Raw genomic sequence first — 115,343 nt, forward strand, 5'->3', positions numbered from 1 at the left:
TTCAGTTTTTAGCGTTTCTTCTTTACCTTCTGAAGTCTCTTCTTTATCTTTTAGTAAATCTTTTTTAGGTTTTCTCCTTATTTGAATTCTATAGTTCTCGTGCGTAAAATCAACCACTTCATCATCTTCTATTGCTTTCTCTTCAATCTGCTCTGCGGTAAGTAGACAAGGTATTAGAGCTAATAATAAAAAGTATCTCATAAGTATCAAAAGCGTAAGTAAGATTAATTAAGATGATACTATAACTAAAGAATTAAGCTATAGTAAAAAGCTTTTTGCATTGAAAAATATTAAAGTAAAAAATAGATTTGTTTTAGAATAAATTTTATTGATTTTGTCTCAATTTTATGCCATGCTTGGCAATATTTGATATATGTGAGGTATAATCAATGACTAAAAAAAATAATGTACTAAATTATGTGGTAATTGGTGCTGGTACTGCAATTCTACTTGGATCTGGAGTGTTGACTGTGGTACCTTATGTTGGGTTTTTAGCTTCAGTTGCAGCTTTAAATATAAGTCTTCCATTTGTTGCAATTTGTGCTGTATTTTCTGTTGTAACTATTGCACTTTCTTACAAATCTATTCGTGAGAGTAAAGTTCTTGCTGAGAAAGAAAATAAAATTTCCGAAATGGAAAAGCAGTTAGCTAAGAAAGAAAAAGTGATAAAGGACAAGACTGAGCTTATCGTTGAATTTAATGAAGAAGGCAAGCAAAGGCGTCAAGAGCGTAAAGAAAAACAAGCAGGAGCTTGCGAGATGGACCTAAGGAGCCTATTTAAGGAGGAAAAGCAAGCAGAAGATTCAGATATGGATTTTAGTAACCTGTTTAGTGAAAATGCTAAAAACGGCAATAGGACTTCTAGTATAGAGAATCAGATAGTTGAAAAGAAAAAATCATATGCAGGAAAAGTTGTTTTTAGAGCGCTGCCTGTGGTAGCTTCTATACTCTTTATTAAGGAAGGTTTACAAGTTGCTAGTAATGTAGTAAGTAACCCTATTGATAGCACAGTAGGTCAGAGTTTACCACTCGATATTCCCTATCAAGTTGCTGGCAATGTAATAGATAATCCTATTAATAGAGTAGCTCTTCCTTTTAATTCATTTTTGGAAAATAGGGTAGATGAATATAATGATACACTAATATGCGCTCTGGGTAGCTATAACCATAATTTTAGCATACCTGAAAAAAGCAGTAGGGGTGTACTTTCAAACATGCTCAGTAGGTTTATGAGTTATAGTAACGATACATGCGCTCTGGAGAATCCTGAACATGATTTCAGTGTATCTTCTAAAAAAGCTGATAATTCAAGCATGTTTAGTAAAGCTAAAAATTTTGTACCTAATGCTATAAGTGATATTACAGGTTGTGAGGGTCATTATGTAGACGAAGAGTATCCTAATGCTACTTTATCAAAGCCAAGAACTATGAATAATTTGGTTTCTTTGGAGCAAGTGAATTATTGCCCTCTAAATATATACGCTTCCTCTCTGTAATCATTGATCCAACTATGAACTATGCGTGGCTCATAGTTGGGTGTATGTATCCATTCAGGTGTATGGCTTAAGAAGCAATAGCCAGTAGGTTTTGAAAAGGATTTAACTTCTTTTGCCTCCAAGTCAAGTACAATGAAATTATCCTCTCAAGAAACATATTTCCCCGTTTCGATTGTGTAAAATATGAAACTTTTCGGTAAACAACGTAATGCCGAATCTGTCGCTCAGCATAGTTGTTTGTCAGTGGAATATTTTCTGGATCGTCCAAAAATTTCCACATCATCAGATCCGATTTCATGATATTTTTTGCTACTCGAGACGCTCCAATTGCCTCGGGTAAATTTGATATATTCTTTAAGTAATATCTCGTTCGCTTGCGTAATTTTCTTGCTCTTCTTATGAACCTTAATGTGTCTATTTCATCCTTTAACAGAGCTTTTTTCAATGCAAATAATTCAGTAGCAACATTCCTTAAATAATACCCCAAAACTTTCACTTCGCTATTCCAACTATGAGACAACCTTTCAAAATCTCTTGCTAAATGTGCCCAACAGACCTGCCTTTTCTTGCTGGAAAAGTAGTTGTAAGCTGCATATCTGTCGGTCACTACTAGGTTGTTATTCTTTCCAAATTTACTATTTTCCAGGACTTTCATCCCTCTTGACTCTGTCAATTTGATCACACTTCCTATTTTGCTCGCAAACATCCAGCACCAGCCCTGTTTACCTTTGTTGTAATGGCTAGTTTCATCGATATGTAAAATTTTGCTCTTGCTTACCTCTTCCTCAATTTGCTCATATGCTTCTTGGCATTTTTCTGCCACTCTAGCCTCGCTATTTGATACACTACCGACGCTGATATCCAGGTTGAAAATGTCCTTTATAATATTTGCCACTTCTTTTTTCGAATTCTTGTAAAATCCACTTAATGCTGCAATTACTGACTTAACTCTTGGACCAAATGTGTCCGCAGTTACTCCTTCTTGTAGCTTGCTACTTTTTCTTTTTCCACATCTTTTGCAACGTCCATGCTCTAGTTGATATTCAACTACATACGGCTTGATTTCCGGCAAATCGACCTTTTGATGAGTATACGGATCTTTTGATACCGCAATTTCTCCTCCGCACTCACACGTATTGGGCAGTTCTATTTTTACCATCTCATCTGCCTCCATTTTAGGGCGGTAACTGCCTTTATGTCCAACCTGTGCTCCTACTTTCCTGTCACTTTTTGGCTTATTTTCCCTCATCTTATATAATTCTTTGGAGCTTGGTATAGATGAATTTTTTGAATTTAAGCCAAGCCTTTCTTTTAACTCAGCGTTTTCGATCCTTAGCGCTTTATTTTCTGCTTTAAGCTCTTCTATTTTTGTTTCTAACTTTTCTATAGTCTGCTTAAACTTTCGCAAAATTCTAAAAGATCAACCATATTACCTCACAGCCACTCTAGTTTACCTTTTTAGCATTCCTTGTCTACTCTTTATTTTACCGCCCGGCTGAATGGATACCTTGGTCTCACTGTTATGTTATTAGTAACGTACGTTACACCATACAGATCTTGTACAGCCTTTTTAGCCCGCTCTTTTTGGTAATTATATTCAACATCACCAGTTAAAGTTAGATGCCCATTCTCCACAGCTACTTTAATCCGCTCATGTGGTACGAAAAAACTCCACTCTAAAGCGTTAATAGCAGCTTTTACTATATCAGCATCACTTTTCTTGTAAGTTGAAATAAGCTCCACATCAAGCTCATTAGCTACACCCTTGACTTTTGCAACCCTTTCTACAGCCTTTTCAGCAGTATACTTTTCTGCGTAGCTCTTAACCTTACCACCTAACACAACTATCCCATTATCTTTAATTGCAACAGTTATGTTTGACTCATCAAGGCTAGGTTCAAACCTTAATTTATCCATGACGTTAGTATATAATTCACCACTTGTTACCATAGATACCCCCACAAAAAACTTGCTTTATCTTCTACACTCAATCAAGCATAAAAGATAATTGCAGGTGTTTTAGAAATAAATTTTGACTTGTCAAGTACATTTTTTTATTTTTTTTATTTTGTTTTTACAGAAAATAAATTAACATAACTCTTGTCCTAAGTAATATGGACTAGGCAGAGTAAAAATACCCTGCCTAGTCCATATTTATTTTTTTACAGAAGCTATAGCCCCAGAATTGGAAGATTTCTCATAGTATTGAGCGTATCATAATCCGTAAAGTCTAGCTTTATTGGTGTAACAGTGATAAATCCTTCTTTAATCTTGCCTATGCTTCCGCTGCCTGAGTGCTCTCGAGACCAGTTTAAACTTAGGGAACCGTTTGAATCTTCATCAAAAGTTAAGTCACCATCAATATCATACTCACCTTGTTCTGCAAATTCCATACCTTTTACTTTTTCCGTGGCAGGAAAATTTACGCTCATCACTACGTTTTTAGGCCATCCGATCTCAATTAACTGAGTAATGACTCTTAGTGCAAAATTCTTTGTATTACTCCAATCTATTTTGCCATTACATACCTGGCTTAGTGCAATTGAAGATATAGACCTCGCAGCTCCCTCCATTGCGGCACCAATAGTACCTGAATAGCAAACATCATCTCCAACATTTGAGCCAATATTCACTCCAGACAATATTAAATCTGGTTTTTCATTCATAATTTTATTTAGTGCAATAATAACACAATCTGCAGGAGTGCCAGATATGCTAAATTCCCTTTCACTGTGTTGATTGACTACAATAGACCGTTTTGCTGGATAATCAAGAGACCTTGCTGCTCCACTTCTATCTGCATCTGGTGCTATTACCCACACTTCTGACGTAAAATTTTGTGCAATTTCTTTTAATAATTTTATACCCTCACTTTTGAAACCATCATCATTTGTTATTAGTATCTTCATATAAATTTATTTACTCATTCGACTTATATTTAACCAAGACTCACCGAAAAAACTGATTCAGCAATTTATTGTCATTTTAGTGTGAGAAGCCGTGTCATCTGAGTAGCTGATTCACAGCTATACAAGCGTTGCATTTTCCTCTAGGCAGAATGTCATCCCAGTGCCCAGACACTGGGATCCAGCCTTTAAATCCTATTCAAAATAACTTTTACATTCATCATCTGTGCCCAATTAAAATTCCTGGATCCTAGTGTCAAGCACTAGGATGACACCCTTCTGTGGGCAACTGGTCCAAAACACAATGTGCATACAGTTGTGCATCAGTTACTTGGATGACATCATCATATAACAAAGTTACCTGCCCTTCTAATGAACTAAAATCACAATGTTCTTATCTTACCACATCTAATCAAAAATAACAGTCTTTATCTATTTACCATATTCTATTTATATAATATTAAACAATTTTATGTAAATATGCTGCTTTAAGCATTTGGTTAAGGGATTATGACAAAGATATATCCATTCAGGTGTATGGCTTAAGAAGCAATAGCCAGTAGGTTTTAAAAAGGATTTAACTTCTTTTGCCTCCAAGTCAAGTACAATGAAATTATCCTCTCAAGAAACATATTTCCCCGTTTCGATTGTGTAAAATATGAAACTTTTCGGTAAACAACGTAATGCCGAATCTGTCGCTCAGCATAGTTGTTTGTCAGTGGAATATTTTCTGGATCGTCCAAAAATTTCCACATCATCAGATCCGATTTCATGATATTTTTTGCTACTCGAGACGCTCCAATTGCCTCGGGTAAATTTGATATATTCTTTAAGTAATATCTCGTTCGCTTGCGTAATTTTCTTGCTCTTCTTATGAACCTTAATGTGTCTATTTCATCCTTTAACAGAGCTTTTTTCAATGCAAATAATTCAGTAGCAACATTCCTTAAATAATACCCCAAAACTTTCACTTCGCTATTCCAACTATGAGACAACCTTTCAAAATCTCTTGCTAAATGTGCCCAACAGACCTGCCTTTTCTTGCTGGAAAAGTAGTTGTAAGCTGCATATCTGTCGGTCACTACTAGGTTGTTATTCTTTCCAAATTTACTATTTTCCAGGACTTTCATCCCTCTTGACTCTGTCAATTTGATCACACTTCCTATTTTGCTCGCAAACATCCAGCACCAGCCCTGTTTACCTTTGTTGTAATGGCTAGTTTCATCGATATGTAAAATTTTGCTCTTGCTTACCTCTTCCTCAATTTGCTCATATGCTTCTTGGCATTTTTCTGCCACTCTAGCCTCGCTATTTGATACACTACCGACGCTGATATCCAGGTTGAAAATGTCCTTTATAATATTTGCCACTTCTTTTTTCGAATTCTTGTAAAATCCACTTAATGCTGCAATTACTGACTTAACTCTTGGACCAAATGTGTCCGCAGTTACTCCTTCTTGTAGCTTGCTACTTTTTCTTTTTCCACATCTTTTGCAACGTCCATGCTCTAGTTGATATTCAACTACATACGGCTTGATTTCCGGCAAATCGACCTTTTGATGAGTATACGGATCTTTTGATACCGCAATTTCTCCTCCGCACTCACACGTATTGGGCAGTTCTATTTTTACCATCTCATCTGCCTCCATTTTAGGGCGGTAACTGCCTTTATGTCCAACCTGTGCTCCTACTTTCCTGTCACTTTTTGGCTTATTTTCCCTCATCTTATATAATTCTTTGGAGCTTGGTATAGATGAATTTTTTGAATTTAAGCCAAGCCTTTCTTTTAACTCAGCGTTTTCGATCCTTAGCGCTTTATTTTCTGCTTTAAGCTCTTCTATTTTTGTTTCTAACTTTTCTATAGTCTGCTTAAACTTTTGCAAAATTCTAAAAGATCAACCATATTACCTCACAGCCACTCTAGTTTACCTTTTTAGCATTCCTTGTCTACTCTTTATTTTACCGCCCGGCTGAATGGATACATTGATTAATAGCTTTGCCTATTGAATCCAATTATTCTGTTCATCACTCAGCCTATCTTCTAATATTGCTTTTCTTATTGACTCCATCAACTTATTCATAAAGAAAACATTATGAATAGTGATGAGCGTGTGAGCTAGTATCTCTTTTGCTTTTAATAAGTGATGTATATAAGCTCTTGAATGTCTTTTGCAAGTAAAGCATAAACAATCGCTTTCAATTGGGTTATCATCAAGTTCAAATTGCCGGTTCCGCAAGTTAATGTGCTCTTTACATTTTGAAGACAGGGAATTTCTGTTCTTTACTTTGACTAGTGCACCACCATGCCTTGCCAAGCGAGTTGGATGTACACAATCGAACGTATCAATGCCGAGACTCACTCCATAAAAGATGTCTGCAATTCCACCAATACCCAGTAAATGAGTAGGCCTATCTTTTTTTAGATGCTCTATAGTGAAAGAAACCACATCGTACATCTGTTCTTTACTTTGACCAAGTGACCCACCTATTGCCTGACCAAAAAACGGTAGATTATTGATGAAGTCACAGCTTTCTTCGCGCAAATCTTGATATATACCGCCTTGGCTAATTCCATACAACTCTTGTTTACCAGAGTTATTTCTTTCAAACTCTCTTAATGAGCGTTCAGCCCATCTATGGCTCATTCGCATTGATTTTGCCGTATATTCTTTGCTGACATGAAATGGAGTGCATTCATCCAAAACCACAATTAAATCTGCACCTAATTTCTGTTGAATTTGTATTGATCGTTCAGGTGTGAGACAATAAGTTTTGCCATTAATATAAGAGCGAAAAATTGCTCCATCTTCATTGATTTTGATTAATGTCTTCTGCTTTTTTCTTATTCCTTTAATCTCTTCTGAAACTGATCCATGACCCAAGCTAAATATTTGATATCCACCAGAGTCAGTTAACATCGGCCCATTCCATCTAGTCATTTTGTGCAAGCCACCAAGCTTTTCAACTGTGTCCTCTCCAGGCTGAAGCATGAGATGATAGGTATTGGAAAGTATAATCTGAGTTCCAGCTTCTTTCATTCTTTCAATATCAGCACCTTTTATTGCAGCTTTTGTTGCACAGAATATAAATGCTGGTGTTTCCACAATTCCATTTGGAGTTTCAATTTTTCCAACTCTTGCAGAGTCAGATTGCTTAATTACCTCAAATGCAAACATTTATTTACTCGAAAGCTCTGCTATAATGTTTTCTACCTTTTCAGGGGTTAGATCCTCATAAAAGTCATTATTTATCTGCACAACAGGAGCATTAACACATGCACCGAGGCATTCAACTTCTTTTAATGTGAAAAGATTATCTTGAGTAGTTTCACCGATGTTGATGCACAGCTTCTCTTTAAAAGCATTTAAAACCTCCTCACTATTACATAGCCAACAGGGAGTGGTTCTGCAGATTTGTATTAGGTATTTACCTACCGGTTTTAAGTTATACATGGTGTAAAAATTTGCCACTTCATATACGCGAATATGTGGAACGTGCAGCATGTCAGCAACATAGCGCATAGCGGACTCAGGCACCCATCCACACTGTTCCTGCACCAGATATAATAACGACATAACAGCACTAGCTTCTTTACCTTTTGGGTACATTTTTATCGATTTTTCTGCTTTCTTAAGATTTTCTGGCGTAAAACTAAACTGCTCTTCCTTCTCTGTCATTTAATGGGACTCATGTAATTTTTAACAGAGTATACCTATAGAATTAATAATTGCAATTATTGTTAATACCAACAATATGAACTACATGTGAAAAACAGAATTGATTCTCATAGTAGTGAACCCAATTGAAGGTAAATACTCTCATATATCTTATCTGCTATAAGAAAGTCCTGACGTGGAGATTTGCCATGCTCTATAAATACAGAAACGGCATAACGTGGATTATGAAAAGGTCCATAAGCAGTAAATAATTTGTGACTTTTATCTTTAGCACTCATCTCTGGTGTGCCAGTTTTTCCAGCGATTTTCATACTACTGAATCTTTTTTTATAGTTGAATGCCGTACCAATTCTAGAATTAACTACATCAAACATGGCTTTTTGAATTATGTTGAGGTGCTCATGATTTATGTCAATATCAGGAAAGTCTTGTATTATATTACTCATCTCTATGCATGGCATTACTTCTTTACCTGTTGCAAGCCTTGCTGAAAGCACAGCAAGTTGTAGAGGTGTTATCAGAATGTATCCTTGCCCTATAACTAAGTTAATAGTATCACCTAACTGCCATAACTCCTTCATACGCCAACTTTTGTTAGGTAGTAATCCAGATGATTCTTCTTTGAATGTTTTGGTTAGTGCTCCATTTCCAATACCAAACTTGCTGGACATTTCAACAAGAGAGTCCACATCTATTTCCTTTCCTATGTTGTAAAAGTAAACATTGCATGAAGAAGCTATAGCTTCATTTAGGGAAACATATCCATGACCACTACTTTTCCAACAACGAAAATTTCGCTCGCCTATTTTCATGTGACCTCTGCATAAAAACTCTCTATCTGGTGTTATTATGCCATCTCTTAAGGCTGCAAGCGCAACTATCAGCTTAAAGATTGAGCCAGGAGGAATTTGATGTGATAGTGCACGATTTACAAGCGGCAGCGAAGGAGAATTTAAGCTTTCCCAAGTCTCATTTGATAATCTACTAGTAAAAAGATTATTATCATAAGCAGGTGAATTATATAGCGCTAAAATTCCACCATTATTTATATCAATCGCTGCAACTGAACCTTTATTATTTCCAAAGATTTCGGCTATTTCTTTCTGCAGATTAATATCGATTGTTAGTTGTACGCTTTGTCCATCTTGTTGCGGTATGCTTGATAGCTCTTTTGTAATCTGTTTTCTTGAATTTATTTCTTGTTGAGATTTTCCTGGCCTGCCTTTTAATATATCATCATATGTGTATTCAATGCCGCTTACTCCCACTTCACCGATATTCTGTTGTTTTTTTGTATATCCCAGTATGTGAGAACATATTGAACCAAAGGGGTAGTAACGTCTATAAAGCGCATTTATTTTTGCTTCTGATGATTTTGATGCAACTTCAGACCAGTCAATCTCCCTATTCGTAGCCTTTTGTCCGTCAAATAAAACAAAATATGAAATTTTGTTTACTGCAAGTTCAACATTATTTCTGTCTAAAATTTTACCTCTTTGAGGCATGATAACAGTGACTCGCACCCTGTTTTTATTGGATAGTATTTCGTATTTTTGTTTATTTTTTATTTGTAGATTATATAGTCTATAGCTGAAAACGGCAGAAATAGTTAGCTGGAAACCACCTAGTAAGAATGCTCTGCGGTTAAAGACTTTGTTTTTTTTCCGCATAAAATTTCTACACTCTCATTTTTTACTGCATTACATACTCTTCTTTCCCATTCACTTAAGGTAACAAACTTATAGCCTAACTTTTTTAATATCTTAATAATATAAGGTAAAGCTTCAACTGTATTTGATTTATTTTCATGATCGTGAAACAGTATAATTGCTCCATTATGTACATTACTTACCACTCTTTCAACTAGAGTTTCTGATTTATCGCCACGCCAGTCGAGAGAATCAACAGTCCATAATATTGAATACATATTGAGCTGCTCAGTGTTTTCAATTAAATTATCATCATGACACCCATATGGTGGACGAAATCATTTTACATCTTCTTTCGTGATACTTTTAATTGCCAAATTTGTTTTATCCAGCTCTTGCATTTGCTCTTCACTGGAAAGCGATGTCAGCTTTCTGTGTGACCAGGAGTGATTACCAAGCTCATGGCCAGCTTTGTGAATTTTTTCTATTACATTAAAAGTTCTTGCATTTATACGCCCACCAAGCACAAAAAATGTCGCTTTTGATTCATGTTTTTCAAGAGCATCAAGAATATTATTTATCTTGCTATAAGATGGTCCATCATCAAACGTAAGGGCAACAAACTTATCACTTCCACTCAGTAGCTTCTTTATACTGTTCAAGCCTTTATATGATAAATCTAAATCACAACTAAGCCCACAATATTGCAAATTAAAACCGCAACTGTTACTGAAAGCTATACTTGAATATAATAAGAAGAAAAATATTACTAATTTTCTGAATTGTATCATCAGTTATCAATGTATACAAAACTTAACTTTGTTACTTATCAGATAAAAGTCAATAAAAGGGATGAAATCCATCCCTTTTGTTAAAAATTACTATTCACTATGGCCTTGTACTGGTGATAATTTAAGTATGCCTCTAAGCCCATCTAATATAGTTTGTGGACCTGAGTTTGGGTCAACTTCATTCACAAACTTACCTACCTCATCAAGCTTACTTGCTTTATCATGATTCTTATATGTAAGAGCACCAATAATAACTGCTGAAATTAGTAAACAACTAGCCAGAATTGTTATTTCTTTATTGGCCTGTATCCATTCAGCTGACTTACCGAATACAGCTACAATACCAGAACCTAAATCATTAATCAATCTTGCATACCCTGAATCTGGACACTTATAATAATAACCTGTAAGCGCAAGTGCTACAATCAATAACGATGTACCAGCTATCCCACCACCTGTTTTCCATGGATTTTTTTTTGCCAAATCCCAGCCTTGAACAGGAACTTCTTTAGTTGCTGCCCAAAAACCATCTTGATTATATTTATCCTTTATTGCTTTTATTCTTAGTCCCATAACTCTACCTCTTAAATAGAATATTAAAATTTCATTAGGCGGAGTATATAATGAGAAAAGTAGCCTGTCAACCATGCTAATTTATTAATATGTCCTTATTCTATAATTCAATGCTTCGGCAATGTGTGCTCTCTTTACTCTCTCGCTTTTTGCAAGATCGGCAATGGTTCTTGCAACTTTTAATACCCGTGTGTAACCCCGATTGGAAATATAATTTTCTTTTAGCACATGCTTTAATAATTCTAATCCTGCTTGATCCGGCTCGGTAAATTTATTCAATGCTTCACCACTTACTTCTGCGTTACAGCGAATATTTAATTTACTATAACGCTCAGTCTGGATTTTTCTCGCTGCTATCACTCTTTCCCTTATTACTTCAGTACTTTCTCCTTCCATAGAAACTTCAGGAGAAAGTATGCTGACATTTGGCATTTCGATCGATATATCTATTCTATCAAGCAGTGGTCCTGAGATTTTATTTTTATAATCTGTACCACATTTTGGTGCTTTATTACATGAACGATTATCATCACCTAAATAACCACATCTGCAGGGATTCATTGCCGCAATCAATTGAAAATTTGCTGGGTAGGTGATGTGCGAATTCACTCTCGCTACGGTGACTTTTCTATCTTCAAGAGGTTGTCGTAGAGAATCAAGCACCAACCTTGGAAATTTTGGCAACTCATCAAGAAATAGCACTCCATTATGTGCCATTGTGATTTCTCCAGGCTTTGCATTTTTTCTACCTCCAATCATTGCTGGCATGGAGCACGAATGATGAGGTTCGCGAAAAGGGCGAGTTACCTTAAATATCTCATTACCAGCTTTTATTATGCTTGAAATAATATTCACGTCAATCATTTCCTGCTCAGTTAAATCAGGCAATAATCCTACAAAACGCTTGGCGAGCATCGACTTTCCAGTGCCAGGAGGTCCAATAAGCAGCATATTATGACCACCTGCTGCTGCAATCTCTGCTGCTCTTTTTGCAACCACTTGACCTTTGATATCTTTCATATCGGGAATTGATTTATTTTCCTTGGGTAAATCACTATAGTTAAAAACCACTGGCGTAATTGATCGCTCGCCTTTGCAGTGTTTTATAATGTCAGTTAATTTCTCTATTGCTAAAACTGAAACGTCTTTTACCCAAGCAGCTTCCATACCGTTTCCTCTTGGGCAAATTACTCCTTTCTTTTCTCGCTTAGCACTTATTATTGTTGGTAGCACTCCTGAAACTGGTATTACCCTACCATCAAGCGCCAACTCACCCATGATTATATAAGACTGAACTTTTTCAATTGGTACGACATCCATCACCACAAGCAATCCAATGGCGATTGCAAGATCATAATGACTACCTTCTTTCAACAAATCTGCAGGAGAAAGATTAACTGTGATTCTTTTTGGAGGTAAAAGCAAATTAATTGAATTTAATGCAGCTCTGATGCGTTCTCTAGATTCTGCAACAGTTTTATCTGGAAGGCGCCTACAATGTTAAAAGCAGGAACTCCGTTTGCCATGTGAATTTGCGCATTCACGTTCACTGTACTAATTCCTTGAAGCGCAACGGTGTTGATGTTTGCTATCATTATATATCATGTTAATTTATTAATATGATATATAAAAAGGTTAATACAAGTAAGTATCCATTCAGATGTATGGCTTAAGAAGCAATAGCCAGTAGGTTTTGAAAAGGATTTAACTTCTTTTGCCTCCAAGTCAAGTACAATGAAATTATCCTCTCAAGAAACATATTTCCCCGTTTCGATTGTGTAAAATATGAAACTTTTCGGTAAACAACGTAATGCCGAATCTGTCGCTCAGCATAGTTGTTTGTCAGTGGAATATTTTCTGGATCGTCCAAAAATTTCCACATCATCAGATCCGATTTCATGATATTTTTTGCTACTCGAGACGCTCCAATTGCCTCGGGTAAATTTGATATATTCTTTAAGTAATATCTCGTTCGCTTGCGTAATTTTCTTGCTCTTCTTATGAACCTTAATGTGTCTATTTCATCCTTTAACAGAGCTTTTTTCAATGCAAATAATTCAGTAGCAACATTCCTTAAATAATACCCCAAAACTTTCACTTCGCTATTCCAACTATGAGACAACCTTTCAAAATCTCTTGCTAAATGTGCCCAACAGACCTGCCTTTTCTTGCTGGAAAAGTAGTTGTAAGCTGCATATCTGTTGGTCACTACTAGGTTGTTATTCTTTCCAAATTTACTATTTTCCAGGACTTTCATCCCTCTTGACTCTGTCAATTTGATCACACTTCCTATTTTGCTCGCAAACATCCAGCACCAGCCCTGTTTACCTTTGTTGTAATGGCTAGTTTCATCGATATGTAAAATTTTGCTCTTGCTTACCTCTTCCTCAATTTGCTCATATGCTTCTTGGCATTTTTCTGCCACTCTAGCCTCGCTATTTGATACACTACCGACGCTGATATCCAGGTTGAAAATGTCCTTTATAATATTTGCCACTTCTTTTTTCGAATTCTTGTAAAATCCACTTAATGCTGCAATTACTGACTTAACTCTTGGACCAAATGTGTCCGCAGTTACTCCTTCTTGTAGCTTGCTACTTTTTCTTTTTCCACATCTTTTGCAACGTCCATGCTCTAGTTGATATTCAACTACATACGGCTTGATTTCCGGCAAATCGACCTTTTGATGAGTATACGGATCTTTTGATACCGCAATTTCTCCTCCGCACTCACACGTATTGGGCAGTTCTATTTTTACCATCTCATCTGCCTCCATTTTAGGGCGGTAACTGCCTTTATGTCCAACCTGTGCTCCTACTTTCCTGTCACTTTTTGACTTATTTTCCCTCATCTTATATAATTCTTTGGAGCTTGGTATAGATGAATTTTTTGAACTTAAGCCAAGCCTTTCTTTTAACTCAGCGTTTTCGATCCTTAGCGCTTTATTTTCTGCTTTAAGCTCTTCTATTTTTGTTTCTAACTTTTCTATAGTCTGCTTAAACTTTCGCAAAATTCTAAAAGATCAACCATATTACCTCACAGCCACTCTAGTTTACCTTTTTAGCATTCCTTGTCTACTCTTTATTTTACCGCCCGGCTGAATGGATACATATATATACCTTATAAAACTTGTCAATTAATTATACTAATCAAATTATTATATATATTATAAAATTTGTCAATTTTTATCGCTATTCTTGCTTAGTTGAAAAACATTCCGTGAACGGAGTTATAATTTCCCAAAGATAAGTGATGCATTAGTGCCACCAAAACCAAATGAATTGGAAAGTGCATATTTAATCTTATGCTCCTGAGCTTTAAACGGTACAAAATTTAAATCACACCCTTCTGAAGGTTTGTGTAGATTTAAAGTTGGTGGAATTATTCCATTATTTAATGCAAGAATGCTGAATATCGCTTCAACACTTCCTGCAGCACCAAGTAAATGCCCTATAGAGGATTTAGTTGAAGAAACTGGTATCTTATAAGCTTGATCACCAAACAATCGTTTCATTGCTACAACTTCAACCTTATCTCCAAGTGGAGTGGAGGTTCCATGCGCATTGATATACCCTATTTGATCTAGATCAACTTGTGCACTCTTTAAAGCCAGTGCCATTGCTGTAAATGCTCCCCTACCCTCTTCATGCGGCGCAGTTATATGATAAGCATCCCCCGTTAATCCATAACCGATAAGCTCAGCGTAAATTTTTGCTCCTCTTTTTTTTGCGTGCTCATATTCTTCTATCACGAGAACTCCCGCACCTTCACCCATAACAAAACCATCGCGCTCTTCATCCCATGGTCTTGAAGCTTCTTCCGGTCTGTCATTGAATTTAGTTGATAATGCTTTCATTGAGGCAAAACCTGCAATTCCAACCCTGCATAGAGCACTTTCTGCACCACCTGCAATCATTACATCGGCTTCATTAAGCTTGATAGCTCTTGCCGAATTTACAATTGCATGTGCACCTGTTGCACACGCAGTTACCGCTGAGTCATTGGGACCTGTGAATTCATACTTAATAGAAATATGCCCAGATATTAAATTTATTAAACTTGCAGGAACAAAAAATGGACTAACGCGCCTTGGTCCCTTTTCCTGCATAGTGATAACATTTTCTTGAATTGCAGGCAACCCTCCTATTCCAGAGCCAATAGTAACGCCGATACGCTCTTTATTTACCTGTGAATCATCCTCTAAAGATGCATCTCTTACGGCTTGCATTGCTGCTGCAATACCATAGTGAATAAAACGATCTGTTCTCTTTAAATCCTTTTCAGAAACATACTCTATGGGATCAAAATAGTTTTCAACATTATCAGATTGGTAAGGAACCTGCCCTGCAGCTGTACAAGCAAGGTCTGAAGAATCAAACCTATCTGCATTAATCGCCCTTATGCCAGATTCACCCTTTATTAGCTTTGACCAAGTATCATTAACATTTGCTGCAAGCGGAGTAATCAACCCAACACCAGTCACTACTACTCTTCTGCTCATTAGAATGATAATTGTTAGCCTTTTTTATCAACAACGTACTTAACTATATCCCCCACAGTTTGCATCTTTTCTGCATCTGTATCAGGAATTTCTATACCAAACTCTTCCTCTGCAGCCATGATTATTTCAACTGCATCTAAACTATCTGCACCATGCTCTGAAAGTTTAGAAGAGTTAGTGAATTTCTCCACATCTTTATTAATATGATCCAGCACAATCTTCCTAACTCTTACTTCTATGTCTTCTCCAGTACTATTTGCTGCAATATTCATTTTTTACCACAAAATAACCTATTTATTTATGTTATAAAAATAAAAATATGTTTGCAATATCTTTTATAATTGATAGGATTTAAGTAAAATTTCTTTGTTCTTTCAACCTTAAAGAATGCTTGATAAAGCAACAAAAAGTCTGCTTATTGCAGAGATAGATAAATTCTTACCTAAAAATAACCAAGATGAGCTGGTATCAGCTATGCGTTATATGCTTTTTGCCCCGGCAAAATATATACGTCCATTTCTTGTTATAGCTTCATCTCGAGTATTTAATATAGAAGCAGTAAGAACAATACCAATTGCAGCAGCGATTGAATGTATACACACTTACTCCCTAATTCACGATGATTTGCCATGCATGGACAATAGTGATATTCGTCGTGGACAGCTAAGCTGCCACAAAAAATTTAACGAAGCAACGGCAGTACTTGCCGGAGATGCATTACTTACCATTGCTTTTGAGATATTGTCTTTGCTAAATGAGAAATACTGTGAAATAGTAAAAGTATTATCCAAAGCAATAGGCTACAGGGGAATGATCAAAGGACAGGTTATGGATATTCATGCAGACTCTGACAAAATAAAAGAAATTCATTCACTTAAAACCGCAAAGCTATTTGCAGCCTCATGTGAAGCAGGAGCAATAATTGGTGATGCAACAAACGAGCAAAGGGAAATATTACATGATTATGGAATGAATCTCGGACTAATTTTTCAGGCTCAGGATGATATTGAAGACTATGAACAAGATGAAACAAATAATTTGGTATCAGTGCTTGGTAAAAGCGGAATTAAAGATTATATAGAAGATCTATTCAACAAAGCTTCAAGTAATTTAAATGATCTTCCAGGAAATACGGATTATTTGTATACTGTATTAAATAAAATAATGAAGAATGATTAGAAAAATTGTATTACAGTTGTTTGTATCTCTAATACTAATTCTTTTTTTAACCTCTTCTTTTGTACTAACTGTTGTCTATATTAATAAAAGTAGACCAGAAAAAAAGGATAAACTTTATGAAGTCAATTCTGCACCGGACAGTTTTGTGCAGACGGTAGCATACTACCTTGTGAAGCCAATAATTGAATCAGCACTTGATCGCTATATTGAAAAGCATGGACTAGCAGAATACTTACAAACACAACAAGAAGCGGAGCAAATAAACTTCTATGAGATTACTGAAGGCCAAGGCAGCAAAGCTTTCTGCGGTCAGGAAGTTGTATTACAAATATATAAAATTTCTAACAAAGGCTTGGCAACACCATTTGCATTTTCTAATCAAGTTTCCGATACTATTATGAAAATAGGTCAAGGTGACTTACTGAGTTTAGGAATAATTGGAATGAAAGAAGGTGGGGAACGTGTAGTTACCATAACCAATAATGATTTTAAAACCTATTATGTAAAATTAATCGAAGTAAAAGATCCATATCTAAGTTCAGTGGATAACTTAATGATTTTCAATGATTTAACTAATAAATCAGGAAAACAAATAACATGTGGTGATGAAGTATCCGTTAAGTATAGCGTTAGAGAACATAACGGAGAATATACATCTAAAAACCACACAGTAAAGTTTAGAGTTGGCGATAAGAAAGTACCACTCGCTATGGAACTTGGAGTAGTTGGAATGAAGGTTGGCAATAATAGAACTATTATCTCTCCACCAGAACTTTTGCGTGTTACTGATGATACGCTAATGGAAGATATAGGCTTTGATGAGGAAAATATTTCAATAATTGATTTAGTGATCGAAGAATAGTGCGGTATTTGTTGCATTTTAAACAATAAATATGAAAGATTTACATAATGTTATATCTAAAATCATTAACTATGAATTTACAGATAGCGCAATACTAGAAGAGGCATTAACTCATCCAAGCGTCAATAAAAGGAACGATAAAAACCAGATTGTAAGCTACGAAAGGTTAGAATTTTTGGGTGATAGTGTTTTGAACATGGTTATATCTGCCATGCTATTTAAATTGTTCCCTGACGAAAAAGAAGGAGCTTTAGCAAAAAGAAAAACAGATTTAGTGTGCGGCAGCACAATTACTCATGTGGCAAAAGAGATAGAATTAAATAATTTTATCATTATGAATAATAGTGAACGCTGCAACGGAGGAAGGTCCAATGCAAAAAATCTGGAAAATACACTTGAAGCATTAATAGGTGCAATTTATATTGATGGCGGATTTGCAAGTGCCGAGAAGTTTGTCACTCAGCATTGGGAAGAGCTAGCTAAAAACATACAGACTCCCCCTCAAGATCCCAAAACCTCATTGCAAGAATGGACGCAAAAAAATAAGCTACCTTTACCAGAATATGAACTGATAAAACAAACCGGACCAGCACACAATCCTGAATTTACTATCTCAGTCTGCATAGAAAACTACGGCAAAGCTTCTGCCCGTGCAACAAGCAAAAAAGTTGCAGAGCAAAAAGCTGCCGAGTTAATGCTAGAAAAAATTGAAAGAAGTGGTTCAGTTTAAATAACAGAAACTGCTAATCAAACTACATAACCCACTCACTTTCAAGATTCGTATTGGGAAGACTCCTTGACAGCGTTTCATTCACTTTACCAATCTCTTCTTGAAATTTAGAATCCATTGCTTGCATTTCAGCATATACTGCATCAAGTCTATCATTTACATTACTTATTAACTCAACATTAACTTTTCTTACGACTAAATCTCCTAAACCCTTTACCCAGTTTTGAGAAGATGCTCTCTCAGAATCAAATTTTTCTGGAGATGGAATAGGACTTAAATCACTTATTTTACTTTGTAATTTTTTGAAATCCTCTGTATGAACAGTAGGTTTTTTTACTACAGTAGGAATAGATACTTCATTACTCATATAATTACCTTAAATTAATATAAAATATACTTAAAATATTAACATGTATCCATTCAGGTGTATGGCTTAAGAAGCAATAGCCAGTAGGTTTTGAAAAGGATTTAACTTCTTTTGCCTCCAAGTCAAGTACAATGAAATTATCCTCTCAAGAAACATATTTCCCCGTTTCGATTGTGTAAAATATGAAACTTTTCGGTAAACAACGTAATGCCGAATCTGTCGCTCAGCATAGTTGTTTGTCAGTGGAATATTTTCTGGATCGTCCAAAAATTTCCACATCATCAGATCCGATTTCATGATATTTTTTGCTACTCGAGACGCTCCAATTGCCTCGGGTAAATTTGATATATTCTTTAAGTAATATCTCGTTCGCTTGCGTAATTTTCTTGCTCTTCTTATGAACCTTAATGTGTCTATTTCATCCTTTAACAGAGCTTTTTTCAATGCAAATAATTCAGTAGCAACATTCCTTAAATAATACCCCAAAACTTTCACTTCGCTATTCCAACTATGAGACAACCTTTCAAAATCTCTTGCTAAATGTGCCCAACAGACCTGCCTTTTCTTGCTGGAAAAGTAGTTGTAAGCTGCATATCTGTCGGTCACTACTAGGTTGTTATTCTTTCCAAATTTACTATTTTCCAGGACTTTCATCCCTCTTGACTCTGTCAATTTGATCACACTTCCTATTTTGCTCGCAAACATCCAGCACCAGCCCTGTTTACCTTTGTTGTAATGGCTAGTTTCATCGATATGTAAAATTTTGCTCTTGCTTACCTCTTCCTCAATTTGCTCATATGCTTCTTGGCATTTTTCTGCCACTCTAGCCTCGCTATTTGATACACTACCGACGCTGATATCCAGGTTGAAAATGTCCTTTATAATATTTGCCACTTCTTTTTTCGAATTCTTGTAAAATCCACTTAATGCTGTAATTACTGACTTAACTCTTGGACCAAATGTGTCCGCAGTTACTCCTTCTTGTAGCTTGCTACTTTTTCTTTTTCCACATCTTTTGCAACGTCCATGCTCTAGTTAATATTCAACTACATACGGCTTGATTTCCGGCAAATCGACCTTTTGATGAGTATACGGATCTTTTGATACCGCAATTTCTCCTCCGCACTCACACGTATTGGGCAGTTCTATTTTTACCATCTCATCTGCCTCCATTTTAGGGCGGTAACTGCCTTTATGTCCAACCTGTGCTCCTACTTTCCTGTCACTTTTTGGCTTATTTTCCCTCATCTTATATAATTCTTTGGAGCTTGGTATAGATGAATTTTTTGAATTTAAGCCAAGCCTTTCTTTTAACTCAGCGTTTTCGATCCTTAGCGCTTTATTTTCTGCTTTAAGCTCTTCTATTTTTGTTTCTAACTTTTCTATAGTCTGCTTAAACTTTCGCAAAATTCTAAAAGATCAACCATATTACCTCACAGCCACTCTAGTTTACCTTTTTAGCATTCCTTGTCTACTCTTTATTTTACCGCCCGGCTGAATGGATACGCATGATAAAATTATAAAGGTACTACACCAACTCGGGGGAGAGTTGGTGTAGTTTGAAAGAAAACTAACTAATAGTGCAACTAGAAGGTTCCTCCATGTTTACTTGCTTCTGTTGCTTTGGTTGTTTTATTTCCTTCACTTTGGTTGAAGGAGGTTCTTTCTCAGAATGCCCAGAGCTAGACCATGAACTACCTGAACTGCGTCCATCAGAAGAGCGTTCAAGTATAGTTTTCAAATGACTGTTAGACGTACTGCTACCTGGAACAGCATCCACCTGCTTCTGTTGCTCTGGTTGCTTCATTTCCTTCACTTCGGTTGAAGGCTCATTATCTTCTGATGGACATGAGTCGATAGTCGATAAAGGGTGGTTCAACATAGAACATGTAGAACTAGCTCTTCTCATACTTGCTGGAAATGAGCTTAGAGCAGAATCTCCAAAGCCATACGGATATACACTACTGGAAGAACTAGTACTAGATAAACCACAGCGAGAATTACTAGAGTCAGAAGAAGAAGAGCGATAGCTAGAACCATGAGAACCAAGGCTAGAACCTTTTCCAGTAGCAAGATTTTGGACAGCAAGCCGATTTTGTGGACGAGAAATATGAGCATTAACCTCCTCAAGGATATTTAAAGGATCTGTTAAATTTTTAACAGTATGCAACTTAGAACGCGTGAACTCAGATTCTTCCGTAGTAGTGTATTCAACAGGAAAATCATTAAATGTACTTTTAACTGGATAAGACAGCAAATTTGAAACACTTCTTTCGGTAGCAGTTCCTTTTCCTCTAAGGCCAAACAATTTGCTCACCACACTACGTTTTGGTTGAACTGACTTTTTACTTTCCTTCTCTCGCTTCTGACCTGAGCCAGTGTTAGCTTGCCGTAGGCTTTGCAACGGCTTTTCAAGAGGGCCGCTTTGAGAGGCAGTAGAGACAGAAAAAGAGCTAGTACTAGCGCTAGCAATGCTAGAACCATTACTTCCAAAGGGATCATTAGCCCGATACTGATGAGGACAAGGAGGAACCAACCCACTATTTTCCTTCTCTTGCTTCTGGCCTGAGCCAGTGTTAGCTTGCTGTAGCCTCTGCAACAGCTTGTCAAAAGGAAGCGACTCACTACTTTCCTCCTCTGGCTCCTGATTTGGGACAGTAGGCAGATGATAGTTAACCATATGCTTGTTAGGCTCAACTTTCCATTCAAAAAATCCTCTACTATGATTATATGCAATAGGTGATTCCATCAGTATGGGAAGTAACTTAGCTAGACTCTTGTTAGAAAAAGCAAACACTGGCTTTTTGGCGTCAGCTAATTTTTTATTTTCAGCCGTTTCTCTGTTAATCTTTTCTCTAATATCAATAATAAAATCGCCTAATTCTTCTTTAGCCTTTCCTGTAGTGTTACTAATAAAATTGTCCTTTAATGCTTTGTTAATTCTGCTGGCATCTCTGCTGCTCAGAGATTCACATAGGACACCATTTACTTCTTTTGATGGCGTCCAAGCAAAATGATCACCATTTTCTTTCGCTGCAGCATTAAAATTATGACGATCAAAACCATCAATAATGATCCCTTCTTCACTTTCCGTTTTTGTTGAGTTGTAGATTAAATTTTTAAGAGCATTTTTTAGAGCTGCAATCTTAAACTCTTGACTAGCTGGGGTGTCAAGGTCACATGCTGCAGATCGTGCAAAGTACTCTCCCATTTTTCTAACTACATTAATGTCAGTTATATCTTTAATATATAACTTATCACCTCGATCCTCATAAAAAACTGGATGGCCAATGCCACACCTTCCTAACATCAAGTTAATATATTCCATATATAATTTCTTCAAAAATTCAGGCAGCCCTGGCACTGGATATTTACTTCTAATATATTGATCATCAAAAGATATACAATATAAATAATACTTATTATTAGGTGAAGGTTCTATCTGAGCAAACTTACTTACGCATTCACGAGTGTCTCTTATGTTCATTGATAATTGTTTATTCAATTCTTCCAGCCTTGTAGCTAAAGACATTTCCCCATCTTTTTGTAATCTCATAGCAGTGTGAACTTTTAAATTAAAAATTACCTCAGGATCTATGTCGATCATAAGCTCTTTTATTCTTCCACCCTTATCAAGTCTATATTTTACCGTATAAACATTAAATGGAAAAAATCCTGTATAAGAGGATTTTTCTTCTGTATCTTTATTATAAGGACCCTTTGTATTTTTATTGTCAGGATCCTTATCATTATACCATTCCCTTGTCTCACTGTTAAGTTTTGCAAGATATTTGTTATCAACATTACTGTAATGTGCACTGCAGATTTTCCCATCTTTCACAGTACAATTAGTGCTAGCATTGTAAATACGATAACCAATTAAATTAAACGATTTAACTAGCTCCTTATTTAAACTATCTTCATTATTTAAACTATTTTCATTAGTCATAACCACTCCTATTAAAATTACTATTAAATTGTTTGTTACTAATATTTATATAATACCTATTTTGTCCTCTTATTTATCTTGTACAAAAGAGCTTGTATTCCTACGTGCAAAAGAGCTTGTATTGCTGCCCTGTACGCTAGATCTAGGACCGTCACAAGGCTCATAATTACTACTGGGTTTAAAGATAACACCTCTGTCTTCTGGTCGTCTTGTATCTTTACTACTACTCTGATTACTTTGACTACTATTTTTCTGATTATTACTACTGTGCATAATATCCTCCATAAATTAAAATTATTTAACCTGTATATTTAGAATAAATTGTCAGTGCAAGCACTTATTTAAATTTTTTTAGTATAATTTCATGTGGCTCTTTATGTGCTAAATCGGGCATTATACCTTATTTTAGTATAAGACTTTGTTGTTAAGAATTTCTATATTTCAGTATCATATAATTGACGTGAATAATATTTACCATAATAGACTTACAATTGAATTTAAAATTAGCATCTACTGTACAAACATTGCAAAATGGTGTTATACTAATGCTTGACACACAGTTGTACGAACGTTAGGTTTTAGGCTAGTTGTCTACAAAAAGGTGTCATCCTATGACTTGATCCATAACTGTACGAATATTGCATTTTAGGCCAATCGCCCACAAAAGAGTGTCATCCCAGTGCCCAGACACTGGGATGGCTTTGTTGCATCGCTCTTTGGATAGGAGGCAATGCATAATAAATTCATGAAGCTATCTCAAATTTAGCCATGCCTATTTCAGTAAATTTGTTCAGCAAATAACACTTGAGTAGCATTTCTTTCTCACGGTTAATCTCAGATTTGTTCCTAAAACTAAACCCAAATGTTTGCTTCAGTCGCGAGAAAAAACTTTCTATATAAGATCTCTTCCCATAATTTATCTCTTTTTTCCACTTCTTCATACCATCTTCACCATATGACTTTATGAACTTGATTGTAGAATTTCTCTCAGCCATATAATCCAGCTTTGGATGCTCCACTGCATTGTTTTGCAGAGGAATTTTTGTCTTTATGCCAAGCTCATTGCACAATTTGTATAACTTCTTTCGATTATATGCTCTGTCTGCATATAGTGTGCTTATATTGTATTTAGCATTAGCCCTTGCAATAAGATCACAGGCTCCATAGTGGTCAGAATAAACTCCACTACTGTATTTTGCAGCTATGACTTTTTTGCTACCTATCTCCAGCATTACATGCAATTTTCTTGTTTGCTTATAGCCACGGTACTTTCTATCTGTACCGTTTGCCTTACTATGGCCTGGAATATTATTGTAGATGCTTATTCCAGTGCTATCTATGGCGATCTCAATATTTTCCATACTGTTTTTATCATGTCTTCGATCATTAATTTTTAAGTTAAGCTTTTTGAATCTTCTGGAAGCCTGGGAATAGCTGATAACTTGCAAATTTTTTCCTATTTGCTCAAGGTATCCCGCTATAAACCCCACCGTTTGTCTTAGGCCTATTCTAAACAAATAAGTTATTATGTGAATTAGAATTACGACTTTATCACTATAAATATTGTTGCCACCGGCCATTTTGGGACTTTTTTTGTACCAATTTTCTATGGCATCGTTGACGTAATAAAAAATATTTCCTCTTTCTTGGAGAAATTTGTTATATTCGTAGCAGTTACTGACTTTCATTTTGACTGGCATATTTTTCCTTTGTCGGTTAAATGCCTGTTTATAATGAATTTTGTCAGTAACTCCCAGTTCTTTTTACTTTAGCTATGCAACAAAGCCCACTGGGATCCAGTTCTTTTTGTAGGTAAAGAAATCTGTTGTATTTGTGCTAAAAAATCCTGGATTCCAGAGGTGTTTGTTTTGTTAAGATCTCTCTTCAATCCAAGCTGCCTGAATGGCCTCTAGTATTTTCTCATTGCAGCGTTTTTCATCATCATCAAATTTTTCTAAATTCAAAACCTTTTTTTAAGCTCAGTAAATCTAATGATCCACACATAAGTTTTGCGCTCAAGGATCAGATTCTTAGCTCATTGCGTGATTCCTTTGATTACTAACGGGTTGAACATCTGCTTTTTCAATTTTCGAAGAAACCTCTACATTTGACTTACTTCCAGAATGGAGAAGTCCTTGTGCGAATTTGGCACAGAGATCCTCTATTTTTTGTTCAGCTGCTGGCACCTCTTCTTTTGCACAAACGTTGACTTTGTTCAAGCTCCTTTCATTTCTGAAAGGCTTTGAGGTGCTAGAGGCATTCTGCACTGGCTTCACCTCTTGCGGCTTAGGTGGTTCAGCAACAGGCTTGGCTTGAGCAGGTTCTGCTTGCTTTGGCTTTTCTTCTTTCTGCACAGTCTTTGGATCAATTTCAGTGATAATAGCTGTATTCTTTAATATCTCAGTGAGATCAAACCTTATAGGAGTAATTAGTTTCTCCTCTACTGTTACTATTGGTATTAGCATTGGTATCAGCGTTACAGGCTTTTGAGGAGCTTGAACAGACTCCATCTGGTTATCACGCTGTTGTTGAAATTTCCCATTTATTTCTTCTGCTTTTTCTTTCACATTTTCACTGACTTTTTCTGGCGCTAATACTTCCTTTATTTTTTCATATAGATTATCAACAGTTCTATTACTTTCTATAATTATAGAATCAATCTCTGAAGCCAAAACCGAAACACAAACTGAAAATGCTAGCCCTGCTAAAAAGAGCCCAAGCTTCATCTTTACCTGCCTTAATAAAGCCAATCTCTTTATAGCTTCCATTTCATCTTTTTCGGACAGCAGGCCACTGCCTATTTTTTCTTCCAACTCTTTTATTTCCTTATCTAACTCTTGATCCAAAGTTAAATTCGGATTCGTAAAAAACTCTGCAAACTTTTTGAGTAATTTTTTAAGCAATGAAATAGTCATTTCGATTAGATTCTTCTTATTCTTCTTCTCCTTGAACGCAAAACTTATGTGTGGATCATTTATATCCATTCCAAATTCGTTGAAAAGAGATTCAAATAGCTTATGAAGCGCTTTTAATATTTCTGCTTCATTTTCACCTGACTGATCATCTTCAAAATATGATGCTATATCAGATAGCAGCTCTTCAAAATTACTGGAAACTTCTTCATTTACTGCTTCATATTTTTGTTCTGCAGCTTTTCGTTTTAATTTTTCAATAATCCTCTTAGCTTCACGCCTCTTTTCTGCGGCTAATAAATCCTCTGCTCTCAATTTTCCATAAAAGAACGAGTTGCTATTGCTATCATCACTACCTGAAAATTTGTCTTTCATAACCTTTTACCTCAGTAAATATCACATTATTTTACAATATAAAATATTTAATAACTATTAATTCTAATAAAAGCATGACACCTTTACCCCATGCTTGATATACCATAATGTTATGTGCCATGCAACCTCTCTATAACATTTTTTATTTTTGTTGCTTCCTCAAACTCTAGATTTTCAGCATGCTGAAGCATTTGCCTCCTTAGCTCCTTTATACTATCTTTACTCACGTCCACTTTACCCTCCTTTGCTTCTTTGTCTTCTAATGTATTAATTACTGGCTTGATTATAGTCTTTGGTACGATATTGTAAAGCACATTATGTTCTGCTTGTTTTTTTCTTCTTCTTTCAGTCTCTTTTAGTGCACGATCCAAGGATCCAGTGATTTTATCTGCATACAAAATCACTCTGCCTTCGGCGTTGCGTGCAGCACGTCCGATTGTTTGAATAAGTGAAGTTTCTGACCTTAAAAACCCCTCTTTATCAGCATCTAAAATTGCAACCAAGCCACATTCTGGAATATCAAGACCTTCTCTTAATAGATTTACACCCACTAAAACATCGATCTCTTTAGACCTTAATTTGCATATGATTTCTATTCTCTCCAAAGCACCAATATCAGAATGTAAATAACTGACTTTCATATTTAATTCATTCATATATTCAGCTAAATTTTCAGCCATTTTTTTTGTCAATGTAGTAATTAGAACACAAAATCCTTTATTTATCGTAACTTGTGCTTCATGAACCACATCATCAACCTGGCTCTCTATTGGCTTTACAATGCAAGTTGGATCTATAAGGCCTGTAGGGCGAATGATCTGCTCCACAAATACATTGTTAGTTTTTGCTAACTCATATTTTCTAGGGGTGGCTGAAATATAAATAGTTTGTGGTCTCATTCTTTCCCATTCTTCAAATTTTAATGGACGGTTATCAAAAGCAGAAGGAAGTCTGAAGCCGTAATTGACTAGTTTTTCTTTACGCGCCTCATTACCACTATGCATTGCACCAATTTGAGGAACGGTAACATGGCTCTCATCAACAAATAAAATTACATCTTTTGGTAAATATTGAAACAAAGTGGGCGGTGGATCTCCAGCTTCCATTCCATATAGATAACGTGAATAATTTTCAATACTTTTACACGTTCCAGTTGCTCTCATCATTTCAATATCAAAATTAGTGCGTTGCTCGAGGCGCTTTGCTTCAACGATTTTGTTTTGTGAATAGTAATAATCTAAACGCTCATTCAGCTCCTTTTTGATTAAATCAACTGCTTCTAGCAAAGTTGTGCGTGGCGTTACATAGTGGCTATTGGGGAAAATGGTAATTTTATTTACACTTCTGTTAACACTCCCTGTTATTGCGTTAATCTCAAGTATTGCTTCTATTTCATCACCAAATAATGACAAACGCCAAGCTTTATTTTCATAATGAGAAGGAAATATATCGATGATATCCCCACGTACTCTAAAGTATCCTCTTTCAAATCTAGTATCAGAACGTTTGTATTGTAAATCAGCTAAATTATTAAAAAAATCATTCGCACGGACTTTATCACCAACATTTAAAGATATAGTCATGCTGAGATAGCTTTCAGGTGAGCCAAGACCATATATGCAGGAAACACTTGCAACTACAACTGTATCTCTACGCTCCAAAAGAGAACAGACAGTGGAGTAACGAAGTGTATCAATTCTCTCATTGATTGCGGAGTCTTTTTCAATGTAGGTATCAGTTTGCGGTAAGTACGCTTCAGGTTGGTAGTAGTCATAATAGGAGATGAAATACTCAACAGCATTATTAGGAAAAAAACCTCTCATTTCCTCATAAAGCTGTGCTGCTAGGGTTTTGTTATGAGCCATGATTAGTGCTGGTCTGTTTGTTCTGGCTATCACGTTTGCCATGGTGAAAGTTTTTCCAGAACCAGTTACACCGAGTAAAACCTGATCTCTTTCATTGTTGTGCAGCCCTGCAACTAAACTATCAATTGCCTGAGGCTGATCACCTGCAGGCTGAAAGTGGGTAGTCAATTGAAATTCCATGAATTTTACCTACTATTTTTAACTTATTAATATTATATTATTTCCAAAATAAATTATACAATAATCTGTATGAACATTTCGTAAAGAAATGAGACGTTAAACTCCTGAAAATTGGCCACTATTACGCATATGGAGCTTTTATAATATATTGATTATTAATGATTTTTATGTTATAATTAATTATTGAAATATGAAATTAGGAGAACACATTATGACAATAGATGATTTAGAAATTGCGTTAAAGGTAAGAGCCGGCGCGCTTATGCCTAGCGACTTGGAAGCCGAAGAAAAGAACGAAACAGCAAATTCTGGTAAGCAAATGTATAGAGACTTTGGCAGAAAGGCCTTTGTTGTTAATGGAGAAGAAGTAGATACAATCCTCTTTCATGCATTTAAAGAAGGAGTTGAGTACGGTAAGTTTTTTAGAGCGGCTGAACCTAAAATTTCAGGTCAACGTACGAGTGATGAGCTTAATAAAAAGGGGGGACAGATCTTAGGCGATGTAAATAAGAGTATAGAGGAGGCGTCTAATATGCATAGGTTTGATAATGTTTGGAAAAAGCATTGTGAAAAGCGTGAAATTGCTGATCATCAAAAGACTGAAGAATATGAGAGAGATTTTAAGAAATTTTATAATGCAGGAAAAAAGTGTAGTTATTCATTACCAATTGGTAATGAAGACTATCAACTAATTGTAGAAGAAATGTTTAAAGTAATGTTTAAACATGCCAGGGCAGAGACTCCAATGCCACTTATTATGGAAAAGTTAATAAAGGGTTGTCATCAAGCTGGGTATGAATTTGTTCAGTTTAGTCAGTTTCATGAAGCCAAATCTGCACGGCTTTGTTGCATCGCTCTTTGGATAGGAGGCAATGCATAATAAATTCATGAAGCTATCTCAAATTTAGCCATGCCTATTTCAGTAAATTTGTTCAGCAAATAACACTTGAGTAGCATTTCTTTCTCACGGTTAATCTCAGATTTGTTCCTAAAACTAAACCCAAATGTTTGCTTCAGTCGCGAGAAAAAACTTTCTATATAAGATCTCTTCCCATAATTTATCTCTTTTTTCCACTTCTTCATACCATCTTCACCATATGACTTTATGAGCTTGATTGTAGAATTTCTCTCAGCCATATAATCCAGCTTTGGATGCTCCACTGCATTGTTTTGCAGAGGAATTTTTGTCTTTATGCCAAGCTCATTGCACAATTTGTATAACTTCTTTCGATTATATGCTCTGTCTGCATATAGTGTGCTTATATTGTATTTAGCATTAGCCCTTGCAATAAGATCACAGGCTCCATAGTGGTCAGAATAAACTCCACTACTGTATTTTGCAGCTATGACTTTTTTGCTACCTATCTCCAGCATTACATGCAATTTTCTTGTTTGCTTATAGCCACGGTACTTTCTATCTGTACCGTTTGCCTTACTATGGCCTGGAATATTATTGTAGATGCTTATTCCAGTGCTATCTATGGCGATCTCAATATTTTCCATACTGTTTTTATCATGTCTTCGATCATTAATTTTTAAGTTAAGCTTTTTGAATCTTCTGGAAGCCTGGGAATAGCTGATAACTTGCAAATTTTTTCCTATTTGCTCAAGGTATCCCGCTATAAACCCCACCGTTTGTCTTAGGCCTATTCTAAACAAATAAGTTATTATGTGAATTAGAATTACGACTTTATCACTATAAATATTGTTGCTACCGGCCATTTTGGGACTTTTTTCGTACCAATTTTCTATGGCATCGTTGACGTAATAAAAAATATTTCCTCTTTCTTGGAGAAATTTGTTATATTCGTAGCAGTTACTGACTTTCATTTTGACTGGCATATTTTTCCTTTGTCGGTTAAATGCCTGTTTATAATGAATTTCGTCAGTAACTCCCAGTTCTTTTTACTTTAGCTATGCAACAAAGCCAATCTGCACTGAAAAAGTTGTGCACAGAAGACCAATTTGCGCTGGTAAATTCACTAGCAATAGAAAATCCTGAAAAAGAAATGCATATTGACTGCAATAACCAAGGTAGTGTTAAGATTAGATCTTATATGGTGTCACCAATAAGATCTTCGCGAAATGATGTTGAGATATGTGTGCTAGCCAGCTCACTTGAATTTGAACTGAAGTCTAGAGGTGATAGTGCAGAGTATGAGAACATTAAATTATCATTTAATGTACCTAAAGAGTTGTATGATATTGGTGAAAAAAAGCAAGGTAATACTGTAAAGAAAAGCGGTTTTGATGTTATCGTTGATCTTTTTTTGGAAGTGCTTGCAAATTTTATTAAAAAATTTCCAGATAGTCCAGATAGACAGGCGATTTTGGATGATATACAAGATATACTAAATCGCAGCAATAGTTTAGAGGGAGTTAAAGTGATAGAGGTTGGCTCAGAGAAGCAGTCAGAAGTGAGTAGTCGTGGCAGTGTAGATAGTGTGTCTACTGAGCACCCTATTGGGCGTTCTTCTAAGCATCCTATTAAACGTACTCCTGGTTAAGATTTTCTGATATACTACCTATAAAACGTAGTATTAAAATGATATCTAAAGTAGTAAGCGCGATACAAAGTAATTTGTTGGTGTGCTTTCCAACGGAGACGGTGTATGCGCTTGCTTGCAATGCGCTGAATAGTGAAGCTATAGAGGAAATATACAAAGTAAAAAAACGCTCTCAAAATAAGCCACTATCCATATTTGTTAGTAGCGTTTGCGATCTGATGAAAATAGCAGAAGTGAAAAAAGAATATATCAGCTTAGTTAACCATTTTTCTCCGGGGCCAATTACCTATATTTTGCCACTGAAAAACGGAGTGTTACCAAGCAAGTTCTTTAAAAATAGCATAGGTATTAGAATACCCAATCATTGGACAGCGATTTCAATACTAAATCAACTGAAAGCTCAGATAATTGCAACTAGCATAAATATCTCAGGAGAAAAGAGCGTATGCAGAGCCGGTGATATACCACAAGATATTAGGCAACATTTATCTGCGGTAATTGAAGATGACGAGTTAGTTTCTGGTATGGAATCAACTATTATTGACTTAACTAAAGATGAAATTAGGATTATAAGGAAAGGTAAAATTTCGCTGCAGACGATAAATAATGTATTAAGAAGAGAAAATGAAAAAAGTTATAGGTCATACTCAAGCCAAAAAGAAATTAATGGATAACTTATCTGTCCAGTCTTGGCTAATTTGTGGTAAAAAAGGCATAGGGAAGGCAACACTTGCAAAATCTTTTGCCAACTGGCTACTTATAAAAAGCTACGATGAGGAGGCATTAGACTTGCATGTTGTTGATGGAGATACAATTGGAGTTGAGAAAGTCAGAGAAATGAAAAATTTTCTGTACCTAAGCCCTATTCAATCAGAATATAAAATAGTTGTGATAGATAGCTTAGAAGAGATGACCAATAATGCTAAAAATACAATATTAAAAATATTAGAGGAGCCGCCGAAAAATTCTAAAATACTTATCATTAGTCACAAACCATATAATATACAAACTACAATCCTATGTCGGTGCTTTCAGTTAAATTTGATGCCATTGACTTTAGATGAAACGAGGGAAGTTATTTCGTCTCAGTGCAAATTAGATGAGCAAACATTTAACGAGGTAACAGCACTGTTTCCTGGTGTGCCAGGCGTGATAATAAATGCAATAGATAACAATTCTTATGAGTCATATAAATATTTTCATGCGCTCTTTCAAAATCTAAATAACTATGAAATAATTAATAAAGTAATCAGTAGCGAAATTGAGCTGGAATTGGCATCTCATATGATTCAGATTTTCATTTTAGAGAGTATAAAAAAGAAAGCAGGTAATGCTGAAATTCTGCTACATCAATGGAGGCAGATAGACGAGCTCTTTATTGCTGCAAAGCAATTTCATTTAGATAGAAAGCATGTCTTAGCCAATGCGGTGAACATTATAACTTCAGCTTTTTAAGTATAATACTTTTGACATAATTTTGTGATAAAATCCTGTCAATTTAATACTTAAAGTATACAAATTGACTGATTCATTAACCGTATGGCAATCAATAGAAATTCTGACAAAAGCCATATTAAATATGCAAGAAGAATTGAGCTTAATTAAGAATATAAATCCAGATCAGAACGTAACCTTAGAAAAGGGAAAGGAGTTATCAAACAACATTTATGAAGCAAAACTTAAGCTGAATGGTGAATTTTACATAGCTACTTTGTCAAAAATTGGCTATCGAATTTCCAATGGCGCGCTAATTGTGCGCAATCATGTTACAGCAGAAGAAATAAAAATTCCTAAAGAATTCCGTTATCTTAAAGTTGTAAGTCCAGATAATGGTGATCGTAAGTTAACGTTTTGTAATGTATTAGGTAATGAATTTTTTGAATATAAAAAGTATGATCCACAGTTTTCTAGCATTCCAAATGATTATAAATTTGTAGATTTTGGTAGTATAAGTAAGGCTCACAATGCAAAGTTTAAAGAGCATATTGGTCATGCACCCTCATTTTTCGCTGCAGAATGGCCGATTGAACCTGGATCTCAAAATCATTCGATTGTTTTGTTTGGGCTAAATAAATGCGGTAAAGGTAAAAAAATTGAGATGTTGACCGATGAATTTGGTTACTTTGATGATCAAGGTAATTTCAATTATTGTAATTATCATAAAAGTGCAACAAGTAGCATTTATGATCCTGGAAAATTCGATGTGAAAATGATAAGCTTAGATGTGAGTAAAATTGATAAATTTTACCTGATTGCAGAGCAGGGTAATATTGTTCTTAACCCTATCTTAGAAAATTTAGGTATATTCTAAAGTTTTTTGGTTATTTGATTTTACGTTATGGAAAGTAAATTGCTTGAGTCAGTAAGAAACAAAAGCTATTTCAATAAAGGAGTTGAATGGTACTGTCATAGGTATCTGTTCTGCGTGGCGGAAAGGTCCTGGCTTGCACTAATAACATCATCTCTTCTGGTATGCCTGTGTTTATTACTGCTTAACATATATTTATTATTTCCCATGAAGAAGGACTTAAATTTTGTGAAGTATATGAATCACACGGAAGATGAGTTTTCTATAATGCATAAAATTGAATCTAATAAAAAAGATGATGAATATACTGCTACAGCAAGGTATTTAATAAGCAAATATATTGAAATATATGAATCTAGTAAAATTGTTGAGCAAGAATATCAAGAAAATTTCATACGAAACAATTCTATACATAAGATTTATCAAAGCTTTCAGGATAAGAGGGGTGATTCATTAAGAAAAGTTACCAACATAAACGTAAAGGAGCTTTTGATCGATCGATCTGTTAAGAGCTTGGTGACATTTGCTGGCAATGCTACTGTAACTTTTATAACTGAGCAAGATAAGGATATGAAGAGCTATACCGCTGAGATTAGCTTCACTTTATCCAACCTTAGAGCAACAATGAATGGTGTTATACCATTTAAATTTATTGTTAGTGGTTATAAGTTGATGAAATGAGTTGAAAATTTATCAATCTGCATAAGTGATTAATATCATATTAATCATATTATGCTAACATACTAAAATAATAATAATTAATTATATGTCACACTATTCTCCATATTATCAACTTAGAGATGTACCATATGGATATCATAGCATGCACCGCTACTCACCAACTCAACAATCATATAGTAACAAACCAGAGGGTTATTCAGTGCTCCAAGATACTCTTGTAAAATTGGGTTACAATGAAGCAAAAAATCTACTGCAGAGCTCAATAGTTAGCATGGTTGCTCCTATGATGGAAAAGATAACGCAGAAAGTTGCGGTATTGGTAATTGAAGAGCTTAGAAATGAGCTTCTAGGTCCAATTCAAGATCTGATTAAAATGCACACAGAGCAGACTAAAGGATTAATAAATTCATATACAGAACAAATACAAACATTAACAAAATTTGTAGAAAGTACTACAGACATGCCTTCTGTTGCATATAATACTACTGATTTATTGTAAATAGCCTCACAAGCTGGTTTTTGTAAGATCTCTCTTTTACTGAAGGTTATATCGTATCCATTCAGCCGGGCGGTAAAATAAAGAGTAGACAAGGAATGCTAAAAAGGTAAACTAGAGTGGCTGTGAGGTAATATGGTTGATCTTTTAGAATTTTGCGAAAGTTTAAGCAGACTATAGAAAAGTTAGAAACAAAAATAGAAGAGCTTAAAGCAGAAAATAAAGCGCTAAGGATCGAAAACGCTGAGTTAAAAGAAAGGCTTGGCTTAAATTCAAAAAATTCATCTATACCAAGCTCCAAAGAATTATATAAGATGAGGGAAAATAAGCCAAAAAGTGACAGGAAAGTAGGAGCACAGGTTGGACATAAAGGCAGTTACCGCCCTAAAATGGAGGCAGATGAGATGGTAAAAATAGAACTGCCCAATACGTGTGAGTGCGGAGGAGAAATTGCGGTATCAAAAGATCCGTATACTCATCAAAAGGTCGATTTGCCGGAAATCAAGCCGTATGTAGTTGAATATCAACTAGAGCATGGACGTTGCAAAAGATGTGGAAAAAGAAAAAGTAGCAAGCTACAAGAAGGAGTAACTGCGGACACATTTGGTCCAAGAGTTAAGTCAGTAATTGCAGCATTAAGTGGATTTTACAAGAATTCGAAAAAAGAAGTGGCAAATATTATAAAGGACATTTTCAACCTGGATATCAGCGTCGGTAGTGTATCAAATAGCGAGGCTAGAGTGGCAGAAAAATGCCAAGAAGCATATGAGCAAATTGAGGAAGAGGTAAGCAAGAGCAAAATTTTACATATCGATGAAACTAGCCATTACAACAAAGGTAAACAGGGCTGGTGCTGGATGTTTGCGAGCAAAATAGGAAGTGTGATCAAATTGACAGAGTCAAGAGGGATGAAAGTCCTGGAAAATAGTAAATTTGGAAAGAATAACAACCTAGTAGTGACCGACAGATATGCAGCTTACAACTACTTTTCCAGCAAGAAAAGGCAGGTCTGTTGGGCACATTTAGCAAGAGATTTTGAAAGGTTGTCTCATAGTTGGAATAGCGAAGTGAAAGTTTTGGGGTATTATTTAAGGAATGTTGCTACTGAATTATTTGCATTGAAAAAAGCTCTGTTAAAGGATGAAATAGACACATTAAGGTTCATAAGAAGAGCAAGAAAATTACGCAAGCGAACGAGATATTACTTAAAGAATATATCAAATTTACCCGAGGCAATTGGAGCGTCTCGAGTAGCAAAAAATATCATGAAATCGGATCTGATGATGTGGAAATTTTTGGACGATCCAGAAAATATTCCACTGACAAACAACTATGCTGAGCGACAGATTCGGCATTACGTTGTTTACCGAAAAGTTTCATATTTTACACAATCGAAACGGGGAAATATGTTTCTTGAGAGGATAATTTCATTGTACTTGACTTGGAGGCAAAAGAAGTTAAATCCTTTTCAAAACCTACTGGCTATTGCTTCTTAAGCCATACACCTGAATGGATACGGTTATATCAAAGTAAGCAAGCTAAACTCTGTGGACAAAATTACGTTATGCAAGAGTCTTCAAAAGTCCAAGTCAGCATAATGCTTTGGAGGAGTTAAACCAGGAATTCTTTCCAACAATATTTCGCGGAAGCAAGGTCTTGATTTTACAATAGAATACCATTCCTTTAGAATGTTACTTCTCTCCCAAGGAAAGCTATTTGCATAATCCATTACGGAAATATGCGATGCCAGGGTAATATCAGCTAAAGTGAATTTATCGGTTGCAAGCCAACCGTTTTTATTAATTAAGTACTCAATGTACTCTATATGGCAGGATAGATTATGTTGAGCAGCATGAAGAAACCTGGAATCAGGACTGCGGTTAATTATTACTTTCTCATTCATAATATACTTAGTAACTTCATTGTAAAATTTATTATCAAACCAGTTAATTAAAGCACGTATTTTAGATTTGGTTATGGCGGATGAATCAAGTAACCTAACACCACTATTGTAAGTTTCTTCTAGATACTCGCAGATAGCGCTGCTGTCTACTATAGTAGAATTGTTGTCTATCAACACTGGTATCTGACCTGTTGTATTAATTTTCATGAATTCCGAACGCTTTTCCCATGGATTTTCGTGTACTAGTTCACAGTCCAATTTTTTTTCCTTAAGAAGAGCTCTAACCTTTCGCGAGAACGGACAAAGAGAAAAGTAATATAAAATCATACATGCATAACCTGTAAAACCTAATGTAGCTTGCCAAACAAAAAAATAAAGTATATATTTTATAAGGTATGCAGGCAAAAACTCTGTAACTTGGTCAGATCAGAAATGAAGCAGCCACATCAGAATCTTTTTGGGTTGCATACCTATTCTTTATTTTTTATCTTAAGCTATGAACATAGCATTAAAATATCGTCCCAATAATTTTAAAGATTTAATAGGTCAAGATGTGTTGGTGCGTATACTAGAGAATGCTTTTTCTCTAAATAAAATACCACAAGCTATATTGCTTTCGGGCAGCAGTGGGGTTGGTAAAACCACAACTGCAAGGATAATAGCCTTGTGTTTGAATTGCTCACAAGGACCAACTTTTAAGCCTTGTGGATCTTGTAAAAATTGCTTGGCAATAAAAAATTCAAGCCATCCAGATGTTATTGAAATTGATGCAGCAAGCCACACTAGTATTGACGATGTTAAGGTGATTCTTAGGGATATCTGTTACTCGCCCATAAGTTCTAAATTTAAAGTTTATATTATAGATGAAGTACATATGTTATCCAATAGCGCATTTAATGCGCTGCTTAAAACCTTAGAAGAACCACCATCCAGTGTAAAGTTCATTTTAGCAACTACAGAAATAAAAAAAATACCAATTACTATTACTGCGCGTTGCCAAAGGTTTGATTTGCATAATATCTCTACTGATAAGATAGTAGAGCGCTTAAGAGATGTTGCACAAAAAGAAAATTATTTTATTGAAAATGAAGCATTAGAGTTAATAGCACGCCACTCTGGAAATTCAATGCGCAATGCTTTATTCCTCATGAATCAAGCAGTGCTATATAGTAAAGATGGAGCAATATCCACCGCAAATATAACCAACATACTTGGTTTGGTAGATAAAGACATTATATTTGACTTGTTGGAAGCAGTATTAGATGGTGATTTGAAGAAAGGATTAATGATCTTTGATAAAGTAGCAAAAACAACCAATCCGCTTAATCTTTTTGAAGATTTGCTGCATACAATCCAGTCGGTGTGCCGTTTTTCGATAACAAAGGAAATTAATGAGACAAGTAGAATAAAAAGTTTAAGTGAGAAGAAGTCTTTAATATTCTTTTCACGGCTGTGGAGGGTATTACTTAAGGGAATTCAAGATATAAAGGCTTCAACGTGTAGCGATATTGCTGCTGAAATGATATTAATTAGTCTTTGCCACATCTCTGATTTACCCTCTCCTGAACAAGTTGTTAAAAAAGTTCTTTTACAAAATGCGCAGCAAAAATCTTCCATGCCAATTGCTGTTTCATCTGATAATACAGCACATTCTAATATATCTGTAACATCAGGAGATCCAAGGCAGCAAAGCTATGATTTTGACAGGATCTTACAACTGCTGCGACAGAAGAACCAAATTTATCTTTACAAACAACTGTGCAGTAATATAAAATTAATGAGTTGCAAACCTGGGTATTTAAAGTTAAAAGCTGTATCTAAACTAGACAGTGATTTTTGTAATAATTTAAAAAATTACTTAAATCAAGCTACCGAGAGGGAGTGGGTTGTTGAGATTGAAGCTATAAACAGTCAGGTTGGTAGCTGTAATTATGTGCCTGAAGTTAAGGATATACTTGACGCTTTTAAAGGTGCAGAAGTAGTTAATATAGAGAATATGGAGTAAGTTGTGGATTTTAATCAAATAATGAAACAAGCGCAAGAAATGCAAAAAAAACTTGCGGAAGCTCAAAGTAAATACATTGGACAAGAATTTCAAGGTGTTTCTGGGGGTGGTGATGTTTCTGTTGTAGTGGTGGTAGTAAAAATAGGTAGTTATAAAGTCAAAAAAGTGAGTTTAGACGAAAAGACTATGAGAAACGAGGAAAAGGATGTAGTGGAGGATCTGGTTGTTGCAGCATTTAATGATGCTATTAAAAAAGCAGAAGAAGCTATGGCAAATGCAACCTCGGATCTTGCAGGAATGATGGGTCTACCACCTGGGTTTAAGCTTCCTTTTTAAGTCTATATAGCTTTTAGCTATATTTTTTTTGGAATTTTCAGTGAGAGGTGATGAAAATGAATGTTGATTATTTAGTTGATGGAAAAGTTATACCCCACCCTATAGATATAGAGGTAGGGAAAAGAATAAGAGAATTAAGACTAATACGTGGCATGAGTCAGGATGACTTAGGGAAAAAAGTAGGCATTACTTTTCAGCAAATACAGAAATACGAAAAGGGAATAAATCGTGTACTAGTAAGTAGATTACACGATTTAGCGATTGCACTTGGTGTAACAGTAGACTATTTCTTTGCAAATATTTCTGCTTCTTCAAGTAACTCATCAGCGGCACTGCATGAAGATGGAGAAGATTTTGAATATGGTGAAGAGGATGCAGAAAGCAAAGAGATGTTAGGATTAGTTAGAGAGTATCGAAAAATTAAGAATAGAAAATCGCGAAATGCTGTTTATTCATTAATAAAGTCTTTATCTTCTCCTGAAAATTAGTTTAAATATCAAATATTTTGTGTTATGATTTGACTGAACTTTAATTTTTAGTTAAAGTCACAGGATGAAATTTTAATTTTTTTTAACGAGGGCAATTATGCATTATAAAATTTTTTTTTCAGCGGCTGCTTTAGCAACGTTGCTGAGCTTATCAGTATCACACTCTGCTTATTCCGACCCTGTTGGTATAGTAGACAGTGAGGAGTCTAGCTACTACGTTCGTTTGCAATATAACGGTGAAATTTTACCTTACAAAACAAAAATTGACGGTTTTGAAGCTAAGAAGAACAGTGCTGTTACTACTGATGCTTATACATCTTCTTTCATCTCTGGTGGAGGTGCATTTGGTTACAGAATGGATGAATTTAGAGTGGACTTTGAAGGGCTTTATTCACAGTTAAATAAGGCTGATGGTGTTATTTTTCAAAAGCTAAATACTGCTGCTACTCCTGTTGGCGATGGAACTGATGTTGATTTGGATGACTCATTAACAGCAATCGCAGGGCTAGTTAACGTTTATTATGATTTAGCGCTTGATGACATGCCTATGACTCCATATGTTGGTGTTGGTGTTGGTGCAGCGTATATCAACAATCCTTTAAAAACAGCAGTGAGTGGTGATAAAGATTCTGGGTTTGGTTTTGCTTACCAAGCAAAAGCTGGTGTTAGCTATGACGTGAGCCCGGAATTTAAGCTTTTTGCTGGTGCTCGTTATTTTGGTGCTTACGGCGCTAACTTTGATAAGGCAGCTGCAAATGACAAAGGAGTAAAAGTTCTCTACAGCACTATTGGTGCAGAGGTTGGAGTAACATTTAATTTCGCCTAGTCTTTTTCTTGTACATTCCAGCGCATAACGCTGGAATGGCTTTACTGCACAGTAGTCAGTTTATTAAACAGTAAGTAACACCTTTGTATCCATTCAGCCCGTATCTACTCAAAGGTGTGGTAAAAAATAGTTAAATAAATAAAATTGTTGAGATAAAGCAGGTTAAATATGGCATAATCTGGTCAATTTTTTAATGTTACACAAATCTTAAAGAGAAAACAGACACACTTAAACCCCGCAAACTTGTATTTTAACTACACCTCTGAACAGATATCACTTCTAGTATTAATTATAATTGCATGTTAATTTTAGAATATTATAATTACATTACATAATTTTATTATAGTTTTATAATAGGGGGTTGATATGCTGAGAGGCAGTAAAAAATCAAGCATTAGCGGTAGTAGTTTTGAAGTACTTGGAAGTAATACCCATAAAAAGTCAAGCGTAAGTGATAGCAGTTTTGAAATACTTGACGGTAATTTGCTATCAGAAAAGATAGCACAATCACTGGTTGAAGCTTTTGAAAAAGATGTAAAGGAAATAATTGGTAAAATTAATCAGAATAAAGAAATCATAGGCTTAGAGGAACTCTGGCACGACGTTAGAAAAAGTCAAAAAGTAAAAGTTGAAGGTAAAGACGAAGAAATAAGGAGCCCATTTGTAACTCTGCAGGCAGTTGTTGAGAGTGAAATAGCTTCGTGCTTAGGTGATAATACAATTAATAGCGCTGTTGCTACAATCCACACGCCAACACCTGCCACTCCATTAAGAAGCGAAGCGCTAACTCCTCTTACTTCGCTCACAAAAGCAAAAGTAGAAAAGGGATTAGTAACGAAAGAAATAGAAAATGATCCTAAACGATTAAAAACTGTTACTGATAGGACAACAATCGTACGCGAATATTTAGATGCGGGCGGGAAGTTATTTTCTGCATATAGCACAGATAAAGATTCTCAAGGTAATGAACTAACTGGTATGAACGTTTTTCGTAACTGTTTGGAACAATATAAGCCTAACCTTCGTGCTGTGCAATTGAAAAGCTTTGAGCAAAAATACACTGGCGCTACTTATATTTTTGGTAATAGTAATGAGGATAATCAAGTATTTTCTTTGAAAGCTTATCAAGCAAATCAAGAAGAGCTTGGCAACAAAAAATGGTGTGTTTGGTTTGGATCTATACCTGTACAATTAAAGGAATCAAGTGCAGCATCAAGTGACAAGGTTGAAAAGCGTTTTGCAAAAATAAATAACTTCTTACTTGAGAATGGTAATATTGATATGGTAAAAACACTGAACGATAGCAGAAAACCAGAATCAAGCCTATCTGACCTAGATACTGTGCAGCACTCTCTCAGTAGCGTTAGTATTGGGCACTAAAGCAGAGGTCTTAATAGACCTCTGAATTTGCTGAGATTATGAGTATCTTATTTTCCCATCTTAAAGGTTTTTATGCTAGTAGTATCTTTGTACTGTTCATAACGTTGTTATGTGATTTTTCTGAAGCTCGAGTGTGGTTGCAGGTTATGCCTGGAGATATGCTAAGTGTGCGCGCTGTAGTAGATAGTAAAGAAAAGTGCCCATCTGCATGTATTGACGGCAAAAAGGTCGAAATGACAGAACGAGCATTAGAAGAAGGCGAGAATTTTCCCGAGAAAGTTTATGAATTGTTAATTCCAAGAAATATACAAGATATTAAGATTAATGGTAAAAAAATTCCTACATTGCCAAGTAAAATCAATAAAATTGTGATGATAGGTGATACGGGATGTAGAGTAAGCTGCTCTGAGCAACAAACCTGTAATAACCAAGTAGAATGGCCCATTAAAGAAGTGCTAAGCTCAGTAGCAAAGCACAACCCTGACCTCATCATACATGTTGGTGACTACCATTATAGAGAATGTGCATGCAAAGATGAAGAAAAATGCGGCAAAAGTGTACGGTGATAATTTTGCCACCTGGGAAGCTGAGTGGTTCAGTCCAGCACAGGAAATTTTATCGCAATATCCGTTTTTATTCATGCGTGGTAATCATGAAAATTGTGATAGAGCACACAAAGGATGGTTTAGATATTTAGATGCCTATCCCTTTGAAAGCGGAGCATGCAAAGAATTTACTAAAAGTTGGACATTTGATGCGAGTATCATGCAATTTTATGTCTTCGATTCTGCATATAGTACTGATCTTAACTATTATACAAACACTGAGTTAATAAAAAAGCAGCTTACTCCAATTAAGCAACAGAATAAACCTACTTGGTTTTTGACTCACAAGCCTTTATGGAATTTAACTAAGGAATTGATATTTCAATACGAAGGTAATGTTGCTAATACTAAGGTTTTTATTGATTATTTTAATAAATACAAAATACCTGTTGTCATCTCAGGACATGCGCATATCGCACAGATTCTTTTCATGGCTAATAACTTGCCAACCCAAATTATAGTCGGTAACGGTGGATCATCATTGCATTCTCAGGATCAAAAAGCTGTACAGTATGATGTTGGATTTGATTATGTTGAGAACATCCCTAGCTTTACTGCTGAAAAAGTTAACAATTTCTTCGGTTTTGGTTTTGCTGTTTTAGACTTACCAACTCGGAAATTTTCTTTCTACAGCAAGGATAACAAGGAGCTGTACTCTGTGGTTTTAACAAAAGATTTTCAATGGAAAAAGGAAAAAACTGTTTGCTCTGTTTTTGAAGTGTTAAGTAAAGAATGGTTAAAGTAGACTAACCTAGCCATTTGTCAAAAATATATTTACATTTACTTGCATTAGTATTATACTATATTACGCATATTGCTGGAGGTGTGAGGTGACTAATTTAATAGTATCTGGAATGGATTTTAGTGGTGCGTATGAACGTACAGCTGTAATATTAGCACTTGCTGACATTATTTCGCAAGATAACGAGGATAAACCAATAATTGCATTACACCCTGTCGGTAATAATGACGTAGATTGTCTTAGCTTCTCTGATTAAGGAAATAAGGGAATTTACTAAGACTACAGACGAACCTTCACATCTTGAAGAGGAGCTTATAGAACTTGCAAAAGGTGCGCTAAATGTTGAATTCAATACAATGTTTGCACTGCTAGATGAAAAAAAAATGTCCTGTATTTTATATTAGGTGGATACCAAAAGATGATGAACTTTTTACATCACACAGACCAGGAAGAAAGGGGCATTTTATCTGTATTTCTTTCTTCTATGACCATACCGGAAAAAAAAGTATTTTGATTGCAAATCCTAACGCACATGACATAGAAGATGGTCATGAAGTTGCAGCAATAAGCTCATATGTTGAAGAAAATGATGTTAATGTTTACCACACAAGAGATTATTTACAATTTGACGATACCTTTTGTTGCCCAAGTAGCCTTTTAGTTCTTAGAGCTCTTTACAATATAGATCAAGACACATTCGAAAGTATTTTGCAAGAAGGTCAGCAAAAAAACGTGGGCAATTTAAAGTACATATCAGTTCAGCTTGGTTATGATGTTATGCATAAGGAAGTAGGCAAGATCTCAGCAGAGCTTGTGCAGGCTAAGGGAAAAGGAGAAGAGGAACAAGATAAACAAAAACAGATAGCGGAGTTACATAGGCAAATTAATTATGAAACTGCCTTAGTTTGTGCAAAGAATCATGGAACAGATGATATGTTGCCATTTGTCTTAAATGACCTTCATTTTAATCAAAGATTAATTGAGGGAAATTTTAGTAAGGATCAAAAGGAGTATTTAAGCAAGGTTTTGCTTAGCGGAAAAAAGTTATTAACTCCAGAGCAAATACAGCAAGTTACGCAGAACAGACAAGTGAAACTTGCAAGGCTGTCTCAATTCCTTCCTAAGCAAACGTATGAAGGTAAATCACAATTAAATTCAGTGAGTACACCAGTTCGTAATAATAATGCAACAAACTCACCACAAGGTTTGCAAAAACCTAAAGCTGAATATGGATATTACTATATAAGCAGTGCAGTAATTGGGTTAATTTCTGGTCTGGTAGCGTTGTATCTTTTTGCACCTTATGCCTCTATTGCAGCGCCCATTACAGCCACAATAATTGGTGCATTGGTTGGAGTAGGTATATGCTATGGAATGATCAAGCTTAGCGAGAAAGGAGACCGAAATATAAGTACCATACTTGATGATAGCACTACTGTGGTTCTCGTATCCATTCAGGTGTATGGCTTAAGAAGCAATAGCCAGTAGGTTTTGAAAAGGATTTAACTTCTTTTGCCTCCAAGTCAAGTACAATGAAATTATCCTCTCAAGAAACATATTTCCCCGTTTCGATTGTGTAAAATATGAAACTTTTCGGTAAACAACGTAATGCCGAATCTGTCACTCAGCATAGTTGTTTGTCAGTGGAATATTTTCTGGATCGTCCAAAAATTTCCACATCATCAGATCCGATTTCATGATATTTTTTGCTACTCGAGACGCTCCAATTGCCTCGGGTAAATTTGATATATTCTTTAAGTAATATCTCGTTCGCTTGCGTAATTTTCTTGCTCTTCTTATGAACCTTAATGTGTCTATTTCATCCTTTAACAGAGCTTTTTTCAATGCAAATAATTCAGTAGCAACATTCCTTAAATAATACCCCAAAACTTTCACTTCGCTATTCCAACTATGAGACAACCTTTCAAAATCTCTTGCTAAATGTGCCCAACAGACCTGCCTTTTCTTGCTGGAAAAGTAGTTGTAAGCTGCATATCTGTCGGTCACTACTAGGTTGTTATTCTTTCCAAATTTACTATTTTCCAGGACTTTCATCCCTCTTGACTCTGTCAATTTGATCACACTTCCTATTTTGCTCGCAAACATCCAGCACCAGCCCTGTTTACCTTTGTTGTAATGGCTAGTTTCATCGATATGTAAAATTTTGCTCTTGCTTACCTCTTCCTCAATTTGCTCATATGCTTCTTGGCATTTTTCTGCCACTCTAGCCTCGCTATTTGATACACTACCGACGCTGATATCCAGGTTGAAAATGTCCTTTATAATATTTGCCACTTCTTTTTTCGAATTCTTGTAAAATCCACTTAATGCTGCAATTACTGACTTAACTCTTGGACCAAATGTGTCCGCAGTTACTCCTTCTTGTAGCTTGCTACTTTTTCTTTTTCCACATCTTTTGCAACGTCCATGCTCTAGTTAATATTCAACTACATACGGCTTGATTTCCGGCAAATCGACCTTTTGATGAGTATACGGATCTTTTGATACCGCAATTTCTCCTCCGCACTCACACGTATTGGGCAGTTCTATTTTTACCATCTCATCTGCCTCCATTTTAGGGCGGTAACTGCCTTTATGTCCAACCTGTGCTCCTACTTTCCTGTCACTTTTTGGCTTATTTTCCCTCATCTTATATAATTCTTTGGAGCTTGGTATAGATGAATTTTTTGAATTTAAGCCAAGCCTTTCTTTTAACTCAGCGTTTTCGATCCTTAGCGCTTTATTTTCTGCTTTAAGCTCTTCTATTTTTGTTTCTAACTTTTCTATAGTCTGCTTAAACTTTCGCAAAATTCTAAAAGATCAACCATATTACCTCACAGCCACTCTAGTTTACCTTTTTAGCATTCCTTGTCTACTCTTTATTTTACCGCCCGGCTGAATGGATACGTGGTTCTCAATGGTAGAGAACTTTAATGGAAAAAAATAGTTAACCTGGCCATTCATCATAGAAAAATATTTCCTCTATCGGCCTTCTTTTTTTCTCTTTAATTTCAGCACCTTCCTCTTCGTAACCAATGGCTATAACTGACATCACATTAAAATCGTCAGGTATATTGAAGTTTTTTACTATTTTATCCTTATCAAAACCGCCCATTTGATGTGCCATTAAGTCCATAGATGCAGCCTGCAACATCAGTGCATAATTTGCTGCACCAGTGTCATGCTTGGCCCAGAAATTTTCTCCACTGCTTAATTTACGAAAATTTTTAGCACTTAGAGATATGATTAATATCTGTGCATCCTTTGCCCATTTTTGATTGGATTCATCAAGACAATTCAGCAGTTTTTCCCACGAGCTTTGATTATTGTATTTATTGCAAATTATGTATCTCCATGGTTCATCACCAAAGCATGAAGGAGTGAGCCTCATAGCTTCTATCAAAACATTTATTTCTTCTTGAGATATTGTCTTTGCGGAATCGTATGAACGCCCGCTATGCCTAAATTTTATTAATTCCAATAGATCTTTACTTATCATTTTAAATCTAATAATGTATAAAGTATAATAGCAAAATTTAAATTGCAAAACCATCTGTATATATTAACATTGGTAAGTTACTTAGCGAGAGAGTATGTTTACAACGGAATCTAGCAATAAATCAACACTAATTGAAGTATTTTTTTGTGTTTTTCTCTTATTTTTAATGGCTTAAGTAAGCATACCACTGCAGCCTGTGCCGATCACACTGCAGACCCTGGGAGTCATGTTGATCGGGCTGAAATTTAATCGCAAAACAGCATTTCATTCAGTGCTTACATACTTATCACTTGGTGCAGCAGGATTTCCTGTGTTTGCAAATTTTTCTGGTGGTTATCATATTTTTCTTGGGCCAACAGGTGGGTATTTAATTGGTTGTTTAGCTGCCATTATGGTGATGAGCAGGGTAAACGAGATATTAAGATTTAAATATGGGCTGCTTATGCGCAATTCTTTAAGTTGCCTCGCTAGTACAACTGTGATTTTCATTTGTGGTGTCAGTTGGCTCGCTATTTGCGTAGGGCTTGGGCAAGCAATATCAGATGGAATGTTACCTTTTATCCTTCCTGGTTTAGTGAAAATCTTTCTTCTGGTAGCAGCTCTGCAATATCTGGAAAAGTGATAAAGTTTCGTTTTGCCCTCATCACTTTATGTGCACCATGGCATTTAAAGGGTATGGCTATTCTCAAGATTTTGTGGAAAATTATAAAAAGATAGCAAGTACTATAGCTAGTGATCCTAGTACTCAAATTGAAGTTATAGGCAGCCTTGATAGCATATGCAGTGCCTGTCCAAATCAAACAAAACAGGGTAAGTGCAGTACACAAGCCAAAGTTTTAGAGTTGGATAGAAGGCATATGGAAGTTTTAGAGATAAAAGTCGGAGAGGTGTTAACCTGGAATGAAGCGACAAAAAAGATCAGGGGTGAAATGTCGATAGAAAAATTTGAGTACGCGTATCAGGGCTGTAGTTGGCAACAATATGGTATATGCAAAAACGCTCTTTCGATTTGACTTAAATAGTTTATTTATTAGATAATTTAGGGCACATGCGCTTGTAGCTCAGTTGGATAGAGCGTTGCCCTCCGGAGGCAAAGGTCGCGGGTTCGAATCCCTCTAAGCGCGCTTTGTAAATTAAGACTTGATTTTTTTCTCAAAGATTAATATATTATATATGTATAGAATTCTTTATCATGTTAGCAAACTTATACGTTGATAGTAGCACTGATCTCATGCAATATATTGCAAAGGTGCAAAAATTTCCTATGCTATCACAAGAGGAAGAGGTGCAACTAGCGAGAAATTGGCATAAACATCAAGATATTGCTTCTGCTCACAAGTTGATTACTAGTCATTTGAACTTGGTAGTAAAAATTGCAATGAAGTTTAAAAACTATGGGTTATTGCTCATGGATCTGATTATGGAAGGCAATATGGGTCTTATGCATGCAGTAAAGAAATTTAACCCTGACTTAGGGTTTCGCTTTTCAACTTATGCAGTTTGGTGGATTAAAGCCTCAATAAAAGACTTTGTATTAAAGTCTTGGTCATTTGTGAAAGTAGGTACAACGCAAGCACAAAAAAAGTTGTTTTTCAGTTTACGTAAGATCAAGAAAAGAATTTTACAATATACAAGCAGAGAATCTTTAAGTAATGAAGAAATAAAAGCTATAGCTAATGAGCTGTCTGTTTCTGAAAATGATGTCGTGCAAATGAGTTACCGCTTATCTTGTAAGGATAAGTCATTAAATGAAAGTGTAAGAATAGGTGAGGGTTCTAGAGAGTTACAGGATATGATTCCATGCAATTCAGTAAGCCAAGAAACAACTTATCAAGCGCGTGAAGAAAAGGAATTGAAAGAAACGATTTTAAACAATGCGCTAGCAAATCTCAATGAAAGAGCAAGAGATATCTTCATTAGCAGATATTTATCTGAAAATCCTCAAACTTTGGAAGAATTGAGTAAAAAATATTGCGTTTCAAGGGAAAGAATAAGACAACTAGCTGAACAAGCAATGAGTAAGGTAAAACAGTATATACAATCGGAAAGTTTAAAATATGCGTAGTTTTTTTGTACTTCTACTTCTTTTCTCTACAGGTATTTTAGCATCAGTTAGTGATGTGCAATTAAAAGAAAAATATAAAGATTGGCTTGTATATACTGCACTGGAAGATGGGGATAAGGTTTGTTACATTGTGTCTTACCCCAAGAAAAAAAGTGAGCATTATACATCCAACCGTAAGCCTTATGTAATGGTTAGTTATGTTGACAAAAAAGCAGATGAGGTAAGTGTCACTTCTGGTGTGAGATATGACAACGAGCCTGTTGCTCTCAATATTGACAAAAAAGTTAAATATGAGTTACCTGTAATACAAGGAAATTTTGCTTGGGCAGATCGTGTAGAGGTGGATAAGGACCTAATTTTAAAAATGAAGCAGGGATTATCAATAATAGTCAACGGAAAAATAAAAGAAGAAGATATTGATGATACTTACTCTCTTCTTGGGTTTCAAAAGGCTTACCAAAAAATGCATGATTTGTGTAAAGATGGTAAAATTATCGAAAAATGAGTTGTACAAGAAGAAAAGTTGGCCTTACGCAACTGGGGTTTCTAAATTTTATTCATAGAGCTTAGTAATTTCAGCATCGCTAAATTCAAAAGCTTGATCACCTATAATTTGAAACTGTTCATGACCTTTACCTGCAATCAGTAGAACCATATCTTCATTGTATGCTATGCTCATGCCTTTTTTTATAGCCTCTCTTCTGTCTCTTATTTCCAATGCATTAGGGCAATGTGATAAAATATCATGGCGGATTTTTGCTGGATCCTCATTACGCGGATTGTCATCAGTAATTATTACCTTATCTGCATAAACTTGCGCTATTTTGCCCATTTCTGTGCGCTTACTTTGATCACGATTACCACCACATCCAAATACCAAAACTATTTTTTTGTTAAAATGCCATTTCAATGATAATAGTGCCTGCTCCAGTGCATTAGCAGTGTGAGCATAATCCACAAATATAAAAGAATTTACTTTTTCCATTCTACCGGGTGGAGAGGTAAGCTTTTGCACACAAATTTGCCTATAATCCATTCCAGATGAAATAACTATGCTCATTGCACATAACAAATTATACGCTTGAAATTTTCCCATAACTGGAAAGAATGTGTCGAGAACCTCATCCTCAATTTTTATTGTAAGATGCTGACCATCTGTCGTTGGTATTTGTCTCAATAGAATAATGTCAGAGTCTATCTTTCCATAAGTTATAACTTTGTTGCCATGTTTCTTTGCGATTCCAAGTAAGGTGCTATACCCATCTATATCAGCATTTAAAATTGCCGCTCCTTCTGCCTGTAATACCTCAGAGAATAACCTCTTTTTAGCATTAAAATATTCATCAATATTGCCATGATAATCTAAATGATCTTGCAACAAATTAGTAAAAGCGGCAGCATTTAATTTCAATCCGTGAATTCTATACTGATCAATTCCATGGCTTGAGGCTTCCAGTACTAAGTATTCTATATTCTTATCATTAATATCACGCAACGTAGAATAAAGATCTTTTGCACTTGGAGTGGTAAGGTTGCTATTGCTATCCACTTTCTCATCATTAATATACGTTCCAAGCGTGCCAACGGATGCTACGTTATAACCAGCATTTCGCCAAATTTGGCGGCAAAAATCCACCACTGAGGTTTTACCATTGGTACCGGTCACTGCAGCAACATATTTTGGCTGCTTGAATTGATAAAACCTGCTGACTATTTTGCTATATATCTTTTGGGGATGTAGATGGTCAAGTACTGCAATGCTTGGAGTATCTGTCATTCCAGCGCGTGACGCTGGAATCCAGCTCTTTTCGTAGGCAAAGAAGTCTATTGTTTTTATGCTAAAAACCCTGGATCCCAGCGTCTGGGCGCTGGGATGACATCCTTTTGACACTGGGATGACAGATGCCTTTTTCAGCGCATCACTTAAGTATTTCTTGCCCTCATCTGACAAGCAAACAAAAAGGTAGCCTTCCTTAACTCTCCTCAGATTACATGTAACACCCTTAACTTCAAAGTCAAAGTCAACATCAATAATGTCACGCAATAACTCTTTCAGCTTCACATTCTACTTCAACATTTACAGATGGCAGTCTTGCCAGCGCTGCATCCAAATCAAAAATTAAATCTTCAGGATCTTCTAATCCGCAAAATATTCTTACGCAACTTCCACCAAAATCTGAACTCATGACGGATCTTTCCATAGATTTGCGGTCTATTGGTAATATCAAACTATCACACCCTCCCCAAGAAGCACCAATACTAAAAATTTTCATGTAATTAACCATAAAGCTCAGTTCATCACGTGAGTATTCTTTGTCAAGTATTATGCTAAATACGCTGTTTGCTCCTTTAAAGTAACTTTTCCACAATTCATGCTGAGGATGAGAAGGCAGTGCTGGGTATAAAACTCTTCTAATTTTCGGATGTGCTTCTAACCACTTGACCACTTTCATTGTCGTGTTCTGATGCTGCTTCATACGTGCGTTCAGTGTTCTAAGCCCACGATGCGCGAGATAACAGTCTTGCGACTGAATAGTTACTCCATAATTTTTATAATTCTCATAAAGCAACTTAAAAACCTCACCTTCTGCAATCATTGCTCCCATAATTAAATCTGAATGACCTGCAATATATTTTGTTACTGCATATAGTGCAACATCAACACCATAATCAAGAGGTTTAAATAATAAGGAAGTGGCCCATGAATTGTCACAAACTGTTATTATCCTGTGCTCTTTAGCAACTTCTACTATGTGCCTTACATTTGAAATTTCAAACGTTACGGAACCAGGAGTTTCAATCATTATTAGTGAGGTATTATTCTTAATAAGATGAGATATATCTTTTGTTGGATCATAAAAAGTTACTTCTACACCTCTTTTTAGTAGCTCATTTTGAGCAAACCTTTTAAGTCGATAATAGCTATTGTCTTGAATTAAAACATGTGAACCAGCTTGAGCAAAAGTTAAAATTGCAAAAGTAAGCGCAAAAAGTCCAGAAGGATAGATTAACGCTTGCCCTTTACCTTCAATTTCAGCAAGTGCATTAGAAAAATAATGAACGGTGGGAGTGCCCACATTGCTATAACTGTAATCTCTTGCAACACCATCATTTATTACATCATATATACTTTCCCCATTTGCTGCACTTAAGTAGTCATTGTAAGTAGGAAATAATATAGTTGAGGAGTGATAAATAGGTGGATTCATAGAACCTTTGTAATCTGCAAACCTTCTTCCGGCTTTAACTAATAAAGACTCTTCCTTCACGTTTTCGTTACTTGTTTTTCAAATTGTATTCGCTTTGCGTATACAAATGAAGAGAAATTGCATGGATTAGCTCTATCTCACTATTTAATAGATCATAGATTAACTTATGCCTCTTTAGAGTACCCATTTCGTTAAAATCATCAGATATTAATATCAGTTTTATATGCGAAGATGATGCAGATGAAGTAAAATGATGACCTGCATGTCTTGTAGATTCATCGATCACATCGATATTAACTACGTTTATTGAGCTGCGAATCTTTTCTTCTATTGTTCTTATAATATCCATACACATTTAATATACCTAATGTAATTATAGCAGTAAGAGAGACATTTTACGAGCTCAAAGTTTATTTTCATATTTCTAAAGCAGTTATTTCCGAAACGGAAATAACTGCTTTTTCTATAATTTGCCATAATTATTGTTAATAAGCTTGATAAAAGTAAGAATATCAGATAAAATTTATATATTATTAATAGTATTTTTAATAGGAGAGTAAAATGATCGAATATGTTTATGCTTACGGTTATACTTATGATGAGAAGGGTTCGATAAATGGTGTTTCCATATCTTTAAAAGAGAAGAAAAACAAACCTGATAAGACACTAGAAAATATTTTAAAAGACAAATCTGATGAGACACAAGAAAATGTTTTAGAAAACAAACCTAAGACACTAGAAAATATTTTAAGAGAGATATTTGAAATAAAGTGCCAAGATGAAAAATTTGAGATTTCTAAGTTAGAAAAGTGTTTCTTAGTAGGAGAAAAGATTGGAGATGAAGATCTAAAAAAATTAGCTAAGTATTTGAGTCAGTTTAAAAAGCTTTGGGAGCTTGATGTATCAAATACTTCGATTGGTAACATCAGCCCTCTTTATGATATAAAGCTTTGGAGGCTTAATATATCACATACCCAGATTAGTGATATCAGCCCCCTTATTAAATGTACAAAACTTTGGGAGCTTAATGCGGTCACGCACCAAAGTTAGTAACATCGAGCCTCTCAAGGAGCTAAAAGGTCTTAGGTGGCTTGATTTATCACACACCGAAGTTAGTAACATCGAGCCTCTCATGGAGCTTGAAGGTCTTAAATGGCTTGATTTATCACACACCAAAGTTAGTGACAAAGATGTACTAGAACTAAGAAAGAAGCTTCCAGAATGTGTAATTAACGGTTACTATGATCCTCCTGTTCAACCAAAAACTAATAGAAGTTACTGCATTACTGGCATTGGTGTAGGAGGTGGCGTGGCTACGGGGTCAGCAGCAGTATATTTTATAGTAACTGCTTCATTAAAACCCTATTGGTGCTGCTTCAAGTCCTATTGGTGCTACTATTGTAATTTGTGCTGTGTGTTTCATTGCTTGTGTAATGGCTGGAACTATAATGAGTCTTGTTATTAACACTTGTCTCAATAATGCAAATGCCGTTCCAGCCATTACACAAGCAGGTATCCATTCAGGTGTATGGCTTAAGAAGCAATAGCCAGTAGGTTTTGAAAAGGATTTAACTTCTTTTGCCTCCAAGTCAAGTACAATGAAATTATCCTCTCAAGAAACATATTTCCCCGTTTCGATTGTGTAAAATATGAAACTTTTCGGTAAACAACGTAATGCCGAATCTGTCGCTCAGCATAGTTGTTTGTCAGTGGAATATTTTCTGGATCGTCCAAAAATTTCCACATCATCAGATCCGATTTCATGATATTTTTTGCTACTCGAGACGCTCCAATTGCCTCGGGTAAATTTGATATATTCTTTAAGTAATATCTCGTTCGCTTGCGTAATTTTCTTGCTCTTCTTATGAACCTTAATGTGTCTATTTCATCCTTTAACAGAGCTTTTTTCAATGCAAATAATTCAGTAGCAACATTCCTTAAATAATACCCCAAAACTTTCACTTCGCTATTCCAACTATGAGACAACCTTTCAAAATCTCTTGCTAAATGTGCCCAACAGACCTGCCTTTTCTTGCTGGAAAAGTAGTTGTAAGCTGCATATCTGTCGGTCACTACTAGGTTGTTATTCTTTCCAAATTTACTATTTTCCAGGACTTTCATCCCTCTTGACTCTGTCAATTTGATCACACTCCCTATTTTGCTCGCAAACATCCAGCACCAGCCCTGTTTACCTTTGTTGTAATGGCTAGTTTCATCGATATGTAAAATTTTGCTCTTGCTTACCTCTTCCTCAATTTGCTCATATGCTTCTTGGCATTTTTCTGCCACTCTAGCCTCGCTATTTGATACACTACCGACGCTGATATCCAGGTTGAAAATGTCCTTTATAATATTTGCCACTTCTTTTTTCGAATTCTTGTAAAATCCACTTAATGCTGTAATTACTGACTTAACTCTTGGACCAAATGTGTCCGCAGTTACTCCTTCTTGTAGCTTGCTACTTTTTCTTTTTCCACATCTTTTGCAATGTCCATGCTGTAGTTGATATTCAACTACATACGGCTTGATTTGCGGCAAATCGACCTTTTGATGAGTATACGGATCTTTTGATACCGCAATTTCTCCTCCGCACTCACACGTATTGGGCAGTTCTATTTTTACCATCTCATCTGCCTCCATTTTAGGGCGGTAACTGCCTTTATGTCCAACCTGTGCTCCTACTTTCCTGTCACTTTTTGGCTTATTTTCCCTCATCTTATATAATTCTTTGGAGCTTGGTATAGATGAATTTTTTGAACTTAAGCCAAGCCTTTCTTTTAACTCAGCGTTTTCGATCCTTAGCGCTTTATTTTCTGCTTTAAGCTCTTCTATTTTTGTTTCTAACTTTTCTATAGTCTGCTTAAACTTTCGCAAAATTCTAAAAGATCAACCATATTACCTCACAGCCACTCTAGTTTACCTTTTTAGCATTCCTTGTCTACTCTTTATTTTACCGCCCGGCTGAATGGATACAAGAGCAAAAAGTAAGGAAGCCTAATCAACAACCACCTTATTTCTGCCGCTATTTTTTGCCTTATATAGGTGTTTATCAGCACGCATTATGAATTGCTTTGTATTATATAGATCAGAACTTTCCATTTCCGCTACTCCAATGCTTACAGTTATTTCATGCTCTGTATCTTGACCTAAAAGTTTAAATGGCGTCTTAGCAATAATTTCATGGACTCTTTCTGCAATGAAACATGCACTTGATATATTTGTATCTGGCATTACAACAACAAACTCCTCGCCACCAAATCTTGCCAGTAAATCTGTTACTCTAATATTTTCAGAAATTCTTTTTGAAACTTGCTTTAAAAGCTCATCTCCAGCATTATGTCCAAAATCATCATTAACTGCCTTAAAATGGTCTATATCAATCATCATAAGGGATAGATTTCGACACTTCTCTACAGAATCCTTAACAATATTTTTTAAATGCGTGTCAAAATATCTTCTATTGTAACAATTAGTTAGAGGATCCTTTATAGACATTTCTGCATTATTGAATAAGTTCATCCTCAGAGCATCTTGATATCTTTTGCGCTTTACCTGCAGATTAACCCTTGCTATTAACTCACCTTCATCTAGAGGTACTGCTAGGTAATCACTTGCACCCACATCAAGTGCTTTAACTAGGTTATTTTTGTCATAATCCTCAGAAAGAATCAGAATTGGTGTATAACGTGTTTCCACCTTGCTACGAAACTCAGAACATAGGCGCAAACCATCAGTTTTTGAAAAGTGTATATCAGAAATAATCAAATTGTAATTGTTTTTAATACCAACCTCTAGAGCTTCCATCGGATCATTTAATATTTTAATTGATTTAAAACGGTGCTTCAAAATATTATTTATTTGTTCTGCTTGAAAAACATCCTCATCAATTACAAGTATATTAGCATCAAAAATCTGATTGGAATAATCCATGATGCTACTTCCCGCTATTCCACCAATCTCAGCATTAGTTTCTCCTCTCAAGCGCAATTCATCTATAATCATTTTTAGACGTGTAAGTGACTTGATGCGCGCAGACAAAGCAGTTTCATCTATTGGTTTAGTAAGGAAATCATCTGCACCAGCATTAATACCTTGCACTCTATCGTGAGTGTCATGCAGTGCAGTTACCATAACTATTGGTATATGGGTCGTTGAAGGGTCACTCTTTAGCTTTTTACATACTTCAAAGCCATTCATTTTTGGCATCATAATGTCAAGCAATATGATGTCAGGTTGCTGGCTTTCTACTAAATCCATAACCTCTTCACCATCGTGGGCTACAATAACTGTATAATATTCTGCTTTCAGCCTAACTTCTAAAAGCTTTACATTAGATGCTATGTCATCTACTACCAGTATCTTTGCTGTCATTTTGCCTCTTTTGGAATTTAGCTTTTGATAAAGATTCTGTTTCGTAAGCAGGATAAAGCTTACCATCTTCACCAACTATATAATTTATTTTTTCAGTATCACATTCCTTATATAAATCTTCAATCCCAGCATCTTTCAGCAATTTTTTAGCTTTAGATTTTATAATTAGAAAATATCTATATATACCTTTAATAAGATCAATAAATACAGGCACCTTACTTTTATCAAGAGCAATTATGCTAACTAACCCTACTACCAAAATTTCTGCAAAGCCTATATTAAACATTTTCCTACAAATTTAATTCTTCTGATTATGAATATTAATTTGCTTAAATCAAGCTTAGAGGCGACCATCTCATCTAAAAAATTATTGTAACTTTCTATGTAACCATTGTCATTGTGTGCCCAAATCTGGACTTTATTTTTCTTATCACCAGCAGCTTTTATGACTTCAACAGTCAGCTTATGGTGGTAATCGCTCAGATCGTCTAACGAATCATTGATCAAGCTGCGATCCCAATAGGAAGAACGACTTTTCATTTTGATAGCGATATTTCTGATCAGATCAAATCTTAGCAGTGATTGCAATTCAAAGTATATTTTGCCAGTGTCAAGAATAGGCAAAGATGCCTGCTCAGTAACAGCTATAACATCTAGCGCATAAACAAGAACATACAGATCAGCAATTTTCTCTGCTAAGTCTTTACCTATATTGAGCTCTAATAAGGAAGTAAGCTCACTGCTGTAGACTTTCTGTAGGCGCTCATCCAAAACATCAGTCAAATTTTGTCGCAAAGTTTCAATTACATCTCTGAACTTTATTACATCATCTAGTTCTGTGAGATTTAGTTTACCAAGATTTTTTACCAACCAAAATGATACTCTACCAATAAACTTCTGCATATTCCTTACTATTTGCAGATATGAATTAACATCAATTTTTCCATCCAATTCGTCAATTTTCTGCCATAGACTATTCAAATCATATAAGTGACTAATAACAATATATATATTAACCGCCTCGTGCACTTTCACTCTAGTATTCTCAACAAGATTATTAATAAATACACAACCCATTCTATTTACTACATCGTTTGCAATGCAAGTGGAAATAATTTCCTTACGAAGCTGATGTTTTAATATGGAATCTTTGAACTCCGTTACCATCTTCTGTGGAAAATAATTTAGTAAGTAGTCACTGCATAATAAGTCCTTCTCAGGCAAGTCAGAGTGTATAATTTCGTTTTTTATTGCGGTTCTAGCATAAGACATAAGGACGGAAAGCTGAGGAGAGCTAAAACCACCACTTCCGGTGAGCATTCCGGCTATTTCTTCGTCTGTTGGAAGAAATTCTACAGCGCGATTTAACAGTCCAGATTTCTCTAAATTGAGTAATAATCTGTGATGCTGCTCCACTCTTTCTTTAGTTTGCAAACATTCAAGAAGTAATGCCTTTGTCTCAATTCTGTTGTGATCCTCAAGCACCTTGAATGCGACCTCATCCACCATGCTGGCCAGTATTTCATTTCTTTTTTCTAAAGAAATGCCGCTATCTTTCATAGCTGAAACAAATGCAATTTTGATATTAACCTCAAGATCAGAACATATAACACCTGCTGAATTATCGACAAAATCTGCGTTTATATACCCACCTTTTTCAGCATATTCTATTCTTCCGAGCTGTGTACATCCCAAATTTCCGCCTTCTATAAACATAGAAGCTCTAATATCCTTACCATTTATCCTTAACTCATCATTTGCTTTGTCACCGACCATACCATGACTCTCGTTTTTTGCCTTGATAAATGTGCCAATTCCTCCATTCCATATGAAGTCCACTTCCGCCTTGAGCAGATATCTGATTAATTCACTAGGAGATAATGTATCTTCACCAATGCCAAAACACTCCTTCATTTCTTGAGAAATATTTATCTGTTTGCTACTGCGCGCGAAAACCCCGCCACCTTTAGAAATTAGATCTTTATTATAGTCCATCCAAGTTGAAGATGGTAATTTAAAGAGACGTTTGCGTTCTGTGAAACTTTTTTTTGCATCAGGGTTTGGATCAATAAAGATATGCATATGATTAAATGCGCCGACTAAACGCATATTCTTTGACAGCAGCATGCCATTACCAAAAAGATCACCTGCCATATCACCGATTCCAACGACAGTTGCCTCTTGGTAGATATCTTTATTCATTTTCCAAAAATGCCTCTGTGCTGCAATCCAAGCACCTCTTGCCGTTATGCCCATTTTCTTGTGATCATAGCCTGCTGAGCCGCCTGATGCAAATGCATCACTAAGCCAAAAATTATACTCAGAGGAGATCTGATTAGCATAATCAGAAAAGGCAGCAGTTCCTTTATCTGCCGCAACTACTAAATATGGATCATCTTCATCATAGCGAATTACGTTTTCTGGTAAAACTATCTTACCATCTACTACATTATCGGTGATATCAAGCATACCCCTAATGAAATTCTTATAGCATTCAACACCTTTCTCTCTTAAGGTATTCTTATCTTTATAAACATGCTTTATTACAAATCCGCCTTTTGCACCAACAGGCACAATAACTGCATTTTTTGTCATCTGGGCCTTCATTAATCCAAGAACTTCAGTGCGAAAATCTTCTGTTCTATCCGACCATCTTAAGCCACCACGCGCTAATTTCCCTCCTCTTAAGTGTATTCCTTCAAAGAGACTTGAATAAACATATAATTCGCGATAAGGCCGAGGATCAGGTAACCCGCTGATCTTACTCGAATCAAACTTTGTCGATAAATATGGCTTTTCATCCTGATAATAACTGGTTCTCAAAATAGCCATTATTAGATTAAACATTGAGCGCAAGACGTAATCATGTGATACATTGCTGATTTCCTTTAAAAGCTCCTCTATTTTTTCTTTAAAAATTTCCGTAGTTTCCGCTCTATCAATGTCTATACTAGGATCAAATCTTACATGAAATAGTTGCACTAAATATTTTGTAATTTTTGGATACTCTGCAACTACTTTCTGAATGTATTCTTGATTATAGTTAAATGATATCTGTTTTAAATAAGCACTTAATGTTCTAATTAAGAGCACTTCTTTCCACTTCAGTCCAGCAATAATGATCAAACTATTAAAATAGTCATTCCTAATTTCTCTGCTAAATACTTTGGTAAGCGTTATTTCAAATTGCTCCTTCAGAGTGATGTTATCAACTAGTTCATCGACCCTTGATAATACGAAATGATGTATCCATATCCCACCATTGATATCTATGTAATAGCCATTATGAGAAAGAATCTTAGCTCCCAAGTTTTTAGTGATTTTTAATATCTTCGACAGCTCAAGACCTTCGTTATTTGGAGTGTAAACCTTTAACTGATAGTTCAGATTATCGCGAGTAAGGCGCAAATCCACTTCGCTGCTTTTTTTCTTTCTAACTATTTCCAATTTCTTCATATCATAATATGCATCTTGAGGTTCAAAACTATCCTGATAGCTTATCGGAAATGCTTTAGAGTAACGGATGAATATATTGTCAACAGTACTGAAGGTATTGTATAAATTTTCTATAAAGCGATCTTCCCACTTTTCTGTAATATTTCTCAATTTATTTTCAATACGCAAGACTTCATCTTCAGTAATGCTAGCATCCTTTACTTTAAGCACTACATGAAGCTTCATTAAGTCATATTCATTAATAATGTGATTGTTATAAATATCTGAGCTTTCTGCACCTATTTCATCTTTCAATATATCACGTACTTTAAACATTAACCTAGCACTAGCATAACGCATTGGTATAAGCACTATAGAGCTAACAAAAACTCCTACCTTTTTTAAGAACAACTTGACTCTTGGCCTTATTGCAAGAGACATAATTGCAATGCAGATTTGAAATAATTCTTCTTCGTTGGATTGAAACAACTCATCGCATGAGAATGCTTGCAGAATGGCAATTAATGCCTTGTTATTATGACCTCCTGTTACAAATCCTGCATTTTTTTCTATGATTTTCACTTTATCTTTTACTATTGGAATAGTGCGAATATCTTGCACTTCAGCTACAGAGGTAAATAATCCAAAAAAACGCCTTTCCTTTACAATATTTTGCTGATCATCAAATTCCCTTATTCCTATGCAATTCATATATGTACGCCTATGCACTATCGAAATTAAATCTGATCTTAATATGTATAAAAAACCAAGATCCGCAGAAGGAATTAACATATTTTGGTATTCTTCACTTGCTCTAATCAGGCCAAGATTTTCCTTATCATTAGGGGCAAGCTTTCCATCTTGACCGGCAACACACTCTTGATAACCTAAAAACACAAAATTGTTGTTTTTAAGCCAGCTTAAGAAATTTCTTCCTTCACTTGGGTTCATTTCCATCTCAGCGCTTAATGTTGGAATCTGCATCTTTTCCTCTTTCTGGAGCTCAGTATCAAGTACAACAGACAGGCTTGCCTCATCAAGCTTATGAAGCATCAATTGCCAATCTTTTACCGTACAATTCACTGCCTGTAGAGTCTTTTGCAGAGATTGCTCCAGTGTATCAACAAAGCTATCACTTATACCCTTGATAACTATATATATAACTGATTCCTTAACTCCACTATCTTCTTCTAGTGGATAAATTTCATCAATTAGGCTGTTTTTCCTTTGAATATTGACTATGCTATTGCTATAATAGCATATAGTTAAATCGTGTGCCTTAACAGTGCCAATTATAGAGTCCACTAGAAATGGCATATCATCATTTGCTACTTTTATTGTAGTGAAATTGCCTTCTATTCCTGGTATATCATTTACATTACTAATTGCTAATTTACTTTCTTCTTTCTCTTTTTTAAGAACAAAGTCATATGCATCCTTTGCAATATATAACAAAAATTTATCATTGGCTTTTAGGTCGCTTTTATAAACAAAACTATAAAAATATTTAATAAATTCTTTGATATTTTCTTGCTGGCCTTCTTGATCAGCTAACTTAAATAGAGACTCAGTATCAACATTATGATCTACACACATTTTTAGAAATAAAAATACACAATTAACTTAAACCTTCTTAACTAAGATTTCATTATTAAGAGCGTACACTATTAAATTATCATTTTCCACTACTTCCCCTGATAAAACTAACTTAGCTAGATTATCTTGAATATGTTCCTGTATTACTCGTCTTAGAGGCCTTGCCCCATACTCAGGATCATAGCCAATTTCTGCTATTATGTCCTTAGCCTCTGGTGATAAACTTATGCTAAGTTTACGCTTAGCCAGTATTTTTTGCAAGTAAGAAAATTGTACATCAATAATTTTAGAGATATCATCTTTCGTCAAATTATGGAACATTATAATCTCATCTAACCTGTTCAAAAATTCTGGGCGGAATGCTAATTTTACTATTTGCATAACCTGATCTTTTGTAGAATCAGAATCTCCTTTCAGCATTATTTCAGAACCAAGGTTAGATGTTAAAATCAAAATAGTATTGCGAAAATCAATAAATTTGCCATGGCTATCAGTCAGCCTTCCTTCGTCCAGAATTTGCAGCAACAAATTGAATATATCCGCATGTGCTTTTTCTATTTCATCAAATAAAATAACCTGATACGGTCTTCTTCTCACTGATTCAGTTAATCTTCCACCTTGCTCATAACCAACATACCCCGGAGGTGCACCAATCAGCTTTGAAACAGAATGCTTTTCCATATATTCTGACATATCAAAACGCAGAAGCGCTGACTGATCATCAAATAAAAATTCAGCAAGGGCTTTTGCAAGCTCTGTTTTACCAACACCTGTTGGTCCTAAGAATAAAAATGAACCAAAAGGTCTATTAGTATCTTGCACACCAGAGCGTGAGCGCCTAACTGCATTACTTATTGCTTCTATTGCATCTTTCTGTCCGATTACCCTTTGACCGATCTCTTTTTCCATATTAAGAAGCTTTTCTTTTTCGCTATGCATCATGCTTTCAACTGGTATTCCCGTCCATTTTGAAACAATGTTTGCAATATCACCTTCTGTTACCTCTTTTTTCAAAAAATTGTCAGTCACTTGCTCCTGACTCTCCAATTCATCTTCAAGCTGAGGAATTACGCCATACATCAATTCTCCTGCCCTGCCTAAATTTCCACTTCGTTGCACTAATTCTAGTTCTTTTCTCGCATTATCTAAATTCTCAGCAATACTTTGTATTTTTGCTATTCTATTTTTTTCTATTTGCCATTTGCTGTTTAGATCGGCAAATTTACCGCCCAAGCTTTCGATTTCATCGGTTATCCTTTTCAAACGTTGTTTAGAGCTCTCATCGCTTTCTCTTTTTAGAGCTTCTGCTTCGATTTTTAGTTGGACAATCTTTCTATCAAGCTCATCAATAACTTCAGGTTTGCTATCCATTTCAATTCTTACTCTACTTGCCGCCTCATCAATTAAATCAATTGCTTTATCAGGTAAAAATCTATCAGTTATGTACCTATTAGATAGCGTTGCAGCGGCAATTATTGCTCCATCTGTGATTCTAATTCCATGATGCACTTCATACCTTTCCTTCAAGCCCCTCAATATAGAAATAGTATCAGTTTCAGTTGGTTGAGATATAAAAACAGGCTGAAAACGCCTTGCAAGGGCTGGATCTTTTTCTATATGTTCACGATACTCATCCAGAGTTGTAGCTCCTATACAACGGATTTCTCCACGCGCAAGAGCAGGTTTCAGTAGATTGGAGGCATCCATTGCACCACTTGTTGCCCCAGCCCCAACTAAGGTGTGCAACTCATCTACGAACAATATAATTTTACCATCTGCTTTTGAAACCTCATTAATAACCGCTTTTAGCCTTTCCTCGAACTCCCCTCTGAACTTAGTTCCAGCAATTAGCTCACCAAGATCTAAAGCCAAAACCTTTGCACCCAGAAGCCCAAGTGGCACGTCGTTTGCAACAATTCTGTTTGCAAGACCTTCAACTATTGCAGTTTTTCCAACGCCAGGCTCACCGATCAGCACTGGGTTATTTTTTGTACGCCGAAGTGATACTTGCATTGTCCTTCTAATCTCTTCATCACGGCCAATCACAGGATCAAGCTTTCCTTGCATAGCAAGCTCTGTAATATCTTTTGTATATCTCTTTGCAGCGTTTAATTTTTCCTCACTATTTGGTGAATCTGCACTACTGCCATTTCTCATTTTTGTAATAATTGAATCCAATTTTTTCGGTGTAATACCGTTTTCGTTTAGAATTTTGCCTGCAGGATAATCTGTTTGTGCAGCCAAACCCTGCAGTAAGCGTTCAACAGTGACAAAAGAGTCTTTACCACGCTTAGCAATACCGAGCGAATCATCAAAAACTTTTGCCACTTCTCTTGAAAGCTGAAGACCACCACCTCCTGGACCATCAACTACTGGCAATTTTTTTATTGTATTATCAACAGCAGCGGTAATATCCTGCACATTTCCATCACATGCATTTATTAAGTCCTGGACCAGCCCATCATCAAGCATTGCTTTTAACATATGCTCAGGTCTAAAAACCTGATGCCCAGCTCCCAGTGCTTTCATCTGAGCACTTTGAATCAGGCTTTTTGCTTTTTCGGTAAATTTATTTAAATCCATAACGCAAGCCTTATTTATCCTTGCTGGTGTATATAGCAACTGATCTAGTAAATTTAAACCTGCAAAAGCTACAGAATTTTGTCAAGACAACAACAAGGAAATCAGTAAATTTGATTTTTAAGAAAAAGTAATGAATATAAAAGATATTACGGATGTTACTATAAAAGCTGCATTAGGGGCACCTGTAGCGTTTTTGGCAACAAAGGTAACAGAATATGCTTATCAATATATTTCTGGACAGCAAACCGAACAACACATAAGTTGTACTACAGACTACAATAAAGGTTATAATGAGGGTTATAACGAAGGTTGTAGCGAAGGTTATAATGAAGGCTGGAGAGATGGAATTATTATTGGAGCATCGGCTTGTCTATTTGTAACTGTTGCTGTTAAGACAGCACTTAAATACTGTGCTCAACGCAAACAACCAAGCAGTAATATTGAAGCCAGTCGTCCAGATCTTCTAAGAAATAATCTCAACGGAAAGTAATAAAAGTTTATAAATTTACTACTCTATCCAAAAAGATACCAAAAAGAAGCAATAGCCCTACATAGGAGTTATTTTTAAATATGGACATGCACTGACTGGGATCATCAGGGTTAAAATTTTTATATTGGTGACGGAATATCAGTCCTACAGCAAGTAGAGCAATAAAAAAAACATTATTTAATGATGATAAAATGCCAGCATACAGCCACACCATGAGAGTTATTAAATAAAACCTTTTCAACCACGATTTTGTTGTATCACCAAAATATAATGCAGTTGATTTCATTCCAAGTTTTTCATCATCTTTTTTATCTTGATGAGCATATATGGTGTCGTAGCTAAGTGTCCAAAAAATGCATCCTACATAAAAAAGTATTGGCTCTATGCTAACTTGATTCTTTATTGCTGCCCAACCCATTAATGACCCCATATTGAAGGTAAAACCTAAAAATAATTGTGGCCACCAAACATAACGCTTAAGTAAAGGATAGATGGCTATCATACACATTGAAATTATTCCAAGTATAAGTGTAGTTTTGTTGGTAAGTAGCAATATTATCAAAGCGATAGATAACAATAATAAAAGTAGGACCAAGGCTTGCTTTACGTTTAATGTACCACTTGCAAGTGGTCTATCTTTTGTTCGTTCAACATATGCATCTATTTTTCTATCACATATATCATTAATTATGCACCCGGCAGGCCTCATTAAAAATGCACCTATAGTGAATAAAACAAGGTAAAAAAAAGTCTGTCCTGATAAAGAGGTTGAAGCTAAAAGGATACCGCTCAAACTTGGGAACAATACAAGCCACAAACCTGTTGGACTATGCAATCTCATCAATGAAAAATAACTATTAAAGTCCATCAGAGTTATTTAATATGTTATTTACGTTAATAAAATTATCAAATGCTAAATCAGGCTTAAAAACCAACTCAGGCATAAAGCGTAAATCAACCTCACTCGATATAGATTTGCGTATTGACCATGCAGATTGATTCATTTCATCAACAATAGCATTAATATCACAATCCTCCCCACTTAATGAAGATAAAACTACATAGACATCTGCTTTTTTTAAATCCTTACTTAATTTAACATCAGATATTGCTACATTCTTAGAAAATAACTGCCCTTCTATTAAAACCCTAGAGATTGCCCTATGTAACACTGATGCTATTTTTAGGTTTCTAATCTCCTTCTTCATACTACAATGCCCTTTCTTCCTGCACTAACTGATAAGCTTCCAGTACATCTCCAACCTTAATATCAACGCTACCTTCCAGTGATATTCCACATTCAAAATTTGCACCTACCTCCTTAACATCATCCTTAAACCTGCGCAATGCTTTCAATTTTCCTTCATATATTAATTTATTATCGCGCATTATCCTGATTAGAGAATCTTTTTTTATCACCCCATCACTAACATAACATCCAATAATATTGCCAGTTTTAGATGTATTAAATATCTGCCTCACAGACACAGAACCAACACGTACTTCTTTTGTCACTGGCTTTAACATTTTTGTTAAATACATCCTCATATCATCGATAAGTTCGTATATTATATTATAAGTATGTATTTCCACACCCTTCTGCTTTGCTAACTCTCTTATTTTTGTGTCTACCTTCACGTTGAAGGCCAAAATCACTGCATTTGACGCTTCAGCCAGTAATACATCCGAATCTGTTATTCCCCCAACCGCTTTGTGTAAAATATTTAACTTGACTTGATCTTTACCAAGTTTATCAATCGAACTTGAAATTGCTTCAATAGAACCAGTTACGTCGCATTTTAAAACTACAGACAGCTCTTCTATCTCGCTACTACTACGGCTAAATATATCTAAAACATCGCTTACGGAATCTTCTTGTTGTTTCTTAATTAGCTCTAATCTATGCTCAACAATTTCACGCGCCTGTTTTTCAGAATTTACTACAACAAATTTATCCCCAGCATTTGGTACATTGTTCAGTCCAGTAATTTCAACTGGAGAAGACGGTAATGCAGCTTGTTCTCTTTGACCGATATGGTTAACCATACTACGCACTTTACCATACACCGTGCCAACTACCAACATATCACCAACTTTTAATGTTCCTTCCTCAACTATCAACGTGGCAGATATTCCTTTAGCTTTGTCTATTTTAGACTCTAGCACCCATCCAAGAGCTCGACAGTCTTCTATTGCCTCCAATTCCGTTAATTCAGCTATTAGTAGTATAGCTTCTTCTAATTTATCCAGATTCATCTTCTTTTTTGCTGATACCGGTACAACCATAACGTCACCGCCCAGTTCTTCAGGAATAAGATCATACTGTGGTAGACTATGGATTACTTTCTCTACATCGCCTGGTTGTGCTTTATCAACTTTGTTTACAGCAACAATAATGGAAACATTTGCTGCCTTTGCATGGCTGATTGCTTCAATTGTTTGCTTCATAATTCCATCATCCGCTGCAACTACTATCACAACAATATTAGTTATATTGGCACCACACGCACGCATTGCTGTGAACGCCTCATGACCTGGTGTATCAATAAAGGTAATCCTCTGATTGCCCTTTGTTAGTATCTGATAAGCACCTATGTGTTGAGTTATTCCGCCTGACTCTCTTTCTGCGATATTAGATTCACGAAATGCATCAAGCAATGAGGTCTTACCGTGGTCCACGTGTCCCATAAAAGTAACAATTGGCGGTTTAGGTTTCCTCGGCAAATTTGCTTGATTTTCTACAAAAAGTAAATCCTTTTCTTTATTAGCTTCACTCACTCTTTTAGCCTTATGATTGAATTTTTCCACTATTTCTTGTGCTATATCCGGATCTATCAAATCATCTACCATATAACTTTCACCTACTTCTTCCCTTAGCATTTTTATCACACTCTTGCTATCTTCTGCCATACGAATAGATAACTCTCTGATAGTAATCTCGTCCGGTATAATCACTTCCCTTGATATATTTTTACCCTTAGTAAATTTTGATTTTTTACTTCTTATACCAAATTTTTGTCTAAATACAGGAGGTTGTTCAAGCTTTTCATCAATTGCCTGCGCGATTATCAATTTTGAATGCTTAGAGTAAGTATCTTTACTCACTTTAGCAGGCCTTTTGTTTTCGTTCTCAATATCACCATCTTCCCTTAACTTCACAGGACCTGCTGATTCTTTAAATGGAGTATCCGGTTTATTAATCTCCTCGCTACTCTCTTCTTCCTCTTCTTCTTGCTCTTCTTTCAGATTCTTTTCTTTTAATAGAGCGGCATTTTGCACAGCATTGATACGGGAAATTTGCTCTTTTTCAGTTAAAGAACCTAACTTATCTTCATCAAGTAAATCATGTTCTTCTGTATCATGAGATTTTTTTCTTCTTTTTTTAACTATTGTAGCTCCCGTACTTTGGCTTGCTGCAGAGCTCAAGTCGATATTTAGTTTAAGCTTACTTAGGCCTTGAAGTGTTAATTTTTTACTACTAATATCTTCATTCATTCTATTATATTACTCCGAGCTTTTTACGAGCTTCCATAATTATTGAGTCTACCGTATTTTTTAAATTTTCCTTATTAATCGCTGAAGAAGAAAGCATACTGCAGAACTCATAACTTGATAAATCTGCTACATCCTCTAAAGTTTTAATGCCATGTTTGCTAAGAGCAATTTTATCATCTATTGATAAGGGCAGATTAACTACATCATCCTCCATACCTAAATTTTTTAGCTCATCTATTTTTTTCTCATTCTCTTCTTTTAAATACTTATTTGCTCTGTTGTGAAGCTCGTTTGCAATATCCTCATTAAAACCCTCTATTGAAGCAAGCTCTTTAATTGAAGCGTTATATATATCTTCCACACTAGAAAAACCTTCTGTTACTAGTAACTGACCCATTATTTCTTCCAAATTTAAGGCTTCAGCAAACAATGCTGAACATTGAGTAAGCTCCTTACTACGCCTTTCCGACTCTTGTTGGGTACTTAATATTTCAATCTTCCACCCAATAAGCTCTGAAGCTAATCTTACGTTCTGACCTTTCTTACCTATAGCAAGACTTAACTGATCTTCGGCAACTATTAATTCTATGCACTTTTCATCTTCATCAATAATCACCTTTGATACTTCCGCAGGGGTAATGGCTTTAATAACAAATTGCCCCAAATCTAAAGAGTAAGTTATAACATCAATCTTCTCACCATTTAGTTCATGTATTATAGTTTTTATCCTATCTCCTTTAATTCCAACACAAGCACCCACAGGATCGATGTTTCTATCAGGAGAAAAAACAGCAATTTTTGATCTTGAGCCGGCATCCCTGGCTATACCTTTAATTACCACTAATCCATCAGCAATTTCCGGCACTTCTTGATGTAATAATGCTTCTAAGAAACCTTCATGAGTCCTTGAAAGAATGATTTGACGCCCATCCTCAGAACGTTTAACAGCTTGTATGTAAGCTTTAACTTTATCGCCTTCGCGAAAAGACTCACCACCAATTAAATTCCTTATTGGAAGGTATGCTCTAGTACCATTTATATCTATAATTAAATCTGAATATTCTACTTGTTTAACGATACCATATCTTACTTCTCCGACCTTATCTTTAAATTCTTCATATTGTTTTTTAGATTCTTCATCTTTAATTATCTGAGCAATCTTTTGTTGAGCGATTCTTGCTGAAGCGAGGTCAGTGCCAAGAGAAAGTTTCTCTTGAATAGTATCGCCAACTTGTGCATCTTTTTTTATTAATTTAGCCTGCGTAAGCTTAATTGTAGTACTATCTCCCTTGCTTGACTCATCCTCAATTACTCCCAATTTTCTATACGAGGTAATCTCACCTGTATTTCTATCTATATTAACTACAATTTTGCTTTTATCACCATATTTCTGATGAGCTACTGCTTTTATAGCACTCTCTAATGCTTGAATTATGATTTCAGGACTTAAACCTATTTTAACTGAAAGTTCATTCACTTCTCTGATTGTATCAGAACTTCCAACCATGTTATTCTTATCACTCCTTCTGCTCATACAAATAAATCCAATCAATTAGTTACAATTATAGCTTTAATGGCTTATTTTAAATATTAAATAATTGCTAACCTAAGTCAAGTTTTTTTGCATCATGAGCAGTGCTGGGGTAAAGAATAATGTCAAAATCGTAGCAACTAATACTCCACTTGCAATAGTTGTTGAAATATCAACCCACCACTGACTTGACGGTGCATCATATGTGATTCATAATGTAAAAAAATTTATATTTAATCTTGTAATCATCGGTGCTAAGCCAAGAACCGTAGTTGCAACAGTCAGCAACATTGGCCTTACACGAGAAATTGAGGCATTTATTATGCATTGCCTGATATTATTTTTATGCATCTTAACCTGATGATGAAAAGCATCCAGCAGTAATATGTTATTGTTGACTATAATACCTGCTAGAGCAATCACTCCCACACCACACATAACAACAACAAAAACTTGGTGTGTGATGAAAAAAACAAAAAATACACATGTAGTAGATAAAAACACCGCTGTCATTACGATGAACGTATGATACACATTATTAAATTGTGTCACTAATACTAGTATCATAAGTGTAATTGCTAATATGAAAGCCTTAAGTAAAAACGCACTTGATTTCTGTTGGTCTTCTTTATCGCCTTTGAAATCAACTTTTACTCCTTTGTCCCAATCTTGAGAAAGTGAATCCTGAATAAATTTGATTCTCTCATCAACAAGATAGCCAAAATTGAGGTCAGCAGAAATTACAACAGTGCGTAATCCATCAATTCTCCTCAATCTATTTATCTTTTTCTCTGGAGTGTATTTCACTATGCTGCTCATCGGGTATGGGCCATTAACCGTATTAATAAAAAGATTATCTATAGTCTTCATGTTGCGATCCTTGCGTGGAAAACGAAGTATTATGTCAATTTCTTCATCCAGATTGTTAGGTCTATATTTTCCAATCAACACTCCGCTTGTAACCATTTTTACAAAATCACCAATCGTTGCAACACTAACTCCAGAGCTTGTTGCTCTACTCTTGTCAATGCTCATATCCCACTCTATCTCAGGTGATGACCTGCTGTCTTGAATGTTTATAAATCCAGACGAAGGCTGATTCATCAGTTTTAGAATTTTCTCTACAGCCAAATCTAAACTCTGTGCATTCCCGCTGAGGTTAATTTGTATTGGCTTGTCAGCCGATGGTCCAGATTTTTCCTCCTCAACATCAACTATTATTCCCTTAATATCCTGCACACTACTTCTGATATCATTTAATATATACTTAGCCTTGCGCCTGAATCGCCAGTCCGCGAGTTCTAGCTGAATTCTGGCAATGACGTCATCTGAAAATGCTCCTGATCTTGCATAAGCGACGTGAATTTCTTTTTTAACACTCAAAATACGCTCCTCTACCTCCCTTAATATTAAATCCCTTTCTTTAGCTCTTACACTGATCAAGATATTATCTGGGTCTACTTTCGGAAAAAATTTCACTCCTGGGCCAAGGGTGAAATACAGTACACTAAATGAAAACAATACGAGTACAACAGAGCACATAAATTTTTTAGGGTGATTGAGGACTTTTTCTAGTGCTCGCACATAAGCCTTGATTATAGGTCCAGCACCTTCTATTTCACCATTTTCTATGGCATTCATCTTGTTTATTTCTTTCTCTGAGGTTACTGACGGTTTACCAAATATTACACCAAGCGTTGGTATAAAAATCAAAGCCATAATGAGTGACCCAGTCAAGGTTAGAATTATCGTAATCGGTATATATTGCATGAATTTACCAACCGTATCAGGCCAAAATAACAGAGGAAAAAACACTGCTAATTTAGTTAGCGTAGATGATAGAACGGGGTAGAACATATCACGAACCGCAACGTGAAAAGCTTCAACTTTATCCATGCCGCAGGTCATTTTTCTATCTGCATATTCGCTGATTACAATTGCATCATCAACTAGCATGCCAGCTGCCATGATTAAGCTAAAGAGTACAACTATATTTAAGGTTATACCCATAGAATAGAGAGCAATTATCCCAATAAGAAAGGAGCCAGGTATCGATAGTGCAACAAGAATGGTAGTTCTGGTACCCATTGAAAGCATTATTATGATCAGTATTAATAACACAGCAAATATTATGCCATTTTCAAGGTCATCCAAGACATCACGAACGTTTTTTGATTGATCATTTAAGTATACCACTTTCAAATTGTTAGGCAGCTGATCTTTTGCCTTATCCATTAAGTATTTTACTTGACCTACTGTCTCTATTATGTTTTTTCCGTTGCGTTTTGAGATTTCCAATACAACACTTGATAATCCATTGATGCGAGCAAATCCTTCATGATCCTCAAATCTAGGGTATACCTTTGCTATATCCTTGATTTTCAAAACTGCATCACCTTGCGATCTGATAGGAATATTCATAATGTCTTCTATACCTTTTAATAATCCAGATATTTTGATTGAATATTTACCAGTATCGCTTTCTAGTTATCCTGCTCCCACAAGTCTATTATTACTTGCAATAGCTTGGAATATTTCACTTGATTGAATATTATATTTTGTTAGAACTGTAGGTTCAACTACAACCTCTACTGTTTCTTTGCGCATGCCTGCAACTTCAACCTTGAGGACATTTGGCAAAGACTCTATTTCCTTCTTTAATTTACGTGCTATTTCAACTAAAGCTCTTTCTGGCAAATTACCAATTAAGCCAACATTCAATATGGGAAACAAGCTCAAATTTATTTCATTGATTATCGGAGACTCAGCTTCAACAGGTAGTTTTGACTTTATATTTGAAAGCTTTGAACGAACGTTGTCAAGAACTTCTTTATTATCATATTCTGTGCCGAATTTAAGTATTATATGAGCACCATTATTAGTTGCTATTGCTTTTAATTCTTTCACGCCTTCAATAGATCTTAATTCGTTTTCTATTGGAATAGCCAATAGCTTTTCACTGTCTTCAACGGAAATTCCTGGAAGTCCAACAAATACGCTTATTACGGGGATTTGTATGTCGGGGTTGCTTTCTCTTGGCATCATTACGTAGGCATATGAGCCGAAGATAAAAATCACTATAAGTAATAGTATTACTGTCCTATTCCTCTCTACAAGCAAGCTTTTCATGTTAGTATTTACACATGTCTTTAGTATATATTATAGCTTAGATACATTATATATTAATTAACCCACATACAATTTTTAAGATGTTTATACTTAGTATTAAGATCAACGTAAAGTTGTAAATGTAAAAAAAAAATTTGTATAGTAATTCAGTAGACATAACTGTACAAACATTGCATTTTAGGCTAGTTGTCTACAAAAGAGTGTCATCCCAGTGCCCAGACACTGGGATGGCTTTGTTGCATCGCTCTTTGGATAGGAGGCAATGCATAATAAATTCATGAAGCTATCTCAAATTTAGCCATGCCTATTTCAGTAAATTTGTTCAGCAAATAACACTTGAGTAGCATTTCTTTCTCACGGTTAATCTCAGATTTGTTCCTAAAACTAAACCCAAATGTTTGCTTCAGTCGCGAGAAAAAACTTTCTATATAAGATCTCTTCCCATAATTTATCTCTTTTTTCCACTTCTTCATACCATCTTCACCATATGACTTTATGAGCTTGATTGTAGAATTTCTCTCAGCCATATAATCCAGCTTTGGATGCTCCACTGCATTGTTTTGCAGAGGAATTTTTGTCTTTATGCCAAGCTCATTGCACAATTTGTATAACTTCTTTCGATTATATGCTCTGTCTGCATATAGTGTGCTTATATTGTATTTAGCATTAGCCCTTGCAATAAGATCACAGGCTCCATAGTGGTCAGAATAAACTCCACTACTGTATTTTGCAGCTATGACTTTTTTGCTACCTATCTCCAGCATTACATGCAATTTTCTTGTTTGCTTATAGCCACGGTACTTTCTATCTGTACCGTTTGCCTTACTATGGCCTGGAATATTATTGTAGATGCTTATTCCAGTGCTATCTATGGCGATCTCAATATTTTCCATACTGTTTTTATCATGTCTTCGATCATTAATTTTTAAGTTAAGCTTTTTGAATCTTCTGGAAGCCTGGGAATAGCTGATAACTTGCAAATTTTTTCCTATTTGCTCAAGGTATCCCGCTATAAACCCCACCGTTTGTCTTAGGCCTATTCTAAACAAATAAGTTATTATGTGAATTAGAATTACGACTTTATCACTATAAATATTGTTGCTACCGGCCATTTTGGGACTTTTTTCGTACCAATTTTCTATGGCATCGTTGACGTAATAAAAAATATTTCCTCTTTCTTGGAGAAATTTGTTATATTCGTAGCAGTTACTGACTTTCATTTTGACTGGCATATTTTTCCTTTGTCGGTTAAATGCCTGTTTATAATGAATTTCGTCAGTAACTCCCAGTTCTTTTTACTTTAGCTATGCAACAAAGCCGATCCAGCCTTTAAATTCCATTCAAAATAACTTTTATATTCATTATTTATGCTCAATTGAAATTCCTGAATTCTAGCGTCAAACGCTAGAATTCAGGTCTTTTTAACTGGATATTATGATCAAGTCATAATATGACAAGAAAGATTTATTATTAAAATATCTTTATTAATTTCATAACTATAATCACCCATTCTATTTTCTTTAAAAATATCATTATTAATATATAAATTTTATCTAATATTCTTAACTTTCGTCGACTTTTTAATGAGATTATGGGAAATTATATACAAATCAGTTATTTCCAAAACGGAAATAACTGGTCTTTAAAAGTATGTTGCCACATAATGATAGCGTTAAAGTTGTAATTTTGGAGTTTATGGAAGCTTTGGTGCACCCACTTCAGTTACAGTATATCTGATTTCACTAGCACTCTAAAAAACCTCACTTTGCGCTGAGCTTGTAGTGCTTTCCTATGATATTTTGTCAAAGCATAGCTTCCAAAATCATCTTGTGTATAGGTTGTATCATTACACTGCGCTATATACAGCTCTATCCACTCTGCATAACCTGGATGATCGGTTGCAATTAGTGTTTCTCCCGTTATAGACATCTTTTTTGTCAATAAATTTAAAAATTCTGCATTAATCAATCGCCTTTTGTTATGGCTTCGTTTTGGCCATGGGTCTGGAAAGAAAATAAAAAACTTTTCAATACTTTTATCAGGAAAGTTAACAATAAGCTTCCTTGCATCTTCTATCCATACTAGAATATTCTTTAGATCATGCTTTACTACACTAGTTAATAGATGAGACACTCCTTTTAAATAAGGCTCACACCCTATAAATAAAACATCTGGCTGATTAAGTGCTTGATATAGAATATGCTCACCATTACCAAAACCTATTTCTATACATATTTTACTCTGCAAACCTATAATCTTTTTTATGGACTCTTTATCACCTTGAATAGAATACTTCCCTAACATTTTATCATTTTCTGGACTAAGCCTTGATCTTCTAGCAAACGATCTAATCCATCTTTCTTCTTGTAGTAACATCGCCCTGTAGCGTCCCTATAAATTATTCTTGAATAGATTGTAACTAACTATTAATATTATATAATTATAAGTTTATATTAAAGTTAAAATTAAAGGTTACATTGCATGAACATTACTGTAAATCCGTCTATACCAATAAAAAAATTATCATCAAATAGGTTTATAGATGATATACAAGGCCAATCTGATGACCAGGGTAATGTTTTATTCGAAGACTCTTTTGTTAATAAAATTAAAGAAGGAGATGTAGTAGAGGGTGTAGTAACTAGAATAAACCCCAATGATATTGTGGTTGATGTTGGCTTAAAATCTGATGGAAGAATTTTGATTAAAGATTTAGGGCCAAATGATGAATTTGCAGCTGGTTGTAAGATTAGAGTTTATGTAGAAAGAACTGAGGATTACCATGGTAATGTTGTTCTCAGTCGCGAAAAAGCAATCAGAGATGAAAAATGGAACAAATTGGAAGATGATACAGTTACAAAAGCTGAAGTAAGTGGAGTGATTAAACGCTCAATCAAGTGTGGTTATATTGTTGATCTTGGCGATGGAATCAGTGCCTTCTTACCACTCAGTCATGTTGATCTAAAACAAGTAAAAGACGCTAAGCACCTTATTGAAACTGAACAAAAATTCATTGTACTAAAAATGGATAAAAAACAGGGTAACATTGTAGTATCGAGAAAATTAGTACTGGAAAAATCACATGCTGGTGAAAAAGTTAAGTTCTTAGAATCTTTAAACGAAGGTGATATAATAGAAGGAAAAATAAAGAGTATTACTCATTACGGTGTATTTGTTGGTATTCATGAATCAGATACGGTTGGAGTAATAGATGGATTGTTACACATTACAGATATATCCTGGAGTAGGGTAAGCCATCCATCTGCAGTTTTTGCTTGTGGTCAAACAATAAAAGTAAAAATTATAAAAATCGATAGAGACAATACAAAAGTTTCCCTTGGTGTAAAACAATTAGAAGATAATCCTTGGCAAGACGTTGAATCAAAGTACCCAGTGGGTAGTGTTAACAAGGGTCATGTAACAAGCATAGAAGATTATGGATTATTTGTTGAGCTAAGTCCTGGAATTGAAGGTTTAGTACATTCATCAGAAATAACTTGGGTTAAGAGCAATTTACCAGTAAATAGTCTTGTAACTAGAGGACAAGAGGTGCATGTACACATTCTGAGCATTGACATTCTAAGTAATAGAATGAGCCTAAGTATGAAAAGATGTACAGATAATCCTTGGCAAACATTCCTAAATAAATATCCTCTTGGTTCTATTGTTTCTGGTGAGATAAAAAACAACACTGGTTCGTACATATCTATCGCTTTTAGCGATCCTGAAATTGACGAGAATGTAGAAGGAACAATATACGCAAGAGATTTAAGTTGGTCGCAGAGTGGCTTAGAGGAAATCAAAAAATATAATGTGGGTGATAAAGTAGAAGCAAAAGTCATAAGAGCAAATATCAATCGAGCAAAAATTTATCTTGGTATTAAGCAGATAGAGCGTGACCCTCTTATAGAGCTGATAAAAAAAGTTAAAGTTGGTGATAAAATGCAGGTGACTGTAGGTAAAAGAGAAGACAGTGGATTGGTAGTTGAGGCTGAAAATGACATTACTCTCTTAATAGATCAAGAACACTTACCAGAAAACAAGAGATTTTCTATTGCAGATAAAATAGAAGTTGAAGTACTTGGCATTGAAGACTATAACATAATATTATCTGCTAAATGATATGAATGGCAAAAAAATCTGATATAATAGCAAACATAGCAAAAAAGCACCCTGTTTTGGATAAGGTAGCTATAACTGCCATAATTGACAAGTTTTTTGAAGTGCTTTCAGATGCATTAAGAAATCACAATAGAATTGAAATAAGGGGTTTTGGCTCTCTTTCAATTAGAAGTTATAACTTAAATAATCTAGTATCACAAAAGTTTACTAAAAATCAATATTTTAAGACATACTTTCGTACTAGTAAAAAATTATCCGACTTAATAAATGGAAATTAGGTAAATATACTGTAAGGTCTTTATGCAGGTAGTAGAAATAGTTATACGTAATAATACATATCAAATATCTTGCGAAAGTGAGAAAAAGGATCATTTACTACACCTCGCTAGTAATTTTAATGAGTTAGTTAGGTCTATATCTCAAAAAACAGGAGGTAAAGGCTCTGATGCATTAAATTTCCTACTTGCAGCGCTAACTCTTGAGGATAAAGTTTTAGAATTAACGAAGCAGCTTAATCAAGAGCGCGAAAAACACAAAAATGAAAAACAAGCTGAATATAACGAAGTATTAAATAGAGTAAATAAGATTATTGAATGTGTGGAAAATTCTACATAATTATAGTTTTACACTAATTCACACTCAGCGAAAAAGAAAGCCACCTCTCTAATAGCGTTTTCTTTACTATCTGAACCATGAACTCTATTTTCACTAATGTCTTCAGCAAAATCACCTCTAATGGTGCCCTTATCCGCTTGTTTTGGATCAGTAGCCCCCATGACTTCTCTATACTTACTTATCGCATTTTCACCAATTAAAACTTGCACAACCACAGGACCAGAAATCATAAATTCCACTAACTCACCAAAAAAAGGCCTGTCCTTATGAATTTCATAAAATAGCTCTGCTTGTTTTTTTGTTAGCAACATCATCTTTTGTGCTATAATCTTTAGTCCAGACTTTTCAATATAAGAATTTATACTGCCTGTAATGTTATTCTTCACCGCATCAGGTTTTAGTATCGAAAGTGTTCTCTCAATTGCCATTTTATTATATAATATAGTATATTTATAGATTTATTTTATTATAAATTTTGATTTTATAAAAGTAGTTTTTTATGTATAATTAAAAAATAAATCATAAGGGGGGTATAGTATGGGTGAGAATTGCGATAAAGGTTGTAACAAAGAAAGCAACAAACAATCTGAGCGTTCCTCTAAAAATTCTTTCAATAATTTAAAATCATCAATTTTTTGTGGAACAAAAGGGTTTTTAACTTTTAATTTAGCGTTTTTAAGCTACCTAGAGTATGGTATACACAACTATATCCTATAGAAACAAGGAAAAGATAATAATCAGTACAATGGATTAAAAAAAGGCGCTGCTTTTGCAATGAAGAAAAACATTATACCATTTCTTGAAATGGTAATCATAGTGCCACTTGCTTGCCTTATATCCAGTAGTTTACTGCAATGTGCGTTAACATGTGTTGCGTTGATGGTTGATACATGTTTTATTATGAGAACATGGAATATACGTGAGCATTTACTAGCACAGTATACCAAACATGGTAGAGGTGAAATAGTATCCATTCAGGTGTATGGCTTAAGAAGCAATAGCCAGTAGGTTTTGAAAAGGATTTAACTTCTTTTGCCTCCAAGTCAAGTACAATGAAATTATCCTCTCAAGAAACATATTTCCCCGTTTCGATTGTGTAAAATATGAAACTTTTCGGTAAACAACGTAATGCCGAATCTGTCGCTCAGCATAGTTGTTTGTCAGTGGAATATTTTCTGGATCGTCCAAAAATTTCCACATCATCAGATCCGATTTCATGATATTTTTTGCTACTCGAGACGCTCCAATTGCCTCGGGTAAATTTGATATATTCTTTAAGTAATATCTCGTTCGCTTGCGTAATTTTCTTGCTCTTCTTATGAACCTTAATGTGTCTATTTCATCCTTTAACAGAGCTTTTTTCAATGCAAATAATTCAGTAGCAACATTCCTTAAATAATACCCCAAAACTTTCACTTCGCTATTCCAACTATGAGACAACCTTTCAAAATCTCTTGCTAAATGTGCCCAACAGACCTGCCTTTTCTTGCTGGAAAAGTAGTTGTAAGCTGCATATCTGTCGGTCACTACTAGGTTGTTATTCTTTCCAAATTTACTATTTTCCAGGACTTTCATCCCTCTTGACTCTGTCAATTTGATCACACTTCCTATTTTGCTCGCAAACATCCAGCACCAGCCCTGTTTACCTTTGTTGTAATGGCTAGTTTCATCGATATGTAAAATTTTGCTCTTGCTTACCTCTTCCTCAATTTGCTCATATGCTTCTTGGCATTTTTCTGCCACTCTAGCCTCGCTATTTGATACACTACCGACGCTGATATCCAGGTTGAAAATGTCCTTTATAATATTTGCCACTTCTTTTTTCGAATTCTTGTAAAATCCACTTAATGCTGTAATTACTGACTTAACTCTTGGACCAAATGTGTCCGCAGTTACTCCTTCTTGTAGCTTGCTACTTTTTCTTTTTCCACATCTTTTGCAACGTCCATGCTCTAGTTAATATTCAACTACATACGGCTTGATTTCCGGCAAATCGACCTTTTGATGAGTATACGGATCTTTTGATACCGCAATTTCTCCTCCGCACTCACACGTATTGGGCAGTTCTATTTTTACCATCTCATCTGCCTCCATTTTAGGGCGGTAACTGCCTTTATGTCCAACCTGTGCTCCTACTTTCCTGTCACTTTTTGGCTTATTTTCCCTCATCTTATATAATTCTTTGGAGCTTGGTATAGATGAATTTTTTGAATTTAAGCCAAGCCTTTCTTTTAACTCAGCGTTTTCGATCCTTAGCGCTTTATTTTCTGCTTTAAGCTCTTCTATTTTTGTTTCTAACTTTTCTATAGTCTGCTTAAACTTTCGCAAAATTCTAAAAGATCAACCATATTACCTCACAGCCACTCTAGTTTACCTTTTTAGCATTCCTTGTCTACTCTTTATTTTACCGCCCGGCTGAATGGATACAGATTAATAAATGATTTAAAAATTGAAAGAGGGCGTGGTTATTATCGTCAAGAAACAATTATAGCTGCAAGAAAAGTAGCTGAAGCTTATGGTAATCCTGAAAATTACAAGTTGCGCAAGGTTACAGACCTTGGGAGACGAATGCAAGAGAAATATCTTAAAGAGGCTGAAAATATAGGAGTGGGAATAGACCATAGATTACGCAATCAGCATTCAGTAAAAAGTAAACAAGAACTTATAGATAATCTTGCAGAAATGGCTAAAACTTCGAATCAATTAGGCAGTGCTTGTTACAACTCAGAAGGACTGAAGGAAGCACAAGAAAGGTATGAGGAAGCTCTAAAAATTAACGAGAATTTGAGATCTGCTGGTCATGTTAACGATATTGAGTGGGCTGAAATACAAAATAATCTTGGCAGCATTTGCCACGCTAAAGGAAATTCTTTGAAAAAAGAAGGTTATCATCAAAAAGCAAAGGAAATGTTTGACCAAGCCTTGGAGAGGTATAAACAAGCCTTATCTGTCTTTGAAAAGGCTAGTACTAATGTTAAAACAGGCACTGATGTTAAAGTTAAGGTAGGTAGAGTATTCCATCACTTGGGTAATGTATATCGCGATTTAAATAATCTTCCAAAAGCAAAAGAGTCATTCGTGAAAGCCTTAGAAGGTGTCTGCAAACTCAAGAATTAGCTAATTTAGTAAGCATAATAGTAGTCATATTAAAGAAAATATTGGTTTCCGAAGTTTGAGGAGAATGCTCATAATCCTTACTCATACGCCTAAAATTGGAAAGCCAAGCAAAAGTTCTTTCAACAATCCAACGCTTCGGTATAACCTCAAATCCCGCAATATTAGGAGCTTTTTTTGCTATTGTAAATAAACATCCTGTTTTTATTAAGCATCTGTTTTTAAGGTTACCTGTGTATCCTTGATCAGCAAAAAACCTCTGTAATGTTGGTATTTTTTGTTTTGCTTTTACCAGAAGATCTAAAGCTCCCTCGCGGTCTTGGATGCTTGCACTGTGTACATCTGCCGTAATCACGAGTCCTAGCGTGTCTACAATAATATGCCGTTTTCGACCTTTTATTTTCTTGCCAGCATCGTAACCTCTGGCCCCCCTTTTTGAGTCGTTTTTACTGATTGGCTGTCAATTATTCCAACTGATGGTGTGGCTCTTTTACCAACTACCTCCCTTACTTTTTTTACTAAAATATCGTGTATTTCTTGCCATTTTCCAGTGTTTTTTAGTCGTGTGTTCCAACTGTAAATTGTCTTCCATGGTGGGAAATCCTTAGGTAATTGTCTCCATTGGCAGCCTGTTCTCATTACGTACCTTATTGCATTAATAATTGTTCTAATATCGTGTTTTCTTGGTCTACCTGTCTTTTTTGGCTCAAAATATGGCTTTAAAATTTCCCATTCACTGTCTTTTATGTCACTTGGATACATGTTAAAGTTATCCTTGTATCACATAATTGTCCTTTTTTCTACTTTTCTACATACTTTGCAGACACCTTCTTAAAAACCTATGAGAAGAATAAAAAGTCATTTAAGGCAGACTTACTGCAAAGCTACCGCGAGAAGAATGAAGAGTCGTTTAAGAAGACCAAGCAAGCCTACAATAAGAATAATGTTGATATAGGTATAGTGTGCAATGAATTGGGTGTTTATTATAGCTTTGCTAGCTCTCCGGAAGCGAAAGGTGAACGAAAGCAAGGGTATTTTCACACAGCAATGGATTTTCATGAAAAAGCACTACATATTTTCAAAGAATATTATGGTGATGATAGCATAGAAGTGGCTGGAGTATTAAGTAATATAGGTTATGATTGCTGTGCTCTTGAAGAATTACATAAGGAAAAGAAATCATATGGAGAAGCACGTAAGTTATATGAAAAAACAAAAGCGCTGTATCAAGAAGAGCTAGAAATTGAAGAAAAATGTTACGGTTCTGATGATATAAGAATAGCCTTTACTATAAGCAGTTTAGCCAATGCTCACTACAATTTAGGTAATCTTCAAGAAGCAAAAAAGCACTATGAAAGAGAATTAAAAATTAAAGAGAAGTCTTACCATAATGCTCACCATAATTTAGATAATTTTGGAGCAATAAAAGAGCAATATGAGAGAGCGCGAGCAAATAGAAATATACCTCATGGTGATGCTTACCATAATTTTGAAGTAGCAAAAGAGCAATATGAAAGAGCGTTAGCAATTAGAGAAGCTGCTGGCAATACTGGTAATATTGCAAAGACATTACGCAATTTGAGTAGCGTATATCACAAATTAAATAATTTTTCAGAAGCAGTAAAGTTATTAAAGGAGGCTTTAGCTATTGAAAAAAGGAATCATGGATCTGAGCACCCTCTTGTAACTAAGACATTAGAAAGTTTAAAATTAGTTCTCATAGATCTTGTAAAAGAAGAAGAGAAGATATACCCTCATAATCACCCCAATCGCCATAAGGTTGGCTATACATTAAAAGATTTGGCTGATACTTACGGTGGGTTAAAAGATTATAAAAATCAAAAAGAGGCATTAGACATAGCTTTACCAATCTTTGAAGAGTGTTTTGGTCCTAGTAACTTCGCTGTTACTAAAACATTAAAAGATCTTGCTGATGTTAATGCTGCATTGGGTAATGTGCAAGAAGCACACCAACTGCGTAGTATATTATCTGCAATAAAAGATCAAGGCGAGAAGAGTAGAAATTTAGCTACACAAACAAAAACACCAGGCTTTGCTTTTTCCTTGCTTTCTGCTGCTAGTAGAGGTGATGAGAAATCAGTAAGACATATTGTAGAAAAGTATCCATTCAGCCGGGCGGTAAAATAAAGAGTAGACAAGGAATGCTAAAAAGGTAAACTAGAGTGGCTGTGAGGTAATATGGTTGATCTTTTAGAATTTTGCGAAAGTTTAAGCAGACTATAGAAAAGTTAGAAACAAAAATAGAAGAGCTTAAAGCAGAAAATAAAGCGCTAAGGATCGAAAACGCTGAGTTAAAAGAAAGGCTTGGCTTAAATTCAAAAAATTCATCTATACCAAGCTCCAAAGAATTATATAAGATGAGGGAAAATAAGCCAAAAAGTGACAGGAAAGTAGGAGCACAGGTTGGACATAAAGGCAGTTACCGCCCTAAAATGGAGGCAGATGAGATGGTAAAAATAGAACTGCCCAATACGTGTGAGTGCGGAGGAGAAATTGCGGTATCAAAAGATCCGTATACTCATCAAAAGGTCGATTTGCCGGAAATCAAGCCGTATGTAGTTGAATATCAACTAGAGCATGGACGTTGCAAAAGATGTGGAAAAAGAAAAAGTAGCAAGCTACAAGAAGGAGTAACTGCGGACACATTTGGTCCAAGAGTTAAGTCAGTAATTGCAGCATTAAGTGGATTTTACAAGAATTTGAAAAAAGAAGTGGCAAATATTATAAAGGACATTTTCAACCTGGATATCAGCGTCGGTAGTGTATCAAATAGCGAGGCTAGAGTGGCAGAAAAATGCCAAGAAGCATATGAGCAAATTGAGGAAGAGGTAAGCAAGAGCAAAATTTTACATATCGATGAAACTAGCCATTACAACAAAGGTAAACAGGGCTGGTGCTGGATGTTTGCGAGCAAAATAGGAAGTGTGATCAAATTGACAGAGTCAAGAGGGATGAAAGTCCTGGAAAATAGTAAATTTGGAAAGAATAACAACCTAGTAGTGACCGACAGATATGCAGCTTACAACTACTTTTCCAGCAAGAAAAGGCAGGTCTGTTGGGCACATTTAGCAAGAGATTTTGAAAGGTTGTCTCATAGTTGGAATAGCGAAGTGAAAGTTTTGGGGTATTATTTAAGGAATGTTGCTACTGAATTATTTGCATTGAAAAAAGCTCTGTTAAAGGATGAAATAGACACATTAAGGTTCATAAGAAGAGCAAGAAAATTACGCAAGCGAACGAGATATTACTTAAAGAATATATCAAATTTACCCGAGGCAATTGGAGCGTCTCGAGTAGCAAAAAATATCATGAAATCGGATCTGATGATGTGGAAATTTTTGGACGATCCAGAAAATATTCCACTGACAAACAACTATGCTGAGCGACAGATTCGGCATTACGTTGTTTACCGAAAAGTTTCATATTTTACACAATCGAAACGGGGAAATATGTTTCTTGAGAGGATAATTTCATTGTACTTGACTTGGAGGCAAAAGAAGTTAAATCCTTTTCAAAACCTACTGGCTATTGCTTCTTAAGCCATATACCTGAATGGATACATTAATCTTGTTATTTCCAAACGTGCTTCATCACGAAGCTCCGTTTCAATTTGCTGTGACGATTTGGATGTATGCATAAACCCCTCCATTATACTTGCCTCTACTTTTTATTATCTAAAATTTTTTATAATGCAATATTAATTTCCCATGTCAGAAATGAAATTTGTTGCTCTATTTGGCTTTTCTACAACAAGTTACTCAGTGTTTGCTGTCTGCTACCCCAAGGTGCTGGAAATCTATAGTCCCCTTCCACTGTCTGTGTGCTTATCAGTATCAGTACCCTTCATCCCTGTGCTTGGCGTTGCAGCCGCTTTCACTTTATCTGCATCAATTGCATCATTAAACTTATGTAACAGATATATAAATTCATGTATCTCTTGTGTATGGGTACTACTACCTAGTCTTATAAGGTTGAGCATATCTTGTTTTGAAATACCTGTAACATGTCCCTTTTTTATGAAGTTTTTTATAGTTTTTTGATGATGTTCATCTTGAAGTATGTTTACTATATTTGTTAGTCTCTCAATCTCTTCATTACTATCTTCTTTCTCCATGCCACGCAAAATAAAGTCTACCCTGTCAAAGTTATTATCTTTTTCTTCTATTGTGAATAGTCTCAGTATGAGTTCTTCAGTAAAGCTTGGCTTTTTCTTGTGTTCATAAATTACTTCTTCGACTGCTTCGCCTGAAGCTTTTGCTCCTGCTTGAGTCGTTGTGCCTGGAGCTTTTGCTTCTCCTGTCGCTTTTTTACCTATTTTTAGCGCACCTCTGCCTGCACGTTGCAATCCAATACCTGCAGGTGTTAATATTAAGGCAAGAGTAATCGATGGATTACCTATATAAAATTTCTCATTTGTAGACGATTTGTTAAAAAAGCTAGTTAGCGTATCTACTAGACTTTGATTAGTTCTATCTGCTAAAAAGTCAGTCCTTTCTTGATCATTGAAGTTCTCAAATAGCTTTTTTGCTATTGCTATTATCTCTAATTCTGATGCCTTTTCGTCAATAAGTAACGCGCTACCATATTGAAATGCATATTTAGTACATTGTGTAAGAATGTCTTTACTTACGCTATCATCCAAACCCTTATCGTTAATTTTAAAATTTAAGCTATCAAGGTGCATTTGCCTAATTGTTTCTAGTATCATGTTAAGTGAGTTCTGTTTTTCCTCTGGTGAACTTATTAACATACCTAGCATTATATAGGCAACAGCCTCCAGCGACTTATCGTTCATCAGAGGAGAGTTTTGAGAGCCCATACTTAACTCCATTAATTATAAATTAATGATATTATACATAACTATTATTAATTATTTAATAATAGTGCTTAACACAATGTACTATTTTTAGTATAAGAACTGTCTATCGAAAATTCTTTCATTAAGGGAGTAATCTCTATCAAACAGCAAAGTCACTGTGTTTTCTTGATCTTTTTGTATCTTGATCCGTGCAATATCGTAAAATTCTTTGTAGTCTGACACTACAATTGCTGGACGGTTTTTTGTGTCATTAATGTCAATTTGTACCACAGTATCATTTGAGATAAGAGCACCATTCCAGCATCTTGGATAATAGCTATTGATGGAAGTTAGAGCCAATAAATTTGAATTAAGTGGCAAAATTGGACCACCAGCAGAAAAGTTATATGCGGTGCTGCCTGTGGGAGTGGAGAGTATTATTCCATCTCCTCTAAATTTTTCTATTTTCAGCTTATCATTAATAGTGATATTCATTTCTACTATCTGATTTGCTTTTCTAAATACATATACTTCATTTACTGCTATGTAATGATATGCTTTGCCATTTGTGTCTGTAGCTTCCATTTTTAGTAAAGTTAACTGAGTTGAAATTGCGTGTTCTATATCATCAATCAAATCTTCACTGCAACTGAAGCATTTATTCATCAAAAACCCAACATTGCCAGTATTGATTCCGTACACACGCATGTTTTTATTTTCTATAACATAATTGTGTAGAGTACGCAGCATAAAGCCATCACCACCGACAACTATCAGTAAGTCAATTTCATATTTATTTTCTGCTGTAATGTTAACAAACCCTAATTCTTGTAGGAGCTTAGATACTTCCTGTGATTTTGGTGATTCAGAAGCAACATAGCCTATATTTTTATATTTATGCATGCTTCAACAAACCCTCTCAGAAAGGAGCAAAAAATTAAAAAATATCGCCATACTTATCGTTAAACTTAGCTAGCTTACTAGTTTTACTTGTTGCTCCGCTCGTTAAGCTTCCAGTCCACGCAGGGTGAGTTAGTGGATCTCTATCGAGCTTTACCCTATCACCTTCTTTTCCATATGTGGAAAGAGTTTCAAACTCTTGGCCATCTGTCATAATTATAATAATTTTGTGATAATCAATTTCTACTTCTGCCATTGTTGTGTATAAACCTTAATAAGTTATTATAGTGAATTCAGTTTACAAGATCAATCATTATTATATAGCATTGACAAAAAGTAAATAAAATGGTATAATTAGTAAAGAATAAAAAATATATGATTTTAATTTTTCCGGGCCAGGGCTCTCAATTTGTGGGAATGGGAAAAAGCCTGTATGATGAATTTCCTGTTGCAAAGCAAGTATTTGATGAAGTAGATAGCATACTAGGTAGGAAATTATCTCATTTAATTTTTAACGGTCCCATTGAAGAGTTAACTATCACGGAGAACGCTCAACCAGCAATAATGGTGGTTTCAATAGCAATGTTACGTGTAATAGAGCATGTATACGGCAAATCTTCTTTTTCTGATTATGGAATAAAATACGTTTGTGGGCATTCAGTTGGTGAATATTCAGCACTTTGTGCTGCAGGAGCATTAACGCTTGAGTCTGCAGTAAAGCTACTAAAAGTTCGCAGTGAAGCAATGCATGAAGCTTCGCTAAAATGCAAAGGTGGTATGGTTGCGTTGCTAGGAGCTGAGATTAATGAAGTGGAAGATATCTTAAAATCCTCTCAAATTGATGGAATTTGTGAAGTTGCAAATGACAATGGTGGAGGGCAGGTAGTAGTGAGTGGTACTGAAGAGGCTCTTGAAATGCTACCTGACTTATTTAAGAATTCGAATGTAAAGAGATTAGTTAAACTACAAGTGAGTGGTCCATTTCACTCATCTTTGATGAAACCTGCTGATGAAAGGCTTTTGGAATTTTTGGAGGATATTGAAGTCTCTCGTCCTTTGATTCCTTTTGTGTCAAATGTTACAGCTAAAGAAGAAAGTGACCCAGAAATCATAAAGGATCTACTTGCTAAACAAATAGTGAGTAAAGTGAGGTGGAGAGAAATGGTTTTATATATGATAAATCACGGCATTAACAAATGTGTTGAAGTTGGGCCGAATAAAGTTTTATCTAATTTGATCAGAAGAATTGACCCGTCTGTCAGTGTAAAAAATATAGACAATATTAGTGATATTGATGTTTTTTTTAACAAATCATTGTATCCATTCAGGGGTATGGCTTAAGAAGCAATAGCCAGTAGGTTTTGAAAAAGATTTAACTTCTTTTGCCTCCAAGTCAGTATCCATTCAGGGGTATGGCTTAAGAAGCAATAGCCAGTAGGTTTTGAAAAGGATTTAACTTCTTTTGCCTCCAAGTCAAGTACAATGAAATTATCCTCTCAAGAAACATATTTCCCCGTTTCGATTGTGTAAAATATGAAACTTTTCGGTAAACAACGTAATGCCGAATCTGTCACTCAGCATAGTTGTTTGTCAGTGGAATATTTTCTGGATCGTCCAAAAATTTCCACATCATCAGATCCGATTTCATGATATTTTTTGCTACTCGAGACGCTCCAATTGCCTCGGGTAAATTTGATATATTCTTTAAGTAATATCTCGTTCGCTTGCATAATTTTCTTGCTCTTCTTATGAACCTTAATGTGTCTATTTCATCCTTTAACAGAGCTTTTTTCAATGCAAATAATTCAGTAGCAACATTCCTTAAATAATACCCCAAAACTTTCACTTCGCTATTCCAACTATGAGACAACCTTTCAAAATCTCTTGCTAAATGTGCCCAACAGACCTGCCTTTTCTTGCTGGAAAAGTAGTTGTAAGCTGCATATCTGTCGGTCACTACTAGGTTGTTATTCTTTCCAAATTTACTATTTTCCAGGACTTTCATCCCTCTTGACTCTGTCAATTTGATCACACTTCCTATTTTGCTCGCAAACATCCAGCACCAGCCCTGTTTACCTTTGTTGTAATGGCTAGTTTCATCGATATGTAAAATTTTGCTCTTGCTTACCTCTTCCTCAATTTGCTCATATGCTTCTTGGCATTTTTCTGCCACTCTAGCCTCGCTATTTGATACACTACCGACGCTGATATCCAGGTTGAAAATGTCCTTTATAATATTTGCCACTTCTTTTTTCGAATTCTTGTAAAATCCACTTAATGCTGCAATTACTGACTTAACTCTTGGACCAAATGTGTCCGCAGTTACTCCTTCTTGTAGCTTGCTACTTTTTCTTTTTCCACATCTTTTGCAATGTCCATGCTGTAGTTGATATTCAACTACATACGGCTTGATTTCCGGCAAATCGACCTTTTGATGAGTATACGGATCTTTTGATACCGCAATTTCTCCTCTGCACTCACACGTATTGGGCAGTTCTATTTTTACCATCTCATCTGCCTCCATTTTAGGGCGGTAACTGCCTTTATGTCCAACCTGTGCTCCTACTTTCCTGTCACTTTTTGGCTTATTTTCCCTCATCTTATATAATTCTTTGGAGCTTGGTATAGATGAATTTTTTGAATTTAAGCCAAGCCTTTCTTTTAACTCAGCGTTTTCGATCCTTAGCGCTTTATTTTCTGCTTTAAGCTCTTCTATTTTTGTTTCTAACTTTTCTATAGTCTGCTTAAACTTTCGCAAAATTCTAAAAGATCAACCATATTACCTCACAGCCACTCTAGTTTACCTTTTTAGCATTCCTTGTCTACTCTTTATTTTACCGCCCGGCTGAATGGATACTATTAACATAATTTTGCTAATTTATTATTAAACCGGCATATAAAACTGAACAAAAAGCTGCCGAGTTGATGCTAGAGAAAATTGAAAAAAGTAGTTCAACCAGCAATTTCTGGAATTGCATCCTTAACCTGCTGGATTTTATCCTCTATTTCCTCTGTTTTTTTACCTATTTCATCTACTGTTGATAATAACGGTTCTACTATATTTTTGTCTATAGAATTACTATAATTTTCCATACTTTCGGTTAGAGCATCATAGAAATTTTTAAGGTGCTTAACAGTGATAACTGCAGCTTTAATTTCCTTGATCTCATCTTTCGTCATATCTTTAGTTATATCAATTTCTTCTGTTTTAGTAGAAATCTTTTCTACTGCTGGTTTTATAAATTCCGGTTTTTTAAATTTGGTTTCAGTCATATAAACTCCTATAAAAAATTATCACTATTGTCTCCTACAAAAGCAGTAGAATCTGCAATTTCAGGAATATTTTTATTAATTTCTTTAAGTTTCTCTGCCATCTCATAAAGTATTCTCTCAGATTGCGAGCCACATCTTTTTAGCATATTCAGCATATCTTCAGCTGCTCCAAGAACTTTTGATTTCAAGTTTTTATTTCCTAGCAATTTAGGATCTTCTAACACGGCATCGATGATATCTTGAAAACTTAAATGCTTTGACTCTGAAGAATACGTAGAGAAAGGTTTTAGCTCTTCATTGATCTCTTCTAACGATCTCACGGCTTTATCAAGGCTCTTTGCTAAATCACACTTGCTGAACTCTTCTTGGCTTTGTTGCATCGCTCTTTGGATAGGAGGCAATGCATAATAAATTCATAAAGCTATCTCAAATTTAGCCATGCCTATTTCAGTAAATTTGTTCAGCAAATAACACTTGAGTAGCATTTCTTTCTCACGGTTAATCTCAGATTTGTTCCTAAAACTAAACCCAAATGTTTGCTTCAGTCGCGAGAAAAAACTTTCTATATAAGATCTCTTCCCATAATTTATCTCTTTTTTCCACTTCTTCATACCATCTTCACCATATGACTTTATGAGCTTGATTGTAGAATTTCTCTCAGCCATATAATCCAGCTTTGGATGCTCCACTGCATTGTTTTGCAGAGGAATTTTTGTCTTTATGCCAAGCTCATTGCACAATTTGTATAACTTCTTTCGATTATATGCTCTGTCTGCATATAGTGTGCTTATATTGTATTTAGCATTAGCCCTTGCAATAAGATCACAGGCTCCATAGTGGTCAGAATAAACTCCACTACTGTATTTTGCAGCTATGACTTTTTTGCTACCTATCTCCAGCATTACATGCAATTTTCTTGTTTGCTTATAGCCACGGTACTTTCTATCTGTACCGTTTGCCTTACTATGGCCTGGAATATTATTGTAGATGCTTATTCCAGTGCTATCTATGGCGATCTCAATATTTTCCATACTGTTTTTATCATGTCTTCGATCATTAATTTTTAAGTTAAGCTTTTTGAATCTTCTGGAAGCCTGGGAATAGCTGATAACTTGCAAATTTTTCCCTATTTGCTCAAGGTATCCCGCTATAAACCCCACCGTTTGTCTTAGGCCTATTCTAAACAAATAAGTTATTATGTGAATTAGAATTACGACTTTATCACTATAAATATTGTTGCCACCGGTCATTTTGGGACTTTTTTCGTACCAATTTTCTATGGCATCGTTGACGTAATAAAAAATATTTCCTCTTTCTTGGAGAAATTTGTTATATTCGTAGCAGTTACTGACTTTCATTTTGACTGGCATATTTTTCCTTTGTCGGTTAAATGCCTGTTTATAATGAATTTCATCAGTAACTCCCAGTTCTTTTTACTTTAGCTATGCAACAAAGCCACTCTTCTTTCACAGTTTTCAACACTTCTTCTACAACAGGTTTCTCCTTCTCCAGCTCTCTCATCTCCTTTTGCAGTTTTGATAGCTCTTCTAGAGCAGTTGTTTTTTCTTCTATGATTTCTTTCAGCTTCTCCTTATTATCTTTCATTTGCTTCTCTAAAGCTGCTTTTGCTGCCTCCTTCTCTTCTTGGTCTTGTTCCCCTTTTTCTTTCAGTGCTTTCAGCTCTTCCTGCTTTTTTTCTACAGCGTCTTTTGCTTCCTTTAATGCTTTCTTCGCATCTTCCAATTGCTTTTGCACCTCTTGCTCATTCTCTTTTGCCTTTTCCAACTCCACTTCTAGGCCTTTAGCTTTTTCATATTGCTTCTCATAACCTTCCAATATTGAACGTATTGCTTCATCCTTAGCTAGCTCTAACGGTGTTTTACCATCTTCATTTTTTACTATATCAGCACTACATTTCACAAATAACCTTACAATCTCTAGATACCCTCGTTCCGCTGCCCAGTGTAGTGGTGTATAGCCAAATTTATCTTGAGCATTAATGTTAGCACCATATTTAATTAGAAGATTAACTATTGCCACATCTTCAGCCCAGTGCAGAAGTGTATAGCTACCGTCCCAAACATTCACTTCAGCACCATGCTTAAGCAATGTCTCAGATAGTTGTTGATTTCCATTTTTAACTGCCAAACCTAGTGGTGTAAAGCCGACATTATCTTTAATATTCACATTAGCACCACACTCAAGTAATTCCTCAGTGAATTTCTGATTTTCATATATAGCTGCCCAATGTAGTAGTGTATAGCCGCTTTTGTCTTGAGTATTAATGTTAGCACCATGCTCAATGAGATACTTAATCATATCTATATCTTTAGCCCAATTTAGCGGCGCATAGCCATCTTTGTCTTGAATATTTACGCCAGCACCATACTTAAGCAACGTTTCACACACTTCACAATTTCCATATTCGGCAGCCAAACTTAGTGCTGTACGACCATTATTATCTTTAATATCAATATTAGCATCATGCTCAAGCAACGTCTCAAGTAATTTCTGATATTCACGTTTAACTGCCCAATGTAGCGGCGTATAGCCATCCTTGTCTTGAACATTAATGTCAGCACCACTTTTTATAAAAAGTTCAACTTTTATTAATAGTTTAGCTTCTTCTATATTCTCTTCTTGTACTGCATCAATTAACAATTAAGTATTATAAGTCTTAACACCAAGCTCCAGTAATTCTGCTATATCTTCAAATTTCTTTTCACGAGCTAAGTCCAGTGGTGTATAGCCATCGTTATCCTTGATATCAATGTTTGCACCGTGTTGCACTAGCAGTTTTACTATTTCTATCTCTCCTCTTAAAACTGCCAAATGCACGGGCGTATAGCCATCTTTGTCTTGAGCATTAATGTTAGCACCACGCTCAATGAGAGACTTCACCATCTCTACACTTTTAGCCAAATGTAGTGGTGTATGGCCGTCCTTCCAGCCTTGAACATTTGCATTAGCACCATACTTAAGCAATGTCTCAGCTAATTTCTTATGTCCATTTTTAACTGCCAAATGTAGTGGTGTATGGCCGTCCTTCCAGTCTTGAATATTCACATCAGCACCATGCTTAAGCAATGTCTCAGCTAATTTCTTATGTCCATTTTTAACTGCCAAATGTAGTGGTGTATAGCCATCCTTGCCTTGAGCATTAATGTTAGCACCTTTATTAATGAGATAAGCAATAATCCATCCATTTCTAACCAAATGTAGCGGCGTATAACCATTATTATCTTGCGTATTAATATCAGCACCATGATCAAATAACATCACAGATATATCTATATGCCCCTCTTTAACTGCCAAATGTAGTGGTGTACATCCATAACTATCTTTAACATTCACGTTAGGAAGGTGCTTAAGCAATGTCTCAACTAGTTGCGGATGTTCATATTTAACTGCCAAATGTAGCGGTGTATAGCCTTCTTTGCCCTGAATATTCACATCAGCACCATTCTCAATCAACCATTCTGCTATTTCTTTATATCCTTGCTGAACTGCAATACCCAATGGTTTATAACCACTTTTTTCTTCTTGAGTATCAACATTGACACCATCTTTTATCAGCAATGCAGCTTTCTCAATATCGCACTTTTGTACTGCCTCAAATAACCGTCTAACTTTACAACCCTCTATACCAGGTGTTAATAAATTACTTATGGCAAGTATTTGAGTTAAAATAACTCCAGGTTCTACTTTTTGATTTAATTTAATCGGAACCTTGCCATTTTTATCTTCTAAACAATCATCTGCTCCATGCCCTATTAGACACTTTACCATCTCTGCATCTAAGTCCAAAACTGCTAAGTGTAATGGAGTACGGCCATCCCTATCCTGAGCATTAATGTTAGCACCATTTGCAATAAGAAAATCAGCTGATTTTACATCTTTAGCAGCGTGTAGTGGTGTACGACCATTTTTGTCCTGAAAGTTTACATCAGCACCATGCTTAATCAGCAATTCTACTAAAGCATCTTTATAATCAGAATTATTAGCTACTACCCAGTGTAGTGCTGTTAAATTCTGACGTATAGGCTCAACTGCCATATTAATATTAAACATATTAGTACCAAAACGCCAACTAAGAAGTTTTATTAATTCCTCTACAAGACTTGGTTGACACCCTAGCCTGATAGCAATGGGAAAAAAACTATCATCTAATGAATGTTTTTTAATACTATTCTCAATCCCATCACACGTTGGCTCTATATGAATATAAGGCAGCTTCATACAAACTCCACTAAAATATAGTTAAAATATTAACATGATTTATCTAATTTATTATTAAATTAATATACAAAATTAATATATACAGCCCACTGCCTCGCTAACGTTATTAAACCCATCCTTTCTTATCAGCTCTGCAAGTTCCAGGCTAATTTTGTTTACGATTTGAGGCCCTTGGTATATGAGAGCGGTGTACAATTGCACTAAAGAGGCTCCTGTTTTTATTTTTTCATATGCATCAGCACCGCTTGAAATGCCACCGCACCCTATTAATAAAACTTTTCCGCTAGTAAGCTTATACATATCGCTCAGTAATGCAGTTGAAGGTTTGAACAACGGTTTGCCACTTAATCCACCAACTTCACTTTGGTGAGAGTGCAAACCATCTCGGTTTACTGTAGTGTTGCTCACTATTAAGCCATTAATTTTATATTCTAACACTAACTCAGCAATATTTTCCTTCGTCTGTTGATCTATATCTGGTGAGATTTTTAATATTATCGGTATAGATTCAGAACTATCAATTGATTTACGTGTTATATTGATTTCCCTCAATAATTCTGACAGTTCTTGTTTATTATGTAGAGCACGTAAGTTAGGAGTATTTGGAGATGAGATGTTTAGCACTACATAATTGCTTTTTCCATACACCATCTTTATTAGATCAACATAATCGCTGATTTGATCCTTCGCTGTGCTATTTCTTCCTATATTTATACCAAAAATATAATCATCATGATCTATTTGTTTAAGAAGATAATCTATTCCTTTATTATTAAATCCTAATCTATTAATTATCGCATAATCTTTTACCAATCGAAAAATTCTTGGTTTGTTATTTCCATATTGTGGGTTACGAGTTACGGTACCAACTTCAACAAATCCAAAGCCAAACGAGAGCATTGGTTTTATTACTTCTGCATTCTTATCAAAACCTGCAGCAAGACCCACAGGACTCCTAAGTTTGTTAACAAAAAAGTCCACACTTAAAGATTCAGGCAACTCCATGGGTTTTCTACATGGCATTCTCTTTAATACCATAATTGCCAAAGAATGAGCAGCTTCAGGTGGCAGTAAAAACAGTAAATTACGCAATATCATTTTATGAAATAATATAATTGCTTTTTATATAACATAATTTCGCCCTCTTGTTCAGTTTATATTAGTAAATTAATTTCCTTTTTACATTAATATAGAAATTAATATAATTAAAAATATTAGTTAATATATCAATAAATATAAGAGGATGTTATGGTTTCATTAAAGGAATATCTTAGAACAATAAGGAGTCACTTTAAAAGCGTTAGCGGCAGCAAGATCAAATTTGAAGTGCTAGAAGAAAAATTTATTGGATTTGAGAAAAGCTACCTTCAATTGCAAGGCGCTCAAAGTACATCCGCAGATGAGTTAGATAAATTGTATAAAAGTGTGCAAGAGTTTATTGTGCAAGATTTAAAAAGTGAATCTCTAAATAAATTTGAACTTTTAAGTGGTAGTCAAGAGACGCAAGAAATAAACGATCTATTGTATAAAGGGAAATCAACAGATGAAAGCAGTCAAAAACAATTAGAAGAGATAAGAAGTAAATATAATGTTCTAGAACGACTTCTAAAGATGAAAGAACAAGCTAGTAATCTTAAAGAAGAAATTTCTGAATCACGTAAAGCGTTGGAAGCACTGGAAGACAAGCATAGTGATAAAGCTGAAGTACAGAAAGACAAAACACCTACTAATGCAAGCCAAAGGAAACAAAGAGGGAGAAAGGGTCCGTTGCATGCAACAAAAGAAGAAGTAACAGTGAAGAAAACAGCGGATGTGAATAAACGAACGAGAGAACTTGAATGTGCGATAGGATTAGTTGATAGCATGATAAAGGAAAAAAAGAGAATTGAAATAACAAAAAAGCAAGCTATTAAACTGCTCAGAACATTGGAAAAAACAAGAAAAGAGAATGAAGGATTTATAGAAGGTGAAAAAGTATTCTATGCATCACAAATACAGAAGGTAAAAGAAAATACAGATGACCATAAGACAGAAACCGAATCACTGGATACATTACAAAACATGAAAGAGGCTCGTTATAGGATAGAAATAGTTGAAAAATTAATTCTGGAGATAAAACAAAGAATTACTTTATGTGACAATGAGATACAGAAGCTACAGGAATTAATTGATAAAGAATCAGAAAGTAAAACCACTACCTCAAGCACCAAATCTGAAGACACAAAACTTGAGAAAGTAGAAGCCAAAAGCCCTACTTATGGAAAGAAGCGTTAGCTTTGTATTTCGAGAGGTTGGCTTACTTGTAAAACAGTGCCATTCCAGTACTTGACACATAACTGTACGAACATTGCATTTTAGGCCAGTTACCAACAAAAGGGTGTTACCCCAGTGCTAGACACTGGGGTGGCTTTGTTGCATAGCTAAAGTAAAAAGAACTGGCAGTTACTGACAAAATTCATTATAAATAGGCATTTAACCGACAAAGGAAAAATATGCCAGTCAAAATGAAAGTCAGTAACTGCTACGAATATAACAAATTTCTCCAAGAAAGAGGAAATATTTTTTATTACGTCAACGATGCCATAGAAAATTGGTACGAAAAAAGTCCCAAAATGGCCGGTGGCAACAATATTTATAGTGATAAAGTCGTAATTCTAATTCACATAATAACTTATTTGTTTAGAATAGGCCTAAGACAAACGGTGGGGTTTATAGCGGGATACCTTGAGCAAATAGGGAAAAATTTGCAAGTTATCAGCTATTCCCAGGCTTCCAGAAGATTCAAAAAGCTTAACTTAAAAATTAATGATCGAAGACATGATAAAAACAGTATGGAAAATATTGAGATCGCCATAGATAGCACTGGAATAAGCATCTACAATAATATTCCAGGCCATAGTAAGGCAAACGGTACAGATAGAAAGTACCGTGGCTATAAGCAAACAAGAAAATTGCATGTAATGCTGGAGATAGGTAGCAAAAAAGTCATAGCTGCAAAATACAGTAGTGGAGTTTATTCTGACCACTATGGAGCCTGTGATCTTATTGCAAGGGCTAATGCTAAATACAATATAAGCACACTATATGCAGACAGAGCATATAATCGAAAGAAGTTATACAAATTGTGCAATGAGCTTGGCATAAAGACAAAAATTCCTCTGCAAAACAATGCAGTGGAGCATCCAAAGCTGGATTATATGGCTGAGAGAAATTCTACAATCAAGCTCATAAAGTCATATGGTGAAGATGGTATGAAGAAGTGGAAAAAAGAGATAAATTATGGGAAGAGATCTTATATAGAAAGTTTTTTCTCGCGACTGAAGCAAACATTTGGGTTTAGTTTTAGGAACAAATCTGAGATTAACCGTGAGAAAGAAATGCTACTCAAGTGTTATTTGCTGAACAAATTTACTGAAATAGGCATGGCTAAATTTGAGATAGCTTCATGAATTTATTATGCATTGCCTCCTATCCAAAGAGCGATGCAACAAAGCCGATCGATTGCTACATTTTTGTATCCATTCAGGTGTATGGCTTAAGAAGCAATAGCCAGTAGGTTTTGAAAAGGATTTAACTTCTTTTGCCTCCAAGTCAAGTACAATGAAATTATCCTCTCAAGAAACATATTTCCCCGTTTCGATTGTGTAAAATATGAAACTTTTCGGTAAACAACGTAATGCCGAATCTGTCGCTCAGCATAGTTGTTTGTCAGTGGAATATTTTCTGGATCGTCCAAAAATTTCCACATCATCAGATCCGATTTCATGATATTTTTTGCTACTCGAGACGCTCCAATTGCCTCGGGTAAATTTGATATATTCTTTAAGTAATATCTTGTTCGCTTGCGTAATTTTCTTGCTCTTCTTATGAACCTTAATGTGTCTATTTCATCCTTTAACAGAGCTTTTTTCAATGCAAATAATTCAGTAGCAACATTCCTTAAATAATACCCCAAAACTTTCACTTCGCTATTCCAACTATGAGACAACCTTTCAAAATCTCTTGCTAAATGTGCCCAACAGACCTGCCTTTTCTTGCTGGAAAAGTAGTTGTAAGCTGCATATCTGTCGGTCACTACTAGGTTGTTATTCTTTCCAAATTTACTATTTTCCAGGACTTTCATCCCTCTTGACTCTGTCAATTTGATCACACTCCCTATTTTGCTCGCAAACATCCAGCACCAGCCCTGTTTACCTTTGTTGTAATGGCTAGTTTCATCGATATGTAAAATTTTGCTCTTGCTTACCTCTTCCTCAATTTGCTCATATGCTTCTTGGCATTTTTCTGCCACTCTAGCCTCGCTATTTGATACACTACCGACGCTGATATCCAGGTTGAAAATGTCCTTTATAATATTTGCCACTTCTTTTTTCGAATTCTTGTAAAATCCACTTAATGCTGCAATTACTGACTTAACTCTTGGACCAAATGTGTCCGCAGTTACTCCTTCTTGTAGCTTGCTACTTTTTCTTTTTCCACATCTTTTGCAACGTCCATGCTCTAGTTGATATTCAACTACATACGGCTTGATTTCCGGCAAATCGACCTTTTGATGAGTATACGGATCTTTTGATACCGCAATTTCTCCTCCGCACTCACACGTATTGGGCAGTTCTATTTTTACCATCTCATCTGCCTCCATTTTAGGGCGGTAACTGCCTTTATGTCCAACCTGTGCTCCTACTTTCCTGTCACTTTTTGGCTTATTTTCCCTCATCTTATATAATTCTTTGGAGCTTGGTATAGATGAATTTTTTGAATTTAAGCCAAGCCTTTCTTTTAACTCAGCGTTTTCGATCCTTAGCGCTTTATTTTCTGCTTTAAGCTCTTCTATTTTTGTTTCTAACTTTTCTATAGTCTGCTTAAACTTTCGCAAAATTCTAAAAGATCAACCATATTACCTCACAGCCACTCTAGTTTACCTTTTTAGCATTCCTTGTCTACTCTTTATTTTACCGCCCGGCTGAATGGATACTATTGCTACTGTTCTTGCAATCTTATCGTAAAAAAGCTGCTTTCGCTTATCAAATATTGCATGTATAATAATCAGTATCATTGCTATAAAGATTAAGCCTAATAAAGGTAAGAGCCACCATTCTGAAGTATGTTCATCGGTTAGTGCTTTTATAATAAGTATACAAATAGTTGCAGTTAAGCTAAAAGCTCTAAATAAAATATATCTTACTGTTGCTTGCATTATAGTAATGCCTTTAAGTGTATTTGCGTCTTTTATGTGAATGCAGAACAATAACTGTCCTGGAGTACCATTAAATCTTTTTATTAAAAATATTTCAAATACTATTGACAGCAAAAAAGACAAGCATTTAGTCAAGGACTGAGACTTATAAAAACCTAAAACCGTTTTTGCAAAAAAGAAAAAATTAAACAAATTCCTACGATAATAAAGCAATCTATAATATGTGCTATAGCACGTCTAGTTATTCCCATATAATTTAGATTTGTGTCGCATTCTTTAAGTACTACTACTGTTTTTGTAATCTTGTCATAAAAACACTGTTTATGCCGATCAAATACTGCAAGTATTAGAACCAATACTGGTAAAATCATAAACCACTCAGAAATATAAAGAGGCACAAATAAAAGTTCCTTAAGAGTGCTTCTTATCACCGCTTGCATTAAAGTAATGTTTTTTAGTGTTCCTGCATCTTTTATGTATATACCACACAGCAATTTTCCTGGAGTCCAACCAAGTTTGAATATCATTAACGCTTCTAACGCGACATATAATGCAGTAGATATCAATTCTTCTAATACATCATACCGAGATGAGATTAAAGAGTCTGCGTAAACGTCATCATAATTAAAAATATCAGCGGGAAGTTTTCCTGATAACAGGAATAAAATGAATAAGTAAAAAACTAGAAATATTATTTGATCAACAAAGAAAGCAACAACACGTCTATTAATTCCTGCATAATTTACTTCAGCATTCATTTTTATACCTCACACAATTTGTCTATTTATGACATTAATAATGGAAGCAATTATACATGCTGATAATTAAACAGTAGTAAAATTTAATTATTAGTATCTTTGAAAATTACAGCTTTGTTATAAGAAGGTGTCTGCAAAGTATGTAGAAAAGTAGAAAAAAGGACAATTATGTGATACAAGGATAACTTTAACATGTATCCAAGTGACATAAAAGACAGTGAATGGGAAATTTTAAAGCCATATTTTGAGCCAAAAAAGACAGGTAGACCAAGAAAACACGATATTAGAACAATTATTAATGCAATAAGGTACGTAATGAGAACAGGCTGCCAATGGAGACAATTACCTAAGGATTTCCCACCATGGAAGACAATTTACAGTTGGAACACACGACTAAAAAACACTGGAAAATGGCAAGAAATACACGATATTTTAGTAAAAAAAGTAAGGGAGGTAGTTGGTAAAAGAGCCACACCATCAGTTGGAATAATTGACAGCCAATCAGTAAAAACGACTCAAAAAGGGGGGCCAGAGGTTACGATGCTGGCAAGAAAATAAAAGGTCGAAAACGGCATATTATTGTAGACACGCTAGGACTCGTGATTACGGCAGATGTACACAGTGCAAGCATCCAAGACCGCGAGGGAGCTTTAGATCTTCTGGTAAAAGCAAAACAAAAAATACCAACATTACAGAGGTTTTTTGCTGATCAAGGATACACAGGTAACCTTAAAAACAGATGCTTAATAAAAACAGGATGTTTATTTACAATAGCAAAAAAAGCTCCTAATATTGCGGGATTTGAGGTTATACCGAAGCGTTGGATTGTTGAAAGAACTTTTGCTTGGCTTTCCAATTTTAGGCGTATGAGTAAGGATTATGAGCATTCTCCTCAAACTTCGGAAACCAATATTTTCTTTAATATGACTACTATTATGCTTACTAAATTAGCTAATTCTTGAGTTTGCAGACACCTTCTAAGGATGTGGTAGCAACTCAACCCAATCCCACTCAGTTCAAGCTTGGTACTTTAAACTGAACGTTTTCAGTAATACCGTCTGGCATAACCGAGACTTCAATGGTTATTTTTGTTTTTAAATAGTTTATCAATTCATCAACTAATACATCCGGGGCAGAGGCTCCTGCAGTAATGCCTATTTTTTCTACACCATCCAACCAGTCTTCATTTATACAGGTATAATCATCAATTAAATATGCTCTTTTTCCTTTTGCCAGGCATAAATCTATCAAACGGTTTGAGTTTGAGCTATTTTTACTTCCTATTATGAATACCATATCAACAATCTCAGCTAATTTTTTTACAGCGTTTTGCCTATTTTGCGTTGCGTAGCATATATCTTTTAAATCAGGTCCTGTAATATTTGGAAACCTTGATTTCAAAGCAGTAATAATTTCTCTAGTATCATCAATGCTTAATGTAGTTTGTGTTACATAGGACAGATTATTTGGCTCTCTAACCTTTAAGTCATATACATCCTGCACAGTCTGCACTAAAGCTATAGGATTATTTACTCTTCCTCTAATTCCTTTAACTTCTGGGTGGTTTTCGTGCCCGATTAGAATGAGTTCTTTGCCATTGTCCTCGTATCTTTTTGCTTCTTTATGCACCTTGCTGACCAAGGGACAAGTTGCATCAATTACTTTGATATTCTTTCTTTTTGCTTCATCTTCTATACTTTTTGACACACCATGGGCACTGAAGATCAATATTCCTCCATTACCTTCAATTTCCTCAATATTTTTTACAAAAATCACACCTTGCTTCATAAAATCCTCCACTATATATTTATTGTGGACGATTTCGTGCAACACATACACCTGGCACTGGTTGCGATATTTTTCTAAAGTAATAGCTAATATGTCTACAGCTCTTTTTACTCCTGCACAAAAGCCCCGTGGTTCAGCTAGAATGACTTCCATCTCTTTCCAATCAAATAAATATGCAAGCATTACTTAAAAATAAGCTCCGCTCACTGTACTTTATAGTACCATTATTTATATTTTATATAATAATTATTTTTCGTATATTTTCTCTAACGTTTAGTACTCCAGCAGATTTAAATAGCAGTAATAAAGCATATGGACAACCTGACATTTTAGATAGAAACGGAGTGGTGATAGCAACAAATGTACCCACAACTTCGCTGTATATAAATCCAACTAAAGTGAGAGATCCAGAAAATATAGCAACACAATTATGCTCCACTCTAAATAATCTTGAATATGAGAATTTATATAAAATACTTACCTCAGAGAAGAAATTTGCTTGGATAAAGAGACATTTAACTCCAAAAGAGTTACTGGCGATAAAAAGTACTGGCATTCCTGGAGTAAATTTTCATGATGATGTGAAGCGCATATACCCACATAGTAATTTATTTGCGCACGTGCTTGGCTACACAGACATAGATGGTAATGGTATTGCCGGAATTGAAGCATATCTTGCAAGAGGCAGTAAAAAACAGCCCATAGTACTATCATTGGATCTACGAATACAAAGTGTAGTACATGATGAATTAGCCAAAGCTGTGAGTAAGTATCAAGCACTTGGTGGAGTGGGGATAGTTTTAAATGTAAAAAACAGCGAAATTGTTTCATTGGTTAGTTTGCCTGATTTTAATCCTAACCTCCAAAGTAAAGCAGATGACATGCAAAAGTTTAATCGAGCAAGTCTTGGAGTGTATGAAATGGGTTCAGTGTTTAAGTTTTTTACGATAGCTGCAGCACTTGATGCTGATGCTACAAAACTTAGTGATTTATATGACGTATCAAAGCCAATTACTATTGGAAAATACAAAATACAAGACTTTCATAAGTCTAAAATTCCAAAAATCACTGTACAAGATATATTTGTAAAATCATCTAACATTGGTGCAGCTAAAATTGCAGCAAACTTGGGCATTGAAAAGCAGATAGAATATTTTAAAACTATGAAGCTATTTTTTCCCCTAAAAGTTGAAATACCAGAAACATCTATACCGATCATTCCAGACAGATGGAGCGAAAGCACTTTAACTACAGCATCTTATGGTTATGGAATAGCTGTTACACCTATTCACATTGTTCAAACTGCAGCTGCATTGGTTAATGATGGAATATTTCATAATGCAACTTTGATATTGAATAAAAAAAGTATAGGGGAGCAAATTGTGACAAAAAGTACTTCTCAAGCAATAAGGAATTTACTACGTGCAGCAGTAACTGATGGCACGGGTAAAAAAGCAGACGTAAAAACCTATTCTATAGGAGGAAAAACTGGGTCAGCGGAAAAAGTTATCAATGGCAAGTATGATAAAAATGCAAATATAGCATCATTCATAGGAGTTCTTACCACACTTGACCCAAGATATATAGTATTTATTACTATTGATGAACCGCAGGGTATGCAATTCTCTACAGGAGGAATAATTGCTGCTCCAATAGTAAAAAATATTATAACCAGAATAACACCGATATTAAATATTATGCCTGAAATGTAAAATCATCAATGTAAATCTCATAACCTATTCATAAAATTTTTACTATTTTATGACATAGCTTACATTTTTAGAGATATACTATGAGTATTACAAACCCAAGCAGTAAAGATTCTAAGTCGAATATTGTAGAGTTAAATAGTAAAAATTTTGATTCTGAGGTTCTACATCCAAAAGGGCCTGTGATGGTAAAATTTTATGCAACGTGGTGTGGACCATGCATGCAAGACATGCAAGGTTTTAAAAAATTCGCTGAAGATAACAAAGATAAACTCAAGGTTTGCAAGCTTGATATATATGATGAATCAGATATTGCAAGATTGGATATTGCAACAAAGTTTGGTATTGAAGCTACGCCAACTTACGCCCTATTGAGAAAGGAAGTAGGTAGTGGTGCATATGAGAAATTATTCTCTGATTATGCAAGAGATCAAGATTTAATGGCGTTAGAATATGATGCTTTAAATAGCTACTAAGCTATGAGCCTTTGCTTATTAAATTAAAGTTAAATATTCAAAATGCACCTTAACCTTTTGTTGGAATATCCGCAGATTTAGGTCTTAAGCATTCAGGAGTTAAAACATTCCTTAGTGCAGTAAAAGTGCCGATCTTTGAGCCATTTATGATTTCTTCTTTAGCTATTTCTTCTTCGAGCGCTGATTTTATAACACAACAATATATCGCTGCAAATACTAATGTACCAATAATCATAGTAGATTCAGACACAATGGCAGCAATATCATCAATATAAGGAATTAAAGTGGCAATATATATAGAACACGCCACTAATGGCACTAATGGCATTGCACCAATAACCATAACAAACTTATCAATCGGATCAACAGTATCTGCACCATTTTCTACTAGAAGCTGTACTATTTTTTTTCTGCTTTCTCCTTTGACGTGGTTAATAGCATAATATAGAGGAGTATACCTAGATTTGTTTCTCGCATTAACCTTAGCATCTTTTGCTATTAAAAACCTCATTACTTCTACGTCATCTACACAATGAAGAGGAGTATTTCCATACTTGTCTCTAGCATTAACATCAGCGTTCTTTTCTTTTACTAAAAACTTTACTACTTCTATTCTAGACCTTTTGACAGCTTTATGAAGAGGAGTCTCTCCACAATTGTTTTTAGCACTAACATCAGCACCTTCTTCTATTAAAAATTCTGCTACTTCTTTGTCAGGCCTTCCTGCAGCTACATAAAGAGGAGTATTTCCATCATGGTCTCTGGCATTAACATCAGCGTTTTTTTCTTTTACTAAAAACCTTACTACTTTTATGTTAGATGTTGTGGCAGCTATATGAAGACAAGTCTCTCCATTATTGTTTATAGCATCAACATCAGCATCATTTTCTATTAAAAGTTCTACTACTTTTGGTTTTGGGTCATAACTTTCGACAGCTGTATGAAGACAAGTCTTTCCATATTTGTTTATAGCGTTAACGTCAGCACCTTTTTCAATCAGAAGTTGTATTATTATCCATCCTGTGAGAAGAATTATAAAATGACGAATCTCATCAGTTTCCCCACTATGCTCCAATAATCTACTACCATGTGTTAGGATAGCTACATGAAGAGGAGTATTTCCATCTTTACCTTTCGTATTAACACTGGTATTATTTGCCGTAAAAAATTCTACCATTTTCTTTCTACCTACCTCAGTAGCAGCACGCAGAATATTATCTCTCAACTCATCTGTAATATTAACATCAGCATAACCTTCGAGTGCTTGCTCGACAGCATCAAATAATTGTTTCATTAATTCGTCCATAATAGCCTACATTTGTATAAAGTTAATTAATTAATAATATCATATTCAACATATAATGTCAATTATGGGACCAACTCTTTATCAATTGATACCCCCCTCAACATGCGCTTAAGAACAATGCGCTAATAGTAGATTAAGTCTACTTTTATGATCATTACCTAAAAACTTATTTACATATTGAGTAATGATTACTTTTTCAAGTGGATTAGCTACAGAATCAGATATTGGTATGATCTCCTTTCCATTGATGCTCCCTGTATCTATCCGTTTGTACAGAGAACTTATTTTTTCTCCTTTCTCCACTTTGCTGGACAAGATATTAGCATACATCGGGAACTGCTGAAAATTATTAGATCTTAACTCCTCTAGGTTTTGACGAATTTCTTCGTTTATAAAGCATCTAGCTAATTTAGTGTCGTCCCTTGTTCTGAGAAAGTCACAAAGTGTTACGCTTTGATCGCCAATTTTACCAAGCTCAATACCTCGCATTAATTCAACCTCAGCCTTGCATCTATTCCAGTAGGGTGATGAGCATAAATGGCTTCCAGAATCGGCCCCTGAGGCTATTAACTCTTCAATTATATTTAAATCTCTCCTATTAATGGCAATTGATAGTGCAGTTACACTAGAATTATCCTGTAGGTCAATATTAACATCTGTGCCTATTAATCGTCTTACAGCATACAGATTACCGATTTTAACAGCATGATGTAATAAACCATCCATTTGTTGGCATCTCTCTAATTTTCTCACTGTACAAGCATGAAAATAGCATATGTCAATGAAAGTATAAATCAGAAAAGTAGCAATGAATGGCACACCATAAAAGGTGATAGGTGTTAATAACGTAAGTAACCCGAGAGTTGGCACAGAATGCATATTAACAGAGGCAGCAAAAGAGTCTGCTAATACAGGATTCATAGTAAAACATAATGTAAAAGAGGCCATTAATATCAGAGCCACATAGGGAAAAATGCTCATTACTGTGTCACCCGTATATCCATTATTTAAGTGATAAGCAAAAGGTCTTTTCGTAATAGTAGACCTAATGTTTTCATAATATCCTAAAAAAACAGCTAAGCTTAAAGTTTCATCTTTTGCTTTGCTAATATATGCCCCTCCTGTAATTAATAGTTCTGCTATTTCTTTACTATTGTACCCTATGGCAATATCAAGAGGAGTCAGTCCATAACAATCCCTATCATTAGCATCTCCTGCTTGAATTTTCCTTCTAACATCTGCTAAATTGCCACACCGAATTGCGTCATGTATTGTATGATGCCGTGCTTGTAACTGCTCTCTGTCTAACCCCAACATAGCCACTCACTAAAATATATTTAGTATATTTTATTTTAGCATAATAAGCGAAGAGGGTTTAATAAGAGTGAAGATGGAAGATTGTTTAAACAAAAAATATCCGTTAATGATTCCGATTTTCTCCAACATCGACAAGTTTCAGAGCCTTACCCCATAATCATGAGGTAAGGCACCTTCTTAAAGTTCATCGTGAACACGCGGTATATCAGGAAGCATTGGAGCTGATATTGGCACAACATTTGGTAAAGAAACCGTTTGTGGTGCCGAGATATGTGGCTCATTATACAAATTATCATTACGAATAGAGCACATGAGTTTGTAAAATGATAAAAAATCAGGTGCTTTATCTCTGTAAAAATTCTTATCGTACATACCTTTTAACAATGGCTCAAAGCCCGCACTTAAGAATTTATCTGCTCCGCTTATGCATCTACCTGCACGACTTTCCAGGCTCTCTCCAAGATATTCATCTGCATTCTGACCATTACCTGTAAGTGCATTATTCTGTCTATCACCTGCAAGTGCATTATTCATTGCTATACAGCTATCTTTTAGAACTTGTACTTTAGCATTTATTCCATCAACTTTCTTAGCATCATGAAATGTTTTATTTATATCTGCTTCCAGCTCTTCTAAATTAACAGAAAAATGCTTAGATAGAAAAGGTAATTTAGCAAGAGAAGCTGAGTCAAGTAGGTTCTTCTCTGCTCCAAGTATTACACTATAAGCATCTAGTGTTGGTAATATTTTATCAAATGAATAATCTGACACTCTGCTTATCAGACCACGCTCTTCTTGTAGGGTTTTAGTTAGTAGATCACGAATCTCTTGAACATTGCTTTTTTCTGTTTCGATTTTATAAAATTCTTCCAGTGCGGCATCTAAGTCAGCCTTTATATCTGTAAGCTTAGATTTAGTTACCATTTTTAGAACGCAGTCTTTACATGAAGCATCATCTTCTTTCATGGTTCGTGTGCATTTGTTCATGATTTTTGCATACACCTGCATAAAGAACTTCAACTCCTCAATAGATTCTTTTGCGCTCTCCGCATGTTTTCTTGCACGTTCTAAATCACCTACTTTCATTGATGCATCAGCTTCTGCCAGATGATATTTTTTAGTGTTTGTAACTATATCAGCCGCCGCATGAGACATTTTTTGGATTATGCTGTTATGCAGATGGGTATAACTATTAACTTCCCTGTCAATTGCTGAATCTATTTTATTGAGTAAATTTTCCAATTTTTCCATTTTTTCTTTTGTATAGTTTTTGCTTATGGCATATTCTTGATAGTCATATATAGCCACGCCTTTTCCATTTATATCTTTTGCATAATTCATTACTTCAAATAGTTTTTTTGCTTCTTGTAGCACTTTAATTTTTCTTGATGAAACCCCAATTTCACTCGAAGGACTTTCTTTTTCTAGATGATCTATGAAATTTACTGCATATTCTACTCTTTCAAGAAATTTCTCCATTTTTTCATTTCTCTGTGTTACCAATAGATTGTAACTTTCATAATCTTTGTGGCTATGTTCACAAAGATCCCTTTGCCCACTTCCAAAAACCTTTCAAGCTAATTTCTTGAGATTCTCTACAACTTCTACTTGCAACTAGATACACCCTTTCTGCTTCTGCTGCTTCTGCTATTAAAGTCTTTAATTCTTTTACTAGATCTGTTAAATCATCAACAGCTTCAACAAAACTACTACTTGCTTTTGGTACATCTACAATCGATTTTGTACTCTCAATTAACCTTGCTTCACCAGAAGGTCCTGGCTTTGGATCATTACCACCAGGTCCTCCATTGGAATCATCATGATCATCTTTCTTACCGTGAGGATTTTTAAAAGGCTTGCAATTTGGAGTAGTGAGAATGAAATTTTTTTCGGCAAGCATTTTTCGAACAGTTTCGTTTTTTTGTGCATCACTAATAGCTTGCTGAATTCTTACTTCATCTTTAGAATCTAGATCGCGGACAATTTGCTGTAACGCATTTCTTTCTCGTATTGCTTCTTTGTACTTAGGTGAATCTGACCCAAGTTTTTCTTCTTTTTCAATAAGATTTAAAATACTTCTGTATCCTTCCAGTATTGCGTTGATTTCACCTCTTAATTCTTCAGTGCTTATTACCTGCTCATCATGTTCTTCTAATTGTGCACACATAGCATCCGACTCTTCTTTACTGCGCGCAATTTTACCTTCTAATCTATCGTGGTGCTCTTGGATAGTGTTTCTAAAATAAGAAAGAAAATCTCCTCTTGGAGTTTTTGATATATCGAAATCATAATGGTAATCATCGTAACTATCGCCACCATCAATGGTTTCTTCTCTTACGACCTTTCCCTCTTTGTACTTGAGTTTATCTAGTGATTTAAGTAAATTGCTATAGATAAATTTCATATATGTCTGGTATCGAATTAATAAATCTGAGCACGGTGCTTCGGGGTAAAGTGTAGATATCAGATCTTTCAAAAACCATCCTCTTACCATGTTAGCTGTGTCTGAGTTAAGCCCTGATACTAGTGTTGGCATTATATTATGTAAAAACTCTTTTATTGTATATTCAACTTCAAGAGTTCTAACAGCTCTATAAACTAAATAGAGAAACTGTATCAACTCATTATTACCCTGTAACGGGTTTTTGTGTTCATTTGTATCTTGAGCTACTTGAGCTTTAAACTCCGTTGGAGTCATTTCATCAGTATAATAACCTCCTCTGTCGATCCTTTCAAAAGTTCTTGCAAGAGCTCCATTTAAGTTTGCATCATACCTATCAATTGCTCTTTGTTGAACTCTATTTAAATCATTAAATTCTCTTTGAAGTTGCTCAGCATTGATTCTGTATTCAGCTAAATTACCCTCTGTTAGTGATTCCATGGATTTCATAGAAGCGTCAATGATTCTTGTTACCAAATCATCAAGAAGATCTAAAATTATTTGACTACTATGTAGCGAATCATATGTCATATAACCCAAACGCACCCCTCTATCATGTGATGGCTCAGGAATAGAATTTGTTAAATCAGTAATGAATTCACACTCTGCTCTTGAGAAGGTGGCTGAGTGAAGTATATCACGCGTAACATGGGGTAATCTAGGTGCGCTTATTCTACTTCCAAGATCGCTCGGTCCAGAAAGGATCCAATGTATTTCTTCCAAGACAATACTGTGCGGTCTCCCTTCTAGAACTTGTGCTGGTGGTGGAGTAGGTTGCGGTTGTAATTCTATTCCTTCTTCCTCATCCTTTTGACATTCCTTACATACACAACTGCCCCTCTTTACTCTTATTAGATCTTCTTCATTGTAAGACATATAAACCCTCAAAAATATTAATTTTCAGGTTACATAATATAAAAATTGAGTTAACTATATGTGAATACTATTCTTTGCATATGTATTGACACTTTGTAAAAACGTAATAATTGACAGTGTTATGTTTAGTTGAGAGACTTCTTTAATGTATCACTTATGCTAAATTTTACTGCTTTGCGTTTTGGTATTGTCATAATCTTCTTTGCATATGGATTATATGTTTTCCTTGCTGCACGTTCTACAGTTTTTAATGAACCTATTCCTTGCAAGCTAAGTCTATATCCCCCAAGCAGAGCCTGTTCAGCAACATCAAGAATTGCATCGTACATTTCATCAATAGTAGCTTTTTTAATTGATAGTCTTTTTGCAACTTCATCAACAATGTGAGCTTTACCGCAAACTTTGGTCATAAATTTTCAATTCAAACTATTATACGTAAGTTATTTAGTTTGTGTAGTCAATAGTTTTTTAGATGAAAAGCCGTTTCTATTTAAGATATCAACTATAAATAGTAATATATTAGTATATATTAAAAATAGCCAGTCAGTAAAACGACTCAAAGAGAGACAGAGGTTATCCCCTCATCCTTTCTGCTGCTGATACAAAATTTAATTCACTCGCATTTGGGTCAAGGATAAGATTAGCAGGCAATTCACGCTTTTGTGCTAACTTTACCCTTTTTCCATGTTCTTGAGCCTCCAGATTCAGTTGATCTTCAGGAGTTAACAACTCTTCTTTTGGCCATATTGTTGCTTTTTTATCATCATTTTGTAAGCCGCCATAACATAAATCTAACTCATCATATGCAGCTATTTTCACATTGGGTTCTTTAAGATTTTCAATTGCTTTTTTTGCTTTTGCTACACTTGTATCTTTAAAAATATCACTTTCTGAAAAAAGTATAGGTAATAATTTTAACGCGAAATTGAGTGTGCTTAGTATAGTTGTTCCACTATTAATATCTCTAGCAGGAATACCATGTGTCATTGGGTTCATTTCTTGTAACATTTTCAATAAATCATCTATTCCCCCTTGTTGTAAATGTTGCGCGATGGAGCTAATCATAATTTCAGCAGGGCCTTGCGGATCGCTTGTTGATGATGTTTGTCGCTCTATCAAGTTACTTGATAGAATCTTTTGAAGATCTAATGCATTAAAAGTAAATGACTTTACGAACGTCACATCTTTGCTAAGCCCACCAGCATAGTGATTAAGCTTTACCATAGCAATATATAGGCATGAAACCTGCATAGAATGCAATGCATTATCAATTTCTTTTTCGTCTATCTTGCTATACTCCATACGCGTTAATTTACCATAAAAATTATTAATCAGCCCTATAGATCTTTGTGCATCATCTGTTTTACTTGGATCTAGTATACTCAATGCTATCTCTAGCGTGCCATCGTTCATTAGTGGCATAATTATATTAGTAAACAACTCAAGAAAGACTGGAGAAGAAATATACCGTATTCTCTCTTCGTATGCCTGTGAAAAAAATGCAGTGATAAATTTAGGTAAAACCTGTAGACACCATAAAGCACTTTTTAAGCTGTAACATTTATTAACACTATTATATACAAGCAATTTTTTACATAAATCATCACTAGGATCGCTTCTCCACCTCTCTTTGTCATCTTCCAAATCCTTTATTTCTTTTTCTAATTTATCTTCTGACTTATCACATTCACTTTTTACTTTTTCAAGCCGTCCTTTTTCTTTTTCTAAATTATCGCAAAATTTAAGAAATCTTTTTATGTCGTCAACAGCTGGTACTTCTTGATTTTCTAGCCCATTTACTAACTCAACTACAACATCATAAAGACTTTCTATTTTAGTTTTGCCTTTATATTTTCCAATATTCTCTTTAGCTTTCTTCAGAATAGTCTGCATGTAATCAGTTTTTGGAGTTAGCTTTGCATCTACATGAGTAACTAGTTCATGCAATGATTGAATCATTGATTCTAATGGTTCCTTGACTTCATTGTAAGATTTTCCCAAATTATCTTTATCTTTATCAACTATTTCCTGAACTTCATCTCTTTTAGCTTTGATATTTGCTTGAATTGTTGAAAATTTACTTTCTTCACTCTCAGAAAAGAAAATTTTATAATCATCAGAATGAAAATCTTGGATTGAAGCTATTAAATCTTGAACTTTGTCTTTTACTTCCCATTTCCTGCTATAACTTAGTTCAAGCCTTTTCAGCTGACCTTCTATCAATTCAACCTCTCGTTTTAACTTTAAATGCAGCTTTTCTTTGGTTTCAATATTATCCTTGAGTTTTTCACGTAACTCTGCCAATTCATTGAAGAGAATATCAATGTCATTTTTTAAAAGTCTAAATTGCTCTAAATCTTCACCGTGTTTCTTTTTAACTTTTGCAAAAGTTTCTTTTGCTTTTTCCAATTTTTCATTAATTCCATCACGTTGCTTTTTCACTAACGCATCTTTTACTGATTCAAAATTTTGTTGTGTAACACCTGCCTTTTGTTTAACTACTCCAATATAGCTATGCATTCCATTGTATTTATTTTGATATCTTTGTTTTTTTTCTATTAGAGATGTTTTTTCTTTCTCTACTTTATTTTTAGCTTCTTCTTGATAATCTAATTCTTTTGCTGTGGAATGTGACTTTTTTGTTACTTCGTATCCATTCAGGTGTATGACTTAAGAAGCAATAGCCAGTAGGTTTTGAAAAGGATTTAACTTCTTTTGCCTCCAAGTCAAGTACAATGAAATTATCCTCTCAAGAAACATATTTCCCCGTTTCGATTGTGTAAAATATGAAACTTTTCGGTAAACAACGTTCAGCATAGTTGTTTGTCAGTGGAATATTTTCTGGATCGTCCAAAAATTTCCACATCATCAGATCCGATTTCATGATATTTTTTGCTACTCGAGACGCTCCAATTGCCTCAGGTAAATTTGATATATTCTTTAAGTAATATCTCGTTCGCTTGCGTAATTTTCTTGCTCTTCTTATGAACCTTAATGTGTCTATTTCATCCTTTAACAGAGCTTTTTTCAATGCAAATAATTCAGTAGCAACATTCCTTAAATAATACCCCAAAACTTTCACTTCGCTATTCCAACTATGAGACAACCTTTCAAAATCTCTTGCTAAATGTGCCCAACAGACCTGCCTTTTCTTGCTGGAAAAGTAGTTGTAAGCTGCATATCTGTCGGTCACTACTAGGTTGTTATTCTTTCCAAATTTACTATTTTCCAGGACTTTCATCCCTCTTGACTCTGTCAATTTGATCACACTTCCTATTTTGCTCGCAAACATCCAGCACCAGCCCTGTTTACCTTTGTTGTAATGGCTAGTTTCATCGATATGTAAAATTTTGCTCTTGCTTACCTCTTCCTCAATTTGCTCATATGCTTCTTGGCATTTTTCTGCCACTCTAGCCTCGCTATTTGATACACTACCGACGCTGATATCCAGGTTGAAAATGTCCTTTATAATATTTGCCACTTCTTTTTTCGAATTCTTGTAAAATCCACTTAATGCTGTAATTACTGACTTAACTCTTGGACCAAATGTGTCCGCAGTTACTCCTTCTTGTAGCTTGCTACTTTTTCTTTTTCCACATCTTTTGCAACGTCCATGCTCTAGTTAATATTCAACTACATACGGCTTGATTTCCGGCAAATCGACCTTTTGATGAGTATACGGATCTTTTGATACCGCAATTTCTCCTCTGCACTCACACGTATTGGGCAGTTCTATTTTTACCATCTCATCTGCCTCCATTTTAGGGCGGTAACTGCCTTTATGTCCAACCTGTGCTCCTACTTTCCTGTCACTTTTTGGCTTATTTTCCCTCATCTTATATAATTCTTTGGAGCTTGGTATAGATGAATTTTTTGAATTTAAGCCAAGCCTTTCTTTTAACTCAGCGTTTTCGATCCTTAGCGCTTTATTTTCTGCTTTAAGCTCTTCTATTTTTGTTTCTAACTTTTCTATAGTCTGCTTAAACTTTTGCAAAATTCTAAAAGATCAACCATATTACCTCACAGCCACTCTAGTTTACCTTTTTAGCATTCCTTGTCTACTCTTTATTTTACCGCCCGGCTGAATGGATACCCCCTGTTAGCTCTGACTGCAACTTCTTCAGCTGATTTAATATAGCCATAATGTACCCCTACATTATGGCTACTGTACTTACTACATCAGTGATAGGTTCAAATAATTTTACTATATCCTCTGGTGTTTTGCCATCATCGTTTGTAATACTAAAATTTGCACCGCGTTCTGTGAGCAATTTTGTTACTGCAGTATGTTCTTTCTGAGCTGCAAAGTGCAGTGGAGTATTTCCACCTCCACATTTAGCGTTTATATTAGCACCACGTTCTATCAGTAATTTTGTCATTTCATACTTCCCATCATTTGCTGCAAAACATAATGGTGTACCTGAATGCGTGCCCCTATAATTAACATCAGCACCACTTTTTATCAGTGATTCAATTACTTTCAGTGGTTCAGTTACTTCTCTGTAGCCTCCTATTACTGTCTGGATTAGCAATTCATTACTGTACTCTTTAATAAAATGTTTATGCCCTTGTTTATCAGCTATGTCTAGAAATGTATTACCATAGTTATCCTTAATATTAAGGTTCGCACCGTGTTTCATTAATAATTTTACTACTTCTATTTCCCCTATCCAAGCTGCCCAATGCGCGAGCGTAAAGCCAAATCTGCCTTGAGCATTAATGTCAGCATTATGCTCAATTAGAAGCTTAACCATTTCCATACTTACTACCCAGTGTATAATTACTATCTCGAGCATTAATATCAGCACCTTTTTTTATTAACTGTTCAGCTTGCTTCAAGTTGTTGTCTTTAACTGCCTGGTGTAGAGCGGTAGAGGCCATAGCGTATATCTTAGAAATTAATTATAGTTAAATATTACCATAAGTTTTTTAATTTATTGTTAAATTAGCATATATAATATAGCTTTCACAGGCTTTCTTGTCATCCTATGGTTTGATTATATGATCCAGTCAAAAAGAGCTGGATCCAGCGCCACGCGCTGGAATGACACCATTTACTAGCTATTTAAAAAACTATGCAGAATGCTTAAGATATTTTTCTTTCACGATAAGAAATACTTGTACTCCTGCAAGTAAGCAGAGGCTCAATATTGATGCATAAGAGAATTTAAAAATTAAATCCCTCATGTATATTGACAAGCACTTGTCTACAGGAAACTTGTATAGTAATCCAGCACAGACAACAGCGCTATCAATTACTGATGCTATAATTAAAGTGGTAAAATTTGCTATATGAAAATTATTAAACTTAGATCTTAATTTGTCAAAAATAATTATGCCTGAAAGTAGTGATATTATAATTGCAGCATATGAAAACAATATCATTAAACTAAAATTCTGCAATTTTAAAATACAGCACAGAACCGTACACATGATCAAGCCGTAAATTGCTTGCTTTCTGCCGTAAAACTCAGCTATTGAGTGTATAACTAAAGCAGATCCAATAAATAAAGCAGCACATATCATCAACTTGTTTGAAGTGTTGAGCAGCAAAAGACTGATAAAAAGAAGAATCGATAAAATAGACATAACTAAACTCACTTTTAATTTCAATAGTGCATTATATAATAAAAAACTATTTAGACTAATAAAAAATATAATTTGCAGATTTCGCCCTTGCCAGCTTGACTTTGCACATATTTAACGTATTTCATTATAAAAAAATAACCTACCACCTTAGTTTTATATTTAAATACTTAATTTATGTCTTTTATAATGAAATACATTGATTTTTATGTCTAATTATGTAATAATTAAGTATAAATATTTATTTTTTAACAAGGAAGAATTATGATAGGCAATAATAAACCTCCTCTGATCATAGCTGCTGAAAAGGGAGATCTAGATGAAGTTAAGAGATTAATAGAAGCCGGACAAGGTGTTGATGTTAACGAAAGAGATAAAGATGGACGCACTGCTTTACATTGGGCTGCTTGCAATGGATACATAGAGGTAGTAAGGTTTCTTCTAAGTGCAGGAGCTAACGTTAATGCAAAAGACAATAACGGCTGGACTCCTTTGTATTATGCTGCTTATAATGGTAACTCAACGTTAGTACAAGCTTTACTTAGACAAGAAAATATAGATGTTAATGCAAAAAACAATATAGGTGAAACTGCTTTGCTTTTTGCTGCTCTTTGGAATCGCTTAACGTTAGCAGAAGCTTTGCTTGAACACCCAAAAATAAAGGTTAATGCAAAAGACAAATACGGATATACTGCTTTACATCTGGCTGCTGGAAGTGGCCACATAGAGATAGTGGTGTTTCTAATAAATAAAATTGACATTAATACAAAAAATGATAGTGGATTCACTGCTTTATATTGTGCTGCTAGAAATGGTCACACAGAGATAGTGAAGCTTCTTATTGGTATAGAAGGAGTTAACGTTAATCTTACAGATGAAAATGGAAGGACTCCTTTACATTGGGCTGCTTTTAAAGGCTACACAAAGATAGTGGAGCTTCTCTTAAGCAAAAAAGCTAATGTTGATGTAAAATGTGGTAATGGAAAAACTGCCTTGCATTACGCTGCTGAAAGAGGTCACACAGAAATAGAGAAGCTTCTAATAGATGCAAAGAATGGTATCAGTGTACAAGAGAACGATATAGAGGATGATATAGAGAATGATAGTAGCACTCCT

At 35.2% G+C, this 115,343-nt stretch carries 93 protein-coding genes, 1 tRNA gene, 1 other RNA gene and 18 pseudogenes (2 of these 113 running past the window's edge); 43 read left to right on the top strand and 70 right to left on the bottom strand.

Annotation, left to right across the window (positions count from 1 at the left end):
- Positions 1 to 201, bottom strand: the 5' portion of a protein-coding gene (locus tag HF197_RS02230; protein ID WP_168464104.1) for an ankyrin repeat domain-containing protein. 987 nt of this gene lie to the left of the window's left edge; 201 of the gene's 1,188 nt are visible here — the first part of the coding sequence; its start codon is at positions 199 to 201; the stop codon falls past the left edge of the window.
- A 188-nt stretch (positions 202 to 389) separates the two neighbouring features.
- Here HF197_RS02230 and HF197_RS02235 point away from each other — a divergent pair, with 188 nt between their 5' ends.
- On the top strand, positions 390 to 1,496 hold the full coding sequence (locus HF197_RS02235; RefSeq protein WP_168464105.1) for a hypothetical protein: 1,107 nt from the start codon (positions 390 to 392) through the stop codon (positions 1,494 to 1,496).
- A 67-nt stretch (positions 1,497 to 1,563) separates the two neighbouring features.
- Here the strand turns inward: HF197_RS02235 and tnpC (HF197_RS02240) are convergent.
- The 14 genes and pseudogenes from tnpC (HF197_RS02240) to acpP form a co-directional block, all read right to left on the bottom strand.
- Positions 1,564 to 2,924: pseudogene (gene tnpC, locus HF197_RS02240) on the bottom strand (IS66 family transposase).
- 51 nt (positions 2,925 to 2,975) lie between these two features.
- Entirely contained in the window at positions 2,976 to 3,446 is a 471-nt protein-coding gene (locus HF197_RS02245; protein WP_168464106.1) for a BON domain-containing protein, read from the bottom strand.
- A 221-nt stretch (positions 3,447 to 3,667) separates the two neighbouring features.
- The gene (gene surE, locus HF197_RS02250) at positions 3,668 to 4,405 is read right to left on the bottom strand and encodes a 5'/3'-nucleotidase SurE (RefSeq protein WP_168464107.1); all 738 of its coding nucleotides are present in this window, start codon (positions 4,403 to 4,405) and stop codon (positions 3,668 to 3,670) included.
- A gap of 563 nt (positions 4,406 to 4,968) precedes the next feature.
- Positions 4,969 to 6,305, bottom strand: a pseudogene (tnpC, locus tag HF197_RS02255) (IS66 family transposase).
- Positions 6,306 to 6,402: 97 nt separating this feature from the next.
- On the bottom strand, positions 6,403 to 7,578 hold the full coding sequence (gene tgt / locus HF197_RS02260) for a tRNA guanosine(34) transglycosylase Tgt (RefSeq protein WP_168464108.1): 1,176 nt from the start codon (positions 7,576 to 7,578) through the stop codon (positions 6,403 to 6,405).
- Positions 7,579 to 8,079, bottom strand: coding sequence for an NADH-quinone oxidoreductase subunit NuoE (nuoE, locus tag HF197_RS02265; RefSeq protein WP_168464109.1), 501 nt, complete (start codon positions 8,077 to 8,079; stop codon positions 7,579 to 7,581). It lies immediately after the preceding gene.
- A gap of 107 nt (positions 8,080 to 8,186) precedes the next feature.
- Positions 8,187 to 9,749, bottom strand: coding sequence for a penicillin-binding transpeptidase domain-containing protein (locus tag HF197_RS02270; protein WP_168464110.1), 1,563 nt, complete (start codon positions 9,747 to 9,749; stop codon positions 8,187 to 8,189).
- The gene (locus HF197_RS07405; RefSeq protein WP_246168564.1) at positions 9,704 to 10,006 is read right to left on the bottom strand and encodes a polysaccharide deacetylase family protein; all 303 of its coding nucleotides are present in this window, start codon (positions 10,004 to 10,006) and stop codon (positions 9,704 to 9,706) included. Before HF197_RS07405 ends, HF197_RS02270 begins: the two co-directional genes overlap by 46 nt.
- Positions 10,007 to 10,066: 60 nt before the next feature.
- On the bottom strand, positions 10,067 to 10,390 hold the full coding sequence (locus HF197_RS07410) for a polysaccharide deacetylase family protein (protein WP_246168566.1): 324 nt from the start codon (positions 10,388 to 10,390) through the stop codon (positions 10,067 to 10,069).
- A gap of 219 nt (positions 10,391 to 10,609) precedes the next feature.
- On the bottom strand, positions 10,610 to 11,092 hold the full coding sequence (locus HF197_RS02280) for a hypothetical protein (protein ID WP_168464111.1): 483 nt from the start codon (positions 11,090 to 11,092) through the stop codon (positions 10,610 to 10,612).
- 84 nt (positions 11,093 to 11,176) lie between these two features.
- Positions 11,177 to 12,687 (bottom strand): annotated as a pseudogene (locus HF197_RS02285) (YifB family Mg chelatase-like AAA ATPase).
- 74 nt (positions 12,688 to 12,761) lie between these two features.
- A pseudogene (gene tnpC, locus HF197_RS02290) lies at positions 12,762 to 14,122 on the bottom strand (IS66 family transposase).
- A 199-nt stretch (positions 14,123 to 14,321) separates the two neighbouring features.
- Positions 14,322 to 15,593, bottom strand: coding sequence for a beta-ketoacyl-ACP synthase II (gene fabF, locus HF197_RS02295; protein ID WP_168464112.1), 1,272 nt, complete (start codon positions 15,591 to 15,593; stop codon positions 14,322 to 14,324).
- 14 nt (positions 15,594 to 15,607) lie between these two features.
- Entirely contained in the window at positions 15,608 to 15,865 is a 258-nt protein-coding gene (gene acpP, locus HF197_RS02300) for an acyl carrier protein (protein ID WP_168464113.1), read from the bottom strand.
- A 115-nt stretch (positions 15,866 to 15,980) separates the two neighbouring features.
- On the opposite strand from acpP, the gene HF197_RS02305 reads away from it, so the two are divergent.
- Genes HF197_RS02305 through rnc form a run of 3 tightly spaced genes read left to right on the top strand, consistent with a single transcriptional unit; the run spans position 15,981 to position 18,364 of the window.
- On the top strand, positions 15,981 to 16,772 hold the full coding sequence (locus HF197_RS02305; RefSeq protein WP_168464114.1) for a polyprenyl synthetase family protein: 792 nt from the start codon (positions 15,981 to 15,983) through the stop codon (positions 16,770 to 16,772).
- Positions 16,765 to 17,634: an FKBP-type peptidyl-prolyl cis-trans isomerase gene (locus HF197_RS02310; protein ID WP_168464115.1), complete on the top strand. Its 870-nt coding sequence runs from the start codon at positions 16,765 to 16,767 to the stop codon at positions 17,632 to 17,634. Before HF197_RS02305 ends, HF197_RS02310 begins: the two co-directional genes overlap by 8 nt.
- A gap of 31 nt (positions 17,635 to 17,665) precedes the next feature.
- Positions 17,666 to 18,364: a ribonuclease III gene (rnc, locus tag HF197_RS02315; protein WP_168464116.1), complete on the top strand. Its 699-nt coding sequence runs from the start codon at positions 17,666 to 17,668 to the stop codon at positions 18,362 to 18,364.
- A gap of 22 nt (positions 18,365 to 18,386) precedes the next feature.
- Here rnc and HF197_RS02320 read toward each other — a convergent pair whose 3' ends face one another.
- From HF197_RS02320 to uvrB, 7 genes and pseudogenes are all read right to left on the bottom strand, one after another.
- Positions 18,387 to 18,731 carry a hypothetical protein gene (locus HF197_RS02320; protein ID WP_168464117.1) on the bottom strand — a complete coding sequence of 115 codons (345 nt, stop codon included), beginning with the start codon at positions 18,729 to 18,731 and terminating at the stop codon, positions 18,387 to 18,389.
- A gap of 66 nt (positions 18,732 to 18,797) precedes the next feature.
- Positions 18,798 to 20,158: pseudogene (gene tnpC / locus HF197_RS02325) on the bottom strand (IS66 family transposase).
- Positions 20,159 to 20,301: 143 nt separating this feature from the next.
- Entirely contained in the window at positions 20,302 to 22,680 is a 2,379-nt protein-coding gene (locus tag HF197_RS02330) for a hypothetical protein (protein WP_168464118.1), read from the bottom strand.
- A 743-nt stretch (positions 22,681 to 23,423) separates the two neighbouring features.
- Positions 23,424 to 24,380: an IS5 family transposase gene (locus HF197_RS02335; RefSeq protein ID WP_168463947.1), complete on the bottom strand. Its 957-nt coding sequence runs from the start codon at positions 24,378 to 24,380 to the stop codon at positions 23,424 to 23,426.
- A 171-nt stretch (positions 24,381 to 24,551) separates the two neighbouring features.
- Positions 24,552 to 24,673: pseudogene (gene iscX / locus HF197_RS02340) on the bottom strand (Fe-S cluster assembly protein IscX); the annotation flags it as partial.
- A 37-nt stretch (positions 24,674 to 24,710) separates the two neighbouring features.
- Positions 24,711 to 25,967: a hypothetical protein gene (locus tag HF197_RS02345; protein ID WP_168464119.1), complete on the bottom strand. Its 1,257-nt coding sequence runs from the start codon at positions 25,965 to 25,967 to the stop codon at positions 24,711 to 24,713.
- 110 nt (positions 25,968 to 26,077) lie between these two features.
- Positions 26,078 to 28,012 (bottom strand): excinuclease ABC subunit UvrB, encoded by a 1,935-nt coding sequence (gene uvrB / locus HF197_RS02350; protein ID WP_168464120.1) that lies wholly within the window; start codon positions 28,010 to 28,012, stop codon positions 26,078 to 26,080.
- A 211-nt stretch (positions 28,013 to 28,223) separates the two neighbouring features.
- On the opposite strand from uvrB, the gene HF197_RS02355 reads away from it, so the two are divergent.
- Entirely contained in the window at positions 28,224 to 28,892 is a 669-nt protein-coding gene (locus HF197_RS02355) for a hypothetical protein (protein ID WP_168464121.1), read from the top strand.
- Between the two features lie 5 nt (positions 28,893 to 28,897).
- Here the strand turns inward: HF197_RS02355 and HF197_RS02360 are convergent, their stop codons facing one another.
- Entirely contained in the window at positions 28,898 to 29,854 is a 957-nt protein-coding gene (locus HF197_RS02360; RefSeq protein WP_168463866.1) for an IS5 family transposase, read from the bottom strand.
- Positions 29,855 to 29,928: 74 nt separating this feature from the next.
- Between HF197_RS02360 and HF197_RS02365 the strand changes: the two genes are divergently transcribed.
- The 7 genes and pseudogenes from HF197_RS02365 (at position 29,929) to tnpC (HF197_RS02395) (ending at position 35,500) form a co-directional block, all read left to right on the top strand.
- Positions 29,929 to 30,519, top strand: a complete 591-nt coding sequence (locus HF197_RS02365) for a hypothetical protein (RefSeq protein WP_168464122.1) — start codon at positions 29,929 to 29,931, stop codon at positions 30,517 to 30,519.
- A 38-nt stretch (positions 30,520 to 30,557) separates the two neighbouring features.
- Complete coding sequence (locus tag HF197_RS02370; protein WP_168464123.1) at positions 30,558 to 31,193, top strand: L-threonylcarbamoyladenylate synthase; 636 nt, start codon at positions 30,558 to 30,560, stop codon at positions 31,191 to 31,193.
- Positions 31,144 to 31,974: an AAA family ATPase gene (locus tag HF197_RS02375; protein WP_168464124.1), complete on the top strand. Its 831-nt coding sequence runs from the start codon at positions 31,144 to 31,146 to the stop codon at positions 31,972 to 31,974. Before HF197_RS02370 ends, HF197_RS02375 begins: the two co-directional genes overlap by 50 nt.
- A 64-nt stretch (positions 31,975 to 32,038) precedes the next feature.
- Positions 32,039 to 32,830, top strand: coding sequence for a hypothetical protein (locus tag HF197_RS02380; RefSeq protein ID WP_174855532.1), 792 nt, complete (start codon positions 32,039 to 32,041; stop codon positions 32,828 to 32,830).
- A gap of 27 nt (positions 32,831 to 32,857) precedes the next feature.
- Positions 32,858 to 33,508 carry a VirB8/TrbF family protein gene (locus HF197_RS02385; RefSeq protein ID WP_168464125.1) on the top strand — a complete coding sequence of 217 codons (651 nt, stop codon included), beginning with the start codon at positions 32,858 to 32,860 and terminating at the stop codon, positions 33,506 to 33,508.
- 271 nt (positions 33,509 to 33,779) lie between these two features.
- Positions 33,780 to 34,007 carry a hypothetical protein gene (locus HF197_RS02390; protein WP_168464126.1) on the top strand — a complete coding sequence of 76 codons (228 nt, stop codon included), beginning with the start codon at positions 33,780 to 33,782 and terminating at the stop codon, positions 34,005 to 34,007.
- A 132-nt stretch (positions 34,008 to 34,139) separates the two neighbouring features.
- Positions 34,140 to 35,500: pseudogene (gene tnpC, locus HF197_RS02395) on the top strand (IS66 family transposase).
- Positions 35,501 to 35,580: 80 nt separating this feature from the next.
- Here the strand turns inward: tnpC (HF197_RS02395) and HF197_RS02400 are convergent.
- Positions 35,581 to 36,234 (bottom strand): glutathione S-transferase family protein, encoded by a 654-nt coding sequence (locus tag HF197_RS02400; RefSeq protein ID WP_168464127.1) that lies wholly within the window; start codon positions 36,232 to 36,234, stop codon positions 35,581 to 35,583.
- 57 nt (positions 36,235 to 36,291) lie between these two features.
- Between HF197_RS02400 and ffs the strand changes: the two genes are divergently transcribed.
- The 10 genes from ffs (at position 36,292) to HF197_RS02450 (ending at position 43,777) form a co-directional block, all read left to right on the top strand.
- Positions 36,292 to 36,391: signal recognition particle sRNA small type (gene ffs / locus HF197_RS02405), an RNA gene on the top strand.
- A 12-nt stretch (positions 36,392 to 36,403) separates the two neighbouring features.
- Positions 36,404 to 37,912 carry a DNA polymerase III subunit gamma/tau gene (dnaX, locus tag HF197_RS02410; RefSeq protein WP_168464128.1) on the top strand — a complete coding sequence of 503 codons (1,509 nt, stop codon included), beginning with the start codon at positions 36,404 to 36,406 and terminating at the stop codon, positions 37,910 to 37,912.
- A 21-nt stretch (positions 37,913 to 37,933) separates the two neighbouring features.
- The gene (locus HF197_RS02415; protein WP_174855533.1) at positions 37,934 to 38,248 is read left to right on the top strand and encodes a YbaB/EbfC family nucleoid-associated protein; all 315 of its coding nucleotides are present in this window, start codon (positions 37,934 to 37,936) and stop codon (positions 38,246 to 38,248) included.
- 56 nt (positions 38,249 to 38,304) lie between these two features.
- Entirely contained in the window at positions 38,305 to 38,736 is a 432-nt protein-coding gene (locus HF197_RS02420) for a helix-turn-helix domain-containing protein (protein ID WP_168464130.1), read from the top strand.
- Between the two features lie 97 nt (positions 38,737 to 38,833).
- On the top strand, positions 38,834 to 39,562 hold the full coding sequence (locus tag HF197_RS02425) for an acyloxyacyl hydrolase (RefSeq protein ID WP_168464131.1): 729 nt from the start codon (positions 38,834 to 38,836) through the stop codon (positions 39,560 to 39,562).
- A 366-nt stretch (positions 39,563 to 39,928) separates the two neighbouring features.
- Positions 39,929 to 40,942 carry a hypothetical protein gene (locus HF197_RS02430; RefSeq protein ID WP_168464132.1) on the top strand — a complete coding sequence of 338 codons (1,014 nt, stop codon included), beginning with the start codon at positions 39,929 to 39,931 and terminating at the stop codon, positions 40,940 to 40,942.
- A 146-nt stretch (positions 40,943 to 41,088) separates the two neighbouring features.
- Entirely contained in the window at positions 41,089 to 41,508 is a 420-nt protein-coding gene (locus tag HF197_RS02435) for a hypothetical protein (protein ID WP_168464133.1), read from the top strand.
- Positions 41,498 to 42,292 (top strand): metallophosphoesterase family protein, encoded by a 795-nt coding sequence (locus HF197_RS02440; protein WP_168464134.1) that lies wholly within the window; start codon positions 41,498 to 41,500, stop codon positions 42,290 to 42,292. The genes HF197_RS02435 and HF197_RS02440 overlap by 11 nt, the downstream gene beginning before the upstream one ends.
- Positions 42,293 to 42,377: 85 nt before the next feature.
- Positions 42,378 to 42,545, top strand: coding sequence for a hypothetical protein (locus HF197_RS02445; RefSeq protein ID WP_168464135.1), 168 nt, complete (start codon positions 42,378 to 42,380; stop codon positions 42,543 to 42,545).
- 116 nt (positions 42,546 to 42,661) lie between these two features.
- The gene (locus HF197_RS02450) at positions 42,662 to 43,777 is read left to right on the top strand and encodes a hypothetical protein (RefSeq protein WP_168464136.1); all 1,116 of its coding nucleotides are present in this window, start codon (positions 42,662 to 42,664) and stop codon (positions 43,775 to 43,777) included.
- On the opposite strand, the pseudogene tnpC (HF197_RS02455) reads toward HF197_RS02450, so the two are convergent.
- Both tnpC (HF197_RS02455) and HF197_RS02460 read right to left on the bottom strand, forming a co-directional pair.
- Positions 43,757 to 45,117 (bottom strand): annotated as a pseudogene (gene tnpC, locus HF197_RS02455) (IS66 family transposase). The gene HF197_RS02450 and the pseudogene tnpC (HF197_RS02455) overlap by 21 nt on opposite strands.
- Before the next feature lie 119 nt (positions 45,118 to 45,236).
- Entirely contained in the window at positions 45,237 to 45,788 is a 552-nt protein-coding gene (locus tag HF197_RS02460) for a nitroreductase family protein (protein WP_174855534.1), read from the bottom strand.
- A 196-nt stretch (positions 45,789 to 45,984) separates the two neighbouring features.
- On the opposite strand from HF197_RS02460, the gene HF197_RS02465 reads away from it, so the two are divergent.
- The 5 genes from HF197_RS02465 (at position 45,985) to HF197_RS02485 (ending at position 48,358) form a co-directional block, all read left to right on the top strand.
- A complete protein-coding gene (locus tag HF197_RS02465) occupies positions 45,985 to 46,410 on the top strand; it encodes a biotin transporter BioY (RefSeq protein WP_369800014.1) in 426 nt (141 codons plus the stop codon).
- Positions 46,411 to 46,438: 28 nt separating this feature from the next.
- Positions 46,439 to 46,801, top strand: coding sequence for a DUF1284 domain-containing protein (locus tag HF197_RS02470; protein ID WP_168464137.1), 363 nt, complete (start codon positions 46,439 to 46,441; stop codon positions 46,799 to 46,801).
- A gap of 37 nt (positions 46,802 to 46,838) precedes the next feature.
- Positions 46,839 to 46,912 (top strand) — tRNA-Arg (locus HF197_RS02475).
- A 68-nt stretch (positions 46,913 to 46,980) separates the two neighbouring features.
- Positions 46,981 to 47,853: an RNA polymerase sigma factor RpoH gene (gene rpoH / locus HF197_RS02480; RefSeq protein WP_168464138.1), complete on the top strand. Its 873-nt coding sequence runs from the start codon at positions 46,981 to 46,983 to the stop codon at positions 47,851 to 47,853.
- Positions 47,846 to 48,358, top strand: a complete 513-nt coding sequence (locus HF197_RS02485) for an invasion associated locus B family protein (RefSeq protein WP_168464139.1) — start codon at positions 47,846 to 47,848, stop codon at positions 48,356 to 48,358. Before rpoH ends, HF197_RS02485 begins: the two co-directional genes overlap by 8 nt.
- Positions 48,359 to 48,406: 48 nt before the next feature.
- Here the strand turns inward: HF197_RS02485 and HF197_RS02490 are convergent, their stop codons facing one another.
- From HF197_RS02490 to HF197_RS02500, 3 genes are read right to left on the bottom strand one after another with little or no spacing between them, the layout of a single operon-like run.
- Positions 48,407 to 49,915 carry a UDP-N-acetylmuramoyl-L-alanyl-D-glutamate--2,6-diaminopimelate ligase gene (locus HF197_RS02490; protein WP_168464140.1) on the bottom strand — a complete coding sequence of 503 codons (1,509 nt, stop codon included), beginning with the start codon at positions 49,913 to 49,915 and terminating at the stop codon, positions 48,407 to 48,409.
- Positions 49,890 to 51,122 (bottom strand): trans-sulfuration enzyme family protein, encoded by a 1,233-nt coding sequence (locus tag HF197_RS02495; RefSeq protein ID WP_168464141.1) that lies wholly within the window; start codon positions 51,120 to 51,122, stop codon positions 49,890 to 49,892. The genes HF197_RS02490 and HF197_RS02495 overlap by 26 nt, the downstream gene beginning before the upstream one ends.
- 7 nt (positions 51,123 to 51,129) lie before the next feature.
- On the bottom strand, positions 51,130 to 51,411 hold the full coding sequence (locus tag HF197_RS02500) for a BolA family protein (RefSeq protein WP_168464142.1): 282 nt from the start codon (positions 51,409 to 51,411) through the stop codon (positions 51,130 to 51,132).
- 212 nt (positions 51,412 to 51,623) lie between these two features.
- On the opposite strand from HF197_RS02500, the gene HF197_RS02505 reads away from it, so the two are divergent.
- Entirely contained in the window at positions 51,624 to 52,112 is a 489-nt protein-coding gene (locus tag HF197_RS02505; RefSeq protein WP_168464143.1) for a hypothetical protein, read from the top strand.
- Between the two features lie 304 nt (positions 52,113 to 52,416).
- On the opposite strand, the gene HF197_RS02510 is transcribed toward HF197_RS02505, so the two are convergent.
- The 6 genes and pseudogenes from HF197_RS02510 to clpB all read right to left on the bottom strand — a co-directional run bounded on the left by HF197_RS02510 (position 52,417) and on the right by clpB (position 63,047).
- The gene (locus tag HF197_RS02510) at positions 52,417 to 52,650 is read right to left on the bottom strand and encodes a hypothetical protein (RefSeq protein WP_168464144.1); all 234 of its coding nucleotides are present in this window, start codon (positions 52,648 to 52,650) and stop codon (positions 52,417 to 52,419) included.
- Positions 52,596 to 53,956 (bottom strand): annotated as a pseudogene (tnpC, locus tag HF197_RS02515) (IS66 family transposase). Before tnpC (HF197_RS02515) ends, HF197_RS02510 begins: the two are co-directional and overlap by 55 nt.
- A gap of 100 nt (positions 53,957 to 54,056) precedes the next feature.
- The gene (locus HF197_RS02520) at positions 54,057 to 55,433 is read right to left on the bottom strand and encodes a PleD family two-component system response regulator (protein ID WP_168464145.1); all 1,377 of its coding nucleotides are present in this window, start codon (positions 55,431 to 55,433) and stop codon (positions 54,057 to 54,059) included.
- Complete coding sequence (gene tatB, locus HF197_RS02525) at positions 55,405 to 55,719, bottom strand: Sec-independent protein translocase subunit TatB (protein ID WP_168464146.1); 315 nt, start codon at positions 55,717 to 55,719, stop codon at positions 55,405 to 55,407. Before tatB ends, HF197_RS02520 begins: the two co-directional genes overlap by 29 nt.
- On the bottom strand, positions 55,707 to 60,464 hold the full coding sequence (locus tag HF197_RS02530; protein ID WP_168464147.1) for an NAD-glutamate dehydrogenase: 4,758 nt from the start codon (positions 60,462 to 60,464) through the stop codon (positions 55,707 to 55,709). Before HF197_RS02530 ends, tatB begins: the two co-directional genes overlap by 13 nt.
- Before the next feature lie 27 nt (positions 60,465 to 60,491).
- A complete protein-coding gene (gene clpB, locus HF197_RS02535) occupies positions 60,492 to 63,047 on the bottom strand; it encodes an ATP-dependent chaperone ClpB (protein ID WP_168464148.1) in 2,556 nt (851 codons plus the stop codon).
- Positions 63,048 to 63,177: 130 nt separating this feature from the next.
- Between clpB and HF197_RS02540 the strand changes: the two genes are divergently transcribed.
- Complete coding sequence (locus tag HF197_RS02540) at positions 63,178 to 63,537, top strand: hypothetical protein (RefSeq protein ID WP_168464149.1); 360 nt, start codon at positions 63,178 to 63,180, stop codon at positions 63,535 to 63,537.
- A gap of 7 nt (positions 63,538 to 63,544) precedes the next feature.
- Here HF197_RS02540 and ubiA read toward each other — a convergent pair whose 3' ends face one another.
- From ubiA to trmB, 7 genes and pseudogenes are all read right to left on the bottom strand, one after another.
- Positions 63,545 to 64,405: a 4-hydroxybenzoate octaprenyltransferase gene (gene ubiA, locus HF197_RS02545; RefSeq protein WP_168464150.1), complete on the bottom strand. Its 861-nt coding sequence runs from the start codon at positions 64,403 to 64,405 to the stop codon at positions 63,545 to 63,547.
- Positions 64,395 to 64,745, bottom strand: coding sequence for a ribosome-binding factor A (locus tag HF197_RS02550; protein ID WP_168464151.1), 351 nt, complete (start codon positions 64,743 to 64,745; stop codon positions 64,395 to 64,397). Before HF197_RS02550 ends, ubiA begins: the two co-directional genes overlap by 11 nt.
- 1 nt (position 64,746) lies before the next feature.
- The gene (infB, locus tag HF197_RS02555) at positions 64,747 to 67,032 is read right to left on the bottom strand and encodes a translation initiation factor IF-2 (RefSeq protein ID WP_168464152.1); all 2,286 of its coding nucleotides are present in this window, start codon (positions 67,030 to 67,032) and stop codon (positions 64,747 to 64,749) included.
- A 4-nt stretch (positions 67,033 to 67,036) separates the two neighbouring features.
- Positions 67,037 to 68,566, bottom strand: a complete 1,530-nt coding sequence (nusA, locus tag HF197_RS02560; protein WP_168464874.1) for a transcription termination factor NusA — start codon at positions 68,564 to 68,566, stop codon at positions 67,037 to 67,039.
- 72 nt (positions 68,567 to 68,638) lie between these two features.
- Positions 68,639 to 71,692: pseudogene (locus tag HF197_RS02565) on the bottom strand (efflux RND transporter permease subunit).
- A gap of 275 nt (positions 71,693 to 71,967) precedes the next feature.
- Positions 71,968 to 72,924 (bottom strand): IS5 family transposase, encoded by a 957-nt coding sequence (locus tag HF197_RS02570; protein ID WP_168463866.1) that lies wholly within the window; start codon positions 72,922 to 72,924, stop codon positions 71,968 to 71,970.
- Positions 72,925 to 73,414: 490 nt separating this feature from the next.
- The gene (gene trmB / locus HF197_RS02575; RefSeq protein ID WP_168464153.1) at positions 73,415 to 74,068 is read right to left on the bottom strand and encodes a tRNA (guanosine(46)-N7)-methyltransferase TrmB; all 654 of its coding nucleotides are present in this window, start codon (positions 74,066 to 74,068) and stop codon (positions 73,415 to 73,417) included.
- Positions 74,069 to 74,173: 105 nt separating this feature from the next.
- Here trmB and HF197_RS02580 point away from each other — a divergent pair, with 105 nt between their 5' ends.
- The 3 genes from HF197_RS02580 to HF197_RS02590 are packed head-to-tail and all read left to right on the top strand — an operon-like array spanning position 74,174 to position 76,429.
- Positions 74,174 to 75,814 carry a 30S ribosomal protein S1 gene (locus HF197_RS02580; protein WP_168464154.1) on the top strand — a complete coding sequence of 547 codons (1,641 nt, stop codon included), beginning with the start codon at positions 74,174 to 74,176 and terminating at the stop codon, positions 75,812 to 75,814.
- Between the two features lie 5 nt (positions 75,815 to 75,819).
- Positions 75,820 to 76,092 (top strand): HU family DNA-binding protein, encoded by a 273-nt coding sequence (locus HF197_RS02585; RefSeq protein ID WP_168464155.1) that lies wholly within the window; start codon positions 75,820 to 75,822, stop codon positions 76,090 to 76,092.
- Between the two features lie 22 nt (positions 76,093 to 76,114).
- Complete coding sequence (locus HF197_RS02590) at positions 76,115 to 76,429, top strand: cell division protein ZapA (protein WP_168464156.1); 315 nt, start codon at positions 76,115 to 76,117, stop codon at positions 76,427 to 76,429.
- 8 nt (positions 76,430 to 76,437) lie between these two features.
- On the opposite strand, the gene ndk is transcribed toward HF197_RS02590, so the two are convergent.
- Both ndk and tnpC (HF197_RS02600) read right to left on the bottom strand, forming a co-directional pair.
- Positions 76,438 to 76,857, bottom strand: coding sequence for a nucleoside-diphosphate kinase (gene ndk, locus HF197_RS02595; protein ID WP_168464157.1), 420 nt, complete (start codon positions 76,855 to 76,857; stop codon positions 76,438 to 76,440).
- 559 nt (positions 76,858 to 77,416) lie between these two features.
- Positions 77,417 to 78,777, bottom strand: a pseudogene (gene tnpC, locus HF197_RS02600) (IS66 family transposase).
- Positions 78,778 to 78,817: 40 nt separating this feature from the next.
- Between tnpC (HF197_RS02600) and HF197_RS02605 the strand changes: the two are divergent.
- The gene (locus tag HF197_RS02605) at positions 78,818 to 79,546 is read left to right on the top strand and encodes a tetratricopeptide repeat protein (RefSeq protein WP_168464158.1); all 729 of its coding nucleotides are present in this window, start codon (positions 78,818 to 78,820) and stop codon (positions 79,544 to 79,546) included.
- Here the strand turns inward: HF197_RS02605 and HF197_RS02610 are convergent.
- Positions 79,536 to 80,305 (bottom strand): annotated as a pseudogene (locus HF197_RS02610) (IS5 family transposase). The gene HF197_RS02605 and the pseudogene HF197_RS02610 sit on opposite strands and share 11 nt — an antisense overlap.
- Before the next feature lie 210 nt (positions 80,306 to 80,515).
- Between HF197_RS02610 and HF197_RS02615 the strand changes: the two are divergent.
- Positions 80,516 to 81,691, top strand: a complete 1,176-nt coding sequence (locus tag HF197_RS02615; protein ID WP_168464159.1) for a tetratricopeptide repeat protein — start codon at positions 80,516 to 80,518, stop codon at positions 81,689 to 81,691.
- A 51-nt stretch (positions 81,692 to 81,742) separates the two neighbouring features.
- Positions 81,743 to 83,103 (top strand): annotated as a pseudogene (gene tnpC / locus HF197_RS02620) (IS66 family transposase).
- 257 nt (positions 83,104 to 83,360) lie between these two features.
- Here tnpC (HF197_RS02620) and HF197_RS02625 read toward each other — a convergent pair.
- From HF197_RS02625 to rpmE, 3 genes are all read right to left on the bottom strand, one after another.
- On the bottom strand, positions 83,361 to 84,395 hold the full coding sequence (locus tag HF197_RS02625) for a hypothetical protein (protein ID WP_168464160.1): 1,035 nt from the start codon (positions 84,393 to 84,395) through the stop codon (positions 83,361 to 83,363).
- 75 nt (positions 84,396 to 84,470) lie between these two features.
- Positions 84,471 to 85,265 (bottom strand): NAD kinase, encoded by a 795-nt coding sequence (locus tag HF197_RS02630; RefSeq protein WP_168464161.1) that lies wholly within the window; start codon positions 85,263 to 85,265, stop codon positions 84,471 to 84,473.
- 34 nt (positions 85,266 to 85,299) lie between these two features.
- On the bottom strand, positions 85,300 to 85,518 hold the full coding sequence (gene rpmE, locus HF197_RS02635; protein ID WP_168464162.1) for a 50S ribosomal protein L31: 219 nt from the start codon (positions 85,516 to 85,518) through the stop codon (positions 85,300 to 85,302).
- 119 nt (positions 85,519 to 85,637) lie between these two features.
- Between rpmE and fabD the strand changes: the two genes are divergently transcribed.
- On the top strand, positions 85,638 to 86,603 hold the full coding sequence (gene fabD, locus HF197_RS02640; RefSeq protein ID WP_168464163.1) for an ACP S-malonyltransferase: 966 nt from the start codon (positions 85,638 to 85,640) through the stop codon (positions 86,601 to 86,603).
- Here fabD and HF197_RS07540 read toward each other — a convergent pair.
- From HF197_RS07540 to HF197_RS02675, 8 genes and pseudogenes are all read right to left on the bottom strand, one after another.
- Complete coding sequence (locus tag HF197_RS07540; protein WP_256359340.1) at positions 86,600 to 86,734, bottom strand: hypothetical protein; 135 nt, start codon at positions 86,732 to 86,734, stop codon at positions 86,600 to 86,602. The two genes, fabD and HF197_RS07540, sit on opposite strands and share 4 nt — an antisense overlap.
- A pseudogene (gene tnpC / locus HF197_RS02645) lies at positions 86,680 to 88,040 on the bottom strand (IS66 family transposase). The gene HF197_RS07540 and the pseudogene tnpC (HF197_RS02645) overlap by 55 nt, the downstream one beginning before the upstream one ends.
- A gap of 174 nt (positions 88,041 to 88,214) precedes the next feature.
- Entirely contained in the window at positions 88,215 to 88,535 is a 321-nt protein-coding gene (locus HF197_RS02650) for a zinc ribbon-containing protein (protein WP_168464164.1), read from the bottom strand.
- A gap of 8 nt (positions 88,536 to 88,543) precedes the next feature.
- Entirely contained in the window at positions 88,544 to 88,915 is a 372-nt protein-coding gene (locus HF197_RS02655) for a hypothetical protein (protein WP_168464165.1), read from the bottom strand.
- Positions 88,916 to 88,948: 33 nt separating this feature from the next.
- On the bottom strand, positions 88,949 to 89,905 hold the full coding sequence (locus tag HF197_RS02660) for an IS5 family transposase (RefSeq protein WP_168464166.1): 957 nt from the start codon (positions 89,903 to 89,905) through the stop codon (positions 88,949 to 88,951).
- 43 nt (positions 89,906 to 89,948) lie between these two features.
- The gene (locus tag HF197_RS02665; protein ID WP_168464167.1) at positions 89,949 to 91,196 is read right to left on the bottom strand and encodes an ankyrin repeat domain-containing protein; all 1,248 of its coding nucleotides are present in this window, start codon (positions 91,194 to 91,196) and stop codon (positions 89,949 to 89,951) included.
- Positions 91,197 to 92,774 (bottom strand): ankyrin repeat domain-containing protein, encoded by a 1,578-nt coding sequence (locus HF197_RS02670; RefSeq protein WP_168464168.1) that lies wholly within the window; start codon positions 92,772 to 92,774, stop codon positions 91,197 to 91,199.
- A gap of 72 nt (positions 92,775 to 92,846) precedes the next feature.
- On the bottom strand, positions 92,847 to 93,872 hold the full coding sequence (locus tag HF197_RS02675; protein WP_168464169.1) for a quinone-dependent dihydroorotate dehydrogenase: 1,026 nt from the start codon (positions 93,870 to 93,872) through the stop codon (positions 92,847 to 92,849).
- A gap of 150 nt (positions 93,873 to 94,022) precedes the next feature.
- Between HF197_RS02675 and HF197_RS02680 the strand changes: the two genes are divergently transcribed.
- Positions 94,023 to 95,048, top strand: a complete 1,026-nt coding sequence (locus HF197_RS02680) for a hypothetical protein (protein WP_168464170.1) — start codon at positions 94,023 to 94,025, stop codon at positions 95,046 to 95,048.
- A 218-nt stretch (positions 95,049 to 95,266) separates the two neighbouring features.
- Positions 95,267 to 96,223 (top strand): IS5 family transposase, encoded by a 957-nt coding sequence (locus HF197_RS02685; RefSeq protein ID WP_168463922.1) that lies wholly within the window; start codon positions 95,267 to 95,269, stop codon positions 96,221 to 96,223.
- An 86-nt stretch (positions 96,224 to 96,309) separates the two neighbouring features.
- Here the strand turns inward: HF197_RS02685 and tnpC (HF197_RS02690) are convergent.
- The 3 genes and pseudogenes from tnpC (HF197_RS02690) to HF197_RS07420 all read right to left on the bottom strand — a co-directional run bounded on the left by tnpC (HF197_RS02690) (position 96,310) and on the right by HF197_RS07420 (position 98,729).
- Positions 96,310 to 97,670, bottom strand: a pseudogene (gene tnpC / locus HF197_RS02690) (IS66 family transposase).
- Positions 97,671 to 97,692: 22 nt separating this feature from the next.
- The gene (locus HF197_RS07415; RefSeq protein ID WP_369800015.1) at positions 97,693 to 98,184 is read right to left on the bottom strand and encodes an RDD family protein; all 492 of its coding nucleotides are present in this window, start codon (positions 98,182 to 98,184) and stop codon (positions 97,693 to 97,695) included.
- Complete coding sequence (locus HF197_RS07420) at positions 98,127 to 98,729, bottom strand: RDD family protein (protein ID WP_246168581.1); 603 nt, start codon at positions 98,727 to 98,729, stop codon at positions 98,127 to 98,129. Before HF197_RS07420 ends, HF197_RS07415 begins: the two co-directional genes overlap by 58 nt.
- A gap of 192 nt (positions 98,730 to 98,921) precedes the next feature.
- On the opposite strand from HF197_RS07420, the pseudogene HF197_RS02700 reads away from it, so the two are divergent.
- Positions 98,922 to 99,691: pseudogene (locus tag HF197_RS02700) on the top strand (IS5 family transposase).
- 49 nt (positions 99,692 to 99,740) lie between these two features.
- On the opposite strand, the gene ispH reads toward HF197_RS02700, so the two are convergent.
- Positions 99,741 to 100,670 carry a 4-hydroxy-3-methylbut-2-enyl diphosphate reductase gene (gene ispH, locus HF197_RS02705; RefSeq protein ID WP_168464875.1) on the bottom strand — a complete coding sequence of 310 codons (930 nt, stop codon included), beginning with the start codon at positions 100,668 to 100,670 and terminating at the stop codon, positions 99,741 to 99,743.
- A gap of 20 nt (positions 100,671 to 100,690) precedes the next feature.
- Between ispH and HF197_RS07425 the strand changes: the two are divergent.
- The 3 genes and pseudogenes from HF197_RS07425 to HF197_RS02715 all read left to right on the top strand — a co-directional run.
- A pseudogene (locus tag HF197_RS07425) lies at positions 100,691 to 101,092 on the top strand (penicillin-binding protein 2); the annotation flags it as partial.
- Between the two features lie 45 nt (positions 101,093 to 101,137).
- Positions 101,138 to 102,229, top strand: a complete 1,092-nt coding sequence (locus HF197_RS02710) for a peptidoglycan D,D-transpeptidase FtsI family protein (protein ID WP_246168608.1) — start codon at positions 101,138 to 101,140, stop codon at positions 102,227 to 102,229.
- An 80-nt stretch (positions 102,230 to 102,309) separates the two neighbouring features.
- Positions 102,310 to 102,702 (top strand): thioredoxin family protein, encoded by a 393-nt coding sequence (locus HF197_RS02715; protein WP_168464172.1) that lies wholly within the window; start codon positions 102,310 to 102,312, stop codon positions 102,700 to 102,702.
- Positions 102,703 to 102,751: 49 nt separating this feature from the next.
- Here the strand turns inward: HF197_RS02715 and HF197_RS02720 are convergent, their stop codons facing one another.
- The 10 genes and pseudogenes from HF197_RS02720 to HF197_RS02765 all read right to left on the bottom strand — a co-directional run bounded on the left by HF197_RS02720 (position 102,752) and on the right by HF197_RS02765 (position 114,230).
- Positions 102,752 to 104,008, bottom strand: coding sequence for an ankyrin repeat domain-containing protein (locus tag HF197_RS02720; protein ID WP_168464173.1), 1,257 nt, complete (start codon positions 104,006 to 104,008; stop codon positions 102,752 to 102,754).
- Positions 104,009 to 104,116: 108 nt separating this feature from the next.
- A complete protein-coding gene (locus tag HF197_RS02725) occupies positions 104,117 to 105,325 on the bottom strand; it encodes an ankyrin repeat domain-containing protein (protein ID WP_168464174.1) in 1,209 nt (402 codons plus the stop codon).
- A gap of 177 nt (positions 105,326 to 105,502) precedes the next feature.
- Positions 105,503 to 106,804 carry a hypothetical protein gene (locus tag HF197_RS02730; RefSeq protein WP_168464175.1) on the bottom strand — a complete coding sequence of 434 codons (1,302 nt, stop codon included), beginning with the start codon at positions 106,802 to 106,804 and terminating at the stop codon, positions 105,503 to 105,505.
- A gap of 58 nt (positions 106,805 to 106,862) precedes the next feature.
- Positions 106,863 to 108,641 carry a hypothetical protein gene (locus tag HF197_RS02735; RefSeq protein ID WP_168464176.1) on the bottom strand — a complete coding sequence of 593 codons (1,779 nt, stop codon included), beginning with the start codon at positions 108,639 to 108,641 and terminating at the stop codon, positions 106,863 to 106,865.
- A 125-nt stretch (positions 108,642 to 108,766) separates the two neighbouring features.
- The gene (locus tag HF197_RS02740; protein WP_168464177.1) at positions 108,767 to 109,051 is read right to left on the bottom strand and encodes an HU family DNA-binding protein; all 285 of its coding nucleotides are present in this window, start codon (positions 109,049 to 109,051) and stop codon (positions 108,767 to 108,769) included.
- Between the two features lie 163 nt (positions 109,052 to 109,214).
- Positions 109,215 to 111,161: a coiled-coil domain-containing protein gene (locus tag HF197_RS02745; protein ID WP_168464178.1), complete on the bottom strand. Its 1,947-nt coding sequence runs from the start codon at positions 111,159 to 111,161 to the stop codon at positions 109,215 to 109,217.
- A 150-nt stretch (positions 111,162 to 111,311) separates the two neighbouring features.
- A pseudogene (gene tnpC / locus HF197_RS02750) lies at positions 111,312 to 112,655 on the bottom strand (IS66 family transposase).
- Positions 112,656 to 112,792: 137 nt separating this feature from the next.
- Entirely contained in the window at positions 112,793 to 113,437 is a 645-nt protein-coding gene (locus tag HF197_RS02755) for an ankyrin repeat domain-containing protein (protein WP_369800016.1), read from the bottom strand.
- Positions 113,388 to 113,522 (bottom strand): ankyrin repeat domain-containing protein, encoded by a 135-nt coding sequence (locus HF197_RS07645; protein WP_369800017.1) that lies wholly within the window; start codon positions 113,520 to 113,522, stop codon positions 113,388 to 113,390. The genes HF197_RS02755 and HF197_RS07645 overlap by 50 nt, the downstream gene beginning before the upstream one ends.
- Positions 113,523 to 113,714: 192 nt before the next feature.
- A complete protein-coding gene (locus tag HF197_RS02765; protein WP_168464181.1) occupies positions 113,715 to 114,230 on the bottom strand; it encodes a hypothetical protein in 516 nt (171 codons plus the stop codon).
- Between the two features lie 261 nt (positions 114,231 to 114,491).
- Here HF197_RS02765 and HF197_RS02770 point away from each other — a divergent pair, with 261 nt between their 5' ends.
- On the top strand, positions 114,492 to 115,343 hold the 5' portion of the coding sequence (locus tag HF197_RS02770) for an ankyrin repeat domain-containing protein (RefSeq protein WP_168464182.1). Its footprint extends 294 nt past the window's final position; 852 of the gene's 1,146 nt are visible here — the first part of the coding sequence; its start codon is at positions 114,492 to 114,494; its stop codon lies beyond the right edge, outside the window.

The organism is Wolbachia endosymbiont of Ctenocephalides felis wCfeT (assembly GCF_012277295.1).
Taxonomy (GTDB): Bacteria; Pseudomonadota; Alphaproteobacteria; order Rickettsiales; family Anaplasmataceae; genus Wolbachia.

Bases quoted from the DNA above. Each gene is read 5' to 3' on its own strand.
- HF197_RS02235 (WP_168464105.1), top strand. From the start codon at position 390: ATGACTAAAAAAAATAATGTACTAAATTATGTGGTAATTGGTGCTGGT.
- HF197_RS02245 (WP_168464106.1), bottom strand. From the start codon at position 3,446: ATGGTAACAAGTGGTGAATTATATACTAACGTCATGGATAAATTAAGG.
- surE (WP_168464107.1), bottom strand. From the start codon at position 4,405: ATGAAGATACTAATAACAAATGATGATGGTTTCAAAAGTGAGGGTATA.
- tgt (WP_168464108.1), bottom strand. From the start codon at position 7,578: ATGTTTGCATTTGAGGTAATTAAGCAATCTGACTCTGCAAGAGTTGGA.
- nuoE (WP_168464109.1), bottom strand. From the start codon at position 8,079: ATGACAGAGAAGGAAGAGCAGTTTAGTTTTACGCCAGAAAATCTTAAG.
- HF197_RS02270 (WP_168464110.1), bottom strand. From the start codon at position 9,749: ATGCGGAAAAAAAACAAAGTCTTTAACCGCAGAGCATTCTTACTAGGT.
- HF197_RS07405 (WP_246168564.1), bottom strand. From the start codon at position 10,006: ATGTATTCAATATTATGGACTGTTGATTCTCTCGACTGGCGTGGCGAT.
- HF197_RS02280 (WP_168464111.1), bottom strand. From the start codon at position 11,092: ATGGGACTAAGAATAAAAGCAATAAAGGATAAATATAATCAAGATGGT.
- fabF (WP_168464112.1), bottom strand. From the start codon at position 15,593: ATGAGCAGAAGAGTAGTAGTGACTGGTGTTGGGTTGATTACTCCGCTT.
- acpP (WP_168464113.1), bottom strand. From the start codon at position 15,865: ATGAATATTGCAGCAAATAGTACTGGAGAAGACATAGAAGTAAGAGTT.
- HF197_RS02305 (WP_168464114.1), top strand. From the start codon at position 15,981: ATGCTTGATAAAGCAACAAAAAGTCTGCTTATTGCAGAGATAGATAAA.
- HF197_RS02310 (WP_168464115.1), top strand. From the start codon at position 16,765: ATGATTAGAAAAATTGTATTACAGTTGTTTGTATCTCTAATACTAATT.
- rnc (WP_168464116.1), top strand. From the start codon at position 17,666: ATGAAAGATTTACATAATGTTATATCTAAAATCATTAACTATGAATTT.
- HF197_RS02320 (WP_168464117.1), bottom strand. From the start codon at position 18,731: ATGAGTAATGAAGTATCTATTCCTACTGTAGTAAAAAAACCTACTGTT.
- HF197_RS02330 (WP_168464118.1), bottom strand. From the start codon at position 22,680: ATGACTAATGAAAATAGTTTAAATAATGAAGATAGTTTAAATAAGGAG.
- HF197_RS02335 (WP_168463947.1), bottom strand. From the start codon at position 24,380: ATGCCAGTCAAAATGAAAGTCAGTAACTGCTACGAATATAACAAATTT.
- HF197_RS02345 (WP_168464119.1), bottom strand. From the start codon at position 25,967: ATGAAAGACAAATTTTCAGGTAGTGATGATAGCAATAGCAACTCGTTC.
- uvrB (WP_168464120.1), bottom strand. From the start codon at position 28,012: ATGGAATTTCAATTGACTACCCACTTTCAGCCTGCAGGTGATCAGCCT.
- HF197_RS02355 (WP_168464121.1), top strand. From the start codon at position 28,224: ATGACAATAGATGATTTAGAAATTGCGTTAAAGGTAAGAGCCGGCGCG.
- HF197_RS02360 (WP_168463866.1), bottom strand. From the start codon at position 29,854: ATGCCAGTCAAAATGAAAGTCAGTAACTGCTACGAATATAACAAATTT.
- HF197_RS02365 (WP_168464122.1), top strand. From the start codon at position 29,929: ATGCAACAAAGCCAATCTGCACTGAAAAAGTTGTGCACAGAAGACCAA.
- HF197_RS02370 (WP_168464123.1), top strand. From the start codon at position 30,558: ATGATATCTAAAGTAGTAAGCGCGATACAAAGTAATTTGTTGGTGTGC.
- HF197_RS02375 (WP_168464124.1), top strand. From the start codon at position 31,144: ATGAAAAAAGTTATAGGTCATACTCAAGCCAAAAAGAAATTAATGGAT.
- HF197_RS02385 (WP_168464125.1), top strand. From the start codon at position 32,858: ATGGAAAGTAAATTGCTTGAGTCAGTAAGAAACAAAAGCTATTTCAAT.
- HF197_RS02390 (WP_168464126.1), top strand. From the start codon at position 33,780: ATGGTTGCTCCTATGATGGAAAAGATAACGCAGAAAGTTGCGGTATTG.
- HF197_RS02400 (WP_168464127.1), bottom strand. From the start codon at position 36,234: ATGATTTTATATTACTTTTCTCTTTGTCCGTTCTCGCGAAAGGTTAGA.
- dnaX (WP_168464128.1), top strand. From the start codon at position 36,404: ATGAACATAGCATTAAAATATCGTCCCAATAATTTTAAAGATTTAATA.
- HF197_RS02415 (WP_174855533.1), top strand. From the start codon at position 37,934: ATGAAACAAGCGCAAGAAATGCAAAAAAAACTTGCGGAAGCTCAAAGT.
- HF197_RS02420 (WP_168464130.1), top strand. From the start codon at position 38,305: ATGAATGTTGATTATTTAGTTGATGGAAAAGTTATACCCCACCCTATA.
- HF197_RS02425 (WP_168464131.1), top strand. From the start codon at position 38,834: ATGCATTATAAAATTTTTTTTTCAGCGGCTGCTTTAGCAACGTTGCTG.
- HF197_RS02430 (WP_168464132.1), top strand. From the start codon at position 39,929: ATGCTGAGAGGCAGTAAAAAATCAAGCATTAGCGGTAGTAGTTTTGAA.
- HF197_RS02435 (WP_168464133.1), top strand. From the start codon at position 41,089: ATGCCTGGAGATATGCTAAGTGTGCGCGCTGTAGTAGATAGTAAAGAA.
- HF197_RS02450 (WP_168464136.1), top strand. From the start codon at position 42,662: ATGAAAAAAAAATGTCCTGTATTTTATATTAGGTGGATACCAAAAGAT.
- HF197_RS02460 (WP_174855534.1), bottom strand. From the start codon at position 45,788: ATGATAAGTAAAGATCTATTGGAATTAATAAAATTTAGGCATAGCGGG.
- HF197_RS02470 (WP_168464137.1), top strand. From the start codon at position 46,439: ATGTGCACCATGGCATTTAAAGGGTATGGCTATTCTCAAGATTTTGTG.
- rpoH (WP_168464138.1), top strand. From the start codon at position 46,981: ATGTTAGCAAACTTATACGTTGATAGTAGCACTGATCTCATGCAATAT.
- HF197_RS02485 (WP_168464139.1), top strand. From the start codon at position 47,846: ATGCGTAGTTTTTTTGTACTTCTACTTCTTTTCTCTACAGGTATTTTA.
- HF197_RS02500 (WP_168464142.1), bottom strand. From the start codon at position 51,411: ATGGATATTATAAGAACAATAGAAGAAAAGATTCGCAGCTCAATAAAC.
- HF197_RS02505 (WP_168464143.1), top strand. From the start codon at position 51,624: ATGATCGAATATGTTTATGCTTACGGTTATACTTATGATGAGAAGGGT.
- HF197_RS02520 (WP_168464145.1), bottom strand. From the start codon at position 55,433: ATGACAGCAAAGATACTGGTAGTAGATGACATAGCATCTAATGTAAAG.
- tatB (WP_168464146.1), bottom strand. From the start codon at position 55,719: ATGTTTAATATAGGCTTTGCAGAAATTTTGGTAGTAGGGTTAGTTAGC.
- HF197_RS02530 (WP_168464147.1), bottom strand. From the start codon at position 60,464: ATGTGTGTAGATCATAATGTTGATACTGAGTCTCTATTTAAGTTAGCT.
- clpB (WP_168464148.1), bottom strand. From the start codon at position 63,047: ATGGATTTAAATAAATTTACCGAAAAAGCAAAAAGCCTGATTCAAAGT.
- HF197_RS02540 (WP_168464149.1), top strand. From the start codon at position 63,178: ATGAATATAAAAGATATTACGGATGTTACTATAAAAGCTGCATTAGGG.
- ubiA (WP_168464150.1), bottom strand. From the start codon at position 64,405: ATGGACTTTAATAGTTATTTTTCATTGATGAGATTGCATAGTCCAACA.
- HF197_RS02550 (WP_168464151.1), bottom strand. From the start codon at position 64,745: ATGAAGAAGGAGATTAGAAACCTAAAAATAGCATCAGTGTTACATAGG.
- infB (WP_168464152.1), bottom strand. From the start codon at position 67,032: ATGAATGAAGATATTAGTAGTAAAAAATTAACACTTCAAGGCCTAAGT.
- nusA (WP_168464874.1), bottom strand. From the start codon at position 68,566: ATGAGCAGAAGGAGTGATAAGAATAACATGGTTGGAAGTTCTGATACA.
- HF197_RS02570 (WP_168463866.1), bottom strand. From the start codon at position 72,924: ATGCCAGTCAAAATGAAAGTCAGTAACTGCTACGAATATAACAAATTT.
- trmB (WP_168464153.1), bottom strand. From the start codon at position 74,068: ATGTTACTACAAGAAGAAAGATGGATTAGATCGTTTGCTAGAAGATCA.
- HF197_RS02580 (WP_168464154.1), top strand. From the start codon at position 74,174: ATGAACATTACTGTAAATCCGTCTATACCAATAAAAAAATTATCATCA.
- HF197_RS02585 (WP_168464155.1), top strand. From the start codon at position 75,820: ATGGCAAAAAAATCTGATATAATAGCAAACATAGCAAAAAAGCACCCT.
- HF197_RS02590 (WP_168464156.1), top strand. From the start codon at position 76,115: ATGCAGGTAGTAGAAATAGTTATACGTAATAATACATATCAAATATCT.
- ndk (WP_168464157.1), bottom strand. From the start codon at position 76,857: ATGGCAATTGAGAGAACACTTTCGATACTAAAACCTGATGCGGTGAAG.
- HF197_RS02625 (WP_168464160.1), bottom strand. From the start codon at position 84,395: ATGGAGTTAAGTATGGGCTCTCAAAACTCTCCTCTGATGAACGATAAG.
- HF197_RS02630 (WP_168464161.1), bottom strand. From the start codon at position 85,265: ATGCATAAATATAAAAATATAGGCTATGTTGCTTCTGAATCACCAAAA.
- rpmE (WP_168464162.1), bottom strand. From the start codon at position 85,518: ATGGCAGAAGTAGAAATTGATTATCACAAAATTATTATAATTATGACA.
- fabD (WP_168464163.1), top strand. From the start codon at position 85,638: ATGATTTTAATTTTTCCGGGCCAGGGCTCTCAATTTGTGGGAATGGGA.
- HF197_RS02650 (WP_168464164.1), bottom strand. From the start codon at position 88,535: ATGACTGAAACCAAATTTAAAAAACCGGAATTTATAAAACCAGCAGTA.
- HF197_RS02655 (WP_168464165.1), bottom strand. From the start codon at position 88,915: ATGCAACAAAGCCAAGAAGAGTTCAGCAAGTGTGATTTAGCAAAGAGC.
- HF197_RS02660 (WP_168464166.1), bottom strand. From the start codon at position 89,905: ATGCCAGTCAAAATGAAAGTCAGTAACTGCTACGAATATAACAAATTT.
- HF197_RS02670 (WP_168464168.1), bottom strand. From the start codon at position 92,774: ATGAAGCTGCCTTATATTCATATAGAGCCAACGTGTGATGGGATTGAG.
- HF197_RS02675 (WP_168464169.1), bottom strand. From the start codon at position 93,872: ATGATATTGCGTAATTTACTGTTTTTACTGCCACCTGAAGCTGCTCAT.
- HF197_RS02680 (WP_168464170.1), top strand. From the start codon at position 94,023: ATGGTTTCATTAAAGGAATATCTTAGAACAATAAGGAGTCACTTTAAA.
- HF197_RS02685 (WP_168463922.1), top strand. From the start codon at position 95,267: ATGCCAGTCAAAATGAAAGTCAGTAACTGCTACGAATATAACAAATTT.
- HF197_RS07420 (WP_246168581.1), bottom strand. From the start codon at position 98,729: ATGAATGCTGAAGTAAATTATGCAGGAATTAATAGACGTGTTGTTGCT.
- ispH (WP_168464875.1), bottom strand. From the start codon at position 100,670: ATGGAAGTCATTCTAGCTGAACCACGGGGCTTTTGTGCAGGAGTAAAA.
- HF197_RS02715 (WP_168464172.1), top strand. From the start codon at position 102,310: ATGAGTATTACAAACCCAAGCAGTAAAGATTCTAAGTCGAATATTGTA.
- HF197_RS02720 (WP_168464173.1), bottom strand. From the start codon at position 104,008: ATGGACGAATTAATGAAACAATTATTTGATGCTGTCGAGCAAGCACTC.
- HF197_RS02725 (WP_168464174.1), bottom strand. From the start codon at position 105,325: ATGTTGGGGTTAGACAGAGAGCAGTTACAAGCACGGCATCATACAATA.
- HF197_RS02730 (WP_168464175.1), bottom strand. From the start codon at position 106,804: ATGGAGAAATTTCTTGAAAGAGTAGAATATGCAGTAAATTTCATAGAT.
- HF197_RS02735 (WP_168464176.1), bottom strand. From the start codon at position 108,641: ATGTCTTACAATGAAGAAGATCTAATAAGAGTAAAGAGGGGCAGTTGT.
- HF197_RS02740 (WP_168464177.1), bottom strand. From the start codon at position 109,051: ATGACCAAAGTTTGCGGTAAAGCTCACATTGTTGATGAAGTTGCAAAA.
- HF197_RS02745 (WP_168464178.1), bottom strand. From the start codon at position 111,161: ATGCATAGCTATATTGGAGTAGTTAAACAAAAGGCAGGTGTTACACAA.
- HF197_RS02755 (WP_369800016.1), bottom strand. From the start codon at position 113,437: ATGCTCGAGATAGTAATTATACACTGGGTAGTAAGTATGGAAATGGTT.
- HF197_RS07645 (WP_369800017.1), bottom strand. From the start codon at position 113,522: ATGGCCTCTACCGCTCTACACCAGGCAGTTAAAGACAACAACTTGAAG.
- HF197_RS02765 (WP_168464181.1), bottom strand. From the start codon at position 114,230: ATGTCTATTTTATCGATTCTTCTTTTTATCAGTCTTTTGCTGCTCAAC.